The organism is Nocardiopsis sediminis, assembly GCF_042650565.1.
Lineage (GTDB): Bacteria > Actinomycetota > Actinomycetes > Streptosporangiales > Streptosporangiaceae > Nocardiopsis_B > Nocardiopsis_B sediminis.
On the sequence record NZ_JBHSBH010000012.1, the window covers coordinates 172,889 to 262,014 of the forward strand.

Below are 89,126 nucleotides of genomic sequence, written 5' to 3' on the forward strand. Positions count from 1 at the left end.
CCCGGCGGCCGGCGGGCTCGCCCACCGGCAGGGGAGTGCCGACGCCGGGCCGTGGGGGGCCGGCCCGGAGCGGTGGAGCGGTGACGCTGAGGGGTGGAGCTCCGGCTCCGGGCGCGTGACCACGTCCCACCCAGCGGAGCAGTCGGAGGCCGACCTGCTGACCCGTCGGCCGGCGGGCGTCGGGACCGGGCCGTGGGGTGTCGGCACTGAGCGGCGGAGCGCCGATGCCGGCCGCGCCGCGGACGGCCCTCGCGTCGCGCCGGCGGTCGGTGCCCCGGAGTGGCGGTGCGTCCGCTGCCTGGGCGACGTCCACGTGTGGGCCACCGCGCCCGTTCCCGCTGAGACCACCGGCCCGGCCGAGCCGGCCGGCTGCTCCGGCCCCGGGGACCTGTTCATCTCGCTGCCCCTGGGCGCGGCCACGGACGCCGTGCCGCCCGGCCCCGGGACCGGACCGGCTCCGGCCCCGGGCGACATCCTGCTGCACGACGCGCCGTACCCGTTCCTGGGCGCCTTCGGCGCTCCGGCACCCGGCGGCCGCACAGGCACCCAGCGGCCCCGCGACATCACCGGCACCGGTGACCACGAGGCCAAAGGCGCTTCCGGCGGGTGCGCAGACGGCACGGCGGTGCGCTCCGGCCGAGACCTCCGTCCCGCCCACTCCGTCCGCGCCACCGCGGACGCCACCGTGTCCCCGGCCGTCGCCGTCGCGGTGCCGCGGGCGGCCCTGCTGCTGCCCGCCAAGTGGATCGACGGCCTGCTCGGCCGGCGGATCCCGGTGCCGGACCCGGTCGGCGGCCTCCTGGCGGGGCTCGTCCACGGGATCGCGTCGGACGCGGCGGGCTTCGGGCCCGCCGCCGCGGAGCGCCTGGGCACCGCCGTGCTCGACCTGTCCGCCGCGCTGCTCGCCCGCGAACTCGACCTCGACGCGCCCGAGGAGAGCCACCGGCGGAGCCTGCTCCTGCGCATCCAGGTGTTCGCCAACCGGCGCCTCGGCGACCCGCGGCTGGGCCCCGGGATGATCGCGGACGCCCACGGGGTCTCCGTCGGCTACCTGCACCGGCTCCTCCACGAGCACGACACCACGCTCGCGGCGTGGATCCGGCGCCGCCGCCTCGACGGTGCCCGGCGCGACCTCTCCGACCCGCGGCTGGCGGGCATCCGCCTACAGGAGATCGGCACCCGCTGGGGGTTCCCGCATCCCTCGGCCTTCAGCCGCGCCTTCCGCGCCGCCTATGGCACGACCCCCAAGGACTACAGGGAAACGGCGGCGCGCCCAGCGGAGCCCGCATCCCCGTCCGGCTGAGGGTCATGCTCCGGGGTCGTCGGGGGCGTCCCCGTCGCGTGCCCGCAGGAGCACGGCCGCACGCACGGCGCCCAGCACCACGAAGACCGCGGCGGCCGCGAACGCCGTCCAGGTGATCCACCCGGTCCCGGGGAGCAGGACCACCCCGATCCCCAGCCAGACCAGACCCACGACCGCCAGTGTGACCGCATCGCGTCGAACGGTGTCCTCCACGCGCCCCCTCCCGTCGCCGCCGTGGGCACCCGAGCGGCGGGGGCCGCGCAATTCGGCGGACGGGAAAATCATATTCCGGTTGGCCTGGGGGACGAATTCCGCATGAATCAGAAAAGCGGATCACCCGGTGGAAAGCGTCGGCACTTTCAACCCGCCGGAAAAGGACCGAATCCGGGGAACCGGCTCCCGTTCCGGTGCCGTGACGTCCAGGCCCTGCGTACGTACCCCGCCCGAGCGGGCGGGGCCGTCGATTCCCTCCCGGTATGGGCCGATGCAAAAGCGACCTTGGACGGGCAGGAGCGACGAGGGCTACGTTCAAGGTGAACCCGGTGATCACCGCCGGTCCCCCGCTGCCGGCCCGAGGAAAGGCGTCCATGAGCGCTCCGCCCAAGACCCCCGTCATCACCGCGATGCGGGTGATCCCCGTGGCCGGCCACGACAGCATGCTGCTCAACCTCAGTGGCGCCCACGCTCCGTTCTTCACCCGCAACCTCGTCGTCCTCACCGACTCCGACGGCCGCAGCGGTGTCGGCGAGGTCCCGGGCGGCGAATCGATCCGCGCCACCCTGGAGGACGCGATCACACTCGTCGTGGGGCGGCCGGTCGGCGACCGCAACGCCGTCCTCAACGACATGCGGGGCCGGTTCGGCGACCGCGACGCGGCGGGGCGGGGGGCGCAGACCTTCGACCTGCGGGTGACGGTGCACGCGGTGACCGCTGTGGAGTCCGCGCTGCTGGACCTGCTCGGGCAGTACCTCGACGTCCCCGTCGCCGCCCTGCTCGGCGACGGCGTGCAGCGCGACCGCGTCCCCGTGCTCGGCTACCTGTTCTTCGTGGGCGACCGCGGGCGCACCGATCTGCCGTACCGGTCCGGCGACGACTCCGACGACGAGTGGTTCCGGCTGCGCGACGAAGAGGCGCTGACCCCCGAGACAGTGGTGCGGCTCGCCGAGGCCGCCGAACGCCGCTATGGCTTCCGGGACTTCAAGCTCAAGGGCGGCGTGCTGCCGGGCGAGCAAGAGGCCGAGACCATCCGCGCACTCGCCGCCCGGTTCCCCGATGCGCGCGTCACGCTCGACCCCAACGGGGCGTGGCCACTGGCACGCGCGGTCGAGCTGGGGCGCTCACTGCGCGACGTCCTCGCCTACGCCGAGGACCCGTGCGGCGCCGAAGCCGGGTACTCGGGGCGGGAGGTGCTCGCGGAGTTCCGGCGCGCAACGGGGCTGCCCACCGCCACCAACATGGTCGCCACCGACTGGCGCCAGCTCGGGCACGCGGTGCGCGGTGCGTCCGTCGACATCCCGCTGGCCGACCCGCACTTCTGGACGATGCAGGGGTCGGTCCGCGTCGCCCAGCTCTGCGAGGCGTGGGGGCTGACCTGGGGATCGCACTCCAACAACCACTTCGACGTGTCCCTGGCGATGTTCACCCACGTCGCCGCTGCGGCCCCCGGTGACATCACGGCGATCGACACCCACTGGATCTGGCAGGACGGCGAGCGGCTCACCACCGACCCCCTGGTGATCTCCGGCGGGGAGCTGGCGCTGCCCGGCCGCCCCGGCCTCGGCGTGGAACTCGACATGGACCGGGTCGACGCGGCCAACCGGCTCTACCGCGAGCACGCCCTCGGCGCGCGCGACGACGCGGCCGCGATGCGCTACCTCGTCCCCGGGTGGGGGTTCGACCCCAAGCGCCCGGCGCTGGACCGGTAGCGGCGGCGCCGCGTGCGACCGGGGATGAGGGGGAGGCGGCTTGAACGGCGCCCCGGGGACCGGATGCGCCGCGGCGTGAGGACCGGCAGGCCGGGGGGCTCAGCGCCCGCGCGGGCGGGGCCGGGCAGGTGAGGGGGACGTGACGGGGCGGCGCGCCGAAGGGGCGTGCCCCCGCGCGGACGTCAGGTGATCGGGGGACATCGCGGGCGCGTCGCCGAGCGAACGGGCCAGGGTCTGCGCGTCCGCTGCGCGCCTGCGGCCGTCCTCCACCTCGAAGGAGACCACGAAGTGGTCGGCCCCGGGGACCGGGATGACCTGGTGGGCGAGGGGGCGCAGCTCCTCGCTGACGAAGGCGCGGTCGATCGATCGGCCATCGGGCGTGGTCGCGGGCGGCGCGCCGGGGCCGAACACGTCCACCAGAGCGATGTCGCCGAGACGGGAGAAGAGCGCCCGCGGGTCGGGCATGTTCAGGTCGCCGGCGAGGATCATCCGCCGGACCCCCAGCGCGGCGAGCCGCTCGGCGATGAACTCGGAGATCCGCAGCCCGAACTCCCGGCCCGCGCCGTGGTCGTAGGAGTGAAGGGCACCATCGGGCGTGCGCCCTATGTGAAGAGGGTGCAGCTGCGCCGCGACGATGTGCACGTCGCCGCCCGGCGCTTCGCACCGCGCAACGAGCAGGCCCTTATCGTGCCAGGGCAGCCTCGCCCCGCTGTTCCAGAACAGCAGCTCGAACGGCGGCTTGGGGAGGTCGATGCGCTGGACGTCGTGCAGCGGGAAGCACGAGGCGATCCCCAGCCCGAGGCGTTCCACGCCCGGCACGTGGGAGTCGCTCCACGACTCCTTGGCCGTGTGGACGCCCGTGGTCCCGAGTGCGCGGGCGGACAGCCGCTCGATCTGGCGCGATTCCGGTCCGCAGTCGAGCTCGCTCAGCACGATCACATGCGGCCGGCCCACCGAGACCGCGTCGGCGAACACGTCGGTGCGGTCGCCGGGGGCATACCCGTTGGGCCCGCTCGGGTCGGTGAGGCGGCCGCCCGCGACATTGGCCATGTTGACGCGTATCCGGGGGAGATCGTCCATCCGGACACGATAGAGCCCGCCGCCCCCGCATCCGGCCACCGGCCGGACACGGGGGCGGGACGGCGTCGCCGTCGGCTCCGGCGACCATCCGCCGGAGCCGCAACGGACCGCGGAACCCTAGAGATCGATCCCGAAGGTGATCTCCAGCGCCTCCTCGACCATCTCTCCGGCATCGCCATCGACGACCGCCTCGGCGAACTCGCCCACATCTTCGAAGTCGGGGTCCATCTCGTCCTCCTCTGGGGGGTTGGCGCGACCGATCCTACGGGCCCGCGACACGGTCGGCACCCCAGTGCCGATGGCCGTCAGCGGCGGCGTGGTTTGGTGCGGCGGACGGCTTCGAGGCGGTCGGCCGTGGCCCGGACCTGGTCGGCGGTGTGGCGGATCTCCTCGGTCTCCAGGCGGACCTGCTCGGCCAGACTGGTCAGCTCGACGAGCACGCCGAAGAGCGGGCGGCGTCGCGCGCGTGGCCGGGTGAGACCGGGCAGCACCTCACCGAACCGCGCCGGAGACGGGCGTGAAGCCGCGGAAGCGCCCGCTCCGCGCTGTCGGTGGCCGGTGTTCTGACTTCGGCCGGTGGGGGTGGTCTCTGCTGTCATGTGGCGGCGTCCTTCCGTCGGGCGGGGAGAGCGCCGCGGGTGGCGTTCCCGCGGAGCACCAGGTCATCTCCCGACCACAGTCACGCCGTCGCATCAGGCGTCACGCCGGAAACACGAAACCCCGCGACGGGACGGGGGCGAGCGGGTTTGAGGACGTCCCACTCGTCAATTGCGGAAGACTCCGGTGGACCGAAACGGACTCATTCGACGACCACACAGGTTCAGGTTCCGCCACCACCACCTGCAACCAGGACAAGGCCGCCGACGCAGGAACCTACGCCCGAGCCGGCCCCACAGGCACACCCGAAACGGCTCAGGACCCCTTCCCTTACGGAAAGAGGCCCTGAGCCGGAAGCGCGCACTCGGGAGGATTCGAACCCCCAACCTTCTGATCCGTAGTCAGATGCTCTATCCATTGAGCTACGAGTGCAGGTTTTCGGTTGTGGTCGCCAGTGGTGTGTTCCCCCTGGAGACGTGTACGACTCTACCACGGGGATCGGAGGGGTTTCACCGGATTATGGGGCCCGTGGGGCGGGCGGGGTGGGGGCGTGGAGGGCCGGGCTCCCGGTGTTGTGGCGGGTGGGAGCCCGGCCGGTGGGGCTGGGGGTTACGAGGCGGATTCCTTGACGGCCTCGGTCCAGATGGCGGTGGCCGCGTCGATCTGGTCGGCGGTGACGATGAGCGGCGGGATCATCCGGACGACGTTGCCGTGCGGGCCGCAGGTGAGCAGGAGGAGGCCCTTCTCGGAGGCGGCCTTGTGGGCGCGGGCGGCGGTGTCGGGGTCGGGGGAGCCGTCGGCCGCGGTGAACTCGCTGGCCACCATCAGGCCGAGCCCGCGCACGTCGCCGATCACCGGGTGGGCGTCGGCGACCTCGCGCAGCCCGGCGATGAGGCGCTCGCCCATGCGGGCGGCGTTGTCGACGAGCCCCTCCTCCTGAATGACGTCGAGGGTGGCCAGCGCCGCCGCGCACGACACCGCGTTGCCGCCGTAGGTGCCGCCCTGGGAGCCCGGCCACGCCTTCTCCATGAGCGCGTGCGGGGCGGCGATCGCCGACAGCGGGAACCCGCTGGCCAGCCCCTTGGCGGTGATCACGATGTCGGGCCGGACGCCGGAGTGGTCGTGGCCCCAGAACCGCCCGGTGCGGCCGAAGCCGGTCTGCACCTCGTCGGCGACGAGCAGGATCCCGTGCTGGTCGGCGCGCTCGCGCAGCCCGGTGAGGAAGGCCGCTGGCACGGGCACGTAGCCGCCCTCGCCCAGCACCGGCTCGATGAAGATCGCCGCGGTGTCCTTGGGCGAGCTGACGGTGGCGAGGAGGTAGTCGAGTTCGCGCAGCGCATACGCGGTGGCCTCGTCCTCGCTGAGCCCGAGCCGGTAGGCGTAGGGGAACGGGGAGACGGCGACGCCGGGCATCAGCGGCCCGATGCCGGCCCGGATCTTCACCCCCGACGTGGTCAGGGAGGCGGCGGCCATGGTCCGCCCGTGGAAGGAGCCCTGGAAGACGATGGCGTTCTGCCGGCCGGTGGCCTGGCGTGCGAGGCGCAGCGCCGCCTCGACCGCCTCGCTGCCGGAGTTGACGTAGAAGAGCCGGTCGATCCCCTCGGGCAGCACGGTGCCGAGGCGCTCCGTCAGCTCCAGCAGCGGCCGGTGCATGACGGTCGTGTACTGCCCGTGGATGAGCGTGCCGACCTGGCGCTGGGCCGCCTCGACCACGCGCGGGTGGCAGTGGCCGGTGCTGGTGACGCCGATCCCGGCGGTGAAGTCGAGGTACCGGCGGTCGTCCTCGTCGTAGATGTAGACGCCTTCGCCCCGCGCCGCCAGGACCGGGGTGGCCTGCTTCAGGACGGGGGACAGCTCGGCCGACTGCTCAGCCATGCTCAGACCTCATTCCGTATTCCGTGATGCCGTGGATTTCCGTAGGATTGTTGACAATCGACAGCGCTATGGAATCATCCGCCATGGAGCGGTGTCCAGGTCCAGCACTACCCCGCATGGCGCCGGGCACCCGCCCGCACGGGTAGAGGATCATGGGCACCGGTTACGCGGAACCGCAGGCGGGGAAGGCGTAACCCCGCGTGGGGTGCGCTGTTCGGGCTCCACGAAGGTGCAGGCGGAGTCCGGAACACCAACCGGAAGGGGATGGCAGGGCTATGACCGTGGCAGACCGGGAGGCGCTGGTCGTCGAGCGTGTATCCAAGGGGCTCATGATCGGGGGCGTGTGGCGCGACGCCAAGGCCGGCGGGACGTTCAAGGTCGAGGACCCCTCGACCGGGTCGGTCCTGTGCGAGGTGGCCGACGCGGGCGTCGATGACGCCTTCGACGCCCTCGACGCCGCTGCCGCCGCGCAGCCCTCGTGGCAGCGCACCGCGCCGCGCGAGCGCGGTGAGGTGCTGCGCCGCGCCTATGAGCTGCTCATGGAGCGCCAGGACGACCTCGCGCTGCTGATGACGCTGGAGATGGGCAAGCCGCTGCCCGAGGCCAAGGGCGAGATCGCCTACGCGGCGGAGTTCTTCCGCTGGTTCTCCGAGGAGGCCGTCCGCATCGAGGGCGGGTTCTCGGTCGCTCCCAACGGCCAGGCGCGCTTCCTGATCATGCGCCAGGCGGTCGGCCCGTGCATGCTCATCACCCCGTGGAACTTCCCCATGGCCATGGGCACCCGCAAGATCGGACCCGCCATCGCGGCCGGGTGCACCATGGTGCTCAAGCCCGCCCAGCAGACCCCGCTGTCCGCCCTGGCGCTGGCCGACATCCTCCGCGAGGCCGGCCTGCCCGAAGGCGTGCTCAGCGTGCTCCCCACCACCGACCCGGGCGGGGTCACCGAGCCCCTGCTGCGCGACGGCCGCATTCGCAAGGTCTCGTTCACCGGCTCCACCCCCGTCGGCCGCAAGCTGCTGGAGCAGAGCGCCGGGCAGGTGCTGCGCACCTCCATGGAGCTGGGCGGCAACGCCCCGTTCCTGGTGTTCGACGACGCCGACCTCGACGCCGCCGTCGAGGGCGCCATGCAGGCCAAGATGCGCAACATCGGCGAGGCGTGCACCGCCGCCAACCGGCTCTACGTCCAGTCGGGCATCGCCCCGGAGTTCGCCCGCCGGCTCAGCGAGCGCATGGGCGCCCTGAAGCTGGGCCGCGGCACCGACGACGGCGTCCAGGTGGGCCCGCTGATCGACGCCAAGGCGCTGGCGAAGGTGCAGGGCCTGGTCGACGACGCCGTGGGCCGCGGCGCCAAGGTCGTGGTCGGCGGCGGGCCCGGCGACGGCGACGGCTACTTCTACCGCCCCACGGTGCTCACCGATGTCCCGCAGGAGGCGGAGCTGACCTCCACCGAGATCTTCGGCCCCGTCGCGCCGATCGTCACCTTCGACGACGAGAAGGAGGCGATCGCCGACGCCAACGACACCGAATTCGGCCTGGTGAGCTACGTCTTCACCCAGGACCTGGGGCGGGCGTTCCGGGTCTCGGAGGCGCTGGAGACCGGCATGGTCGGGCTGAACCAGGGCATCGTGTCCAACCCCGCTGCGCCGTTCGGCGGTGTGAAGCACTCCGGCCTGGGCCGCGAGGGCGGGCGCGTGGGCATCGACGAGTTCCTGGAGACGAAGTACGTGGGTATCGGCGGCGTCTGACCGCTGACCCGCCTGTCGTCCGTGCCGTCGCCCTTCCCGCGTGGGGGCGGCGGCACGGCGGCGCCCGGGCGTGCCGACCGTGCACGCCGGCGGCCGCGCCACGGCCGCTCCTTGTCAGCGCTCCTCGGCCGCGAGGCGGTCGAGTTCCTCCTGGGCCCGGCGTAGCAGCTCCCGTGCGCGGCGCAGGTCGGCCGGCCGGTCGTGGCCCTCTGTACCCGCGGCCGGCGCCCCCGCCTCCGGCCGCTCTGCTTCCGGCCGCTCCGCTTCCCCCGCCTCTTCCGCCGGTTCCCCCAGGAGCGACCGGTGCGGCTGGATGCGGACCTGCTCGGTGGTCTCGTCGGCCTCGATGTCGAAGACCACCCGGTCGGAGCGGTGCCAGCTCTCGAACCACTCCAGCGGGGCGCCGTGCTGGTCGAAGGTGCTCCCCTCCAGCAGCAGCAGCGGCGACCCCGGCGCGACCTCGAGCTCGGCGGCGATGGCCGCGTCGGCCGGGACGGCCCGGATCTGGCGCCGCCCGCTGATCGGGTGCGCGCCGAAGCGCGACTCCAGCAGGCGGTGCAGCGAGGCGTCGGTGAGCATCGCGGCCGTCAGCCCCGGAACGCGGTCGGCGGGCAGCCACGTGCGCACGTAGGACAGCGGGGCCTCGTCGACCGACCGGACCCGCTCCAGCCGCAGGACGGAGCGCGTGCCCAGGTGCCGGGCGACGCGTGAGGGCGCGGTGGCCGGTTCGAGGCGCGCGACGCTCGTGCCCAGGCTCAGCCCGCTGTGCGAGAACTGGTCGAAGAGCCCCGTGACGCGCTGCACGAGCCGCCGGTGCTCGACCCCGCTGGCGGCAACGGGCGCGCGCCCGGGGTCGCGCCGCACGACCCCCTCGTCCTCCAGGGTCGACAGCGCCTGGCGGATGACGCTGCGCGAGACCCCGAACCGCTCGCGCAGCGCGGCCTCGCTCGGCAGGGTGTCGCCCGGTGCGATCGCGCGGTCCCGGATCTCGGCGCGCAGGGTGGCGGCGATCTGCGCGTAGAGCGGGCGTGGGTCGGACCGGTCGATGGGCATGGTGGGGATTCTAGGACCTGTTCCCTTCGTGGCCGAGGGGCCGCTGCGGCGCACCCCAGCGGCCCCGGACCCGCGCCGCGCGCTCACGACGCGCGCGCGGTCTCCCAGACGTGGTTCCAGCCCGGCGCGAGGTCCGCGGCCCGCTGGATGGCGAGCACGAGGCTGGCCTCGCGCGCGATGCCCTTGCCGGCGATGTCGAAGGCGGTCCCGTGGTCGACCGAGACGCGCACGACCGGCAGCCCCACGGTGATGTTGACGCCGTCGTCGCCGTACACGGCCTTGAACGGGGCGTGCCCCTGGTCGTGGTAGCAGACGATGACCAGCTTCCACTTGCCGCGCACCGCCGCGGGGATCAGGGCGTCGGCGGGCAGCGGGCCCGAGGCGTTGATCCCGGCCGCGCGGGCGCGCTCGACCGCGGGCTCCAGCACGTCGGCGTCCTCGTCGCCGAAGATCCGGTTCTCGCCCGCGTGCGGGTTCAGCCCGGCGACCCCGATCGGCTCGTCGGGGCGGCCCAGGGCGGTGGCGAAGGCGCCGACCAGGCGCAGGACGTTGTCGGTGCGCTCGGGGGTGACCCCTCGGATCGCGTCGGCCAGCGACACGTGCGTGGTCAGGTGGAAGAAGTACAGGTCGCCGGCCGACAGCACGAGGCTGAAGTTGGTCACCCCGAACTCGTGGGCGAGCAGTTCGGTGTGGCCGGGCCAGGGGTGGCCGCCCAGGTGCATCGCGGCCTTGTTGAGGGGCGGGGTGACGATGCCGTCGATGAGCCCGCGGCGCGCGAAGTCGCAGGCGGCCATCACGAACCGGGCGGCGCCGTCGCCGGCCTCGGCGCTGAGCTCCCCGGGCGGCACGTGCCCCAAGGAGGGGCCGACCTGCACGACCGGGATGCGCTCGGGGTCGTCGCCGGCCTTCTCGGGGGAGTCCACGACCTCGACCCGGGCGGGGTCGCCGCCGGCCAGCCGGACCCCCGCGCGCAGCGCGTCGGCGTCGCCGATCACGACCGGCCGGCAGATCTCGCGCAGTCCGGGGTGGTTCAGCAGCGATTTGGCGGTGATCTCGGGGCCGATGCCCGCGACGTCGCCGAGGGTGATGGCGAGGGTGGGACGGCTCATGGGTGCTGCCTCCTGTGTCGGACGGCCGAGGCGGCCGTGAGTAGTGCATCGGGGTCGCCGAAACCGCCGGCCTTGGTGATGATGAGGGTGTCGCGCAGGGGCCCGCCGGAGAGGGCGCCGATGGGGATGCCGGCGGCGATCTCGCCGATGAGGGTGATGCCGTTGGCGCCCAGGGCGTCGACGACCGCGCGGGCGCCGTCGCCCCCGGTCACCACGAGGCCCGCTATGGGGTGGCGTCCGGCCAGGTCGGCGGCGAGTTCCCCGAAGCGGCGGGCGACCAGGGCGGGGTCGAGCCCGCGGCCGCGGTCCTCGGGGGCGAGGAGCACGATCGTGCCGCGGTCGTTGCCGAAGCGGGCGTCCAGCCCGGCGCACCACGCCGTCCAGGCGGTGTCGTCGGCGACCTGCTCGGGGGTGGGCCGTTCGATGGCGCCGGGGTCTTCGGCGGCGATCCGGTCGGCCTGGCCGCGCGTCGCGGAGTGCAGCGAGGTGACGACGACCAGGGCGGGTGCCGGGCTCTCCTGGGCGGCCCAGGCCCCGGCCATGGGCCCGGCCAGGCCGGCGGAGCCGACGGGGACGGTGTCGGCGCCGAGGAGGGCCACGGCGGCGGCGATCCGTTCGAGGTCGGCGGCGGTCTCGGCGTCGGGGACGGCGATCGGTCCCGCTTCGGCCAGCTGCCGGGCGTGCGCGGCGGTGTCGTCACCGGTCAGCCGGACGTGGGCGCCGCCCAGCAGGGTGGGGATGTGGCTCTCGCGGACCGGCGTGACCGGGTCGGAGCCGACGGAGGTCAGGTGCGCCTCGACCCCGTCGACCAGCAGGACGCCGTCGCGGACGGTGCGCCCGGCCTCGGGGAAGGCCGGGCAGACGACGACGGTGGCGCCGGGCGCCCAGGCGGCGCGGGCGGCCTCGATCTCGGCGAGGATCGGCCCGCGCAGGGTGGAGTCGACCTTCTTGTAGAGGTGGCGGGCCCCGGCCTCGCGCAGCCGCCGCACCTCTCCGGTGACGGCGGCCGCTGCCTCGGCCGGGGCGAGGGCGCGCGAGTCGGTGGTCACGGCCACGACGTCGGCCGCCGCGGGGGCCGTGCCGAGCTGGAGCTCGGTGGTCCAGCCGGCGCGCAGGAACCGCACGGCGGTGTCGTTGGCGCCGGTCAGGTCGTCGGCCACGAGGGCGATCGCGGGGGTCATGCCTGTGCCTCCTCGGCTTGCGCCGTTTCTGCTGCTTCGCTGCGGGCGGGGTTCGCGCCGCTGCGCTTGAGGGCCCAGGACGCCATGAGTGGCGCGAGCAGGGCGGTGACCAGGACGCACGCGGCGATCTGCGGGGTGGCGGCGGCGACGTAGGCCTGGAACGACGGGTCGGCCGCCGCGACGACGGCCGGGGTGGCGATGGCGTTGCCCGAGGTGGTGCCGGCGGCGAAGCCGAGGCCGCTCTCCCCGCCGCGGCGCAGGATCAGCCGGTAGCCCAGGTAGACCAGGCCGCCCGTGAGCGGTGTGATGAGCACGCCCAGCACGATGCCGGTGAGGCCGCCCGAGGCGACCGCGCCCAGGTCGATCCCGGCGCCCAGCGCGAACGAGAAGAACGGGATGACGATGTTGGGGACCGGGGCGAGGGTCTCGCGCCACTGCGCGTCGAGGTTGCCGACGATCACGCCGAGGACGAACGGGACGAGCGCGGCGACGAACGCGACGACCGGGATCTGCCCCAGCCCGGAGGCGCCGATGAAGAGCAGGGCGAAGAACGGGCCGTCGTTGACCGCGCCGGCGATGTAGGCGCCGCGGTCGCGGGCGCGGCCGTACTGCCCGGTGATGGCCAGCCACAGGCCGCCGTTGGAGTTGGTGACCGCGGAGAGCAGCGCCAGGATCGAGACGCCCAGGATGCCTTCGAGGCCGGTGACCGCGCCGAGGCCGATGATCAGCAGGCCCGGGATCAGGCTCTTGCCGAGCAGGACCACGCCGGTGGTGGCCAGGACGGGGCCGCCGGTGCGCATGGTGACCTGGGTGCCGGTCGCGAAGATCAGCAGGGCGATCAGCGGCAGTGCGCCGTCTTTGAACAGGGCCGTGGTGAAGCCGCCGATGTCGAGGGCGCCGGGGGCGAAGGTGCCGATGACCGAGCCCAGCACCAGCGGGATCAGCATCAGCCCGCCGGGCAGCCGGGTCATGGTCCGGAACATCGGGACCAGGGCGCCGCTGCGGTCCTGCACTGCTCCTCCTCTTCACTCTCCCGCCCCCGCTCCAGGGGGCGGTCGATCGACGGCGATTCTGTACGTACAGAGTGTACGTACAATTCGCGGCGAGGAGAAGCCTCGGTCCGTGGCGGCCGTCGGGCCCGTGGTCCTCGGTTCGCCGCCCTCGGGGTGCCGTCGCGCGACCCGGTGGCCGGATCGACGCGCGGTCGGTGCGACCCGGGCGGTATGTGCGCCCCGGCCGCCACGGGCCCCTGGCGCGACGGCGCCGCGGTTGCCCAGCGGGCGGGACGGCGGTCCGGCCGGGCACAGGGGGGTCGCCGCGGACGTGCGGGCGGGCGGCGATCGGGGGGTCAGTGGCGGGCAACCGATGGGAATCCGGGCGAATCCGCCGCCCGGGTGCGGCCCCGGTGCCACCCGGCCCCCGGCGGCGGGCGCGGCGCCGCCGCGGTCCCGCGTCGTTTCGCGGGCGCTATGAGGAGGCGGCCCCGGCGGCCGGCCGCGTTCCGGGGCGAGATGACGGACTGGCGGCCTTGTGCCCGCAGATGGTACGTATTTAGCTGCAAGAATCGCAGTGCGTAATCAAACTTTCACTGAAAGGAATGATTCGTGCGTATTCTGACGGCCGTTGCCGCCGTGACCGCCGCATGCGCCGCCGCCCTTGCCGGAGCGGCCCCCGCCGCCGGCGCGGCCGACGATGATCTGAGGTTCGTGGTGGTCCGCGAGGCCGCCTACCGCTACCAGTCCGAGGACACCGCCCGCCTCATCGAGGATCCGGAGGCCAACGGCTGCCGGTCCGCCACCGAGGAGGTGACGGCCGAGGAGGCGCGGGCGATCGGGGTCGTCCTGCCGGACACCGAAGCCCCGGTGACGGTCCGCGAAATCGACTGCACCTCGGGGAAGCCGGGGGAGGGTGCCGAGCGGCTGAAGGTCGTGTTCCCCGGCGATGAGCCCGTCGACTGGCCCGGCTGGGCGCGGCGCGTCATCGCCGCCGATTGACCGGGCCTCCGTTGTCCCCCACCCGGCCGTGCCGCGCCCGCCTGCCGCCCCCCGCCCCGCACACGCCGGCCCTGAACACGAAGAAGCCCGCCGCACCCCTGATGGGATGCGGCGGGCGTCGTGCCTGCGCGGACGGCCGGCCCCCGGTCCGGCGGCCCGCCGTTCACCCGCTGACCGCGCGGGAGCGCCCTGTTCCGGGCTCCCCCTGGTGGTAGATGCGGTCGACCGTGTCGAGCATGTGCGACTCGATCAGGTGCAGCAGGAGTTCCTCCCGGCCGTCGGTGATGGCGTCGAGCAGCTTCTGGTGCTCGTCGACCAGCTCACCGGGCTCCGGGTAGGCATCCTGCATGACCGTCAGGCACATCCGGGTCTCGACCAGGAGCGTCTGGGCCATGCGCTCCAGCCGGTGGTTGCCCGAGCAGCTCACCAGGGTCTGGTGGAACGCCTGGTCGGCGTCGCTCATCGCCACCCGGTCGCGGGTGGCCGCGGCGTCGACGAGCCCGCGCAGCGCGGCGGTCAGCCGGGCGACCGCCTCACCGCGGTTGCCGCGCATGATCAGCTCGCAGGCGGTGCGCTCGACCGCCAGGCGCGCCACGTAGATGTCGCGCACGTCCTCGGGCGCGAGCTCGCGGACGAAGAGCCCGCGGTGCCGCTCGCTGCGCAGCAGCCCTTCCTGGACGAGCCGCTGCATGGCCTCGCGCAGCGGGCCGCGGCTCACGCCGAGCTGGCCGGCGAGGTCGGTCTCGCCGAGCTGGTCGCCGGGGGCCAGCGTGCCGTACATGATCGCCGATCGCAGCTGGTCGGCGATGAGGGCGGCCGTTGACCGCCGCGGGACCGGTTGGAGTCGACCTGAGGCATTCATTGCATCCGCGTTCCTCTCCGTTCGTGTCCGTATGTGTCCGGCAATGCAGGAGGGAGCGGCCACGGCCATGGGGCCGGGACCGCTCCCGGCGGCACCGGGCGGGGGTCGTGCCCCCCGCCCGCCGCCGCGGTGCGGCTCCGCCTACCCCTCCGCGGCGACCGCCATGGCGGCCCCCGATCGGAACAGGGTGCCCAGGCCCTCGCGGGGCCCGGTGGCGCCCGCCAGCCGCAGGCCCTCCCAGACGCTCACCTGGTTGGCGGTGAGCACCGTGGTGCCGAGCCGGTCCTCCAGGGTGTCCAGGATGCCCGAGCTGTGGAGCGCCGTGTCCGGGACGAGAACGGCTTCGGCGTCGGGGTGGTTCCCGGCGGCGACGAACTCCAGCACGTCGTCGGATCCGAGCGTGCCGACCTCGGCCGCGGTGACGATTCCCCGCCCCGCCCAGCGCACGACCTCGATCCCGGCGAAGCCGAGGAAGCCGACGAAGCGGGCGGCGACGTCCTCGGGGTAGGTCGCGGCGATCGCGACCTTGGTCAGGCCCAGGTGGCGCAGCGCGTTGACGAACGCGAAGGAGGTGCTGGAGGCCGGGATACCGCCGGCCGCCTCGCGCACCCCCGCGACCTGCTCCCGGGCGCCCTCCCAGCCGAAGACGAAGCTCCCGCTGGTGCAGGCCCAGACCACGGAGTCGACGCCGAGGGCGGTCAGCTCCCGTACGCCGTCGGCGAGCACATCGGGCCCGCCGACGTCCAGCAGGGCGTCGACCCGGTGGGCGTCCTCGCGCATGAGGGTGTGCACCAGCCGAAGGGTCACATCGGGGCCCAGCAGCTTCTGGAACTCGGGGTAGTCGTCCTCGGCGCTGTACCCGGGGTACAGGAAACCGGCGGTGGGCATGGAACGGATCACCTCTCTCTGGTCTGTCCGGCCGGATCCGGTCTGCGCCGGTCCGGCCGCGCCGCCCGGCCGGGCCCCCGTGGGACGGCCGGGCGGGCGCTCCGGTGGTCAGGCGGCGGTGCGGCGCGCCGTGGCGTCGACCAGGTACTGGCCGTGCGCCACGGGTTCGCGCCCCATGGCCTGGAGCGCGGCCCACATCGTGACCTGGTTGGCGGCGATCACGGGCTTGCCGAGCGTCCGCTCCAGCGGCGCGATGATGTCGTAGGTCAGGACGTTGGTACAGCTGATGAACACGGCCTGGGCGTCGGGGCGGTCGGCGTCGCGGACCGCCTGCACGACCTCGGAGTAGGCGACCTTCCAGATGTGGCCGAGCAGCCCCAGCCCGACGCTGGAGGTGGTCTCGATGCCGTTCTCGCCGAGGAACCCCAGCAGCCGCTCGGTCACGCTGTCGACGTAGGGGGTCACCACGGCGATCCGGCGCGCCTCGAGCGCTTCGAGCGCCTGGATCAGCGCGCCTGAGGTGGTGACCGCCTCGGGCGCTCCCGCGTCGAGGATGCTCTGCCGCAGCCGCCGTTCGCCGGCCATGCCGTGCACGAAGCTGCCCGACGCGCACTGGTAGCCCACGACCAGCGGCTCCGGCGCGAGCAGGTCGCGCGTGGCGCGGGCGACGTTGTCGCCGTCGCTCAGGGCCGACGCCTGGTCCACGGTCACCGGGACCGGGACGAACGGCAGCCGGGTGACGTACAGCGAGACGTCGTCGGGCGCCCACCGCCACAGTTCGCGGTCGAGCGCGAAGTCGTAGGGTGCGACGATCCCCACACCGGACTGCCACGGGGTCTCGGAGAGGGCCGGGATCTCGACGATGCTCGATGCCTGGTCCCGCTCGATGACCTGTTCGTCCTGCTGGTCACGGTGGCCTTTGGCGCCACCGCTCGCCGGGTTCCCGGCGGATCGGTCGGTTCGCATTGGTCACTCACCTCCTTCTCTTCGTGTTCACGTTGCGGATGACCTCGAAGGTCCGAGAGCGGTGACCGCTACCCCTCCAGCCGCCGGTACACCAGGCGTTCGCCGACACCGCCGGACCGCCAGACGTCGTTGCAGGCCTCGGCCATGCGGTCCAGTCCGTCGACGATGGTGGCGTAGACGTTGCCGGGCACCCAGCCGACGTCGCCGTTGAGGAGCAGGTTGTTGCGGCCGTAGAAGATGGCCAGGTCGATGACGCCGGGCAGGTGGTCGATGCCCTTCTCCTCCTTGAACCGGCGGTCGAGCATGCCGCCGTTGAAGGAGAAGTAGACGACGTCGCCGGGGATGGGGGTGACCGTGGGGTTCTCCTGCCCCGGCTCCTCGGCCGCGAAGCGCGGCACCATCGCATAGACCTCGTTGCGGGCGTACTTGGCGTGGTAGATCTCGCCGCCCTGCGGCAGCGCGTCCCACACCACGTCACAGGTGCGCGGAGCGTCCTTGTCGAGGAGCTCGGCCGTGCACGAGACGCCGCGCTTCTCCAGGCTGATGGTCATATACCTGGGCATCGTCGGATCGGCCCTTTCGTTGTCGGGCTGTCACATGATTCTTCGCCGCACCGGATCGGTGGAGAGGTCCTCTCCTCGAACCGGGCGCCAACGCGGGAGAGGACGACGGATCGACCCCGGCCGCGGCATCGCCGCGGATTGTCGACAATCATACGATCGCGACGTCGAATGGATCAATGGTTGCGCCCCGCGCCGGTCGGCGGAACGGTGTGACGTCCAGCGAGCCGGGTGGCGCGCCGCCCGCCCCGGCCCCCGTGGCGGTGGCCCGTCCGGAAACCGCCCGGTCGGAGCCCGTATGTCACGAAAGTCGATTGTTGACAATCATACGAAGGCTCCCTAGCGTTTCAAGGGCTTCGGGCCGTCCGATGCCACCGTCGCCATCAACGACGCGAACCGGGAGCCGCCTCAGTGAGCCACGGAAACCCGCCCCGCCTGGTCGTCCTGCACGGCGACGACCTCCCGCCGGGACACGAGGCCTACGACTCCGACCCCCGCCTGGGCGGCGTCGACTACGTGACCGCCGACCGGCTCGCCGAGGCCCTGCCCGGCGCCGACGCGCTCTTCGTCTGGGACCTCTTCTCCGAGGCCGTGACCGCCGCCTGGCCCAAGGCCGACTCGCTGCGCTGGATCCACGCCGCCACAGCGGGGGTCGACAACCTCATGTTCCCCGGCCTCGTCGAGAGCGACGTCGTGGTCACCAACTCCCGCGGCGTCTTCGACCAGCCCATGGCCGAATATGTACTCGGCCTCGTCCTGTCCTTTGCCAAGGGCTTCCCCCTCACCCGCGACCTCCAGCACGACCGCGTCTGGCGCCACCGCGAGACCGAGCGCGTGGGCGGCCGGCACGCCCTGGTCATCGGCACCGGGCCCATCGGCCGCGCCATCGCCCGCCAGCTCCGCGCGGTCGGCATGACCGTCGAGGGCGCCGGGCGCACCGTCAGCGACTCCGACCCCGACTTCGGCACCGTCGTCGCCTCCTCCTTCGACACCGGCGGCCCCGACCTCGACACCGCGCTGCCGCGCGCCGACTACGTCGTCGTCGCCGCCCCCTTCACCTCGGCCACCCGCGACCTCATCGGCGCCCGCGCCCTGGGGCGCATGCGGGGCACCGCCCGCCTCATCAACGTCGCCCGCGGCCGCATCGTCGTCGAGGACGAGCTCATCGAGGCGCTGCGCGGCGGCGTGATCGCCGGGGCCGCCCTGGACGTCTTCGCCGCCGAACCGCTGCCCGGCTCCTCGCCCCTGTGGGACCTGCCCGGCGTGATCGTCTCCCCGCACATGTCGGGCGACGTCGTGGGCTGGCGCCGGGAGCTGGTCGAGCTGTTCGCCGACAACCTGGACCGCTTCCTCGACGGGCGCGAACCGCGCAACATCGTCGACAAGCGGCGGGGCTACGTGTCCGGGCCCTGACCCGCCGCGACCACCCCGCCGCCGAGTCCCGAGGCACGAGAAGAACGGAAGGACCGAGCACGCAATGTCGACGCACGAAGGCCTGGACCGGCTGGACGGGCACGCCGCGCACAACGGCCCGGGCGGCGTACCGGACTCACCCGCGGCCCTTTCGGCGACCGAGCTGCTGGCGGCCTACGCCGACGGCTCCCTCTCCCCGGTCGAGGCCACCGACGCCGTCCTCGGCCGCATCGAGGAGCAGAACGGCGAGCTGAACGCCTTCTGCCAGGTCCACCCGGACGACGCGCGGGCGGCGGCGCGCGCCTCGGAGGAGCGGTGGCGGCGCGGCGAGCCCCAGGGGCGGCTCGACGGCGTGCCCGCCTCCATCAAGGACCTGATGTTCGTCCGCGGCTGGCCCACCCTGCGCGGATCGGCCACCACCGACCCCGACCAGCCGTGGGAGGAGGACTCGCCCGTCGTCGCCCGGCTGCGCGAGAACGGGGCGGTGTTCGTCGGCAAGACGACCACCCCCGAGATCGCCTGGAAGGGCGTCACCGACAGCCCGCTGACCGGCGTCACGCGCAACCCCTGGGACCCCTCCACCACCCCGGGCGGCTCCAGCGGCGGCGCGGCCGCAGCCGTTGCCACCGGGATGGCCCCCCTGGCCACCGGCACCGACGGCGGCGGGTCGGTGCGCATCCCGGCGAGCTTCACCGGGATCTTCGCGCTCAAGCCCACGTGGGGGCTGGTCCCGCACTGGCCGGCCAGCGCCTTCGGCAGCCTCGCCCACAGCGGGCCCATGACCCGGACCGTCGCCGACGCCGCCCTGATGCTCGACGTCATGGCCCGCCCCGACTTCCGCGACTGGGCGGCGCTGCCGTCGCCGCCCGAGGGCTCGTTCACCGCGGGGCTGGAGCGCCCGGTGAAGGGGCTGCGCATCGCCTACAGCCCCGCGCTGGGCGGCATCGAGGTGCACCCGGAGGTCGCCCGGCTCGTCGCCGAGGCGGTCACGGCGTTCGAGCAGCTGGGCGCGCACGTCGACCAGGTCGACCCGCCCTTGGGGGACTGCCTCGACGACTTCCACGTGCTGTGGTTCAGCGGCGCCGCCAAGGCCATGGAGCACCTCGACGGCCACCAGCGTCAGCTGCTCGACCCCGGCCTGCGCGAGATCATCGAAGAGGGGCTCACCTACTCCGCCAACGACTACCTCACCGCCATGGCCACCCGCATGGCCATGGGGGAGCGCATGGGCCGCTTCCACACCGACTACGACCTGCTGCTCACCCCCACCATGCCGCTGCCGGCGTTCGAGGCCGGGCGCGAGGTCCCGCCGGGGTCGAAGGCCCGCCGGTGGACCGACTGGGCCGGGTTCAGCTACCCGTTCAACATGACCCAGCAGCCGGCGGCCAGCGTGCCGTGCGGCTTCACCACCAGCGGGCTTCCGGTGGGGTTGCAGATCGTGGGGCCGCGCCACGCCGACGCCCTCGTCCTCGCCGCGAGCCGCGCCTTCGAGCAGGCCCGCCCGTGGGGCCACATCTGGCCCTGAGCCGTCGTGCGGCGCGGCGGCGCCGTACCCGGCCCCGCCGCCGTGACCTGCGGGGCGCACCGATTCCGGGCGCCCCGCGGCGCCCGCTGCGGGACCTTCGCCCCCGCGATGCGAGCCCTTCGGCGTACCTGCGGTCGCGCCAGGGGGCTAACGTCGTTCCCAGCAGACGGATGCGAGGGAGGGGCGCCCATGACGCCGGGCGAGGCACCGGACCCGATCAAGGTCTTCCTGGTGGACGACCACGAGGTGGTGCGGCGCGGTGTCGCCGCCCTCCTGGAGTGCGAAGACGACATGCGGATCGTCGGAGAGGCCGGGACCGCCGAGCAGGCCCTCGCCCGCATCCCGGTCGCCCGCCCCCACGTGGCCATCCTCGACGTCCGGCTCCCCGGGGGGTCGGGCGTCGGCGTGTGCCGCGAAGTCCGCTCGGCCAGCCCCGAGATCGCCTGCCTCATGCTCACTTCCTTCGCCGACGACGAGGCGCTCTACGACGCCGTCATGGCGGGCGCCGCCGGTTACGTCCTCAAGCAGATCCACGGCGCCGACCTGGTGGGCGCCGTGCGCACGGTGGCGGCCGGCGGGTCGCTGCTCGACCCCAGCAGCACCGGGCGGATGCTGGAGCGGCTGCGCGGCAACCCGCCCGCGCCCGACCCGCTCGCCGAGCTCAGCCCGCAGGAGCGCCAGATCCTCGACCTGATCGGCGAGGGGATGACCAACCGGCAGATCGGCGAGCGCCTCTACCTCGCCGAGAAGACCGTGAAGAACTACGTGTCGAGCCTGCTGTCCAAGCTCGACCTCAAGCGCCGGACCCAGGCGGCCATCCTCGTCGCCGAGCTGCGCACCAAGAACCGATGACGGTGTGACCACCGGACGCACGGATCCCGGCCGCCCGGGACCGCCCGGTCCCCTCAGATGTCCCTCCGCCGGTCGCCGGCCTCGCTGTGCCGTCCTCCGCGCGCCGGGGTGCTCCACAGGGGCTCGTTGACCTCCTGCGCGGCCGCAGGGGCGGCCTCGCGGCGCTCATGGGGATCGTCCGGCGGGCGGGGCCGGAGGTGGAGGCGGGGCAGCTGCTCGGTCGGGGGTTCGCTCGGCGGGATGGGCTGAATGGGCAGGGCGATGGTGTGAGGCTCCCCATTGGCCCCCGAAGCGCTGGAGGGGGCGATCGAGCCCATCGGCTCGGTGAGGGCCCCCGGGCCTCCGGGCGCTCCCAGGGCCCCGGGCGCCTCCAAGCGCTGGGGACCGGTGACCGCGTCGGCGTCCGTGCCCGGATCAGCGCCGGCGGCCGCGCTCGCGGCGGTGTTCGTGTCACCGTTCGTTCTGGCCGCGGGCACGGGCGGTCCGTTGTCCTTCGGCTGGGCGGCGGCCTCCGGAAGGGGGACGCTCCAGGTCACCGCGGTGCCGCCGGAGGGGCGCGGTGCGGCGCTGAACACGCCGCCCAGGGCCGCCGCCCGCTCGGCGAGGTTGCGCAGGCCGCTGCGCCGGCCGTGCTCGGGGATGCCGCGGCCGTTGTCCTCCACGAGCAGGGTCAGCCGCTCGCCTGCGTGCACCGAGATGTGCACCTCGGAGGCGCGGGCATGGCGGGCGACGTTGGACAGCGCCTCGCCCAGCACCGCGAGCAGCTGCTCGCCGATCTCGTCGGGCACCGACGCGTCGATCGGCCCCTCCAGCCCCACGCCCGGCTGGCAGCCCAGGGCGCGGGCCGCGCTCTCGGAGGCGCTGAGGATGCGCCCCCGCAGCGACGTGTCGGCGGGCGCCGGCGGCTGCTGGAGGGCGAACACGGTGGAGCGGATCTCCCGGATGGTCTCGTCGAGGTCGTCGATGGTGTGCTGGACGCGCTCGGCGGCCTGGGGGTCGGCGACCAGCCGCAGCGTGCTCATCAGGGTCATGGCCGAGGCGAACAGCCGCTGGATCACGACGTCGTGCAGGTCCTTGGCGATGCGGTCGCGGTCCTCCAGGACGACCAGGCGCTCGGCGTCGCGGCGGGCGTCGGCGAGCTCCAGCGCGACCGCGGCCTGGCCGGAGAACCCGTCGATCATCCGCTGGGTGGCGTCGGTGAACGGCGAACGGGCGCCCATCTTGCCGAGCAGCAGCACCCCGCGGGTGCGCCCGGGGGTGCCCAGGGGCACCAGCAGGCCCGGCCCGAACCCGCGGTGGGTCAGCATCGGGCAGTTGGCCTGGCGCAGGTCGGGGATGGTGGCGGCCTTGCCGTTGCGGTAGACCCAGCCGCACTTGGTGTCGCCCATGGTCACGGGGGTCTTCAGGATCTCGGCGGCCACCGGGCCGTCGGCGATCTCGGCGATGAGGTGGGTATCGGTCGGCTCGGGCAGCAGGACCACGGCGATGTCGGCGCCCGACATCTCGCGGGCCTGGCGCGCCAGGTAGCCCAGGACGTCGTCGGAGTCGTCGCCGGAGAGCAGCCGGGTGGTGATGTGGGTCGAGGCGGACAGCCACCGCTCGCGCAGCCGGGTCTCCTCGTACAGCCGGGCGTTCTCGATCGCCACGCCGGCGGCGGTGGCGAGCGCGGTGACGATGGCTTCGTCGTCCTCGTCGAACTCGCCGCCGTCGGTCTTCTCGGTCAGGTAGAGGTTGCCGAACACCTCGCCGCGCACCTGGATCGGGACGCCGAGGAAGCTGGTCATGGCGGGGTGGCCGTCGGGGAACCCGTGGAAGCCGGGGTGCCCGCGCAGGTCGCGGAGGCGCAGGGCGTGGCGTTCCTGGGTGGGCACGGCGAGGATGCCCTTGCCGTGCGGGAACATGGTGAGCTGCTCGGTCTCCTCGGGGGTCAGCCCCACGGGGATGAATTCGGCGAACCGGCCGTCCTCGGCCAGCACGCCGAGGCCCGCGTAGCGCGCGTCGACGAGGTGCGCGGCGGCCTGGGTGAGCCGGCGCAGGACGGTCGCCAGATCGAGGTCGCTGCCGATGGACAGGACCGCTTCGAGCAGGGAGTGGACACGGTCGCGGGTGGAGAGCGCGGTCTCCAGGCGGTTGTGCAGCTCGGAGATCAGCTCATCGAGGCGCATCTGAGGGAGCAGGAAGCGCTCCGGGGCTTCGGGCACGGATCGATACCTCCGGGTGCACACGTTATCCCGCTCGGCTACCGCTGTGGGGTCGTGTGTCCCGGAGAAGGGGGACGGGTGAGGAAAGTCCCTCGCGTGGGTCATGTGTTCTCCACAGCGCGCTGCGCAGGGGCTCCGTCCCGTGCCGGACCGAAATCCTCGTCAATTGTCTGAAATGTACGAAAAGGTCGAATTATCGACGGCCCCACTCTGAGCTGGGGTGTTGTGAACGGGATGATCCGCTCCACAAAGAAATCCGCCGGATCTCCATTGCCACAGCGGATGATCGTGCTACGGTCACGTCCTGTCGGGAGACCTTCCGCCCCCGGTTCTCCGGCTTGACCGCCGGCCGGGCAGGCGCCACCACCCTGCGTCTCCGACCCCAATCCACCGCCGCCGAAAGGGACGCACATGCCGCGCATGGGCCGCTCGCGACGCGCTTGGCGCGTCCCGGCGGTTGTGCGCATTCCGGGCGTCCCCAATGCGGCCGGGCGCCGCCTGCTGGCCGTTGCGGGGTTCGTCGCCGCGGCCTGGTTCCTGGGCGCGGCCCCGGCCGGTGCCGAGGAGCGCCCCGGCCCGGAGATCCCCGCCGCCGCGGCCGAGGCCGTGGCCGACGCGCCTGCGGCGTCCGATGCACCGGGCCCCGCGGCAGCGGAGCCCGCCGCCCGCCCCGCCGCATCAGCCGCCTCCGCGGCCGATGAGGCGGCCGAGGCCGCCGCCGAATCGGCGGGCACCGGCAGTGAGGGCCCCGCGGCCGCTCCGCCGCCCGCCACCGACCCCGCGCCGGAACCCGCGCGCCCCGAGCCCCGGCCCTCGGTCGCCCAGGTCGCCTCGTCCGTCGGCGCCGTCGGCGGCGAAGCCGTCCGGTCGGTCCCCGCGGTCACCGGCCAGGCGCGCGGTGCCGCCGCGGAGCCGCCCGCGCAGTCGGCGGCTCGGGCCCAGCAGGCCACCGAATCCTCCAGTGGTGTCGGCCGCGGGGCCGCGCACCATCTGAACGGCCCCGGCAACGGCGACGGCCCCGGCAACGGCAATGGTCGGTTCGGCCTCGGCGGCCTGCTGCCGGTGCCCGAGAACGCCCTTCAGCACGCCGCCCCGCTCGTGGAGCGCGCCGACACCGCACCCGTCGCTGGCCGCGCAGACGACGCATCCGCCTCCGCCGAACCGGAGCAGCGCGGCGCCTCCCCCCGCACCAGCACCCGGCCGCAGTCCTCTGCGCGCCCCGCGATCGACTCCGCGGCCTCCTTCGGCCGCGCCGGCCAGGCCGCACCAGAGCGTTCCGCCTCCACGGCGCAGGACGCCGCCGAGGCCCCCGCCGCCTCGCAGCTGGCGGTCGGCTCCGCTCCGCAGGCCCAGAGCGGCGGCGTCCCCGTGATGTTCGCCGGGTATCTGCCCGCGGCGTTCACCGCGGCGCCCGCCCCGGCTCTGCCCGCCTCCGTGCGCAACGCGCTCGCCGTCGTGCCGCAGAGCCCGGTCGACGAGCCGCACTTCTCGCCGGACTAGCACCGGCCCTCCGGGGGTCCCGCGTGTGCCATTGCGGCCGCGCCGAATCGAGCACCCCCGTCTCCCGGCGGTAGCAGCCCGGCCCCACCCAGCACATCGCTCCTGGGGGCTGACGTGAGTCCCGCGCCCTCGCATCGCGGGGTTCACGTCAGCCGGCGGTCTGCCAGACCCCCCGGTTGATCCCGGCCTCCGACACCCGCGCCCGCCACGCGCGGCTGCGGACGGCCGGGGAGCACGACCCATCACCACCGAACCCCCGCGTAGGTCGCTCTCGGCCAGGGCGCCCCGCGGACAGGCGGAGTGATCCGCCACCCCGAAGACACAGCCGAAATCGACACGAAGGATGTACTTCATGTTCCAGTTCGTTCGGACCACCACCAAGGCCGTTCTGGTGGCTGCGGGCACCGCGGGATTCGTCGCCCTCGGCGCCGGGATCGCCGGCGCCGACGCGCTCGGCGTCTCCGACACCCTCGCCCCGCAGGCGTCCGTTCCGACCGCGCAGGGCCTGCCGAACGTCGTCGGTGGCGTCCAGTCGCTGGTGCAGGGGGTCGACACCCCGGACCTGGGGACCACGCTGCCCGCTCCCGCGACGCGCAATGTGACCGCCCCCGGCGGCGACATCTCGGGTGTCTCGCCGTTCCTCCAGGAGCGGATCGACGGCACCCAGGGCGTCGTCGACGGCGCCCGGAGCGAGCTCGGCCTGAGCGACGTCGAGCACCAGACCGCGCAGGGTGAGCTCACCGGGCTGCTGCCCGAGGCGCCCGGTACCGGCGTCGTCCCGGTCACCGAGGGGCTGCCCGCGGTCCCCGACACCGCCACGCTGCCGCTCGCCAATGAGCTGCCCACCTCGTCGCTGGCCAACGCCCCCGAGGCCACCCGCATCGCGCTGCCGCGCCTGGCCGGTGAGGCCGAGGGCGCCGTCGACAAGGTGACCGGCGAGCTCACCACGGGCCTCGCCGACGGTGTCAGCGAGGGCGTCTCCTCCCACCTGGAGGAGCACCAGCCCGAGAACCGGATCACGGTCCACGGCCTCGACACCACCGAGCTGCCGGTCGTCGGCGACGCCCCGCAGGTGGACGAGGGCGTCGGCACCGTCGCCCAGGCGCTGCCCGCCGCTGAGACCGGCCTCACCGACGGTCTGAGCTCCATCGACGCCGAGGCCGCCGCCTCGGACGTCGTGCAGGGCGCTGTGGACAGCACGGGCGTCACCGGCGTCCGTGACCTGGCGAACGGGATCGGTACCCCCGCTCTCTGACGCCACTGAGCCGTGCGTCCCACCGGCATCCGCACGCGGTGGGACGCACGCCGGCCCCGAGCGGGCAGGCGACCCGTCCGATGAGCGCGGCGTCCCGGGAACTGTGGGGGTTCCCCGGACGCGGCCCGGATGCGTGTCCCCTGCTCGGGGCCACCTCCCACCCAGGGTGGGAGCAGAGAAAGGCCCCGGACCACGGGGAGAACGGTCCTCGACGCCGGGCGTCCTGGGAACTGTGGGGGTTTCCAGGACGCACACCCCGAGGATCCGCCCGCGGTCCGGGGCCGCTTTATGAGATGAAGAATGGCCGCCACCCCTGAGGGGTGGCGGCCATTCGCTTCGCCTTCATCGCCGGGGTTCACCCCGGCGCGGGATCACTCCGCGACGTGCGGGGAGCCCGGGGCACCGGCCTCGCCCGTGTCGTCGGCCTCGCCGGTCGCGCTCTCGGCCACCCAGTCCTCCCAGCCCCGCTGCCAGAAGCCCCAGCCGTTGTCGACCTCCAGCTCGCGGTCGGTGCCGGTGATGACGACCGGGTCGCCGGGCAGGCTGTTCTCGTAGAACCACGCCGAGTCCTCGACGCTCATGTTCACGCAGCCGTGGCTGGTGTTGGCCTCGCCCAGCTGATAGTTCCAGTCGGCGGTGTGCAGGAACTCGCCGGAGTTGGAGATCTGCACGGCGTGGGCGACGTACTCCTCGTACCACTCGGGGGAGTCCTTGGGGACGCCCATGGTGTCGTTGCTCATGCGGAAGTTCGTGAACTTGCCCATGGTCAGGTGCACGCCGCTGGTGGTGGTGTAGGCGCGGGTGGTGGCCATGCCCAGGCTGACCGGGAACTCCTTGACGGTCTCGCCGTCGGACTCGACCACCATCTGGTGCTCGTCCTCGTCGATGTCGGTGATCTGGGAGCGCCCGACCTCGAACTCGATCGAGGTGTCCTCGATGCCGTAGACGCCGTCGGAGGCCTCGACCCCCGCCAAGTGCAGGTCGACGGTGACCTTCTGGTCCGGCTCCCAGTACTCCTCGGTACGGAAGACCGCCTGCTTGTCGCCGAACCAGTTCCAGGCGCCCTGGGCCGGCTTCTCCGAGGTGACCTCCATGGCCGCCTCGACCTGCTCGCGGTTCTCCACCGGCATGTCGAAGTCGATGATGATCGGCATCCCGACGCCGACGGGGCCTTCGGTGAGCATCTGCTGCGCGGGGGTGTCGGCCTTGAACTCCAGCCGCTGGCCCTCGGTGGCCTCGAGGGTGGTGAACTCGCTGACCACCTCGGTGGCCTCGCCCGCGCCGTTCTCGGCGGTGGCGGTGACGACGACGTCGGCGCCCGGGACCAGGGTCCAGTCGCTGACCCACTCGTTCTCGTCGCCGTTGAGGGTCCCCGTCATCGGCAGGCTCTCACCGGACCCGCCGGCCTGTTCCACCGTGACGTCGGTGATCTTGCCGGATTCGGCGGTGACGGTGATCGGCTCGTTCGGGCGGATCTCGTCGGCGCCGTCCTCGGGGGTGATGGACAGCCTCGCCTCTTCGGTCGATCCGGCGTCCTCACCGGCGAGATCGCCCTCGCCGGTGGAGCAGGCCGACGCCGCGAGCACCGTGGCCACGGCCGCGGCGCACAGCACGGCCGGCCGGCGGGACCGGCGCAGAGGGGAGCGGGGTGTCACGTGGGACCTCCAGGTCGTCGGTTGAGGGGGCGCGGTCCCGGCTGTTCCGTCGATCGCGCCTCGCTCCGTGCGCGAGGGGCCGGTGCGGCGCGTGGGGTGGGCCCGGGGACAGGGGCGCTCGAACCATTCTGACGTGCGAAAGGGGGCAAAAGGTTCGGCGCATCTGAGGATTTTCTGAAAAAAGATGATCCTGAGACCTGAGCCGCCGATATCGCCTGCTCAGCCTGCGGGAACGCCCTCAAGGCGCGGCCGATCCGGCCGGAAGCGGCCGCGCCTTTCGCGGTCCGGGCCCGAGGTCAGTGGGCCCGGCCGGCGAAAGGCGCGGTCCGGGGGCGTGTTCCGCCGGCCTTACATGTCCTCGGTGCCTTCGCCGAGTCCGTTGACGCACGGGTTGGACGTGGCGTCGCGGCCCTCGATCCCCGTGCCGTCGGCCTCGGCGCCGTCGGTGCCGGATCCGGCCTCGGGAGAGGGTTGGGGGGAGGCCTCCGGCGACGGGCCGGCCGCGCCGGGCGACGCCGAGGGGTCGGCGCCCTCGGAGCCGGAGCCTTCCTCCGCTTCGCCGGTCTCCAGGATCCGGTCGTCGACGGGGCGGTCGGCGGCGATGGCGGCGAACAGCTCCGCGGCGTTCTCCTCGTCCCAGATGACGCGGTTGGGGTCCATCGGCGCCTGGAACCACGGCACGGTGTAGAAGGCGATGTCGGAGAGCTGGGCGTCGGCGAGCGTGGTGCCGATCGAGACCATCCGGCTGAGCTGGAGGTCCTCGTCGGTCGCGGTGTGCTCGGAGACGGCCTCCAGCAGGCCGGTCATCTTGGCCGGGCTGGTGAGGACGTCGCTGCTGGTGACCTGGTCGGCCAGCGCGCCGAGGAACATCTGCTGGCGGTCGATGCGGCCGATGTCGCCGCCGTCGCCGATCTCGTAGCGGGCGCGGACGAAGCCCAGGGCCTCCTCGCCGGTCAGGGTCTGGTCGCCGGCTTCGAGGTCGAGCCGGGCGCGTTCGTCCTGCATCGGCTCCGGGATGCACATGTCCACCCCGCCGATGGCGTCGACCATGTCGCGGAAGCCCACGAAGCTGAGGTGGGCGAAGTGGTCGATGCGGATGTCGGTGAGCGATTCGATGGTCTTGACGACGCAGGGCGGGCCGCCGTGGAACAGCGCGGAGTTGATCATCCCGTAGTAGCCGCCGGTGCCCTCGGTCTCGCCGTAGGGGTCGCAGTCGGGGAGCTGGACCAGGGAGTCGCGGGGGAAGTTGACCACGGTGACGCGGCTGTCGGGGGAGATGTGCGCGAGCATCAGCGAGTCGGAGCGCTCGCCGACGAAGTCGCGGCCCCCGTAGTCGGAGTTGCCGCCTTCGCGGCCGTCGGACCCGATGAAGAGGATGTTGACGTCGTCGCCGATCTTGGGCGGCCGCTCCGCCTCGTCGAGGGTGGCGCCGAGGTCGTGCCGGGTCATGTTGCCCCGCAGGGAGCGGTAGTAGGCGTAGGCGGTCCCGGTACCGGCGACGAGGGCGAGGGCGATGGCCGCGGCGGTCCACGCGGCGGTGCGCCGCCAGCGCCTGCGGCGGGGGGCCGGGGGTTGGGTATCCGGGGCCGCGGCGTTGGTGGCGGCGTCGGTGCCGGTGTTCTCGGTGCCGGACGGCTGGGCGCCGGGTTCGACGTGCTCGGACGTGGGCTCGGCGGCGTCTTCGGGCATAGGCGCATCTTCTCGGCGAGTAGGCGGGGAGCGGAGGGGACCCCGGATACCGGGCACCGGCGCTCTCACGCACGCGGGCGCCACAAGGCACGGGGGGAGTCGACGAGCAACGGGGTGGGGGAGGGCCGCCGTGGTGTAGAGAGATCCTACGAGATCCGGACAAGAAACGCGCGTGAGGGATGCCCGAATTCATGTTCGGTGACCGGAAGATCTCCCGGCCAATTGCGCACGGATTCCGCCTGAGGGGAATAAGGGGCAGGACGTATCGAGGCGCCCGGCCCGGTGCCGCCGGCGCGGGCGCGGCCGGGCGGCGGGCCCGGCGGCGGATGTGCGGGCCGGCGGCGCTGCGGACGCGGATCGTGGTCGGCGCGAGCTGGGTGACCGGCCCGCATCGGTCGGTGAAGGGGGCCGGTGCCGGCGTCCCGTGAACACCGGGGCGCTACGCCGGGGGAGCGCGCCGTTCACGGTGAGTGCACGCGGTGGCCACGGTGTTGAACGGGATCAGGCAAACGTCCGCGTGTGTCTCGCGCCGTGCGCCGAGCGGGCCGAACGGTCTCACGGCCTGTGGAAAAAATGGCCGCATCCGGCCACGCCGCCGGGTGAACGCGAAGATCGTGAAAGTTCCGGCGACGATTTCGCCTTGATGAAACGCGATGTAGGAGGCGCTGGGATCCGGCCCCGGAGGTCGCCGTCCGCGCCAGGCCGGCGGGTGGATATCGCGGCATGTCGCGCTTTTTCGTCCCGTACCGGGTCTGTTGCGACGGGTGCTCTTCACTTATGGTTTCGAATCGTTCACTGATGGTTCGGTGGGCAACGGCGGAGAAGGGGCCCACCAGGCCCGCGCTCCGCCGGAGGTCACACTTCGAGACTCGTCTCGACACTGCTGTCCCCCTTGTTCCAATCCCCCGCTCAAGGAGTCAGGCACGTGCGAAAATCCCCCTACATCAGAACCATGGGCGCGCTCCTTCTCGGTTCCGGCCTGGTCGTGACCGCGGCGACCACCGCGTCGGCCGAAGCCCCCGATGTCAGCTCCCCCGCGCAGCTCGCTGCCATGGAGCGCGACCTCGGCCTCACCACCGCCGAGGCCACCGAACTGCTCACGGCCCAGGACGAAGCCCTGGCCACCGAGGCCGAGCTCGCCGAAACCCTCGGCAGCGCCTTCGGCGGTGCGGTCTTCGACACCGAGACCAGTGAGCTCACCGTCTCGGTCACCGACGCCGCCGCGGCAGGCACCGTGGAGGCGGCCGGGGCCCAGGCCCGGGTCGTCGACCACGGCGAGGCCACGCTCGACTCCATCGTCGCCACCCTCGACGACAACGCCCCCGACTACGGCGAGGGCGTCCACGGCTGGTACGTCGACCTCGCCGACGACAGCGTCGTGGTCACCGTCGCCGAGGGCGCAACGGACGCCGCCGAGGAGCTCGTCGCCGAAGCCGGCGTCGACGCCTCCGCGGTGACGGTCGAGGAGAGCGCTCACGCGCCCGAGACCTTCGCCCAGATCATCGGCGGCAACGCCTACACCATCAACGGCACCAGCCGCTGCTCGATCGGCTTCGCCGTCAGCGGCGGGTTCGTGACCGCCGGCCACTGCGGATCGGTCGGGGCCTCGGTCTCGTCCTCCGACGGCCGCGGCTCGGTGCGCGGCTCGGTCTTCCCGGGCCGTGACATGGGCTGGGTGGGCAACGTCACCAACTGGACCTCCACCCCCTACGTGAACAACTACTCCGGCGGCAGGGTCACGGTCACCGGCTCCACCGAGGCCGCTACCGGCGCCTCCATCTGCCGCTCCGGCTCCACCACCGGCTGGCACTGCGGCAGCATCCAGTCCAAGAACGCCACCGTGACCTACCCGCAGGGCACCGTCAGCGGCCTCACCCGCACCAACGTGTGCGCCGAGCCCGGCGACTCCGGCGGCTCCTGGGTCAGCGGCAGCCAGGCGCAGGGCGTGACGTCCGGCGGCTCCGGCAACTGCTCCTCCGGCGGCACCACCTACTACCAGCCCGTCAACCCGATCCTCAGCCAGTGGGGCCTCACCCTCACCCGAGGCTGACCTCCCCGCCCTGAGCGGTCCCCCGGGGCTGTCCCCCGGCCTCGGGTCCGCACGACAAGGGCCCCTGCGGCCGCGCTCGCACGGCGCGGCCGCAGGGGCCTCCTGCTGTCGGTGCCGCGGCGGCGAGCGGCGAAAGGGAAGGGTGCCGGAACGGTGTCCCGGCCCCGCCCCCGGGCCGGCCTGGCGGTCCGCCGCGAAGGAGAGGCGCGGCAGTCCACCACCACGGGGCCTCCGGCGCCCCGGGCACGGGCCCGCTGCTCAGTCGTTCCAGAAGGCGCTGTCGACCTCGTCGCCGTCCTCGTCGGTGCCGGTCGCCCCCTCCTTGGCCTTCGCGGACTTCCCGCCGCTCTTGCCCGAGGCGCCGCTCTCCTGGGCGGCGCGCGTCTTGCGCCGCGCCCCGGCCCGCGCCCGGGAGGGCGCCGGCGACTCGGCCTCGGCCGCCGGAGCGGAGACCGCGGGTGCCTTCGGCTTCGGCGCCCCGCCCGCGTGGATGTTCAGCGCCTCGTCCTCGACGTCCAGCATCTTCTGCACCTGGGGCGGCAGCGCGGGCAGCCGCTCCCCGCGGAAGTGCGCCCCCAGGACCTCCAGGGCGTGGTCGCACAGCACGCGCCGCGCCGGCTCCGCCTTCGTCCCGCTCAGCTCTTGCAACTCCGGCAGCCCCGCCTCGCGGAGCAGCCGGATGAGGGCGCGCATGCGGTCGCGGGTGCGGCGGTCGGCGATCGCCACCGCCATCATCTCCGCCTCGGCCAGGGCCGGGCTCGGCCCGGCGCCCTGGAGGTCGCGTTCGGCGATGAAGAGGCCGGTGAGCTGCCGGGTGGAGTCGCGCGCGGCGACGCGCAGCTCACCCCGGCGCAGCTGCCGCGCCTGGAGCCAGGTGACCGTCACGCTGCTCACCAGGCTGATCGCCGCGCCGGTCAGGACGAGCAGGAAATCGTTCACGAGGGGACCTTTCGGAGGAAGCGGGGACCGCACGGGCCGTCCGCACGTGACCCGCGAGCATTGGCGAACCCGGGGCGGGTTGTCAAGCGCGGATCTCACACCCGGCGGTGTCGGCGCAGGTCACAGTGGGGGTAAAAGGCGGGCCCGGCGTAGGCGCCGGACCGGGACCCGCCGTCGCGCGCCGTCCACCCGGCGTTACGGTGGGCACGATGAATACCACACGGCCCGCGGCGATCGTCGCCGCTCGAGGCGAGGGGTTCGCCGCCTTCTGGCGCGAGCGCCGCGTCGCCACCCTCTCCACCGTCCGGCCCGACGGGACGCCGCACGTCGTCCCGGTGGGGGTCACCCTCGACGCCGACGCCGGAATCGCGCGGGTGATCACATCGGGGGGTTCGCGCAAGGCGCGGCTGGCGCGCGAGGGCGCCGAGGTCGCGGTGTGCCAGGTCGACGGCCGCCGCTGGTCCACCCTCCAGGGGCGCGCGGTGGTCCGCGACGACCCCGCGTCCGTCGCCGACGCCGAGCGCCGCTACACGGAGCGCTACAAGCCGCCCCGGGCCAACCCCGAGCGCGTCGTCATCGAGATCACCATCACCCGGGTCATGGGCACCGTCTGATCCGCGCCGGCCGGAGGCGGGCGGAAGGCCGCGGAGACCGGCCGAACGGTGGGCAGCGGAAGCCGGAGGGAAGAGGGAAGAAGGGGCGACGAGGCGACGAACGGCTCGTCCCGCGCGTCCCGCGTCGCTATCCTGCCCCCATGTCCGAAACCTCCCCCAGTGGCTGGCCCCGGCCGGGCGACCCCGGCGTCACCGTCTTCACCCCGTCCGCGGGGGCCGCCGCCTACCTGCGCTACCTGCTGCCCTGGGCCGCGGTGGTGGGGATGCTCTTCGTGGTGATCCTGCTGCTGGGCTCGATCCTGTTCGAGACCCTCGCCGAGGGGACCGGGACCGTCGCGGGCGTGGCATGCGGCCTGGTCGCCGCCGCGATCGCCACCCTCTCCCTGGGCGTCAAGGTGCGCCGGATGCTCACCGGGACGGTGGTGACGTCCTCCCCTGTGGGGGTGGAGCTGCGGGACTCCCAGGGCTTCGAGGTCCGGATGCGCTGGCCGGACGTCACCGCCGTGGGCACCGTACTGGACCGGCAGGGCCCGCGCACCGTCATGGGCCGCCCCGTGTTCGCAGGCCCCATCCGCGTCGAGCCCGCGGTGATCCGCTCCCACGGCCTCATCGGCTGGGGCGAGCGCGTGGTCCCGCCATCCGCCCCGGCCGCCCTGCGCCACACCCTCGCCTCCCAGCCCCGCGACCCCGCCACCGGCCTCGTCCCGGTGGCCGTCTCCTTCTCCGCCGCCGGCGAGCCCGACCTCACCAACCCCCTCCTCACCCAGGCCCAGCACTTCCGCCCGGACCTGTTCGCCTGACGGCCCACCCCACCGGTGGGGCGGGTCGAGGGCGCCCCTCAGCGGCTCATTGGGCTTCCCCCTTGGCCGCCGGACCGTCCAGCGGCAGCCGCAGGGTGAACACCGACCCCTCTCCCAAGGTGCTCTGCGCCTCTGCCGTGCCGCCGTGGAGTTCGGCCAGGTTGCGGACGATGGCCAGGCCGAGGCCGCTGCCCCCCGTTCGGCGGCTGCGGGACTTCTCCGCTCGCCAGAAGCGGCTGAACACGTTGGGCAGGTCCTCGGGGGCGATCCCCACGCCGGTGTCGGCGACTTCGATGACCGCGTGACCGGCCTCGGTACGCGCCCGGACGGTGACGGTGCCCGGTGCCGGGGTGTGGCGCAGGGCGTTGCCGACCAGGTTGCCGATCGCCTGGAGCAGCCGGGCGCGGTCGGCCACCAAGGGCACGTCCGCGGTGTCGGTCTCCAGCCGCAGCCCCGCCGACTCCGCCCGCAGCCGGTGGCTGGCGACGACCTGGTCGACCAGGTCGCGTACGTCCAGCGGCTCCGGTGTCAGCCGCAGCTTCCCGGCGTCGGCGAGCGCCAGTTCCTGGAGGTCGTCGATGATGCGCTGGAGCAGCAGCGTCTCCTCGATGAGCATCGCCATCCGATCCGGCTCCAGTTCGGCGACGCCGTCCTGGGCCGCCTCCAGCCAGCCGCGGACGTTGCTCAGCGGTGTGCGCAGCTCGTGCGAGACGTCGCTGACCATCGCCTTGCGCTGTTCCTCCAGCTGTTCCAGGTGCTCGGACATCTCGTTGAACGCCTTGGCCAGCCGGCCGACCTCGCCGGAGTCGCGCACGGCCACCCGTGCCGCCCTGTCGCCGTCGCGCATGCGCTGGACGGCCGCGGTGAGGGCGTGGACCGGCCGAACCAGCCGGGTCGAGAGCACGACGCTCACCCCTACGGTCAGCACCAGCACCAGCAGCACGACGGCGGAGACCTGGAACAGGCCCTCGCGCGACAGTGCGAGGCCGGGCTCCGCGGCGGCCTCGGGATCGTCGATGAACAGCAGGGCGGCCGGCGCCACGTAGGGGCCGAGCTGGTCGCGCCGGGCCGAGTCGACGCAGGAGGCGATGCGCGGATCGGTCTCGGGCGGGACCGGCGCCGGAGCGGCCGTGGTGGGTTCGGGGGCCGGCTCCTGCTCGGCGGGCTCCTGGAGCCCGGGGTCGGCGGGGGCCGGCAGCTGGGGCGCGGGAGCCGGCTGCGGCACCTCCGAGGGGGGCGGGCTGGGCTCCGGCTCCTGCGGGTCGGGGGACGGTTCGGGCACGGGGCCCGAGGTCGGGTAGCCCTCGTCCGGCGCGCCGTCGCCCGGGGCCGACGCCTCGTCCGCCGCAGGTCCGGCGGCCGAGTCATAGCCCGAATCCACCACGCCGCCTCCCGTGAAGGCGTCGATCCGGTAGACGGCCGACAACCCATGGGGTTCCAGGCAGTCGGCGATCAGCTCGTTGACCTCCGCCAGCGCCTCCCGTTCGCTCCCGGTGGGCGTGCCGAGCGCGTCCAGTCCGCACGCGGACCACGACACGCGGTCGGAGCCGCCGTCCGGCACGTCGACGATCGGGCGCCCGCTCGTCGCGGTGTCCACCTCCGCCGCGATCGCGTACTCCGCCGCCAGGCAGTCCGCCCCCGACTCCGCGATGTCCGCGAGCCGGGACCGGTCGGCTTCGTCCAAGGCGAAGGGCCCGACCGCCCGCGGGTCGATCCGGTCGGCGGCGTCGGCGGCGAAGGTGACGTCCACCGCCAAGGGGTCCACGACGGAGGACGTCCGCGGCGGCAGGGGCGGCGCGGCCTCGGACCCGCCCGCGGCGGAGTCGGCGATGGGCCGCCGGTTCTCGGTGGCCAGCGCGATGCGGCGGTCGGTCTCCTCGGCCAGCTCGTCGACGGTGGCCTGCACGCCGTCCCAGCCGGTATGGGTGGCCGCGTAGCCCATGAGGGCGTCGTGGATACGGGTGTCGACGGCCAGGGTCTCGCCCTGCTCCACGTTGAGCGATTCCGACGTGCCCTGCACGGCCACCCACGCCGTCGCCGTGATCGAGCAGACGGCGACCAGGATCGACCCGGCGAGCATGCGCGCGAGCAGGCTGTGCCGCAGCGCCCCCCGGCCGCCCGGCGTCCCGGAGCGGTCCGTAGCGCTCGCCCCTCGCCTACTCCGGGCGCGTGCCATCGGCGGATCCGTTCAGCTTGTAGCCCACCCCGTAGACGGTGATCAGCCGGACCGGGGAGCGGGGATCGGGCTCGACCTTCTTGCGCAGGTTCTTCACATGCACGTCGATCGTGCGCTCGGTGATGAAGCGGTCGATCCCGTGGATCCGTTCCAGGAGCTGCGCCCGGGTGAAGACCTGCCCCGGCCGTTGCGCGAACGCCGTGAGCAGGTCGAACTCGGCGGGCGTGCACTCGACCGGTGCGCCGTCGAGGTGGACGGTGTGCCGGGCCGGGTCGACCGTCAACGGTCCCGCGCGCAGCACCGGATCGGGGTCCCGGGCGGTCCGCCGGGAACGGCGCAGCAGCGTGCGCACGCGCGCCATCAGCTCCCGCGGGCTGTAGGGCTTGGTCATGTAGTCGTCGGCGCCCAGGTCGAGGCCGGCGAGCAGGTCGTCCTCGGTGGAGCGGGCGGTGAGCATCAGGACCGCCACATCGGACTCCGCGCGCAGGGCCCGGCAGGCGTCCAGCCCGTCCATGCCCGGCATCATCACGTCGAGCACCACGAGATCGGGGAAGGTGCGCCGGTGTTCGGTGATCGCGGCGCGGCCGTCGTGCACGACCACCACGCTGTGCCCCTCGTGCTCCAGGTAGCGGCGGATCAGCTCGGCCTGGTTCACGTCGTCCTCCGCGACCAGCACATGGGCGCACATCCGGGTCTGCCTCTCTTCCGATCGCGGTCCGGCCGGCCACGCCGCCGGAGTCCCCCGGGGCGGGCTCGATCGTACGCGGCGCGCGGCACGCACCGCCGCCCGGGAAAGGGCGGGGGCCGGGACCCACACAAAACCCACACAACGGGCACACAGGTCCTTCATATCCATCGGCCACTCTTCGTGATCATCCGGTGGGGGCGCCCCGCCGGGACGCCCTGCCCCTCCAGGGGCGGCCGTCGCCGCGGTCAGCGGAGCCGGCCGCCGAACCGACGCCGGATGGAAGACCCATGCACCGATCGACGCCCGCCGGCCCCCGCCGGGCCCCGCAGAGAGCGCTGCTGCCGCTGTCCGCCTTCGCCTTCCTCGCCGTCCTCACCGCCTGCTCGCCGGAAGCCGCCGGCGGCCAGGCGCAGGAACCGGAGGAGGCGGTCTCGGGGGCGGCGGGGCCGGAAGCGGGCGCGGAGGCGGCCGGTGCCGAGATCGCCACGGTCACCGGCGGGGACATCGACGTCTTCGCCGAGCCCGGCGGCGAGGTGATCGAGACGCTGGAGAGCCCGAACAGCTTCGGCGTCGACCGCACCTTCCTGGTCGAGCGCACCAAGGGCGAGTGGCTGGAGGTGCTCCTGCCCGTCAGGCCCAACGGCAGCACCGGCTGGGTGCGCAGCGACGAGGTGGAGCTGTCGACCACTCTCTGGGGTCTCCGGATCGACTTGGGGGAGTTCACCTTCGCCGTCAACAACGGAGAGGAGGAGGTACGCAGTGGCGTGATCGGCACCGGGGAGAGCGAGACGCCCACCCCGCCCGGCCGCTACTACTTCACCGAACTGCTCCGGCCCCCGGACCCCGACGGCGTCTACGGCGCCTACGCCTTCGGACTGAGCGGGTTCTCCGAGACGCTGGAGACCTTCGCCGGCGGCCCGGGCCAGCTCGCGGTGCACGGCACCGACGATGAAGGCGCGCTGGGCCGCGAAGTCAGCCACGGCTGCATCCGCGTCGCCAACGACGACATCACGTGGATGGCGGAGAACCTGCCGATCGGCACGCCGGTCGAGATCGACGCCTGACCGCCGGGCCCCGGCCACGGCCCTCTACCACCGGCACCTTCCACGTCCTGCGGGACACCGATCCATCGAAAGGACCACCATGCGTTTGAAGTCCGCCCTGCTCGCCACCGGAATCGCCGCCGCCGCGCTGTTCGGCGCGGCCCCCGTGCTCGCCGACGCCGCCGCGCCCGAGCCGCCGGCCGCGCCGGAGGAGCAGGCCCCGGCCCCCGCGCCGGAGCCGAGCCGCGGCCCCTCTCCGGAGCCGACCACGGCGCCCTCGCAGGAACCTCCCGCCGAGGATGCCCCGCAGCCTCCCGCCGAGGACACCCCGCCGGCTGAGGCCGCGCCCGCCGAGCCGGTCGAGCGGGACCCCGACTACACGGGCTGAGCGCCCGCACAGGTGCGCCGCCGCGGGCCGCGGTGTTCTCACGGGGCCGCGGGCTCCGCGAACACCGCGGCCGGTGCGCACCGTCGCGCCCGCCGGACGGTGACGAACGGGGCGGTGCGCCTGTTCCGCGGCGTACGCGCGGGCGCGGCCGGGATACCCGGCGGCGCCCGTTCAGCTGTCGGGGAACACCGCCGCGCGGAACAGCCGCCGCGCGGCCCGCAGGACCGGCTGACCGCGGACCGGCGTGGCGTTGGCGAGCACCGCGACGCCCGCCCCCGCGGTCGGGCTGAACCCCGCGAACGCGGTGAACCCGCCGGTGGCGCCGGTGTGCCAGTAAAGGGTGTGGCCGCGGGTGGCCCGCTGGTTCCAGGCCAGGCCGATGGTGGTGCCCTTCGCGCCGGCCTTCCCGCCGAGCGGGTGGTAGGAGCGGCGGACGGCGGCCACCGCCTCCGGCAAGGCCCCGCCGATGGCGGCCGGGTCGAGGTGGGCGCGCAGGTACAGCAGCATGTCGGCGGGGGTGCAGCGCACGGCGCCGGCCCCCGCGAGGGCGTCGAAGTGCCACGGCCCCACCGGGCGCCCGCGCCGGTGGCCGACCGCCTCGCTCCGCCCCGGGCCGCCCTGCGGCCCGGGATCGGGCGCGCCCCCGGCGGCCCCGGCGCCGGGCGGTGCCCCACCGTCGCTGTCGCGCATGCCCAGCGGCGCAAGGACGCGGTCGGCGAGCAGCGCCGGGTAGCCGGTGCCGGCGGAGTCGGCGAGGACCTGGCCGAGCAGGCCCGTGCCGAAGGTCGAGTAGCGCGGCACAGGCGGATCGGACCTCTTCAGCCGCGCCCGCCCGGTGGCGCGGTAAAGGTCGTCGCGGGAGTAGCGCGCATAGGGATCGGAGAGCCAGCGGGCGGCGGCGCGCGGGAACAGGTTCCGCGGCAGCCTCGGCAGCCCGCTGGTGTGCGTGGCGAGGTCGGTCAGCGTGGCCGGCGGGCCGCTGCGGCGCGGTGCCGCGCCGGGCGGCAGGTACGCATCGAGCGGGTCCGCCGGCGCGACGTCGCCCTGCGCGGCCATCACGGCCAGCAGCAGGGCGGTGAACGTCTTGGACAGCGAGCCGACCTCGAACACGGTCCGCCCGTCGGCCGGCGGGCCGTCGTCTCCTCCGCAGCGGCCGATCGCCAGCACCGCTTCGTCGTCGCCGCGGATCAGGGCGGCGCCGACGGCGGGCGCGACCCCCTCGGTGACGAGGGGGCGCGCGTGCACGTCGATCAGGTCCGACAGGCGATCGGCCGCGGGCGGAGTGGTCACACGGCCTCCGCGGGCACGAGCACCGGCCGGAGCGCGCGCGACACGGTCATCGTGGCGGCGATGACCGCCACCAGGGTCGGGTGGTGGTGGTTGATGAACGCGCGCTCGACGTCCTCGGACGGCCGGGTCACGCCATTGGGCACCATGCCGTTGTCCAGCTGGGCCTCGGCGAGGTGCTCCCAGACCTCCGGGAAGAAGATCGGGGTGCGCAGGCAGACGCCCACCAGCAGGAACTCGGCCAGGAGGTCCCAGAACCGGGTCTCGTCGAAGACGTCCACCCATACCGGCAGCCACCGGTGCAGGTAGTCCTCGAGCTCCTGCGGCAGGCTCTCCGGGTCGGCGCCCCAGTCGGTCAGGTGGAAGACCGTGTGGGTGACCCCGTAGGCGTTGTTGGCGTCGAGCATCCACGGCTCGGGCATGCCGCCCAGCCAGGTCTGGCGGGTGATGTCCGCGACGTCCTCGTGCACCGGCAGCCCCGCCCGCTGCGCCGCGGCGACGACCGCCAGGCGCCGGTTGGGCACGTGCTCGGGCACCTGCCAGGACCGGAGCCCGCTCAGGTGGTGCAGGAGCCGCTCCAGCGGCAGGTGGCGGTAGTCGGCGTCGACGAACGGCGAGTAGATCTCCAGCGGGTGGGTAGCCGCGGGGGTGTGCTGCTGTAGCCGGTACAGCAGGTCGCCCTCGCGGAATTCCCGCCAGGTGAAATCGAACATGGTGTCGGCGATCTCGGAGGTGCGCGGCCCCGAGACCCGCTCGCGCCGGATGAGGCCCAGCGCGAGGGACAGCTCGCTCAGCGACTTGAGCGCGTTGCCGTCGATCTCGTGGTCGGGCGTGTCGCGGTCGAGCGCGAACAGGGAGCGCACACTGCCCAGCCAGTCGAGCGCGGCGTCGCTGACCTTGTGGGCCAGCCGGATCGTGCGCGTGTCCATCAGGACTCCCTCTGCATCATGTGGCGGGCGATGGCGAGTTCCAGGCGGGTCCTGGGTTCGTCCAGGGCGAGCAGGTCGAGCTGCTCGATCGCCGGTGCGAGCAGCGGCTCGGGCAGCTGCGCGCAGTCCATCGCGAGCCACCGGGCGAGCCGGGCGGCGGTGAGGTGGTCGCGGCGCAGCATCGACCGGGTGAGCCCCCGGACGAGGTCGGTGCGCCGGCTCAGGGCCGCGTCGCGTGCGGCGCCGTCGAGCCCGGGCAGGGCCAGCGACGACAGCCGGGCGAGAGTGAGGGCCCACGGCGCCCACGGCTCGGCCGTGCCGAGCGAGGGCAGGACCGAGGCGGGGTCGCCGTCGATGGCGGCGAGGCCGTCCCAGGAAGACGCGTCGATGCCGAAGCGGGCCAGCACGCGGCTGAGGGCCCAGTCGCGCGCCGCCCACACGGGGTCGGCGACCGCGGCGGGCGCCGGCGCGGGGAAGACCCGCACCGACGCCTGCACTACGGCGACATCATCGTCGTCGGGAACCCGGCCGGACAGCAGAAAAGGAGCCAGGACGTCCGCGCCGGTGACACGGACCGCCCCTTGGCCGCTGCCGTTGTCGTCGATTTCGGCGACACGTCGCGCCAGCGGAAGGGCGCAGCCGGTTTCTCCCACGGCTCGGGCCAAGTCGGCCGCCAGAATTTCGGTGGCCGTTTCGACCCTGGTCGGTGGCGATGAGGTCAGCATTGATGAACTTTCTAGAAGGAACGTGCAATTGCGAGGCTCTGGACCACGCCGCCGTGGGCGTCCTCGATGGGCTCGCCGCCATCGGGGTCGGTGGACAGCAGCGCGAGAAGGGCGAGGAGGAGCTTGGCCTCACCCCGGGGCGCCGCGTGCGACGGCATTTGCAGCAATTCGTCGCCGGCCACCAGCCGGTCGATGGTCATGCGGTCGGTTTCGGTCGCGAGAGCGGTCGCTGACATGGCCATACGGATCACCCCTTGTGATCGGGAATGTGTACTTCCAGGGATAACCATGCGTCAGGCCGACGAGGTCAGACAAGCCTCCACGGACCCGTATATCAAGTTTTGGGTTCCGCTTAACACGAATGCGTGTCGACCGCGATTCGAGCGATGTTCGCGCGTCGCCGTACCGGCCGGGTTTCCGTGGTCTCCGGGGGTGACCGGCGGTACCAAAATCAACGCAAAAATCCGCTTAATTCGCTTTGGATGTCGGGTCCGAATCCCCGTCTGCGTCCCGCGGTTTTTCGGTCTGAATACAAGCGGGCGTGTCGCTCGGCGCGATTGCGGACGGGGAATGCCTCTCCCGGCCGTTCTTTCGGGGGGTCGGCGCCACGTCGTTGCGGAGAGGCGGATGCGGCGGCGCCTGCGGGGCGGTCCGGGCCGGTGCCGCCCGCCCGTCCGGGCGGGGAGCGGTGCTAACGGGTTGACGTGATCGCCGTCACGTTCTTTAATGTCTTTCGTTCATCGGACCGTATATTCCGATTTGCGGAAAGCGGGCTGAGCTCCGGGTGCGCAGCCCCGCTGACGACGCGCGCCGTCCGGTGCCGCGCCGCGGTCCGGTGGCCGCGACGAAGGGAACCGCGTCGTGCCCCCAGCGCCGCTCGCCGCCTACCGCCCCCAACTCGATCCCGTCGCCGACTCCCTCGCCTGGTCGGCCCTGGTGGCCACCCTCCCGCTGCTCGTCCTGTTCCTCCTGCTCGGTGTCCTGCGGCTGCGCGCCCAATGGGCCGGGCTCGGGGCGCTGGCGTGCGCGATCGTGGTCGCGGTCGCCGCCTACGGGATGCCCGTCTCGCAGGCCGCGCTCGCCGCCACCGAAGGGGCCGCCTTCGGGCTCTTCCCCATCATGTGGATCGTGGTCAACGCGATCTGGATCTACACGATGACCGTCGCCACCGGCCACTTCACCACTCTGCGCCGGTCGGTCAGCTCCATCTCGCCCGATCTGCGCATCCAGGCCATGATCATCGCGTTCTGCTTCGGCGGCCTGCTCGAAGCGCTCGCCGGGTTCGGCACGCCCGTCGCCATCACCGCGGTCATGCTCATCGGTCTCGGCTTCCGGCCGATGAAGGCGGCGGTGGTGACCCTCGTCGCCAACACCGCCCCGGTCGCCTTCGGCGCGCTGGCCACCCCGATCATCACGCTGTCCAACATCACCGCGCTGCCCCTCCAGGAGCTGAGCGCGGTGGTGGGCCGGCAGACCCCGGTCCTGGCGTGCTTCGTGCCGCTGGTGCTCGTCTACATCGTCGACGGCCGCCGCGGGCTGCGCCAGACGTGGCTGCCCGCCGTCGTGGTGGGGGTCGCCTTCGCCGTGGGGCAGTTCGCCGCGGCCAACTACATGTCGGTCCAGCTCACCGACATCGTCGCCGCGTTCGCCGGAACCGGCGCCGCGGTCCTGCTGCTGCGCTACTGGAGCCCGGCCATGGTGCTCACCGGGGAGCGCGCCGCGCAGGAGGCGCCCGAGGAGCCCGCGCCAGCCGCGCCGTCGGGCCGCGGGAGCGCCGCCGCGCCGTCGACGGGTACCGGTCCCGCCGGCGGGACCGATGCGGGCACCCCTGCGGGCCCCGCTGTCCCCGCCGACGACGGCCCGCTGCGCCGCGGCGACGTCCTGCTCGCCTACGCGCCCTACGCGGTGATCATCGCCGTGTTCTCCATCGCCCAGTTCGGCCCGCTGCGGGACCTGCTGGCCGCCACCACGGTGGTCGTCCCCTGGCCCGGGCTGGACGTGCTGTCGCTGAGCGGCGAGCCCGCCACAGCGGCGACCTTCCGGTTCGACTGGCTGGCCTCCGGAGGGACGCTGCTGCTCCTGGCGGGCCTGGTCAGCGCCGCGATCCTGCGCCTGCGGCCGGCGGCGGTGCTGCGCGCCTACGCCGACACCCTCCGCCAGCTGGCGGCCCCGATCGTGACGGTGGCGGCGGTCCTGGCGCTCGCCTACGTCATGAACCTGTCCGGGCAGACGATCACGATCGGCCACTGGATCGCGGGGGCGGGAACGCTGTTCGCCTTCTTCTCGCCGATCCTGGGCTGGATCGGGGTCGCGGTGACGGGCTCCGACACCTCCGCCAACGCCCTGTTCGGGACGCTCCAGGTGGCGGCGGCCGACAACATCGGACTGGACCCCGTGCTCATGGCCGCCGCCAACTCCTCCGGCGGCGTCCTCGGCAAGATGATCTCGCCGCAGAACCTGGCGATCGCCGCGGCCGCCACCGGGCTGGCCGGCCGCGAGGGCGACCTCTTCCGCAGGGTCTTCGGGTGGGGCCTGGTCATGCTCCTGGGCATGTGCGTGCTCGTGTACCTGCAATCGACCGGCGTCCTGGGCTGGATGCTGCCCTGACGTCGGCACCGTCGGCGGGGGCGTCGGGTGCCGGGAGGGCACGCCCTCCCGGCACCGGGGCGCCGCGCGTCCTCGGGCTAGGTCGGCTTGATCGGCTTGACCGGGGTGACCGCCCTCGCGGGGTTCTCCTTGAGCAGCGGCCGGCCCGCGGTCTCCGGCGACAGCAGGACCGGGCCCAGGGAGATCACGGCGGCGGCCATCAGGTAGTAGGCCGGCCACATCTGGTTGCCGGTGCCGGTGACCAGCGCCTGGATGATGAAGGGCGCGGTGCCGCCGAACAACGCAGTGGAGATGTTGTAGCCGATCGAGAACGCCCCATAGCGGACCGGTGTCGGGAAGAGCGCCGGGAGGGCCGAAGGGATGGTGCCCAGGAGCTGCACCTGGCAGAGGGCGAGCAGGGCCAGGCCCGTGATGGTGAGCGCCAGCGTGCCCTGGTGGATCAGCAGGAACGCAGGTACCGCGAGCACGATGTAGGAGACGCACGCCGACGCCAGGAGCGGTTTGCGCCCGACCCGGTCCGTCAGTGCGCCCACCGGCAGGATGATGCCCATCATGGCGACCATCACCACCACCATCGACATCAGCGCCACGGTCCGGGGCAGCGATAGCACCTCGGCGAGGTAGGTCTCCATGTAGGTGAGCAGCACGTAGTTGCCGACGTTGAGCACGATGACGATGCCGACGAGCATGAGCAGCATCCGCCAGTTGTGCCGGATCAGCGTGCGCAGGGGTGACCGTGCGATCTTCCGCTCGTCGCTGATCTCGCGGAACGCCGGGGTGTCCTCCAGCTTCTTCCGCAGGTACAGACCGATCGCACCCAGCGGGCCGGCGATCAGGAAGGGGATCCGCCAGCCCCACGCGAACATGGCGTCCTCGCCGAGGGTGAGGGTGAGGACGGTGGGGATGCTGGCGCCCAGCGCGAACCCGGCGAGGGTGCCGAACTCCAGCCAGCTGCCGAGGAAACCCCGTCGCTTGTCAGGGGAGTACTCCGCGATGAACGTGGCGGCGCCGCCGTACTCACCGCCGGTGGCGAAGCCCTGGACCATGCGGGCCATCAGGAAGAGGATCGGCGCCGCGACGCCGATCTGTGCGTGGGTCGGCAGGCAGCCGATGACGAACGTGGCGCCGGCCATCAGGAAGATCGTGACCGCGAGGACCCGCTGCCGGCCGATCCGGTCGCCGAGGGGGCCGAAGAAGATGCTGCCCAGGGGGCGCAGCAGGAAGGAGACGGCGAAGACGCCGAACGCCGAGAGGGTCTGGATCGCGGGGTCCCCCGAGGGGAAGAACGCCGCCCCCACCATGGTGGCGACGTAGGCGTAGACCCCGAAGTCGAACCACTCGGTGCAGTTACCGATGGCGGCGGCGGCGATCGCCCGTCTGACCGCCGATTGGTTCGGTTCGGGATCTTGCCGGTCATCAGCGGCCATGGGCACCCCTTCCGCTATCGGGTCCGATCACATCCACGTCCCATAAGCGGGATGGAACTACCCGAAAGCAGACATGTGTAATCGGATCCACGACCAGGGATTATGACTCTGGGTAGCTAGATCCCTGTATCGAGTGATAACCGAACTACCTGGGGTTATGCGTAAATCTTCGGTGCGTGGTGCGGGCGGGGAAACTGCCGCCCCACCCGCACCACGGAGTCCCGCGCGGGGTCACCGGCGCGTGTAGAAGCCGACCGAGGATCCGTTGCCGAAGGTACGGTGCTCGGTCGCCTCGAAGGCGAGTGGTTCGAACGCTCCCGCGACCATCGGGATGCCCGTCCCGATCGCCACCGGGTGGCGCTTCACGACGATCTCGTCGATCTCGGGAAGCAGTTGGCCCGCGAGTACGCCGCCGCCGGCCAGCCAGATGTCGCCGCCCTCCTCGGCCTTGAGTCGCCGGACCAGGCCGAGCGGGTCGCCGGTGACCTGCTCCACCGCCGGGTCGGTGATCGCGGGCAGGGACGCCGACACCACGTACTGGCGCAGGTGGGCGTAGGGGCTGGTGACGCCGATGTCCAGCCCGGGCTGGTAGGTGCCGCGCCCCATGACCACGGTGTCGAAGCGCTGCCGGGGCGGGTCGATGCCCAGGTGGGCGCGGGCATGCGTGGGGATGGTGTCGGCGAAGCGGGCGTTGAAGAACTCCATGAGGTCGTCGGGTACGTCGTCGTTCGGGAAGAAGTCGAAGGAGCCATCGGGGCCGGCGATGAAGCCGTCGATGGTGGTCGCGATGTAGTAGACGAGCTTTCGCATGGGCCCTCCGGGGGTCTCCGCGTGAGTGCATAGTACTCTGAATGAAGTGCTTTGAATGTAGTACTCCATTTGTAGTGGTGTCAATCGCGAAGTCAGGAGACCGGCATGCGGCAGAACCCGGAACGGCGCGCGGCGCTCGTCGACGCGGCCATCGAAGTCCTCGCACGCGAGGGCATGCGCGGCCTGACCTTCCGCGCCGTCGACGCCGAGGCGGACGTCCCCAAGGGCACGGCCTCGAACTACTTCGCCAACCGCGACGACCTGCTCACCCAGATCGGCGGGCGCTTCTACGAGCGCATGGCCGCATCCGCCTCCGTCGCCGAGGCGCTCGAAGGACCGCGGGACCGCGCCCGCCTCGCCGCACTCATGCGCGATCTGGTCGACCGGATCACCGAGTTCCGGTCGGGCTACCTCGCCCTGCTCGAACTTCGCCTGGAGGCCACCCGCCGTCCCGCGCTGCGCGACGTCCTCACCCGCACGATCCGCGCCGACGTCGAGGCCAACATCGGCTTCCACCTGGAATCCGGCCTCCCCGGCGACACCACCTCCGTCGTCGCGCTCATCCTGGCGCTGAACCAGCTGATCACGGAGCGGCTGACCCTGCCCGGCGTCTATCCCGAGGACCGGATCCACGAGCTGGTCGACGAGCTGGTAGACCGGGTCCTGCCCGCCGGCTGAGCGGGGCACTCCGACCGCTGGGGGACGCGATGGGCTCCGGTGAACTGCTGGCCGTCGGGCCCGCGCTGGGCGCGGCGATCGCGGCGGCGGTCGTGGCCGCCGCCGGTGTGTGCGCCGCCGCGGGCCTGGGGCACGGGGCCGCGGTGCTGCGCGCCGGCGGCCGGGCGGTCCTCCAGCTGGGCGCGGTGTCGCTGATCATCGCCGCGGTCCTCTCCTCCGGCCCGCTGACCCTGGGGTTCATCGCCGTCATGCTCGCGGTGGCGTCGCTGACCGCCGGGCGGCGCATCACGCCGGGGTGGAGCGGTGCGTGGGCGCTGCTCCCGATCTGCGTGCCCGTCCTGCCCGTTGTGGGCGTCCTGGTGGCGGCGGGGCTGGCGCCGCGCACCGGCGCCGCCCTCATCCCGCTGTCGGGGATCCTCATCGGCGGCGCGCTCACCGCGACCGTCCTCGCCGGCCGCCGGGTGACCGAAGAGCTGGGCGCGCGCAGGGGGGAGGTCGAAGCCGCGCTGTCCCTGGGCCTGCTCCCGAGGGAGGCGGCCATCGAGATCGGCCGCCCGGCCGCCGCCGCGGCGCTGCTCCCCGCGCTCGACCAGACCCGCACGGTCGGCCTGGTCACCCTGCCGGGAGCGTTCGTCGGCATGCTGCTGGGCGGGGCCACCCCGTTCGAGGCCGGCGCGGTCCAGCTCTTCGTCCTGGCGGCGCTGCTCCTGGTGGAGAGCGCGGCCATCGTGATCGTCCTCGAACTGGTCGTCCGCGGCGCCTTCCCGTCCGCCTCCGGCCCGCGCTGACGGCGGACGACACGGCGGAGTGCGGCGAATTCCCCTCGGGATCCGCCGCCGAATGAACGGAAGCCCCTCGACCCGTTACCGGACAGCGGCGCGCAGTGGGATTCTCCGTGGTGTTCGACGGTGCAATGCGGAGAACACGGGTAGGGCCTTACCCGAACGGCGCCGCCGACACGCAACGCCGCGCGTCAGTGAGATGAAACACCGCCGGTGGGCCGTGTGTGCACCGTGCCATCACCAAAGTGTGATGGATTAATGTTCAACTGCATGGCATTCTCATGAGGAGAAGGAGGTCCGCATTATGGCGCAAAAAGTTCAGGTGCTCCTCGTCGACGATGTCGACGGCGGCGAGGCCGAGGAAACCGTGTCGTTCTCGGTCGATGGAACCAACTATGAGATCGACTTGAGCGGTGTGCACGCCAAGCAGTTGCGCGAGGCGGTCGCGCCTTTCCTTAAGGCCGCGCGCAAGGCCCCGCCCAAGCAGGGGCGCGGGGCACGTGCCGCGAAGCAGCGCACGGCGCCCAACCGCGAGCGCAGTGCCGAGATCCGCGCGTGGGCGAAGGAACACGGTAAGGACGTCAGCGAGCGCGGGCGTATCCCGCAGGCGATCGTCGACGAGTTCTACGCACGCAAGCGCTGATCGCCCGCCGGAGTGAGCCGAGAGAGGCAGCGGCCTTCGGGCCACTGCCTCCTCGTTTTCTTTTCCGATCGGAGTCCGATACATCGGCGAAAGCCGCCGATACCCGCCCGCGGCGCACGCCTGACGCGCACGCCACCCCCTATCCCGCCCCTATCGCGAACGGTGATCCGGGTACCCCTCACGTTTTCCCGGAAATCGGGGACATTGCCGCAAGGCGTGCCGTCGCGTCCGGGTTTACCGCCGGACTCGGCCCACAGCGCGCGCCGCGCCGGTGACCGTGCGGAACCCCTGTGGAAGCCCTGCGGAACCCCTGTGGAAAACGGGCCTTGCCGTGGAGCGCCGCGTGCCGGAGATGTACGTTTGGGGAAACGCACGCGCGTGCGGGCGATACGCCCGCCCGGCGCGGGTTCCGCTCGCCGGGCGGCCGCGGATCCGGACCCCGGCCGGGCGGTGCCCCGTTACCCTCTGAGTGAAAGTGGACGTCAATGGCAGAAGGCGCAACGCGGGAGAGGGACGACGACCGGCCGGAGCCCTCTGCGGCCGGCATCGACACCCCGGGCGCGGACGATCTGACCGCGACCTTCGACCGGGCCATGAACGCCGAGCCCGTTCCCGGGCCGCAGGACGACCCCGGCGAACCCGAACCGCTGCCCGACCTGCTCCCGTCCACGGTGACCGCGGCGGTCCCGCAGCCCGCCGCCGGCACCGATCCCGCGCCGGCCGTCCCCGCACCCGGAGCCGGCCACCCCCAGTCCCCGCCGCATGCGCTGCCCCTGGGGGCCGACGCCCTCGTGCGGTCCAAGCGCAGACCGCCCGCGGGCGGATGGCGGCGTGCGGTGCACGCGGCCACGTTCGGGCTGGTCCACCCCGGGGAGTCCCCCGCGGAGCTGCGCCGCCGCGACCTCGTGGCCACGGTGAAGATGCCGCTGGCCGGCGGGCATCACCGGGTGGCCGTGCTCAGCCTCAAGGGCGGGGTCGGCAAGACCACCACCACCGTGGCGCTCGGCTCCACCCTGGCCTCACTGCGGGGCGACCGCGTGCTGGCGGTCGACGCCAACCCCGACCGCGGCACGCTCTCCGACAAGGTCCGCCAGGAGACCGCGGCCACCATCCGCGACCTCCTCAACGAGAAGGACCTCATCCGGCGCTACGCCGACATCCGCGGCTTCACCTCACAGGCCGCCTCGCGGCTGGAGGTACTGGCCTCCGACCGCGACCCCGCGGTGTCCGAGGCGTTCAGCGAGACCGACTACCGCGAGGTCGCCCGCCTCCTGGAGCACTTCTACTCGATCACCCTCACCGACTGCGGCACCGGCATGCTGCACTCGGCCATGAACGGCGTGCTCGGCCTGGCCGACCAGATCGTGCTGGTCTCCACCCCCTCGGTCGACGGCGCCCGCAGCGCCTCGGCCACCCTGGACTGGCTGGAGGCACACGACTACGCGCACCTCGCGCGGCGCGCGGTGGTGGTGCTGTCGATGGTCCAGACCAAGGGCAAGAGCGCGGTGAACGTCGAGCGCCTGGAGCAGCACTTCGCGGGCCGCTGCCGCGCGGTGGTGCGGGTCCCGTGGGACCCCCACCTGGAAGAGGGCGCCGAGGTCGAACTCGACGAACTCGCCCCCGCGACCCGGCAGGCCTACCTGGAGCTCGCCGCCACGGTCGCCGGCGCCTTCGCCGATCCGCCCCGGAGCCGGACCGTGCCCGATCCGGGGGCCGCGCACGCCTGACCGGCCGACCCGCGCGGGTCAGGCCAGGGCCTCCAGGTCGGGCTGGATGCGGTCGGGCGCCTGACATTCCTTTCCTGGGTTGCCCCGTCGGTGCCGGTCAGAGGCGGTCGAGCTCGTCGCGGATCGCCGCCGCGCCGATGCGGACCTCGTCGAACGAGGTGCTCAGCGGGCTCAGGCCCAAGCGCAGGCCCTCGGGCGGACGGAAGTCGGGGATGACCCCCCGCGCCCACAGCCTCTGCGTCATTTCCTGGAACGCCGGGTGGTCGATCGTGACGTGGCCGCCGCGGCGCTCGGCCTGCGCCGGGGAGCCGAGCACCACCCCGTGCTTCAGCAGCCAGGCGTCGACCAGTTCGACGGCGAACCCGGTGAGCGCCACCGACTTCGCGCGGATCGCCGCCATGCCCACCTGCTCGATGAGGGCGACGGTGTCCTGCACCGCGGCCATCCCCAGCACCGGGGGCGTACCGCTGATCAGCCGGCGGATCCCCTGCGCCGGTGTGTACCCCTGGGCCATGGCGAACGCGTTGTCGCCGCCCATCCATCCCCAGATGGGCTGGCGGAAGGCCGCCAGGTGCAGGGCGCGCACGTAGCCGAACGCGGGGGAGCCCGGCCCGCCGTTGAGGTACTTGTAGGTGCAGCCGGCCGCGAGGTCGACGCCCCACCCGTCGAGGTCGACCGGCACGGCCCCCGCCGAGTGGCACAGGTCGAGCAGGAGCAGTGCGCCCGCGCCGTGCACGGCTTCGGCGATCGGGGGAACCTCGAGCAGGTGGCCGGAGCGGTAGGCCACATGGCTGAGCACCACGACCGCCGTGCGCTCCGACACCGCGGCGCGCACGTCGCCGGGGGTGACCCCGCTGCGGGGGTCGGGCTCGATCCAGCGGAGGGTGAGCCCCAGCTCGGCGGCGATGCCCTCGACCACGTAGCGGTCGGTCGGGAAGTTGTCGCGGTCGATGACGATCTCGGTCCGGCCGGGGCGCAGGGCCACCGCGCCCCGCACGAGCTTGTACAGCAGCACGGTCGTGGAGTCGCCGATGACCGTCTGGCCGGGCGCCGCGCCCAGCGCGGCGGCGCCCAGCCGGTCGCCGATGGTGAGCGGCAGGTCGAACCACCCCTCGTCCCAGGAGCGGATGAGGCGCGACCCCCAGGCGCCGCGGATCAGGTCGTCGACCCGCTCGGCGCTCGCCGTGAGCGGGCGCCCCAGCGAGTTGCCGTCGAGATAGGCGACCACATCAGGGGCCCGGAGGAACAGGTCGCGGTGGGCCCCCAGAGGGTCGGCGCGGTCCAGCTCGGCTGCGCGGGCCGCGAACTCTGCGTCGGACGTCATGGCGTCGTCTCCCTGCCTTCTCGGATCGCGTGCGCGCTCACGTGCCGATCACCGTGCGGACCTCCAGCAGCTCGGGGAAGAACGTCAGGTCGAGGGCCCGGCGCAGGAACCCGACCCCGCTGGAGCCGCCGGTGCCCGTCTTCATGCCGATCGTGCGGGCGACCGTGCGCATGTGCCGGAACCGCCAGAGCTGGAAGTTCTCCTCGAGGTCGACCAGCTCCTCGAACGCCTCGTAGGCGTCCCAGTTCTCGGCCGAGTTCCGGTAGACGTGGGCGATGAGGTCGATGAGCTCGGGGTTGGCGACGTAGGCCCGCGTGACGTCGCGCTCCAGCGCCGACGCCGGCACATCGTAGCCGCGGCGCGCCAGGCAGCGCCAGAACGCGTCGTAGAGGCTCGGCTCGTCCAGCAGCGCGCCCAGCAGGCGCCGCGCCGCCGGGTCGGCGTCGAACACCGGCAGGATGCCGGCGTTCTTGTTGCCGAGCAGGAACTCCACGGCCCGGTACTGATACGACTGGAACCCCGAGGAGCTGCCGAGGAACCCGCGGAACTCCGCGTACTCGGTGGGGGTCAGCGTCGCCAGAACGGACCACTGCTCGGTCAGGGTCTTCTGGATGTGCTTGACGCGCGCCAGGCACTTGAGCGCCTTGCCCATGTCATCGTCGTCGAAGGCGGCGCGCGCGGCGAGGGTCTCGTGCAGGACCAGCTTGAGCCAGAGCTCGGTGGTCTGGTGCTGGACGATGAACAGCATCTCGTCGTGGTGCTCGGGGCTGCTGACGGGTTTCTGGCAGTCGAGCAGGGTGTCGAGCGCCAGGTAGGAGCCGTAGCTCTGCCGGGCGCGGAAGTCGGTGACGATCTCCTTCTCCAGGGGGCGGGTGTTCGCCTCGACGTCCATGGCCGTGCCTTCCTCTCCGGTCGTGTCCATCGGCCGCGGGGTCACCTGAGCCCGTGCCACCGCACGGCGCCCAGCAGCGCGGCGATGCTCACGAACGAGACGGCGAACAGGTAGTAGCCCGGCGATACCTGCTGGCCGGTCGTTGCGATGAGGGCGGAGGCGATCGTCGGGGTGAACCCGCCGAAGGCCGCCACCGTCGTGTTGTAGCTGAACGACAGGCCCGTGGCCCGCGACTCCACCGGGAACATGTCGGCCATCACCGACGGCAGGGCGCCGAAGTAGAGCGCCTTCAGCAGGCCGAGGATGGTCATGACGATCGCCAGCGTGGCGAAGGACGGGGCCGCGATCAGCCACATGAACAGCGGGACCACGGAGAGCCCGATCAGGACGGCTGAGGGCAGCATGATCCGGACCCGGCCGAAGCGGTCGGAGGCCTGCCCGACGAACGGGGTGACGAACGTGAGGATGGCGCCGGTGATCGCCAGCGCCCAGTACGACAGCGACGGCGCCAGGCCCAGCTCGCTGATGCCGAACGTCGGCAGGTACTGGAGGATGAAGTTGAGCGCGGTCGAGACCACGAGCACGCCGCCGGCCAGCAGCAGCCCGGCCCACTGGCGGCGGAACAGCCCGCCGATCGGGGAGCCCTTCTCCTCCGGGCGCGCGGCCATCGCGGGGGACTCGTCGGTGTAGCGGCGGATGACGTAGCCCACCGGCCCCACGAGCAGGCCGAACACGAACGGGACCCGCCACCCCCACGCCATCATGGCCGGCTCCGCCAGCACCCCGGTGAGAACGGCCGCGAACCCGGCCGCCAACAGGGTCGCCAGCCCCTGGCTGGCGAACTGGAAGCTGCCGAGGAAGCCGCGGCGCGCGCCGTTCTGCTCCACGAGCAGCGACGTGGCGGCGCCGAACTCGCCCCCGGCGGCGAAGCCCTGGATGAGGCGGGCCGCGATGATGCCCAGCGGGGCGGCCAGGCCGATGGTGTCGTAGCCCGGCATGAAGGCGATAATGGCCGTGCCCAGGACCATCAGCCGGATGGTCAGGACCAGCCCCTTCTTGCGCCCCCGGCGGTCGGCGTAGGAGCCCAGCACCAGACCGCCGAGCGGGCGGATCAGGTAGGAGACGCCGAACACGCCGAACGCCTGCACCAGCTCAACGCCCGGGTCGTCGGCGGGGAAGAAGTTGTGCCCGATGTAGATGGCGAACAGCGCGTAGATCGCGATGTCGAACCATTCCAGGGTGTTGCCGATGGTGGCCGCCACGACGACGCGCGCGGGCATCGTCCTCGGGGCACCGGGGGCCGGGCCGCCCGGCGGCGGCGCGGAGTCGGTGTGCGGGGTTGTCGGCATGGGACTCTCCAGGTCGGCGGTCCGAGCGCGTCGGGGATGGGTGGCGGGGCTCCGGCGGTGCGGCCGGGGGCGGGGGACGGTCTCCGGGGCGGGGCGCCTTCTGCGTCAGCGCAGCGGGTGCGGGTGGGCGGCGTCCGTGGCGCCGAGGTCGTGGAAGAGACCGGTGGCGATCTCCAGGCCCTGCCGGGCGACACCGGCGTGCAGGTGCTCGTCGGGGGCGTGCTGGAGGCAGCCGGGGTAGGAGTGCGGCAGCCAGACCGTTGGCAGGCCGAGGATGCCGGTGAAGACGTGGTTGGGCAGCGAGCCCCCGATGTTGGGCAGGACCACCGCCGTCCCCTCGCCCGTGGTGCGCTCCACCGACGCGGCCGCCCAGCGCACCCACGGGTCGGCGGGGTCGGTCCGGCTCGCGGGGAAGGACTGGGTGATGCGCGCGTCGACCATGGGGTAGCCGGCGGCGTCCAGGTGGGCGCGCAGGGCGCCGGCGAGCCCGTCGAGGTCGGTGCCGACGACGAACCGCAGCTGCACCACCGCGCGGGCGCGGCCCGGGATCGCGTTGACCGGGTTGCCGGCGTCGCCCGCGTCCAGCGCGAGGACCTCCAGGGTGTTCCACCCGAACACGCGCTCGGCCGCGGTCAGGGAGGTGTCGCCCCAGCCCGCGTCGGGCACCGGGTCGCCGGCCGAACGGGCGACGCGCACGTCGGCGAGGGCCGCGCGGACGGAGGTGGGCAGCTCCGCGGGCAGCAGAGCGGGGCAGGTGATGACGCCGTGCCCGTCGACCAGGGTGCCGATGGCGCCGGCCAGGGTGGTGGCGGGGTTGCGCAGCAGCCCGCCCCAGTTGCCCGAGTGGTAGGCGGAGGGCCGCAGGTCGGCCTCGAGCTCGATGGTGGCGCCGCCGCGGGCGCCGAGGAACAGCGTCGGCGTCGACGCGTCGAGACGGGGGCCGTCGGAGGCGATGAGCACGTCGGCGCGCAGCTCCTCGCGGTGCGCGCGGGCGAACTCCGCGAGCCCGGGGGAGCCGGTCTCCTCGCCCGTCTCGATCAGGATCTTCAGGTTGAAGCCCAGCCGCCCGCGTTCGGCGAGGACGATGCGCAGCGCGGCGAGGTTCACGAGGTGCTGGCCCTTGTTATCGGCCGCGCCGCGGCCGTACCAGCGGTCGCCGTCGGCCGTCAGCGTCCAGGGGTCGCGCCCCTCGCTCCACCGCCCCTCCTGGCCGTCGACGACGTCGGCGTGGCCGTAGAGGAGGACGGTCGGCAGGGCGGCGTCCTCGATCCGGGCGGCGACGAGGAACGGGCCGCCGCCGTCGACCGGGTTGGGGGCGACGGTGACCGTGCAGCCGAGTTCGCCGAGGATCGGGTCCAGCGCGTCGGTCAGGTATGCCTCAAGCGCAACGCTCCGCTCGGGCCGCTGACTCTCGGTCGGGCGCGCGACGAGCTCCGACAGCTCGGTGAAGAACCGGCCCGAATCGAAGAAGTCCCTGGCCTTCGTGATGGCGCTGCTGCGATCCATGTGCGTCGCTTCCGGGTGCGGCTACATTTGTCGCATGAGACTAACCCCACCGGTCGGGGCGGGACCAATGCCGATTTTCGCCGCCTGCGTTGCCGTAAAGGCAAAGCGAAGTCACGCGGTGCCGGGGAGTACCGGGGGCGTCCCCCGCCCGTCGCCGCGCGGGGGGCGGCCGTGCCGCTGACGACCCCCGCCCTGGCCTACTTCCGCGAGGTCGCCCACACGGGGTCGATCACCGAGGCGGCCGCCGCCCACCACATCGCCCCCTCGGCCATCAGCCGGCAGATCGCGAAGCTGGAGGCGGAGATCGGCGTCGCCCTCTTCGAGCGCCATACCCGCGGCATGACGCTCACCGAGGCCGGGCACCGGCTGCTCGTGCACGTCCGGCGCAATGAGATGGAGACCGCGGTGCTGCTCGCCGAGATGCGCGGCATCGACACAACGGAGCCGCGCACCATCACCGTGGCGTGCACCGAGGGGTTCGCCTACCGCGTGGTCCCCCACGCCATGGCCAAGCTGCGCCGGACCCACGGCACGATCGGCTTCCGGCTGGACGTGGTGGGCCGCGAGGAGGCGACCCGCCGCGTGGCCGAGGGATCGGCCGACATCGCCGCCACCTATGCGATCGGCGACCAGAGCCGGGTCCGTGTCGAGTACTCGGCCGTCATGCCGGTCTACGCGCTGGTGCCGCCCGGCCACCCGCTGGCGGGACGGCCGCAGGTCGGCCTCGCCGAACTCTGCGCGTACCCGCTCGCGCTCTCGGCCGAGGGGGCGAGCCAGCGGGAGCTGTTCGACGCCGCCGCGCGGATCGAGCGGCTGGACTTCCACACCGTTCTCGAATGCGACCGGGCCGCGGCGGTCTACGAGTTCGCCAGGTCCGGCGGCGGGGTGGCGATCAGCAGCGAGCTCGGCGCCCGCAACCGGCCGGTCGAGGGCGTCGTGCACGTCCGGCTGGACCACCCCATCTTCGAGCAGCGCCACGCCCAGATCCAGACCATGACCGGCCGCCGCCACGACCCGCTGATCCCCGACTTCGTCAACGTCCTGATCGCGGAGCTGCCGTCGGCGGACGGCCCCGCCGCGACCCCCTCCCGGCGACAGGAGCACCGGCCGTGAACCCCGACCCCACTCCCGCCCCCGCCCCTCGGCGCGGCGACGGGCCGCTCGTCGTCATAGCGCCGGACGCGCTCGCCCACCCGCAGGCCGCGCGGGAGATCACCGAGCGCGCCCTGCGCGCCCGCGGCCTCGCGGGGGAGCAGGCCTTCCCCGCTTCGGCGGAGGAGATGCACCGCCTCGTCCGGTCGGCCGGTGCCGGCGGCGAAACCGAGGTGATCGCGGTCCCCGGCCCCGAGGGCGCGCCGCCGCAGTGGGGCGCCGATGTGATCCGGGTCGACTTCGGGCCGTGCCCGCCCGACCCGTCCCCCGAGGTCGCGGTGCACATCCGCGGCCGCGGGCCCGACGGCCTGCGCTTCGCCGTCGACAGCTGGTACCACCGCCGCTTCCACCCCGCTGCGGTCCACGCCTACGGCGGCCACCCCGACCAGCGCGCGGAGCTGCGCGTCCCGGCCGGCGACGGGCCGTTCCCCGTCGCAGTGCTGATCCACGGCGGGTACTGGCGGTCGCGGTGGGGCGCCGACCTGATGGACGCCGCGGCGACCGACCTCACGGCCCGGGGCCACGCCACCTGGAACATCGAGTACCGCCGCCCCGATGAGCACGGGTGGACCGCCACGACGTCCGATGTGGCCGCCGCGCTGTCCGCGGTCGCCTCGGTCCCGGGGGCGCACCGGCTCGACCTCGATCGGGTCGTCGTCCTCGGCCACTCGGCCGGCGGCCAGCTCGCCCTGCGGGCGGCGGCGGATGCGGCGGGCGACACCGTCGCGGGGTCGGAGGCCGCCGGGGCGTCCCGCGCCGCCGGGGACGCGGCGCCCGCCGTCGGTACCACCGGGGCCACCGCGGCCGGTGCCCCCGTCGGTTCGCCGCACCGGGGAGCACGGGCGCGGGCCCGGGTCCGCCCGGCGCTGGCCGTCTCGCTCGCCGGCGTCCTCGACCTGCCGCTGGGCGACCGGCGGTGGCTCAGCGAGGGCGCGGTGTCGAGCGCCATCGGCGGCCGCCACGACGAACTCCCCGAGGTCTACGCCGCCTCGTCGCCCACCCACCGCCTACCGCTCGGCGTCCCGCAGCTCGTGGTCTGCTGCACCGGCGACGACCCCACCCTCCTGGAGATCAGCCGCGCCCACGCGGCACGCGCGTCCGCCACGACCGACCGGGTGGACGTCGTCGAGGCGCCCGGAGACCACTTCGACGTGATCGACCCGGCAAGCCCCGTCTGGCACCGGATCTGCGCGGCCATCGCGCCGCCTTCCGCCTCCGGCGGCTGACGCGTGCCAAGGCCCGGCGCGGCGGGGTGCCGGACACGGCAGTGGGGCACGAGGGTGGCAAGGACGTCCGTCGCGCCGGGCCCTCCGCAGACCGACGGACCCGCGGACCCGAGGGGCCGCGGGTGCCGGACACGGCAACGGGGGGCGCGGGCAGGCAAGGGGCCCGGCGTGCGGCCGGGCCGGTCGGTCAGGCGGTGGGCCGTCGCCCCGGCTGCCCGCGCCGCATGAGCTGCCGGCGCCGGTCCTGCCGGTCCTGCCGGGCCGCCGCCGTGCGGTCGGCCGCCGGCCGGGAGCCCGCCGCGGAGACGGGCCGCGGAAAATCGGTGCGGGCGAAGGACCGGACGGTCTGGGCGGCCGTGCGCAGGTGGGCGGTGGCCTCCCGGCGAACGGACTCTTCGACCCGGGCCTGCTCGGGGGTGATCTGGGTGCGGCGTAGCCGCTCGCGGACGATGTAGGGCATCGCGGCGGCGCGCAGCGCGGGGTCGAGGGACGGGTCGTCCGCCAAGCCGGCCAGGGCCTCATCGCCGCGGAGGAAAAGCGCCGGGGCGGCCGGCAGCAGCCGGGCCGGGACCCCGGCCTCGCTCGCCTCAAGGACGTAGCCGGCGACCCGCTGTGCAGCGCGGTGGTGCCGCAGGGCGCGCGCCTCGTGCTCCCCGCCGTAGGCGCGGCGCGCGAGGGCGTCGGCGTCCCGGTGCAGGAGGGCGAACCGCGGCCGGGTCGTGGCGGTGAGTCGGCCGCGGTCGACGGCCAGGGCGGTGTTCGTCCAGTACCGGTTCAGCCAGTCGCGCGCCTCCTGCGGGGTGGGCTCCCGGCCGGCGGCCGCCTGATAGGCGGCGACGGCCCCAGGGCCGCCGGGCCAGGCGCCGTCGGGGCCGCGTGCCGCGCTGTAGGGGAAGCGCGTGCGGTCGGAGATGTCGATGCGGCCGACGTTCGGGCGCTTCTCGAGTTCCGCGAGCGTCTTGGGGACCTCGGGGATGCACTTCTCGTGCGAGTCGTGCTGGGTCCACCGGGCGTCGGCCTGACCGGGCAGCAGGAAGCGGGTCGTGGCGTCGAGGCGGCTCTGCCAGTGGGGGACCGCCATGATGCCGAGGTGCACCGCGCGGCCGTGCGCCGCGGCCTTGTCGACGACCGCGAGCGGGTAGCCGGTGCGCAGGGAGTTCTCCACGACCAGGCCGTAGCCGTGCTCCAGCGCGTGGTCGACGGCCATCCTGAGCAGGGCGCCCGCCACCTCCTCGGTGACGTAGGGCATGGCCAGCGGGTCCTTCGCGATCCACTCCTTGGCCTGCGGGTGCTCCTGGAACTGGCGGAACCAGTCGCGGTCCAGGACCACGAAGTCGCAGGGGTAGCGCTCCCGGAGCTTGCCGAACAGCGTGCTCTTGCCCGATCCGGGTACGCCGCCCAGCAACAGCACCGGGGCGTCGGCGTCGGGCCGCTTGCCCCCGAACAGCAGGGGGACCACCTTCTCGGCGAAGATGCGCCGCAGCTCGTCGTCGGGGAGGGCGAAGTCGAGGGGGTCCAGGTCGTCGAGGGAACCGGCGGTCGTGCCTGCGGGGGCCATGGTCACGGTCACCGCTCCCGAAGTTCGGCGAGCTCGGCACGCCAGCGCTCGATGTGGCCGAGCAGCGCGGCCCGGTCGTCGGCCGGCACGGTGGTGCGCCGGTCATGGACCCGGGCGGACAGCGCGCGCCACCGCTCCTGATCGGGGCCGCCGGCCGCGCCCAGCGCCAGGCGGGCGTACTCGCCGATCAGCAGGCCGGCGGTGTCGCGGAAGACGTCGTGGACGACGCTGTCCGCCACCCCGGCGTAGGGGTCGCCGGGGTCCGGCAACCCGAACGCCGACAGCGGCGGCTCGTCGTACGCGGTCGGTTCGCCGGGCATGGGGCGGACCCCTCTCGACATAGGGGCGGCGGCGTAACGGGATCGTCCGAACGGGCACCGCCGAAACGGCTCGGACGAACCGTACCGGCCCCCGCCCCCATCCGCACCCGCGCGTATCGCGGAGGCCGCGGAAGCGGCCGGGCGGCCCTGGGCCGCGGTCGGCGGTGCGGCGTCACCACCGCGCCCGTGCCGCGGTGACGGTCGCGTTGCGCTTGCCGATCAGGAACCAGCACAGGGCGCCGAGGAACGGGGCGCAGATGATGAAGATGGCCCACACCAGCTTCATCCCGAACTCCAGCTCGGAGAACAGGGCGCTCAGGAAGGCGGCGACGATGAACACGACGTAGGCGACGAAGCAGAGGCCGATCAGAGCGATCAGGGCCAGGCCTGCAACGTGGGGGTCGAAGAGTTCGGCGGGGATAAGGCCGTCGAGGGCGAGCATCGTGTGAGGTCCCATCTGTTCGGGTTCGGCGTTGCTCCAACGCTAGGGAACCGACCCCGCACCGCGCGTCGCCCGGCGGAACCAGTTCCCATTACGACGGAAGTCGGTGGTGCGCCTCCGGCCGCCGCCCATCGTCGGTCCGGGCGGCGTCCGCGTTGTCGGCGATCGGAGGCCGGAGGCTGGTTCGCGTCCAGGTCGGCAGGTGGCGCCGACGGCGCCCGGTGGCCCGTGAACCACCGGTGGGGATGTGGCCGGCATAGGGGAGATCAATAGGCGCCGGTGGTAACCGCGGGCTAACCGTGGGTCTGGCTGTATTGGTCCCGGTCGCAGCGACGTGCTGTGGCCGCCCCGGCGGAGCGGCCGCCGGGGCGAGCCCTTGAGGAAGGGAACCCTCCATGTCACGGTTCATGCGCAGAGTCGCCACGGTCGTCATCGGCGCGGGCATCATGTTCGGTGCGGGCAGCGCCGCGGCGTTCGCCGACACCGTGGAGGTGCCGGAGACCCCGCCGGGTGTTCCGGGCGGCGTGCCCGACGTTCCGGCCGAGCCCGGCGTGCCCTCGAAGCCTCGGCCCGTGGAGCCGATCGAGCCCGGCGAGCCCTGGGAGCCGGTCGAGCCCGGTGAGCCCTGGGAGCCGGTCGAGCCCGGTGAGCCCTGGGAGCCGGTCGAGCCGGGTGAGCCCTGGGAGCCGGTCGAGCCGGATGAGCCCGGCGAGCCCGTTGAGCCCGGCCAGCCCGTCGAACCCATCGAGTAGCGCGGTTCGGCAACCTCCGCGGTTGCCTTGAGGACCTGCCGCCCGCCTATGGCCCGCGGAGCCGGGACCGCCCCGGCCCGCGGGCCCACGGTCCATCGGACGTCGGTCCGATGAGTGAGAGAGTGCCGTTTCGACCTTGGGGATGTGGTCGGCATATGGAGATCGCGAGACGCCGGCGATAACCGCGATCTGGCTGTATTGGTCCCGGCCGCAGCCCGCTGCTGTGGCCCCCGGCGGAGCGACCGCCGGGCGAGCCACCCCAGAGAAGGAGCCCCCCATGTCACGGTCTATGCGCAGGGTCGCCACGGTCGTTCTCGGCCTGGGCATCATGTTCGGCGCGGGCAGCGCCGCCGCGTTCGCCACCACCGAGGACGTGCCGGACTGCCCGCCCGGCATCCCGTCCGGCGAGCCCGGCGTCCCGGCGATTCCGGACGGCGAGCCCGGCGTCCCGGTCGACGGGCCGACCGAGCCCATCGGCCCCGGCGAGCCCGCGCCCGGCGACCCCATCGAGCCCGCTCCCGGTGGGCCCGGCGTGCCCGTCGAGCCGGGAGAGCCCGGCGACGAGCCCGCGCCCGGCGTGCCCACCCTGCCGGAGCTTCCGGAGAACTCGGACGACTGCGAGGCACCGGCACCCACCGAGCCGGCCGACGAGTAGAACGGGACGGACCGGCACGGCAACACGGCATGATCCTTGGTGCGATTGCCGGCGCTACTGCCATCGGACCAAGGAAAAGGGGTCTCGCGCGCTGCGCGAGACCCCTTCTGAGCTGCGGAGGATCGGGGATTTGAACCCCGGATCGAGTTGCCCCGAAACCGCATTAGCAGTGCGGCGCCATAGACCGGACTAGGCGAATCCTCCTGGCTGGATAAGAGTACCCAGCCCAGGGGGGCGCGTGCAAAACGAAGGAGGGTCAGGAGGTGGTGCGCTCGATGGTGAGGTCGGCGTCGAGGCGGAGCTTGGCGACTGCGCGGGAGAGGGTGCTCTTGACCGTGCCGATCGTGACGCCCATGCGGTCGGCGATCTGGGCCTCGGTCAGGTCCTCGTAGTAGCGCAGCAGGACGGTGGTGCGCTGGCGCTCGGGGAGGCGGTCGACGGCGCGGTGGACGACGTCGGCGAGGTCGCTCTTCCAGGTGGGGTCGTCCACCCGCTGCTCGGGGATGTCGTCGGTGGGGTGGACGGTGAGACGCTGCCGGCGCCACTCGGAGATCTGGGTGTTGACCATCGCGCGCCGCACGTAGCCGTCGCGGGCCTTGGGGTTGGCGATGCGGTCCCAGGCGAAGAACGTCTTGATCAGGGCGGCCTGGAGCAGGTCTTCGGCGTCGGAGCGGTTGCCGGTGATGCCCTGTGCCATCCGCAGGAGCGCAGGTCCGCGCGCGGCGACGTAGGTCGAGAACTCCTCGTGCCGGGGCCCTCCGATTGTGTCCGCCACATGATCACCGACCCGGATGCGTCCGCGCGGCGGCGCGGACTGCGGAACGTGCCCTCGATCACAGCCGTATCTGGCTTCACTGTTGCACGCGGGGCGTAATCGTGAGGCCTGCCGCTGGCCACGGTCCGACAAACCAGGCGATCGTCCGGAATCAGAACATCAGTGGCAACAGGTGATGTGGGGGGACGCTCGGGGTGGTCGGGGCATTTCGCACGTGTGCATCGCCGGGCGTTTCGTCCGTTGTTTTCGGTCGGCATGTTTCCCGGTGCGCCTCCGGCCGCATCCCGCGGGCGGCCGTCGGCAGCGGGTCCGCCGCCGCGTCCGCGGACCGGATTCCCCGTCGCGCGGCGTGTGACGAGCGAGCAGGCCCCGGCGGCGTGAGAATGGATGATGGGGACACAGGGGCGGAGGTTGTGTGATGTCGGCAGATGTGGGGGACCGCTGGAGGTTCACCGCGGCCCTGCTCGGCGACGCCGCCGCGCCCGAACCCGACGACGCCTGGGCGCGCACTGCACGTGGCGCGGTGGTCGACGCCGGCTCCGGCGTCCTCTGCGTGGCCACGCCGCACGGCGAGGAGCGGTTCCTCATCGACGGCTCCACCACGTTCTGGTGCGGGCGCGAGGCGGGCGCCGGCGACCTGCGCCCGGGCGACGACGTCGTGGTCCGGCTCCGCCCCGGCGGGCGCTGGGTCGCCGACCGCGTCTGGGCCCGGATCGCCCGGGTCACCGGGGTGATCGCCGCCCGTTCCGGCGACACGCTGGAGATCGACGTCGGGCACGGCCGTCCGCACCGCGCCGTCGAGATCCCCTACCGGGCCTCCGGACGCATCGGCGTGCGCCACCCCGTGCTGGAACCCGGGTACCTGTTCGACGCCGTGGGCGTGTGGGACGACGGTGCGATGCATGCGCTCGTCCCTGCGACCACCCAGCCGCCCTTCCCCATGTGGGACGCGCCCCCGCGCGGGCGGCGCCGCAGCGCGCACGCCCCCGCCGGCGCGCCCCCCGCCGGTCCCGCCCCCGAGACCGCATCCGACCACCGCGCACCCGCCGAGCCGCCCGCCGACCCCGGGCGGCCGCCGCTCCTTGCGGGGATGCGCGCCGTCCGGCTGGAGCGGGCCGGGTACCCCCGCACGTTCGAGCGCCGCCCCTGGTGGCGGTGGCCCTCGCCGGTCCCGCCCGGCGCGGCCGACCTCATGCGCCGGATCGCCGGTCCGGTCGGCTGGTACGACCCCGTTGACGGGGCGGCCACGCACGAGGACACCCGCGCGCAGCTCTCGGGCGCCGCCTACCCCGCTCTGGAGCCGGGCGCCTGCACCGGGCCCGGCGGCTGCGACGACACCGACCCCTGCGTCGCCCTCCCCCTGATGTCGTACGGCACCTCCTTCTCCCTGCGCAACGACTGCACGGGGGAATCGGGTGCGCTGGCCGTGGTGGACTGCGGCGCGGCCAGCGGTCACTTCTGCGACCGCTGCGCCGCCTGCGAAACCGGCGGGAACGGCGAGAGCGGACGGATCGCGATGCTGACCCTGTCCAGCTTCATCGCTCTGGGAGGGCATCCCGAGACGGGATGCTTCAACGCGACCATGACCGTGGGGTGACCGGTGACCGACCTGCTCCGAGAGATCCAACTGCCCGTCCTTGTGGCGGCGCTCCTGCTGGGGGCGGTGGCCAAGCTCGCCGACCGGTCATCGCGCGGCCAGGGCCCCGCGGCGCTGCTCCCCTTGGGCCTGCGCCGCCCGTTCACCGTGGCCAACGGTGTGCTGGAGGTGCTGTTGGGGGCGGCGCTGCTGGTGGCCGCCGGCCTGCTGGGCGACGTCGCCCGGGGGGCCACCGCCACGCTGTTCTCCGCCGGGCTGGTGGCCGTCGTGGCGGTCTCCCGGCGCCACCCGGAGCTGGGCTGCGGCTGCTTCGGCGGTTTGAGCACGACGCCCGTGGGGTGGCGCACCATCACCCGGACCGTGCTGTTCGGCGCAGCCGCGGCGGTCACCCTGGGCCTCGGGGGATCGGCCATCGACGTGCTGGCCGCGTTCACCCCTGCGCACGGTGCGCTGCTGGCCGTTGAGGTGCTGGCGTTCGCGCTGCTCTCACCGGAGCTGACCGGCCCGGTGTGGGGGGCGGTGCGCGGGCGGCCGTGCGAGCAGCGCGAGGTCCCGCTCGCCCGCTCCCTTTCCCGCCTGCGCGCGAGCGACGTGTGGCAGGCCAACGCGTGGATGATCAAGAGTGACGAGCCCGAGGACGCGTGGCGGCAGGGGTGCTGGCGGATGCTCCGATTCATCGGGCGCCGCGACGGGCGCCCGGTGGACGTGGTGTTCGGGGTGCCGCTCCAGGGGCGCCGGCCGGCGATCCGCGCCGTGTTCAGCGACGCCGTGACCGGGTCGACCCTGGCCGTCCTGGGAGAGGTCGCGGTCGGGCCTGCCCTGCCCTCGCGCCGTGATCCGGTGCCGCCCCGCCCCACCCGCACGGTGACCCCGCTGGCCCCCGCGGCCCCGGCGCCGGACCCCGAGCCCGCGCCGGAGCCGGCCCTGGAGCCCGCCCTGGAGCCGTCGGCGGAGCAGTCGCCGGAGCCTCCCGCGGAGCCGGTCCGGATCGATGTGCCGCAGCAGGAGCGCGCGGCGGTCCCGGAGGAGGAGAGCGTCCAGAGCTGACGCGCGCGCCGGGACGGTCCGGCCCCACGGCCGGGCCGCGCCGCGCAGGGCCGCCTATGCATGGCGCCTACGGCGCAGGTAGCGGGCGAAGTGGGGGACCGTGAACGCGACGGTGTCGTGCGCCGCGCTGTGGACGAGCCCCTTGTGGATCAGGGTGTCGAGGGCGGGGCAGGGCCCCGCGGACGGCCGGCCCAGCGCCGTGGCGACCTCGGCGGCGCGCACGGGGCGGTCGCCCATGGCCGCCATGGCCCGCATGTAGGAGCGCTCGGCGGCCGTGGCGCGCTCATAGCGGCCGCTGAAGAAGCCGGCCGCGAGTTCGTCGTCGGCATCGGGCACCGCCGCCGCGACGTCGCCGGCCGAGATAGGGCTGCGCAGCGCGATGTCCCAGGTGGCCTTGGCGTAGGTCTGGACGAAGAACGGGTATCCGCCCGAGACCTCGTAGAGGGCGTCGAGCGCGCCGGGCTCGAAGGCGACGCCCTCGAGCCGCGCCGGCACGACGAGGGCGTGGTGGGACGCGGCCCGGCCGAGGGGCTCGACGCGTGTGTACCGGAACAGGCGCTCGGCGTAGCCCCTGCTCTCGGCGAGGAGTGCGGGCAGCTGCGGCAGCCCCGCCCCCACGATCAGAAGCGGGCCGCCGGTCTGCGCGAGTTCGTGGCAGGCCGTGCACAGCGCCGCGAGGTCGTCGGCGGGGAGGTCCTGCATCTCATCGATGAACAGCGCGATGCCCGTGCCGAGGTCGGCGGCGATGGCGGCGGTTTCGGCGAACAGCTCGGTGAGGCCGGCCTCCGGATCGCCGGAACCGGCCCGGCCGTGGACGGGTACGGGGGGCTCCGGGCCGGTTCCGGGCAGGAGGCCCCGGCCGGCTGCGCCGGGGCGGTCGGTGGCGGCGCCCGCGAACGCGGCGAGCGCGTTCATGGCGCGGTCGACGCGTTCGGGCGCCCGGTGGCGCGGGGCGAGGTCGCGCAGCGCGGTGTGCAGGGCGGCCGCGAGGTGCGGGCGGATGGACCGGCCGGGCCGGGCCTCGACCCTGCCGGTGCCCCACCCCCGCCGGGCGGCCATGGCCCGGAAGGCGGTGAGCAGGACGGTCTTGCCCACGCCGCGCATGCCGGTGAGGATCACGCCGCGTTCGGGCCGCCCGCGCGCCGCGCGTTCGAGCACCACGCCGAACCGCTGGAGCTCGCGCTCGCGCCCGGCGAGCTCGGGCGGGCGCTGACCGGCGCCCGGGGCGAAGGGGTTGCGCACGGGGTCGAGGGCCGCGGGCTCGCCGGCGGGCTCCAGCGCGGCTTCGAGCGAGCGGTAGAAGGCGGCGGTGGTCGGTGCGGCCCAGTCGACGCGCCGCAGGGCGTTGCGGTCGTCGGAGGGGGAGTGGGGGGCGCGCCCGGCCCCGCCGGGCCGGGTCGTGGTCCGACCAGGGACGTGCGCTGCCGTGGTCATGCCCCCCACTCCCTTCATCGAACGCATGTTCGATCAGAGAAGACTTTAGTGGATCCGGCGACCCGGCGCCACCCGTCCCCCGGCACCGGACCCCGTTCGAGCGCGGACCCGTGGGCGGCCGCTCAGCGGTCGAGGATCTGCTGTTCCCGCTCGAGGGCGGCGGTGGTGAAGCCGGTGAGCAGGGTCTCGAAGTCGTGGTCCGCGCGGCTCGGGCCGAGCACGGACGTGGTGCCCAGGACGTCGCCGTTGCGGTACACCATGGTGTACATCGACACCGATTCGCCGCCGACCTCCGTATCGACGGCGAAGGCGCGCGAGGCGTCGCCGATCTGCTCCAGGTCGATCCCGCTCACCCGGTACGACGAGGTCGACCCGTCCTGCATCGTGGCGGTGTAGGAGTCGCACTCGGCCGGCGGCGCGGTGTCGACCGCCTCCTGGGCGGTCCCGGCGGGCGCGTCGATCAGCAGGTGCGAGACGGTGTCGTCGCCGCGGGCGAAGGTCGCCAGCGACGCCGCCGCATCGCGCACCTCGGGCAGCCGCCCCCACTGGTTGACGGCGTCGAGGCAGCCGGGCTTGTCCAGCTCGGTGACCTCGCGCAGCCGGTCGGTCTGGCGCACGGTGGCCAGCTCGCCGTAGACGCCCTGTTCGCTGCGCTCGGGGACCACCTTCGCCTCGCCGAACTGGACGAGCTGGGCGGTCGACAGCGCCGAGGCCGCAACGGTGCCGGCGTCCTGCCCGGTGTCCGTATCGCCACCCCCGCCCGCCGGGCCGCAGGCGGTGGCGCCGATCAACAGCCAGGCGCCGGCGAGGGCCGAGGCCGCGGCCGTGCGTGGTCGCAGGGCGTACTCCATGGTGGTATTTCCTGTTCTGTGCGATATTTCCGCTGAGGTGACAGGCACGTTTCCGGAGCATCGTCGCCGAACGTAGCCTGGGATTTGCACAGAGTATCGAGGAAGGACAATGGTGTCGGAGCGGAATTCGGCGTATCTCCGGGCGGTGCTCGGTTCCATCCCGCCCTACAAGCCGGGGCGCAGCGTCGCCGGGCCCGGCGGGCGGGCGGTCAAGCTCTCCTCCAATGAGAGCCCCTACGGCCCGCTGCCGTCGGTGCTCGACGCGGTCGCCGCGGCCGCCACCGAGCTGAACCGGTACCCCGACTCCGGCGCCGCCGAGCTCACCGACGCGATCGCCGGGCGGTTCGGCGTCCCCGCCGACCACGTCGCCGTGGGCGCGGGATCGGTGGGCATCCTCCAGCAGCTCCTGGAGGCCACAGCGGAGCCCGGTGCCGAGGTCGTCTACGCCTGGCGCTCCTTCGAGGCCTACCCGCTGCTGGCGGAGCTCTCCGGGGCCACCTCGGTCACGGTCCCGCTCACCGACGAGACCCACGACCTCGACGCGCTCGCCGCCGCCATCACCGAACGCACGCGCATGGTCTTCGTGTGCAACCCCAACAACCCAACGGGCACGGCCGTCCGCGAGGCGGAGCTGACCGCGTTCCTCGACCGGGTCCCCGGCCACGTCCTGGTCGTCCTGGACGAGGCCTACCGCGAGTACGTCCGCGACCCCGATGTCCCCGACGGCATCGGCCTCTACCGCGACCGCCCCAACGTCGCCGTGCTGCGGACGTTCTCCAAGGCCTACGGACTGGCCGCGCTGCGGGTCGGGTTCCTCATCGGCCATCCGCCGGTGGCGACCGCGGTGCGCAAGACCATGGTCCCGTTCGCGGTCAACCACATCGCCCAGGCGGCCGCCATCGCGTCGCTGAACGCCGAGGCCGAGCTGCTGGAGCGCGTGGCCGCCACGGTCGCCGAGCGCGGCCGGGTCCGCGACGCCCTGCTGGCCGACGGCTGGGCCGTGCCGCCCACCGAGGCCAACTTCGTCTGGCTGCGGCTGGGGCCCGGCACCCTCGACTTCGCCGCCGCCTGCGAGGCCGCCGGCGTGGCCGTGCGCCCGTTCGCCGGCGAGGGGCTGCGCGTGAGCATCGGCACCCCCGAGGAGAACGACGCCTTCCTGGCCGTCGCGCACGCCTACCCCGAGCGCAACACCGGCTGAAGCCGCCCCGGAACGCCGAAGGCGGGTCAGGGGGGACCCCGACCCGCCGTGCGTTCAGTCCGTGGGGGGACGCTCCGTTGGCCGCCCGTTCACCGGGGGGCCGGCGGGCTACTTCCCCGCCTTGTCCTTGTCGAGCTTCTCGATGATCAGCCGGTAGAGCTGCCGCGGGCGGCCCGGCTGGAGGGTGCGGTTGGGCGGCAGCGGCCAGGCCAGCCCCTCCTCGACGAGGGTGCGCAGCAGCCGGCGCGCGGTACGCGGGGTCACCCCGAGCATGCGCCCGGCGTTCTCCGCGTCGACCACCAGCGGGCCGTCCTCCTCGGCGATCTTCTCCGACAGCCGCATCAGGGTCTCGCGGCCCTTGGTGCGCAGCGGCTCGGGGGACTGGCGCTGCGGCGCCCGCTGCGCCGGCACCAGCGAGCGGCCCTCGCGGTCGACCGCGAAGCTCTGCCGCGTGGCCTGGGCGCGGCTCAGCGCGGCGCGGGCGTGGGTCTCGGCGTCCTGGGTGGTGCGGCCCATGCCGATCCCCACCTCGATCGCGATCCCCAGCTCGGCCTTGATCCGCTCGACGAACGGGGGCTGGCGGAACCCCTCGGTCGCCGTCACGAGCGACCCGCGCGTGGCCGTGATCATGAAGGTGTGGTCGTCGACCGGGTGCGCGGTGGCGTTGATGCGGTGGGCTTCCTGCAACAGCAGCCGGTGCAGGGCGAGCCGCAGCTCGTCGCGCCAGTAGCGCGGTGTGGAGCGCCGGGTGGAGTCGCGCAGGGTGGGGACGTCGACCACCACCACCCCGAGCTGGGCCTCCTCCAGCCGGTGGTGCGCCCCGAGCAGCCCCGCGGTCTGGAGCGCGCTGCGCACCCCCGCGTTGGTCGGGCGCAGCCGCATCACCGGCACCCCGATGGCCTCCAGCCGCTCGGCGACCCCGCGCACACAGGTGATGGCCATGCGGGTCACCTTGCGCCGCCACAGGCCCTCGTGGAAGGAGGTGAGCTGCGCCGTACTGGTCAGCTCCTCGTGCACGTGGATTCCGTCGACGGGAAGGTCGACCTCGGAATAGGCCTCGACGACGTCGGTCCTGCTCAGGACGTCGAGGCTGGCCCGTGTCGGGTCGAATCTCTCATCGAGTGTGGCCCGCAGGAGGGCCTCGTGCAGGCTGGCCCCGCCGAGCGGGACGTAGGTCGCGGGCATCGTCAGGACCCCGGCCTTACGCGCGAACTCGTAGGGGACGGGGCTCGCGAACAGATACGCGTCGATCGCGGACCCCAGGCGCAGCACCTTGTCGGTCGCCTCTTGCTCGTCTCGATAAGCGGCGGCGATGAGTCTGGCGTTGAGCGGCCCTGTGGAGCCGGGGCCCATGAGCATGACCCGTTCGACCACCTCGTGGGGCCCGATGACACCAATAGTCAAATCGCCAGTACGCTGCGCACTCACCTCGGGCTGCTCCCCGCTACCATTCCACGCTCTTCACTATGTGCGCCCACTGGTTCCCGAACCTGTTTTCTGTCACGGCATGATTGCCGAGATCGTACCCATTGTGCGGGGCCAATGAAGATCGTTTCACACAGAACGCCGAAAGCCCGGGTGAGAGGTCTCCCTCCCACCCCGGCCACGACCGGGAAACCGGTGGTTAAGCGCCCACCTCACGGTGGACATCGGCGCCCAAAGCGGCCAGACGCGAAGCGAACTGGGCGTGACCGCGGTCGACCAGGTACCCGGGTGCGACGACGGTCTCGCCCTCGGCCACCAGGCCCGCGAGCACCAGTGCGGCCCCGGTCCGGAGGTCGTGCGCAACGACGTCGGTGCCGCGCAGCGCGGTCTCGGCGGTGCCGTGCACGATGGCCCGGGTCCCGTCGACCTCGATCTTGGCGCCCATCTTGTTGAGCTCGTCGGCCAGCGCGAAGCGGCCGTCGTAGATGGCCTCGTGGAGGTAGCTCTCACCGGTGGCCAGGGTCGCCAGCGCCATCAGGGGCGACTGGAGGTCGGTGGCGAAGCCCGGGTAGGGAGAGGTGACGGCGTTGATCGGGCGCAGCGGGGAGCCCGGGTCGCGGCGTACGTGCAGCACGGCGCCCTGCTGGGCGAACTCCACGCCCATCTGCTCCAGCTTCCAGCGCGCGACGCCCAGGTGCTCCAGGTGCGCCCCGACGAGGCTGACCTCGCCGCCGGTGGCGGCGGCCATCATCGCGAACACGCCGGCGTCGATCCGGTCGCTCATGATGGTGTGCTCGACCGCCGTGAGCTCCTTGACGCCCTCGACCGTGATGAAGCCGGTGCCGCCGCCGGAGATCTTGGCGCCCATGCGGGTGAGGAACTCGATGACGTCGAGGACCTCGGGCTCCAGGGCGGCGTGCTCGATGACGGTGGTGCCGGGGGCCAGCACCGCGGCCATGATCAGGTTCTCGGTGCCGGTGTGCGACGGGGTGTCGAGGTAGAGGTGGCCGCCCTTGAGGTTGCCGGCCTTGACGCTGATGTGGTTGCGCTCTTCGTCCTCGGTCACCTCGGCGCCGAGGCGGGCGAACCCGCGGTAGTGGAAGTCGAGCTTGCGGCTGCCGAGGTTGCAGCCGCCGACGCCCTCGATCCGCGCCTGGCCCATGCGGTGCATGAGCGCGGGCACGAACAGCACCGAGCCGCGGAAGCGGGCGGCGATGTCGGCCGGCAGGACGGCCCGCGCGGGGTCGTCGAGCTGGGAGGCGTCGATCACGACGGTGCGCTCGGTCTCGTGGAACTCGACTTTCGCGCCGATGTGCTCGGCCAGCTCCAGAGCGCGGTGGACGTCCTCGATGATCGGGACGTTCCGCAGCACCGTGCGTCCCTTGGCCGCGAGCAGGGCGGCGCCGATCATCGGCAGGACGGCGTTCTTCGCACCCTGGATGAATACCGTCCCGTTGAGGGGACGGCCGCCACGGACGCGGTAACGAACCTCCTGGCCCATGCTCATGTGCTCCTTCGTGAGGCGGATATAAGGGTCGTGCTCGACAAAACGGTCAGACCGGTCTGCATGTGTTCGGACGCGCACACCGCTTCCGGCGTTCCGCCGGACCGGGGATCGGCCCGATGCCGCTTGCGCGGGTCGGCGTCACCCTCATGGCACTACACGTCGTGTGCCCGCTGATGCCATTGTCATGCGGCCGACGGGGGAGGCGATCGCGCTCAGATGCCACGCTTGACCGACTGATGGGGGGTTGTGTGAACGTCCTTTGTGATTCAGCGAAGGCGGGACCGACCGGCAAAGGACGAATACCACTGTATGTCCTACAGGTTGCGCTCGGGCCCATCGTGGCGGGGATCACCGGCCGCTGGCGGCCGCGGATCCGGCGGCCGGGAACCGCACGGCGAGGCGGCGGCGTTAGGCGGTGGTGAGCCGTGTGTAGACCTCGTCGTAACGCGACCGGGTGCGCTCAACGACCGCCTCGGGCAGCGGCGGGGGCGGGGTGTCGGCCGCGCGGTCCCAGCCCGACTCCGGCGAGGTGAGCCAGTCGCGGATGATCTGCTTGTCGAACGACGGCTGCGGCCGGCCCGGGTTCCACTCCTCCGCCGGCCAGAACCGCGAGGAGTCGGGGGTGAAGACCTCGTCGGCGAGGACCAGCCCGCCGTCGGGGCCGCGGCCGAACTCGAACTTGGTGTCGGCGAGCAGGATCCCCCCGGCCTCGGCCAGCGCGCGGCCGCGCTCGTAGAGGTCGAGGGTGAGGCGGCGCAGCTCCGCGGCGAGCGACTCGCCGTGCCCGGCGGCCACCGTCTCATAGGAGATGTTCTCGTCGTGCTCGCCGACCTGCGCCTTGGCCGCCGGGGTGAAGATCGGCCGGTCGAGCCGGGAGCCGTCGACCAGCCCGGCGGGCAGCGGGATCCCGCACACGGTGCCGGAGTCGCGGTACTCGGCCAGCCCCGAACCGGTGAGGAAGCCGCGCGCCACGCATTCGACCGGCACCATGTCCAGCCTGCGGCAGATGAGGGTGCGCCCGGCCCAGTCGGCGGGCGCACCGGGGGGCGGGGTGTCGGAGAGGACGTGCGCCGGCACGACGTCGGCCAGGCGCTCGAACCACCACAGGGAGAGCTGCGTGAGCAGCCGGCCCTTCCCGGGGATCTCGGTGGGCAGCACCCAGTCGAAGGCCGATACCCGGTCGCTGGCCACCATCACGAGGTCGCCCGACGCCGTTTCGTAGAGGTCGCGGACCTTCCCGGTGTGCAGGTGGGTCAGGCCCGGGACGTCAGCGGGCACGGGCGTGTCGACGAAGCCGCTCATGGACTCTCTTTCGCGCGATCAGGACGAGGGGCGCCGGCCGGGCCGTGCGGGGCCGGCGGCGCCCTCAGTACGGCCGGTAGGGGCCCGGTGGCGGGCCCTGCGGTGGCGGGCCCCCGTAAGGGGCTCGCTGCGGCTGGGGCGGGCCGTAGGGGTGCTGCGGCCCGGCGGGCGGGTGGCCGTGGCCGGGAGACGGGTACCCGCCCTGCTGCTGCGGCGGCGGGGGCGGTGGGGGAGCGGGGTGGCCGTGAGGGGCGGGCGGCGGCCCGCCGGGCGCGGCGCCGATCTCGGCACGCGCCTCGGCGGGGAGCGGGAAGTGGCTGCGGACGTTGGTGTTGACGCTGTCCATGGCGAGCGCGCCGACGAACTGCTGGCCCAGCCAGCACACCACGTTGCCGGTGCCGAGATCGACCAGGACCGGCCGCAGCGTGGTCCCCCACCCGACCTGGGTCTGCTGCCCGGCGAACGCCTGGGCCTCGGGGTCGGAGCGGTTGGCGATGACGGCGGCGATGGTGCTCGCGGCGCTCACCCAGCCGACCCCGCCGCCGGCCATGCGCTTGGCGTAGGCGTCGGCGTGCCGGCAGAAGTCGCGCACCATCGCCCCGGTGGCGACGTCGGCCTGGATGACCACGATGTAGATGGTCATCGGCGTCAGGACGACGTTCTCCGAGCGGACTCCGACCAGGGCCCTGCCGGGACCGACCGGCTGATCCTCCATCACCCGCGCCCGGGTGGAGTGGAGGCGACGGCGCACCACATCGGTGTACTGGTCGGTTCTCACGGAAGGACTCCCTTCGCCGGGGGTGTCAGCTGAGCTTCTCCAGGCGGGTGAACACCCGGTCGAGCCGCTGCACGAAGCGCTCCGGCCGGCAGATCTCGTCGAGCCGGGCCTCGTTCAGCCCGACACCCCGCTCCGCGGCCTCGTCGCGCAGCGTCTCGCGGAACGGCGTGCCGGTCTCCCAGGTGCGCATGGCCGCGGTCTGCACGAGAGCATAGACGTCCTCACGGGAGGCCCCGGTTTCAATGAGTTCCGACACCACGGTGGAGGAGTAGATGAGGCCGTGGGTGGAGTCGAGGTTGGTGCGCATCCGCTCGGTGTCGACCACCAGGCCGGACACCAGCCGGGTGGTGAGGTTGAGCAGGTAGTCGGTCGCGATGGCGGCGTCGGGCAGCGAGATCCGCTCGGTGGAGGAGTGCGAGATGTCGCGCTCGTGCCACAGCGGGATGCCCTCCATCACCGGCACGATCTGCGCCCGCACGTTGCGCGCCATGCCGCAGATGCGCTCCGACATGATCGGGTTCTTCTTGTGGGGCATGGCGCTGGAGCCCTTCTGCCCCTTGCCGAACGGCTCCCACAGCTCGCGGACCTCGGTGCGCTGGCCGTGCCGCACCTCCAGGGCGATGGCCTCGCAGACGGTCGCGATGATCGCCAGGGACGACACCCACTCCGAGATGCCGTCGCGCAGCACCACCTGGGTGGAGACGTCGGCGGCCTTGAGCCCGAGCGCGTCGGCGACGTGCGCCTCCACAGCGGGGTCGATGTTGGAGTAGGTGCCCACGGGGCCCGAGATCGCCATGACGCCGACGGCCTCGCGCGCGCGGCGCAGCCGGTCGCGGGAGCGGGCCATGCCGAACGCGAAGTCGGCGACGCGGTGGCCCCACACATCGGGCTCGCCGTGGATGCCGTGCGTGCGTCCGACCCGAAGCGTGTCGCGGTGGCGCAGCGCGTGGTCGCGCAGCTCGGCGACGAGGGTGTCGGCCTTGGCCAGCAGGATGTCGGTGGCCTCGACGAGCTGCGCCGCCAGGGCGGTGTCGAGCAGGTCGGAGGAGGTCATGCCGAAGTGCACCCAGGCGGCGGCCTCACGCGGCTCGGTGTTGTCGGCCCAGGCGGTGAGGAACGCGATGACGTCGTGCTGGGTCACCGCCTCGATCTCGGCCACCCGCTCCGGGGTGGGCGGCGGTGCGCTGCGCACCGGTTCCACGGAGTCAGCGGGGACGGTGCCCGCGTCGGCGTGGGCTTCCAGCACCAGGGTCTCGACCTGGCACCAGAGCTCGTATTTGTGGGCATCGCTGAAGACGCGGCCCATGTCCGGGAGGGTGTAGCGCTCGATCACCCCCCCATTTTCGCAGGTGCCGGGGGTCCGTCCGCACCCGGAGGGTGCGGGGGCGGCGCTGGAGGCTGAATCGGTGCGCGGTCGTGCCGGCGATGGCGGGGACCTCGGTGGTACGGCCGCCGCGGTCGCCTCGCTCAATCGACCGCCAACCGTGGCGGGGGCAGCCGGAACACGTAGCGGTCGGTGTAGGACACTACGTCCTCGCCGCCCTTGTACAGCTGTTCGATGAACGCTTCCCAGCGCTGCACGACCTCGGGATCGGTGAACCGGACTGCGCTGTCGAGAAGTCCCTCTTCTGTGTAGACGACCTCATACAGGGTCCGCCCGCCGAGCACGACGACTTCGGGAAGCGGCCGTTCGCCTTCCAAAGGATGAATCACCTCATCGCGAACGACCCGGGTCGGACGGCCGCATTCGGCCTGCAACCGGAGGCCGTGAAGCTCCCATTGCAGATAAGGCGTGAGCGGTTCCGCGACGACGCGTACCCGGTGGAACGGGTTGCCGCGGGACATCTCCCCGCGAATGGCGTCCGCCAGCCCTTCGCGCATGCCTTCCAGAAGACGGAGGGACTCGTCCCAGTCGCCCCGGTCCAAGGCATCCCAGCTCTCGTTGTCGAGCTCCCGAAAGTGTTGAAGACGCTCGAACTTCCACGACGCGCGGCCCGTGACCTCGCTGTCGCGTCGATCGAAGTCGGCGTCGTAGACGTCGAGCGGAAGGCGTTCCCCCACCGAGTGATCGAGGTCGAGAACGTGGGGATCGTTCATGGTCGATACATCCGTTTCCTTGTTCATCAGTTGCGCCGTGAAGCATCGAAGCATTCGACGTGTTCAGCACATAACTGATTCGCCCTTGCTCGAAGGCGATGTGATGAGAACGGATTTCGGCGTCCTGAACCAACTGAAGATGTCGATCGGACGGCATCCTCAAGTGGCGTCAGGCGGGTGCCCCGGGCCCGTGGCCCTCGGCCGGGGTCGACGCCCGTCGGCGGGCTCTGTACGCCGCGGCCTTGACCCGGTTGCCGCACTCGTCCATCCCGCACCAGGTGCGGCGGGCGCCGCGTGAGCGGTCGAGGTAGATGCGTGTGCAGCCGGTGCGGCAGCACTCTTTGAGGCAGGCGTCGGGATCGGCGAGTACGGCGATCCCGCTTCGGGCGATGTGCGAGAGCACGGCGGGGAGGTCGCCCGTCATGTGCTGTCCTGCGTCGCTGAGTACGACCGTGGGCACCGGTTCGGCCGCCATGCCGTTGACGATTTCCAGGCTGGCCGGATCGAAGGGCCGATCGAGCACGCGATCGAGGGCGAGCCGGTAGAGCGCTTCGCGCAGTGACAGCGCGGACTCGAACGTCGCCGCGTCGGCGGTGACACGGTCGGGGAGCCCGTCGCATTCGGCCACCCACCGCTCAAGGTCCGCGGGTGCGGCCAGGAGGTCGATGGACTCGTCCCGACGCGACCCGACGGTGCCGGCCAGATCGAGGGCAGGATCGCCGCTCACGAACGCGAATTTCACGTCACCATCTTGACCGGTGACGAAGGTGATTGGCAAGATCGTCACTGGTTGAACAGGTGATGATGGTGTGAGCAGGAGGACGTGTGACGAAGATCCGCGACATCGAGGCCGTCGTCTTTGACGTCCTCGGAACACTGGTCGACGAGCCCAGCGGGCTTCGAGCGGCGATCCGCGACGCGCTGCCCGGGGCCGATGACGCGTCTGCGGACGAGTTGCTCGCCCTGTGGCAGCGGCACGTCGAGCACGAGCAGCAGCGCATCGCTCAAGGACACCGCGCCTACGCCAACACCGAGATCATCGACGCGGAGGCCGCTCAACGCGTGGCCGACCGTGCTGGCCTCGCCGATCCGGCGGCCATCGCCCGGCTGGCCACAGCGGGCCAGCGCCTGCCCGCCTGGGGCGACTCCGTCGCCGGCCTCGAACGGCTCGCGCAGCACTTCCCCGTGCTCGGGCTTTCCAACGCGAGCCGTACCGCTCTGCTGCGGCTCAACGCCCACGCCGGGCTGCGCTGGCACCAGGCCGTGTCCGCTGAATCCGCAACGGCCTACAAGCCGGCGCCGGAGGTCTACCGGCTGGCCATCGACGCCGCCGGATGCCCGCCGGACCGCGTGCTCATGGTGGCGGCCCACGCCTGGGACCTCCGCGGAGCCCAGGCGGTGGGCATGCGCACCGCTTACGTCGAGCGACCGGTCGGCGACCCGCCGACGACTTCCGATGTCTTCGACGGCCGATTCGACGGGCTGGAGGAACTGGCTGTGGCGCTGACGGTGAGGTAGCTGGAATACGTAACGCGATCGCGTCCCGAAGGTCGCCGCGTCTCTATTCCAGGAGGCGCAGCGATAACGCCGCCCTTGTGGATCGTCAGTGGCCGATGCTGCCGTTCTTGACGGCGTCGATGAACGCCGACCACTCGGGGGAGGGGAAGGTGAGGGTGGCGAGGTGCCGGTGCTTCGTGTCTCGGATGGCGGAGCCGGCCGTCATGCGCGCCACTTCGACGCAGTCGCCCTGCGAGCCGCTGTAGGAACTCTTCCGCCAAGCGATGGGGGGACACCGGAACCAGCCTTTCTGCTACTTGTCGATGTCCCTCATCATGCCGGCGATGAAATGGGCCGACTTGGCGCGTCGTAGACGTGTCACCAGTTCTACGCGGTCGGCGGGAATCACACAGGTCGTGACCTCGACCGGGACCTTGGTGTGTGCAGAGGTGCCTACGCGCGCTACCTCCAAGGCAGGCATCGAGTCCGGCATTTCGAGCAACTTCGCCTCTTCGGACGTGGGCATGCGGACGCGCATGTACTCGACCCAGGAGATGGGGCCGTGGCCCACTTCCTCCAGCCGGTCTATGTAGCCTCCCGGGCCGGTTTGGGCGTCGGCCACCTTCGGCGCGTCGGCAACAGCGTCGGGGTGGATCCAGGTGTCCACGAGCTGGAATGGCGGCTCACCGGTGGGGCTGGTCACCCTGCGGCGACGCAGTACGGGGGATTCGGGGTCTACTCCGAGCAGGACGGCGGGCCGCTCGGGGATGGGTACCGTGTCCCGGCGCGGGCGTCCGTGGACCTGCCAAGGCTCGTCGGGGGCGCTCGCGGCGGGGAAGACGTACCCTTTCGCCGGATCCCTGGTGACCAGAGAGCCGCGCTCGACGCGGCGCCTGCTCCCTCGCTCTCGGACGGTGATCCCGCGCTTCTTCGCCACACTGATCAGGCCATCCGCCTTCAGCACCGCCAGCGCTTCGCGGATCACCCCAGATCCGACGCCGTACTTCCTGGTCAGGTCGTCATACGTCGGCAGGGTGGTGCCAGGGGCGTACGTGCCCTGCTCGATCGCTTGTCGCAACTCGTTTGCGATCTCCCGGTACCTGGCTGTCATGCCAGCACCCTATATCTACCGGAACTGATGGCGGGAGTCCGAATTTTCTTCCGCATGTCTTCCGGTAGTGATTGACTGATGAATACCGGTAGTGTTTAGATGCTCACAGAGTGATGATCTCGCGACAGGCGGAAGTTTCAGGCGGGCCGTCCGACTTGTCTCAGCGTTGCCTTTGGAGGGATTTCATGGCTGTTCAGCGACAGGATCAGGACCGCTCGTCGCCTGGAGGGCAGGGCTGGGAGCGGTTCGGGGCGCGGGTGCGGGTCGCTCGGGAGAACCTGGGGCGGTCGCTCGACGAGGTGGCCGAAGCCGCCGTCGTTTCGTCGCACATGCTTGCGGCGATCGAGGCAGGCGAGGAAGCGCCCGGGCGGCGGGTGGTGGAGTGCCTGGACCGGGACTTCTCCGCCTGTGGGGTTCTGCTGGATGCGTGGGCGCGGGTGTTCATCTCCGCTCGGCTGGCCGACGGTATGCCCGTCGACAGGCTCGAAGGCGATGCCGCGCAGGTCCGGATCTACGATCCGTTCGCCGTTCCCGAACCCTTCCGTACACCGGAGTACGCAGCGGCGCTCGACCGCTCCGCATCACCCATGCGCCGCGCCCCCGCCGATGACCGCGGGGTGCGGCGGCTGCTGCGGGCCGACCATGCGCCGCCCTATTTCCGGGTCGTTCTCGATGAGGCCGCCCTCCACCGCCCCGTTGGCACCCCCGAGATCACGCGCGAGCAGTTGCGCCGCCTGCGTTCTCTCATCGACAAGGACCACATCGCCCTGCACGTCCTCCCCGCCGCCGGCCCCGGCCACCCCTGCCCCCGCGGCGGGTTCCGGCTGCTGACCTTCAGCCCCCACCACGCGCTCGCCTTCAACCCCCACGCCTTCGGCCCCGGCCAGCTCATCACCGACGCCGACCGCGTCCACGGCTACACCGACCTCTTCTCCGCCCTCCTCGCCGAGGCCCTGCCCGAGCACGCCTCCGCCGCGCTCCTCGCAGACGCCATCGGCCGCGAGACGCCCCGCGCGATCACCGCCGGGCCGCCCGGCGACCCGCTCATTGCCACCACCTCCGCCGCCGACCCCGCCGCGCTCGCTCGTCCCTGACTCTCCTCTGACTTTTCTTCCGACCGCCGAAGGAGTGGGATTCATGACCCGCGTGCCCGAAACCCCCGCCCCCGCCCTCGCGCCCGTGCGATGGGAGCCTCGCGCCTACCCCGGCGACCTCGCCCAGTCCGCCCGCGTACGCGCGGACCTCATCGCGGACCTCGACGGCTTCGGCCTCGATCTCATCGATGACGTGACCCTGTGCGCCGCCGAGCTTTTCGCCAACGCCGCCCGGCACACCGCCTCCGGCGAGCCTGGCGGAGATGTCCTGCGGTTCCTCGGCCTGCCCACTCCGGACACGTTGCGGCTCACCGTTGTCGACAGTGGTGGCGGCCGCTCCTCGCCCGCCATCCCCTTCCAGCGCTCCGCCGGCGAATGGGCCACCGCCGAAGGCCAGCGCGGTCTGCTGCTCGTCGATGCACTGTCCACAGCCTGGGGACGATACTCCGTCGTTCCCGGTGCCGATCTCGGCATCGGGGTGTGGGTCCAGTTCCCTGGCCTGAGGGCGTCGGCCGGGTCATCTCGATTTTCGTGCGCGACGGTGCCGTTTCGGCGTAGGGTCACGCCATGATTACCGTCCGTCCGCATCCACGTCGGTATCCGTACCGCGCGCGGCACGCCAAACCCCTCAATGGGTGGGTCGAGCGCGTGACCGCCGCGCTCGCGCGGGTGCTCGCGGCTCTCCTGTGTCCCCCGGAGCGCGCGCGGCGTCCCTTCCGGGCTGCGACCTACGACAGCGGCCGCAGCATCGCCGAGGCCGCGCTTCGCGCCGCCCTCTACCGGCCGAAGGCCACCGGCCCCCTGCGCGGAGTCGTCCGCCGGCTGTGGCAGCGTCCGCGCGTGAGCGCGGTCTTCGACTACCCGGGCGAGCCCATCGGCTGCTGGCATGTCCGCCACGACTCCGCGCAGCCCGCGCTCGTCCGCCCCTATCTGGGCCTGGTGGTCCATCGGTGCTGAGTAGTCGCTGACGCTGTTGCGCGCCGGAAACCGGATCAGCCGGCGGCGCGGGCGAGATCCCACACGCGGATCCCGCCGCCCTGCACCCGGGTGACGGCGACCGTGACGCCGCCCAGCTCGGTGACCGTCTCCAGGTGGCCGGGGAGCGGGTCACCGAGCTGCTCGCCTCGGCCCACGTCCCACACCCGGCTAGTGCCGTCGTTGCTGCCCGTGACGACGATGGCGCGGCCGGCGATCCGCGCCGTCCCGATCGAAGAGATGCGGTCGGTGTGACCGGTCAGCGGCGCCCGGAGCGGCTCCCCGCTGTCGAGGTCCCACAGGTGGAGGACGTTGCCATCGCCCCCGGCCGCCACCACCGTCCGGCCGTCGACCTCCACGGCCGTGAGGGCCCGGGCGACCGGCGTGATGCCGGTCAGGGACGGTCCCACCTGTTCGCCGCTGACCAGGTCCCAGACCTGCACGAAATCGTCGTGCCCGCCGGTGACCGCGACGGGGCGGCCGGCGATGAGGGCGGCCCCCATGTCCCCGTTGTAGCTCGCCTCAAGGGCCGCCACGCGTTCACCTCGGGTCAGGTTCCAGGCCCTCAGCTCGCCTTCCTCGGAGCTGCTGACCGCGAGCAGCCCCAGATCGGTCGGCACCGTGGTGAGCGACGTGACGCCGAGGCCGTGGCCGGTCAGCGTCTTTCCGATCTTCCGGCCGGTGTGCAGGTCCCAGACGCGGACCGCTCCGCCCATGATCTCCGGATCAGGGCCGGAGAGGTCGAAGCGCCCGCCCCCGGTGATGACCACAGGCCGCCTTCCGAGGTGCGCCACCGCTACATGGGAGGCGATCTCGTAGGCGTCCACGCGACACCTGGGCCGCACGATGTCCGGGTCGCCGTCCTCGCTCTCGTCCCATACGCCGAGTTCGTAGTACCACTCGTCCTCGGGGCCGGCGGCGTCGAGCTCCAGCGGACGTTGTTCACACGCTCCGCCCAGCAGGTCGCAGACCCACAGCGTCGCATCCGCGTCGACGCCGATCGTGACTGGAACGCCGTCGACCTCGGCGACGGGCGCGGTGCCCTGCCGGGCGTGTGTGTGGCCGGTGTAGCGCGTCATCAGGCGGTCGTCGATCATGCGCGGATCCTAGCCACCCCTCACGACGGCCGCGTTGGTCGAAGCGATGCGGCTCGGCCGCGCCCGGCATGGCCGGATGCGGCCGGATGCGGCCGGGGCCTGCCCCTCACCTCCCATTGAGCCTACTTTGAGTAGTACTACGTTTCGTAGTACTACTCGGGTAGGGAGATGTGGCCATGCGCGTTCTCATCGTGGGCGCCGGGATCGCAGGGCTCGCGGCGGCCAGAGGGTTGCTCGGCGCCGGGCACACCGTGACCGTGCTCGAACGGGCGACCGCCCTGCGCGACGGCGGCTGCGCGATCATCCTGTGGAGCAACGGCATGACGGTTCTCGGTGATCTCGGCGTGCGGGTCGACGGTCTGGGCCGGCGCATCGACGCCTTGGACGTCCGCAGCGCCCGGGGGCGTCCGGTGATGGTGCTGGACATCGGACGGCTGGAGACCCGGTTCGGCGCTCCGACGGCGGTGATCCCGCGCCGGTCGCTGATCGCCCGGCTCGCCGAAGGGCTGCCCGAGGGGACCGTCCGGTTCGGCGCCCGGTTCGCCCGCCTGCACGACGACGGCCGCTCCGTCCGGGTTGCGACCGACGACGGCACCGAGTACTCAGGCGACCTGCTCATCGGTGCCGACGGTGCGCACTCCGGGGTGCGCGCGGCGCTGTTCGGCCCCGGCTCCGGATCCCGTGGGGGCAGTGGAGCACCGCCGACCGGCACGGCCACGTGGCAGGGCCTCATCCCGGCGCCCTTCGATCTGGGCTCCCGCTGCCTGCTGTTCCTCGGGCGCACCAGCCAGGTCGGGCTGAACCCCGCCGGCGACGGCCTCGTGCAGTGGCTGATCGACGTCCCATGGGGGCCGAACGACGGATTCGACCGCCCGGACCACGCGCTCGCCGCCCTTCGTGCTCGTTATGGAGGCTGGGCCCCACCCGTCCGCGAGCTGCTGTCGGCGCTGTCGGAGACGGACCTCGACGTCTTCCCGCACCACCGGCACCGACCCCCGTTCCAGTGGGGGCGCGGCCGGTGCGTCCTGATCGGCGACGCGGTGCATACGATGCCGCCCATGCTGGCGCAGGGCGCCGGTCAGGCCCTGGAGGACGTATCGGCGCTGTTGCGCGGCCTCGCCGACGCGGATCACGCGTCCATCTCCGGTGCCGCAGCAGGTCAGGGCGCCGGTCCGGACCCGGCCGTGGCGCTGCGCTCCTACGCGAGAAGCCGGCGGCGCCAGGCCGCCCTGGCCTCCTCGGTCGCCACCCGGAGCCTGGCGACCTCCGGGCCCCGGACCGCGTTCCAGAGTGAAGCCGGGCTACGCGCGGGCTCGGTCATGCCCGGCCGCCTGGCGACCGCATCGTTCGGCCTGCTGATGCGGGGGGTCAGCGGCCGGCTCTGAGCCAGCGGGCTGCGGGCGGCGGGCGCGCCGGTCGCGGCTGCGAACGTCGTCCCCGCCCCCGCGCCTCCGCGGGCGGCCGTCAGCCCGCGTCCGACTGGTCCTCAGCGGCCTTCTCGGCGATGTCCGACCGGTGGAAGGAGCCGCGGAGTTCGATCTTGCCCGCCGCCGTATAGGCCCGCTCGCGGGCCTGCGCCAGGGTGTCGCCGGTGCCGACGACGTTCAGCACGCGGCCGCCGCTGGAGACGATGTCGCGCGCCCCGCTCCAGGCCGTGCCGGCCTGGAGGACATAGGCGCCGTCGACCGCGCCCGCCCGGTCCAGCCCGGTGATCAGGTCGCCCTTGAGCGGCGTGCCCGGGTAGTTCGCGGCGGCCACGACCACGGTGACGGCCGCGCCCGGCCGCCAGTCGAGCGCGCCGATGCCGCCGAGCCCCCCGGTGTCGGCGGCCTGGAGCAGCGCCCCGACGGGCGTGGCCAGCCGGTCCAGGACCACCTGCGCCTCGGGGTCGCCGAAGCGCGCGTTGAACTCCACCACGCGCGGCCCGTTGGAGGTGAGGGCCAGCCCGACGTACAGCAGCCCCTGGTAGTGCATGTCGCGGCGGGCCATCTCGGCGATCGTGGGCCGCACGACCGACGCCATGACGTCGTCGACCAGCCCGGGCGGCGCCCACGGCAGCGGGGTGTAGGCGCCCATGCCCCCGGTGTTGGGCCCTTCGTCGCCGTCGAAGGCGCGCTTGAAGTCCTGGGCCGGCAGCAGCGGCACGGCGTGCGAGCCGTCGCTGAGCACGAACAGCGACACTTCGGGCCCGTCGAGGTACTCCTCGATCACCACCCGCCCGCATTCGCGCGCGTGCAGCTCCGCCGCCGCGCGGTCGGACGTGACGACGACGCCCTTGCCCGCCGCCAGGCCGTCGTTCTTGACGACATAGGGCGGCCCGAACAGGTCCAGCGCCTCGGTGACCTGCCCCGGCGACCGGCACACGCGGGCGCGCGCGGTGGGCACCCCCGCGGCCTCCATGACCTCCTTGGCGAACGCCTTGGAGCCCTCCAGGCGCGCGGCGTCGCGGTCGGGGCCGAAGACCGGGATGCCTCGCTCGCGCAGCGCGTCGGCGACCCCGGCGACCAGCGGCGCCTCGGGCCCGATCACCACCAGCTCGGCGCGGATGCGCGCCGCGAGCTCGGTGACGGCGAGGCCGTCGGTCACGTTGATGACGTGGTTGTCGGCGAGTTCCGATGTGCCCGGGTTGCCCGGGGCGCAGTGGAGGTCGGTCACCCCCGGGTCGAGGGACAGGGCGCGGACAAGGGCGTGCTCGCGGCCACCGCCGCCGAGGACAAGGGCTTTCACTTCGCGGACCCTTTGTGTGTTGTGGGGAGGTCAGGGCGGATGGGAGAGGGCGGTCAGACCAGGGAGCGGAGTTCCAGGGTCTGGTCGCGCCCGGGGCCGACGCCGATCGCGGAAATGGGCGCCCCGGCCATCTCCTCCAGGGTACGCACGTAGGTCTGTGCGTTCTTGGGAAGCTCGTCGAAAGATCGCGCGTGCGAGATGTCCTCGTGCCAGCCGTCGAGGTACTCATAGACCGGCACCGCGTGGTGGAAGTCGGTCTGGGTCATGGGGATCTCGTCGTGGCGCGTACCGCCGGCGTCGTAGCCCACGCAGACGGGGATGCGGTCGAGCCCCGAGAGCACGTCGAGCTTGGTCAGGAAGAAGTCGGTGATCCCGTTGACCCGGGTGGCGTAGCGGGCGATGGGGGCGTCGAACCAGCCGCAGCGGCGGTTGCGCCCGGTGGTCACGCCGTACTCGCCGCCCTGGCGGCGCAGCCACTCGCCCTGCTCGTCGTGCAGCTCGGTCGGGAACGGGCCCGACCCCACGCGCGTGGTGTAGGCCTTGAGGATCCCCACGACCTTGGTGATCCGGGTGGGCCCGATGCCCGCTCCGGCGCACGCCCCGCCCGATGTGGGCGAGGAGGAGGTGACGAACGGGTAGGTGCCGTGGTCGATGTCCAGGAGGGTGCCCTGCGAGCCCTCGAGGTAGACGGTCTTGCCGTCGTCGAGCGCCTTGTTCAGGATCAGCGAGGTGTCGGCCACGAAGGGCCGCAGCTGCTCGGCGTAGCCCAGGTACTCCTCGTAGATCTGCTCCAGCTCCAGCGCGCGCCGGTTGTAGACCTTGGTGAGGATCTGGTTCTTGTCGTGCAGCGCCAGCTCGATCTTCTGGCGCAGGATCTTGGGGTCGAACATGTCCTGGACGCGCACGCCCGCGCGGGAGATCTTGTCGGCGTAGGTGGGGCCGATGCCGCGCCCGGTGGTGCCGATGCGGCCCTTGCCGAGGAAGCGCTCGCTGACCTTGTCGAGGGCCCGGTGGTAGGGCATGATCAGGTGCGCGTTGGCCGAGATCAGCAGGTTCCCGGTGTCGACACCGCGCTCGTTGAGGCCGCGCAGCTCCTCGAACAGCACCCCCGGGTCGATGACCACGCCGTTGGCGATGACCGGCACGACGTCGGGCGAGAGGATGCCCGAGGGCAGCAGGTGCAGCGCGTACTTCTGCTCGCCGATGACCACCGTGTGGCCGGCGTTGTTGCCGCCCTGGTAGCGCACCACGTAGTCCACGCGGTTGCCGACGAGGTCCGTGGCCTTGCCCTTGCCCTCGTCGCCCCACTGGGCCCCAACGAGCGTGATCGCCGGCATCCGCGTCTACCTCTTCATTCGTGCTCGTCCACCGTGGCCGTCCCGCGCGGATGAGTCCGCACATGGAACAAGCCCCTGGCGCAAGACAGCGACAGGGGCCCTTGCGTGTTGAGCGTACACGACGTCCACGGGCGGGTTAAGGGAGGAATGCCCGGTGGGCGGCGCGGGTCCGGCGTGCCGGTGCGGGGCCGCGGGATCGTGCGCGCGGCCCCGGCGGCTCAGCCCTCGAGCGCGTCGGCCGCGGCGGCGCTGCTGTCGCGCAGGAACGTGGCGCAACGCTCGGCCTCGTCGGTCTCGCCGATGGCCCCGGCGGCGGTGGCCAGCATGTGCAGCGCGCGCAGGAACCCGCGGTTGGGCTCGTGCTCCCACGGGATGGGCCCGTGGCCCTTCCATCCGGAGCGGCGGAGCTGGTCGAGCCCGCGGTGGTAGCCGGTGCGGGCGTAGGCGTAGGCGGCGACCGGGTCGCCGGCGGCGAAGGCGCGCTCGGCGAGGCCGGCCCACGCGGCGGAGTAGGCGGGGAAGCGCGCCGCGACCTCGGCGGGGTCGGTGCCGGCGGCGAGGGCCTCGTTCGCCTCGGGCAGGTCGGTCAGGCGGGTCGCGGGCGGCTCGCCCAGCAGGTTCTGGTGCAGGTCCATGACCCCATCCTGCCAGCGCCCCCGCACGGGCGGGAATGGCGGCGGAATGCGTGCCCGGCCACCCGCGTCCGCCCAAGGAGGTGGGCGGCCGGGCACGCGGAGGCCCCCGGTCCGGCTGAACCGGGGGCCGGCCGATGAGCGGGCCTACTTCATCTTCTGGCCCGCGGACTTCAGGTGCTGGGCGGCCTCGGACACGCGCGCGGCCATGCCGGCCTCGCCGGCCTTGCCGTAGGAGCGCGGGTCGTAGGCCTTCTTGTCGCCGACGTCGCCGTCGATCTTGAGCACGCCGTCGTAGTTCTTCAGGACGTGGTCGACGATCGGCCGGGTGAAGGCGTACTGGGTGTCGGTGTCGATGTTCATCTTCACGACGCCGTACTCGATCGCCTCGTGGATCTCCTCCGTGGTCGAGCCGGAGCCGCCGTGGAAGACGAAGTCGAACGGGCTGCTCTTACCGTACTGGGCGCTGACGGCGTCCTGTGCGTCCTTGAGGACGGAGGGGCGCAGCTTCACGTGTCCCGGCTTGTAGACGCCGTGCACGTTGCCGAAAGTGAGCGCGGTCATGTAGTAGCCCTTGTCGCCGAGCCCGAGGACCTCGGCGGTGCGCAGCGCGTCGCCCGGGGTGGTGTAGAGCTTCTCGTTGATCTCGCCGACGATGCCGTCCTCCTCGCCGCCGACCACGCCGACCTCGATCTCCAGGATCGTGCGGGCCGCCTTCGACGACGCGAGCAGCTCCTCGGCGATCTGGAGGTTCTCCTCCAGCTCGACGGCGGAGCCGTCCCACATGTGCGACTGGAACAGCGGCTGCTGCCCCTTGGCGACGCGCTCCTTGGAGATCTCCAGGAGGGGGCGCACGAAGCCGTCGAGCTTGTTCTTGGGGCAGTGGTCGGTGTGCAGGGCGATGTTGACCGGGTACTTGTCGGCGACGATGCGCGCGTACTCGGCGAACGCGACGGAGCCGGTGACCATGTCCTTGACCGTCGCGCCCGACAGGAACTCCGCACCGCCGGTCGAGACCTGGACGATGCCGTCGCTCTCGGCCTCCGCGAAGCCGCGCAGGGCGGCGTGGAGGGTCTGGCTGGAGGTCACGTTGATGGCGGGGTAGGCGAAGCCCTGCGACTTCGCGCGGCCCAGCATCTCCGTGTAGACCTCTGGGGTGGCGATGGGCATGGTGATGTTCTCCCTGGATTGGCCGTGGAGTCGGTGAACGGGTCGTCCCGCCGGTCCCCGCGGGACGTCTCCCTCACTGGATACCCTCTCGGGTCGTGGGACCAAGTATCGCGAAGTCCGGAGCGGCGCGAAAGGTCTAGACCAAATCGCGGGGTCCGCCCCATGTGCCCGATCCGCCTGCTCCGCACCGGAACACGGCCGGCCGGGCATCGGCGTGCGACCGAGATGGGGGAATTGCGTCGTATGGTGCTCGTGTCCGGATCGATGGGATCACGGGTGATTCGGAGGGAATCGCCGATCTCGGCCGCGAACGCTGTCGATTGGCCTGAAGGACCGTGAAATTCCGGTTGATTCGTGTCTGTGACCGCTTCAACATCGATTGTCGCGGGTGATACACGCTACATTCAGCTCCGTGGGACGACATCGCAATGATCCGCGGGGCGTTGGTCAGGTTCTGGCCATCGTCGGTGCGGTCGTGCTGCTCATCACCCTCGTGGCTCTGGGCGGGTACTTCCTGTACCGCTCGCTCCCGGGGAACAGCGCCGCCGCGGTGCCTAGTGATGTGGGCACGTCCGCCGATGCCCAGTCCGAATCCACCCAGATGGAGACCCTCTACATCAAGGTCATCGGCGACTCCAGCGACGTGCTCGTGCGCGTCCCCGGCGGGGACGTCGTCACCGACACCACCATGCAGCAAGGCCAGTTCGTGAGCTTCGACCACCCCCGGCTGGACGTCACCATAGGGGACCCCGAGGCCGTCGAGGTCTACGTCAACGGCGAGTACCAGGACGTCACGGGCAAGGCCGCGGGCTACAGCTTCACAGCGAACGCCCCGCAGGCCTGACCCGCGCCGGTGCGCCGGCACCGGCCCCGCGGCGCGGCCCGCCCCCGGGCCGGGCCGTCGCGGGACGTGCCCGCCCCCGCGGCCGCGCGGCACCCCGCCCGTTGCGGCGGGGCGCTCCGGCGACCCCGGATCCGCTGCGACTTAGACCGCGAGGTCCGACAGCTCGAACGCCGCGCGATAGTCGAACCCCTCGGCCTCGACCGCGGCGCGCGCCCCCCGGTCGACGATGACCGCCACCCCCACGACCTCGGCGCCCGCCTCGCGCAGCGCCTCGACCGCGGTCAGCACCGAACCGCCGGTCGTCGAGGTGTCCTCGACCGCCAGCACCCGCCGCCCCGCAACATCGGGGCCCTCGATCCGCCGCTGGAGACCGTGCGCCTTGCCCGCCTTGCGCACCACGAACGCGTCGAGCCGCCGCCCGCGCGCACCGGCCGCGTGCAGCATCGCGGCCGCCACCGGGTCGGCGCCCAGGGTCAGCCCGCCCACGGCGTCGTAGTCCAGCCCGGCGGTGGCGTCGAGCATCACCCGCCCGATCAGCGGGGCGCTCTCGCCGTCCAGGGTGACCCGGCGCAGATCCACGTAGTAGTCGGCCTCCCGGCCCGATGACAGGGTGACCCTGCCGTGCACCACGGCTTTATCGTTGATGTGTCGAAGGAGATCCTCGCGGTCGCTCATGGACCCAGAGCCTAGAACGTGCGGATCACCACCCTGAGCAGCGGAAGGGCGGATATGGCAGACCCCGGCGGCCCCGCGGCGCGCGTCCGCGTCGAGACCACCACCGACGGCCGCGCAGCGGCCGAGGCCATCGCCCGCTCGGTCGTCGATCGCCGCCTCGCCGCGTGCGCCCAGGTCAGCGGCCCCATCACCAGCTTCTACCGGTGGGAGGGCGCCGTCCAGGCCGACGAGGAGTGGACCGTCGTCATGAAGACCGCGGGCGACCGCCTCGCCGACCTCGTCGCGCACGTCCGTGACCTGCACTCCTACGATGTGCCGGAGATCATCGCCGTGCCCGTCGTGGGTGGCGATCCCGACTACCTGGCCTGGCTGGCCGACGAGACTCGGCCCGCGGGGTGAGCACCTCCCTCGTCCTGCTGCACAGCCCGCTGTCCACGGCCGCCCAGTGGGGCGGCCTGCCCGGCGAATTGCGTGCGCTCGGGGCGCACGTCACGGTCCCCGAGATCACCGACGACGACCGGCCGCCCTACGCCGCCCGCTACATCGCCCGCGCCAGCCTGGAGATCGCCGCGAACGCCCCCGGCGGCCCGCTGCTGCTCGCGGCGGCGGGCGCGGCCGGCCCCCTGCTGCCCGGGATCGGCGCCGCGCAGCGGGCCGCCCGCCGCCCGATCGCGGGCTACCTGCTGATCGACGCCCTCCTCCCGCAGCCCGGCACCGTGACCCGCGAGGACCTGCACGCCGCCCAGGCCGCCCCGGCGGGGCCCGCCGGACGGATCCCCGAACACGGGACCGGCGCCCCTCCCCGCCGCCGTCCCCCGGACTTCTCCACCGAGCCCCTCCCGTCGGTGGCCGACTGGCCCGACGCGCCGTGCGGCTACCTGGCGACCTGCGACTCCGGTACCCGCGGCGCCCACCTCGCCTCGCTGCGCGGCTGGCCGGCGGGGCACGCCCCCGGCGCCACCGGCACCGCCCTGGCCCGCGCCCTGCTGGACCTCGCCGCCCGTCTGTAGCCCGCCCGCAGCACCCTCCCGTGAGACCGCCGCCATCGCGCACATCACCTGATCCGGTGATGTGACGAGGCGCGCCCGCCTCCCCTTGCGGACGCGCCTCTCGGGGGGAGCCGCTCAGCGGCACCTCCCGGGTCGCCGTCCGGCGCCGGCGGCCGCCCGTGGATCGGGCCAGAAGACCGCCGGTTCGCCGGTACGCGACCCCCTCGCCGGAGCCCGGCAGGGCTCCGGC

Annotated in this window: 82 protein-coding genes, 2 tRNA genes and 1 pseudogene; 34 read left to right on the plus strand and 51 right to left on the minus strand. The window is 73.0% G+C overall.

What is annotated here, in order from left to right:
- On the plus strand, positions 1-1,303 hold a 1,303-nt coding region (locus ACFOVU_RS18865; RefSeq protein ID WP_378535453.1), incomplete at its 5' end, for a helix-turn-helix domain-containing protein.
- Between the two features lie 3 nt (positions 1,304-1,306).
- On the opposite strand, the gene ACFOVU_RS18870 is transcribed toward ACFOVU_RS18865, so the two are convergent.
- Positions 1,307-1,516 (minus strand): hypothetical protein, encoded by a 210-nt coding sequence (locus ACFOVU_RS18870; RefSeq protein ID WP_378535455.1) that lies wholly within the window; start codon positions 1,514-1,516, stop codon positions 1,307-1,309.
- 374 nt (positions 1,517-1,890) lie between these two features.
- Between ACFOVU_RS18870 and ACFOVU_RS18875 the strand changes: the two genes are divergently transcribed.
- Positions 1,891-3,228 carry an enolase C-terminal domain-like protein gene (locus ACFOVU_RS18875; RefSeq protein WP_378535457.1) on the plus strand — a complete coding sequence of 446 codons (1,338 nt, stop codon included), beginning with the start codon at positions 1,891-1,893 and terminating at the stop codon, positions 3,226-3,228.
- A 99-nt stretch (positions 3,229-3,327) separates the two neighbouring features.
- On the opposite strand, the gene ACFOVU_RS18880 is transcribed toward ACFOVU_RS18875, so the two are convergent.
- The 4 genes from ACFOVU_RS18880 to ACFOVU_RS18895 form a co-directional block, all read right to left on the minus strand.
- Complete coding sequence (locus ACFOVU_RS18880) at positions 3,328-4,308, minus strand: endonuclease/exonuclease/phosphatase family protein (RefSeq protein WP_378535458.1); 981 nt, start codon at positions 4,306-4,308, stop codon at positions 3,328-3,330.
- A 305-nt stretch (positions 4,309-4,613) separates the two neighbouring features.
- Positions 4,614-4,907, minus strand: a complete 294-nt coding sequence (locus ACFOVU_RS18885; RefSeq protein ID WP_378535460.1) for a hypothetical protein — start codon at positions 4,905-4,907, stop codon at positions 4,614-4,616.
- A 357-nt stretch (positions 4,908-5,264) separates the two neighbouring features.
- Positions 5,265-5,337, minus strand: a tRNA-Arg gene (locus ACFOVU_RS18890).
- A 177-nt stretch (positions 5,338-5,514) separates the two neighbouring features.
- Entirely contained in the window at positions 5,515-6,780 is a 1,266-nt protein-coding gene (locus tag ACFOVU_RS18895) for an aspartate aminotransferase family protein (protein ID WP_378535462.1), read from the minus strand.
- A 281-nt stretch (positions 6,781-7,061) separates the two neighbouring features.
- On the opposite strand from ACFOVU_RS18895, the gene ACFOVU_RS18900 reads away from it, so the two are divergent.
- Complete coding sequence (locus ACFOVU_RS18900) at positions 7,062-8,525, plus strand: NAD-dependent succinate-semialdehyde dehydrogenase (RefSeq protein ID WP_378535906.1); 1,464 nt, start codon at positions 7,062-7,064, stop codon at positions 8,523-8,525.
- Between the two features lie 114 nt (positions 8,526-8,639).
- On the opposite strand, the gene ACFOVU_RS18905 is transcribed toward ACFOVU_RS18900, so the two are convergent.
- From ACFOVU_RS18905 to ACFOVU_RS18920, 4 genes are all read right to left on the minus strand, one after another.
- Positions 8,640-9,578, minus strand: coding sequence for a GntR family transcriptional regulator (locus ACFOVU_RS18905; RefSeq protein ID WP_378535464.1), 939 nt, complete (start codon positions 9,576-9,578; stop codon positions 8,640-8,642).
- 83 nt (positions 9,579-9,661) lie between these two features.
- Entirely contained in the window at positions 9,662-10,687 is a 1,026-nt protein-coding gene (gene pdxA / locus ACFOVU_RS18910) for a 4-hydroxythreonine-4-phosphate dehydrogenase PdxA (protein WP_378535466.1), read from the minus strand.
- Entirely contained in the window at positions 10,684-11,868 is a 1,185-nt protein-coding gene (locus ACFOVU_RS18915) for a four-carbon acid sugar kinase family protein (protein ID WP_378535468.1), read from the minus strand. Before ACFOVU_RS18915 ends, pdxA begins: the two co-directional genes overlap by 4 nt.
- Positions 11,865-12,851 (minus strand): 2-keto-3-deoxygluconate permease, encoded by a 987-nt coding sequence (locus ACFOVU_RS18920; RefSeq protein ID WP_378535908.1) that lies wholly within the window; start codon positions 12,849-12,851, stop codon positions 11,865-11,867. Before ACFOVU_RS18920 ends, ACFOVU_RS18915 begins: the two co-directional genes overlap by 4 nt.
- 621 nt (positions 12,852-13,472) lie before the next feature.
- Here ACFOVU_RS18920 and ACFOVU_RS18925 point away from each other — a divergent pair.
- Complete coding sequence (locus ACFOVU_RS18925; RefSeq protein WP_378535470.1) at positions 13,473-13,862, plus strand: hypothetical protein; 390 nt, start codon at positions 13,473-13,475, stop codon at positions 13,860-13,862.
- A gap of 163 nt (positions 13,863-14,025) precedes the next feature.
- Here the strand turns inward: ACFOVU_RS18925 and ACFOVU_RS18930 are convergent, their stop codons facing one another.
- The 4 genes from ACFOVU_RS18930 to ACFOVU_RS18945 all read right to left on the minus strand — a co-directional run bounded on the left by ACFOVU_RS18930 (position 14,026) and on the right by ACFOVU_RS18945 (position 17,129).
- The gene (locus ACFOVU_RS18930) at positions 14,026-14,724 is read right to left on the minus strand and encodes a GntR family transcriptional regulator (protein ID WP_378535472.1); all 699 of its coding nucleotides are present in this window, start codon (positions 14,722-14,724) and stop codon (positions 14,026-14,028) included.
- Positions 14,725-14,865: 141 nt separating this feature from the next.
- A complete protein-coding gene (locus ACFOVU_RS18935; RefSeq protein WP_378535474.1) occupies positions 14,866-15,612 on the minus strand; it encodes a maleate cis-trans isomerase family protein in 747 nt (248 codons plus the stop codon).
- A 108-nt stretch (positions 15,613-15,720) separates the two neighbouring features.
- Positions 15,721-16,578: a maleate cis-trans isomerase family protein gene (locus tag ACFOVU_RS18940; RefSeq protein ID WP_378535476.1), complete on the minus strand. Its 858-nt coding sequence runs from the start codon at positions 16,576-16,578 to the stop codon at positions 15,721-15,723.
- 68 nt (positions 16,579-16,646) lie between these two features.
- Entirely contained in the window at positions 16,647-17,129 is a 483-nt protein-coding gene (locus tag ACFOVU_RS18945; protein ID WP_378535478.1) for a DUF3830 family protein, read from the minus strand.
- A 420-nt stretch (positions 17,130-17,549) separates the two neighbouring features.
- Between ACFOVU_RS18945 and ACFOVU_RS18950 the strand changes: the two genes are divergently transcribed.
- The 3 genes from ACFOVU_RS18950 (at position 17,550) to ACFOVU_RS18960 (ending at position 20,928) form a co-directional block, all read left to right on the plus strand.
- Positions 17,550-18,551 carry a D-2-hydroxyacid dehydrogenase gene (locus ACFOVU_RS18950; protein WP_378535480.1) on the plus strand — a complete coding sequence of 334 codons (1,002 nt, stop codon included), beginning with the start codon at positions 17,550-17,552 and terminating at the stop codon, positions 18,549-18,551.
- Between the two features lie 64 nt (positions 18,552-18,615).
- Entirely contained in the window at positions 18,616-20,076 is a 1,461-nt protein-coding gene (locus ACFOVU_RS18955; protein ID WP_378535482.1) for an amidase, read from the plus strand.
- 189 nt (positions 20,077-20,265) lie between these two features.
- Positions 20,266-20,928 (plus strand): response regulator, encoded by a 663-nt coding sequence (locus ACFOVU_RS18960; RefSeq protein ID WP_378535484.1) that lies wholly within the window; start codon positions 20,266-20,268, stop codon positions 20,926-20,928.
- Positions 20,929-21,422: 494 nt separating this feature from the next.
- On the opposite strand, the pseudogene ACFOVU_RS18965 reads toward ACFOVU_RS18960, so the two are convergent.
- Positions 21,423-23,129 (minus strand): annotated as a pseudogene (locus ACFOVU_RS18965) (sensor histidine kinase); the annotation flags it as partial.
- A 459-nt stretch (positions 23,130-23,588) separates the two neighbouring features.
- Between ACFOVU_RS18965 and ACFOVU_RS18970 the strand changes: the two are divergent.
- Positions 23,589-24,629, plus strand: coding sequence for a hypothetical protein (locus tag ACFOVU_RS18970; RefSeq protein ID WP_378535486.1), 1,041 nt, complete (start codon positions 23,589-23,591; stop codon positions 24,627-24,629).
- Positions 24,630-24,981: 352 nt separating this feature from the next.
- Positions 24,982-25,884, plus strand: a complete 903-nt coding sequence (locus ACFOVU_RS18975; RefSeq protein ID WP_378535488.1) for a hypothetical protein — start codon at positions 24,982-24,984, stop codon at positions 25,882-25,884.
- A gap of 371 nt (positions 25,885-26,255) precedes the next feature.
- Here ACFOVU_RS18975 and ACFOVU_RS18980 read toward each other — a convergent pair whose 3' ends face one another.
- Both ACFOVU_RS18980 and ACFOVU_RS18985 read right to left on the minus strand, forming a co-directional pair.
- Entirely contained in the window at positions 26,256-27,539 is a 1,284-nt protein-coding gene (locus ACFOVU_RS18980; protein WP_378535490.1) for a L,D-transpeptidase, read from the minus strand.
- Positions 27,540-27,887: 348 nt separating this feature from the next.
- A complete protein-coding gene (locus ACFOVU_RS18985; protein ID WP_378535492.1) occupies positions 27,888-29,228 on the minus strand; it encodes an LCP family protein in 1,341 nt (446 codons plus the stop codon).
- Between the two features lie 925 nt (positions 29,229-30,153).
- Here ACFOVU_RS18985 and ACFOVU_RS18990 point away from each other — a divergent pair.
- Complete coding sequence (locus ACFOVU_RS18990; protein ID WP_378535494.1) at positions 30,154-31,278, plus strand: S1 family peptidase; 1,125 nt, start codon at positions 30,154-30,156, stop codon at positions 31,276-31,278.
- A gap of 258 nt (positions 31,279-31,536) precedes the next feature.
- On the opposite strand, the gene ACFOVU_RS18995 is transcribed toward ACFOVU_RS18990, so the two are convergent.
- The gene (locus tag ACFOVU_RS18995) at positions 31,537-32,217 is read right to left on the minus strand and encodes a hypothetical protein (RefSeq protein WP_378535496.1); all 681 of its coding nucleotides are present in this window, start codon (positions 32,215-32,217) and stop codon (positions 31,537-31,539) included.
- A gap of 209 nt (positions 32,218-32,426) precedes the next feature.
- Between ACFOVU_RS18995 and ACFOVU_RS19000 the strand changes: the two genes are divergently transcribed.
- Both ACFOVU_RS19000 and ACFOVU_RS19005 read left to right on the plus strand, forming a co-directional pair.
- Positions 32,427-32,831, plus strand: a complete 405-nt coding sequence (locus ACFOVU_RS19000) for a pyridoxamine 5'-phosphate oxidase family protein (protein WP_378535498.1) — start codon at positions 32,427-32,429, stop codon at positions 32,829-32,831.
- A 140-nt stretch (positions 32,832-32,971) separates the two neighbouring features.
- A complete protein-coding gene (locus tag ACFOVU_RS19005) occupies positions 32,972-33,631 on the plus strand; it encodes a hypothetical protein (protein WP_378535500.1) in 660 nt (219 codons plus the stop codon).
- Positions 33,632-33,677: 46 nt separating this feature from the next.
- On the opposite strand, the gene ACFOVU_RS19010 is transcribed toward ACFOVU_RS19005, so the two are convergent.
- Complete coding sequence (locus tag ACFOVU_RS19010; RefSeq protein WP_378535502.1) at positions 33,678-35,807, minus strand: sensor histidine kinase; 2,130 nt, start codon at positions 35,805-35,807, stop codon at positions 33,678-33,680.
- Positions 35,788-36,495, minus strand: a complete 708-nt coding sequence (locus ACFOVU_RS19015) for a response regulator transcription factor (protein WP_378535504.1) — start codon at positions 36,493-36,495, stop codon at positions 35,788-35,790. Before ACFOVU_RS19015 ends, ACFOVU_RS19010 begins: the two co-directional genes overlap by 20 nt.
- A 287-nt stretch (positions 36,496-36,782) precedes the next feature.
- Here ACFOVU_RS19015 and ACFOVU_RS19020 point away from each other — a divergent pair, with 287 nt between their 5' ends.
- Together ACFOVU_RS19020 and ACFOVU_RS19025 are read left to right on the plus strand one after the other, a co-directional pair.
- The gene (locus ACFOVU_RS19020) at positions 36,783-37,559 is read left to right on the plus strand and encodes a L,D-transpeptidase (protein ID WP_378535505.1); all 777 of its coding nucleotides are present in this window, start codon (positions 36,783-36,785) and stop codon (positions 37,557-37,559) included.
- Between the two features lie 79 nt (positions 37,560-37,638).
- Positions 37,639-37,926, plus strand: a complete 288-nt coding sequence (locus tag ACFOVU_RS19025; RefSeq protein ID WP_378535507.1) for a hypothetical protein — start codon at positions 37,639-37,641, stop codon at positions 37,924-37,926.
- A 171-nt stretch (positions 37,927-38,097) separates the two neighbouring features.
- Here the strand turns inward: ACFOVU_RS19025 and ACFOVU_RS19030 are convergent, their stop codons facing one another.
- Genes ACFOVU_RS19030 through ACFOVU_RS19045 form a run of 4 tightly spaced genes read right to left on the minus strand, consistent with a single transcriptional unit; the run spans position 38,098 to position 41,109 of the window.
- Complete coding sequence (locus tag ACFOVU_RS19030; protein ID WP_378535509.1) at positions 38,098-39,216, minus strand: serine hydrolase domain-containing protein; 1,119 nt, start codon at positions 39,214-39,216, stop codon at positions 38,098-38,100.
- A complete protein-coding gene (locus ACFOVU_RS19035; RefSeq protein ID WP_378535511.1) occupies positions 39,213-40,142 on the minus strand; it encodes a DUF6895 family protein in 930 nt (309 codons plus the stop codon). The genes ACFOVU_RS19030 and ACFOVU_RS19035 overlap by 4 nt, the downstream gene beginning before the upstream one ends.
- Positions 40,142-40,867, minus strand: a complete 726-nt coding sequence (locus tag ACFOVU_RS19040; RefSeq protein ID WP_378535513.1) for a hypothetical protein — start codon at positions 40,865-40,867, stop codon at positions 40,142-40,144. The genes ACFOVU_RS19035 and ACFOVU_RS19040 overlap by 1 nt, the downstream gene beginning before the upstream one ends.
- Positions 40,868-40,878: 11 nt before the next feature.
- Positions 40,879-41,109: a hypothetical protein gene (locus ACFOVU_RS19045; protein WP_378535515.1), complete on the minus strand. Its 231-nt coding sequence runs from the start codon at positions 41,107-41,109 to the stop codon at positions 40,879-40,881.
- A gap of 619 nt (positions 41,110-41,728) precedes the next feature.
- Here ACFOVU_RS19045 and ACFOVU_RS19050 point away from each other — a divergent pair.
- Positions 41,729-43,474 (plus strand): L-lactate permease, encoded by a 1,746-nt coding sequence (locus ACFOVU_RS19050; protein WP_378535517.1) that lies wholly within the window; start codon positions 41,729-41,731, stop codon positions 43,472-43,474.
- Between the two features lie 77 nt (positions 43,475-43,551).
- Here the strand turns inward: ACFOVU_RS19050 and ACFOVU_RS19055 are convergent, their stop codons facing one another.
- Complete coding sequence (locus tag ACFOVU_RS19055; RefSeq protein WP_378535519.1) at positions 43,552-44,901, minus strand: MFS transporter; 1,350 nt, start codon at positions 44,899-44,901, stop codon at positions 43,552-43,554.
- A 231-nt stretch (positions 44,902-45,132) separates the two neighbouring features.
- Positions 45,133-45,711: a dihydrofolate reductase family protein gene (locus tag ACFOVU_RS19060; RefSeq protein ID WP_378535521.1), complete on the minus strand. Its 579-nt coding sequence runs from the start codon at positions 45,709-45,711 to the stop codon at positions 45,133-45,135.
- Between the two features lie 105 nt (positions 45,712-45,816).
- Between ACFOVU_RS19060 and ACFOVU_RS19065 the strand changes: the two genes are divergently transcribed.
- From ACFOVU_RS19065 to ACFOVU_RS19080, 4 genes are all read left to right on the plus strand, one after another.
- Positions 45,817-46,389 carry a TetR/AcrR family transcriptional regulator gene (locus ACFOVU_RS19065; RefSeq protein WP_378535523.1) on the plus strand — a complete coding sequence of 191 codons (573 nt, stop codon included), beginning with the start codon at positions 45,817-45,819 and terminating at the stop codon, positions 46,387-46,389.
- A 29-nt stretch (positions 46,390-46,418) separates the two neighbouring features.
- On the plus strand, positions 46,419-47,177 hold the full coding sequence (locus ACFOVU_RS19070) for an ABC transporter permease (protein ID WP_378535524.1): 759 nt from the start codon (positions 46,419-46,421) through the stop codon (positions 47,175-47,177).
- Positions 47,178-47,475: 298 nt separating this feature from the next.
- Positions 47,476-47,814, plus strand: coding sequence for a histone-like nucleoid-structuring protein Lsr2 (locus tag ACFOVU_RS19075; RefSeq protein ID WP_378535526.1), 339 nt, complete (start codon positions 47,476-47,478; stop codon positions 47,812-47,814).
- A 485-nt stretch (positions 47,815-48,299) separates the two neighbouring features.
- Positions 48,300-49,541 (plus strand): nucleotide-binding protein, encoded by a 1,242-nt coding sequence (locus ACFOVU_RS19080; protein ID WP_449289737.1) that lies wholly within the window; start codon positions 48,300-48,302, stop codon positions 49,539-49,541.
- A 97-nt stretch (positions 49,542-49,638) separates the two neighbouring features.
- Here the strand turns inward: ACFOVU_RS19080 and ACFOVU_RS19085 are convergent, their stop codons facing one another.
- The 4 genes from ACFOVU_RS19085 to ACFOVU_RS19100 form a co-directional block, all read right to left on the minus strand.
- Entirely contained in the window at positions 49,639-50,865 is a 1,227-nt protein-coding gene (locus ACFOVU_RS19085; protein ID WP_378535527.1) for a kynureninase, read from the minus strand.
- A 37-nt stretch (positions 50,866-50,902) separates the two neighbouring features.
- Complete coding sequence (locus ACFOVU_RS19090) at positions 50,903-51,787, minus strand: tryptophan 2,3-dioxygenase (protein ID WP_378535529.1); 885 nt, start codon at positions 51,785-51,787, stop codon at positions 50,903-50,905.
- Positions 51,788-51,798: 11 nt separating this feature from the next.
- On the minus strand, positions 51,799-53,106 hold the full coding sequence (locus ACFOVU_RS19095) for an MFS transporter (protein ID WP_378535531.1): 1,308 nt from the start codon (positions 53,104-53,106) through the stop codon (positions 51,799-51,801).
- A gap of 105 nt (positions 53,107-53,211) precedes the next feature.
- Positions 53,212-54,612 (minus strand): M20 family metallopeptidase, encoded by a 1,401-nt coding sequence (locus ACFOVU_RS19100; protein ID WP_378535533.1) that lies wholly within the window; start codon positions 54,610-54,612, stop codon positions 53,212-53,214.
- A 171-nt stretch (positions 54,613-54,783) separates the two neighbouring features.
- On the opposite strand from ACFOVU_RS19100, the gene ACFOVU_RS19105 reads away from it, so the two are divergent.
- Together ACFOVU_RS19105 and ACFOVU_RS19110 are read left to right on the plus strand one after the other, a co-directional pair.
- Complete coding sequence (locus tag ACFOVU_RS19105) at positions 54,784-55,725, plus strand: LysR family transcriptional regulator (RefSeq protein ID WP_378535535.1); 942 nt, start codon at positions 54,784-54,786, stop codon at positions 55,723-55,725.
- Positions 55,722-56,990, plus strand: a complete 1,269-nt coding sequence (locus ACFOVU_RS19110; RefSeq protein ID WP_378535536.1) for an alpha/beta hydrolase — start codon at positions 55,722-55,724, stop codon at positions 56,988-56,990. Before ACFOVU_RS19105 ends, ACFOVU_RS19110 begins: the two co-directional genes overlap by 4 nt.
- A 187-nt stretch (positions 56,991-57,177) precedes the next feature.
- On the opposite strand, the gene ACFOVU_RS19115 is transcribed toward ACFOVU_RS19110, so the two are convergent.
- From ACFOVU_RS19115 to ACFOVU_RS19125, 3 genes are all read right to left on the minus strand, one after another.
- A complete protein-coding gene (locus ACFOVU_RS19115; RefSeq protein ID WP_378535538.1) occupies positions 57,178-58,560 on the minus strand; it encodes a zeta toxin family protein in 1,383 nt (460 codons plus the stop codon).
- Positions 58,557-58,868, minus strand: a complete 312-nt coding sequence (locus tag ACFOVU_RS19120) for a hypothetical protein (protein ID WP_378535540.1) — start codon at positions 58,866-58,868, stop codon at positions 58,557-58,559. The genes ACFOVU_RS19115 and ACFOVU_RS19120 overlap by 4 nt, the downstream gene beginning before the upstream one ends.
- A gap of 172 nt (positions 58,869-59,040) precedes the next feature.
- On the minus strand, positions 59,041-59,325 hold the full coding sequence (locus ACFOVU_RS19125) for a PLD nuclease N-terminal domain-containing protein (protein WP_378535542.1): 285 nt from the start codon (positions 59,323-59,325) through the stop codon (positions 59,041-59,043).
- 380 nt (positions 59,326-59,705) lie between these two features.
- Here ACFOVU_RS19125 and ACFOVU_RS19130 point away from each other — a divergent pair, with 380 nt between their 5' ends.
- Positions 59,706-60,062 (plus strand): hypothetical protein, encoded by a 357-nt coding sequence (locus ACFOVU_RS19130; protein ID WP_378535544.1) that lies wholly within the window; start codon positions 59,706-59,708, stop codon positions 60,060-60,062.
- Between the two features lie 277 nt (positions 60,063-60,339).
- The gene (locus tag ACFOVU_RS19135) at positions 60,340-60,717 is read left to right on the plus strand and encodes a hypothetical protein (protein ID WP_378535546.1); all 378 of its coding nucleotides are present in this window, start codon (positions 60,340-60,342) and stop codon (positions 60,715-60,717) included.
- Positions 60,718-60,832: 115 nt separating this feature from the next.
- Here ACFOVU_RS19135 and ACFOVU_RS19140 read toward each other — a convergent pair.
- Together ACFOVU_RS19140 and ACFOVU_RS19145 are read right to left on the minus strand one after the other, a co-directional pair.
- A tRNA-Ser gene (locus ACFOVU_RS19140) sits at positions 60,833-60,921 on the minus strand.
- Positions 60,922-60,973: 52 nt separating this feature from the next.
- Complete coding sequence (locus tag ACFOVU_RS19145) at positions 60,974-61,492, minus strand: SigE family RNA polymerase sigma factor (RefSeq protein ID WP_378535548.1); 519 nt, start codon at positions 61,490-61,492, stop codon at positions 60,974-60,976.
- 418 nt (positions 61,493-61,910) lie between these two features.
- Here ACFOVU_RS19145 and ACFOVU_RS19150 point away from each other — a divergent pair, with 418 nt between their 5' ends.
- The gene (locus tag ACFOVU_RS19150) at positions 61,911-63,089 is read left to right on the plus strand and encodes a hypothetical protein (protein WP_378535550.1); all 1,179 of its coding nucleotides are present in this window, start codon (positions 61,911-61,913) and stop codon (positions 63,087-63,089) included.
- 3 nt (positions 63,090-63,092) lie between these two features.
- Entirely contained in the window at positions 63,093-64,136 is a 1,044-nt protein-coding gene (locus ACFOVU_RS19155; RefSeq protein ID WP_378535551.1) for a MauE/DoxX family redox-associated membrane protein, read from the plus strand.
- A 54-nt stretch (positions 64,137-64,190) separates the two neighbouring features.
- Here ACFOVU_RS19155 and ACFOVU_RS19160 read toward each other — a convergent pair whose 3' ends face one another.
- Positions 64,191-65,570 (minus strand): ATP-binding protein, encoded by a 1,380-nt coding sequence (locus tag ACFOVU_RS19160; RefSeq protein WP_378535553.1) that lies wholly within the window; start codon positions 65,568-65,570, stop codon positions 64,191-64,193.
- Between the two features lie 122 nt (positions 65,571-65,692).
- Positions 65,693-66,421 (minus strand): hypothetical protein, encoded by a 729-nt coding sequence (locus ACFOVU_RS19165; RefSeq protein ID WP_378535555.1) that lies wholly within the window; start codon positions 66,419-66,421, stop codon positions 65,693-65,695.
- Between the two features lie 109 nt (positions 66,422-66,530).
- On the opposite strand from ACFOVU_RS19165, the gene hisC reads away from it, so the two are divergent.
- Complete coding sequence (hisC, locus tag ACFOVU_RS19170) at positions 66,531-67,619, plus strand: histidinol-phosphate transaminase (RefSeq protein WP_378535557.1); 1,089 nt, start codon at positions 66,531-66,533, stop codon at positions 67,617-67,619.
- Between the two features lie 108 nt (positions 67,620-67,727).
- Here the strand turns inward: hisC and ACFOVU_RS19175 are convergent, their stop codons facing one another.
- The 7 genes from ACFOVU_RS19175 to ACFOVU_RS19205 form a co-directional block, all read right to left on the minus strand.
- Positions 67,728-68,993 (minus strand): transcriptional regulator, encoded by a 1,266-nt coding sequence (locus tag ACFOVU_RS19175; protein WP_378535910.1) that lies wholly within the window; start codon positions 68,991-68,993, stop codon positions 67,728-67,730.
- A gap of 250 nt (positions 68,994-69,243) precedes the next feature.
- Positions 69,244-70,551 (minus strand): UDP-N-acetylglucosamine 1-carboxyvinyltransferase, encoded by a 1,308-nt coding sequence (murA, locus tag ACFOVU_RS19180; protein WP_378535559.1) that lies wholly within the window; start codon positions 70,549-70,551, stop codon positions 69,244-69,246.
- A 408-nt stretch (positions 70,552-70,959) separates the two neighbouring features.
- On the minus strand, positions 70,960-71,853 hold the full coding sequence (locus tag ACFOVU_RS19185) for a phosphoribosylaminoimidazolesuccinocarboxamide synthase (RefSeq protein ID WP_378535561.1): 894 nt from the start codon (positions 71,851-71,853) through the stop codon (positions 70,960-70,962).
- Positions 71,854-71,917: 64 nt separating this feature from the next.
- Positions 71,918-72,631 (minus strand): hypothetical protein, encoded by a 714-nt coding sequence (locus ACFOVU_RS19190; protein ID WP_378535563.1) that lies wholly within the window; start codon positions 72,629-72,631, stop codon positions 71,918-71,920.
- 25 nt (positions 72,632-72,656) lie between these two features.
- Positions 72,657-73,964: an adenylosuccinate lyase gene (purB, locus tag ACFOVU_RS19195; protein ID WP_378535565.1), complete on the minus strand. Its 1,308-nt coding sequence runs from the start codon at positions 73,962-73,964 to the stop codon at positions 72,657-72,659.
- Between the two features lie 134 nt (positions 73,965-74,098).
- Complete coding sequence (locus tag ACFOVU_RS19200; protein ID WP_378535567.1) at positions 74,099-74,755, minus strand: DUF6879 family protein; 657 nt, start codon at positions 74,753-74,755, stop codon at positions 74,099-74,101.
- A gap of 142 nt (positions 74,756-74,897) precedes the next feature.
- Positions 74,898-75,455: a CGNR zinc finger domain-containing protein gene (locus ACFOVU_RS19205; protein WP_378535569.1), complete on the minus strand. Its 558-nt coding sequence runs from the start codon at positions 75,453-75,455 to the stop codon at positions 74,898-74,900.
- A 98-nt stretch (positions 75,456-75,553) separates the two neighbouring features.
- On the opposite strand from ACFOVU_RS19205, the gene ACFOVU_RS19210 reads away from it, so the two are divergent.
- Positions 75,554-76,246, plus strand: coding sequence for a haloacid dehalogenase type II (locus ACFOVU_RS19210; protein ID WP_378535571.1), 693 nt, complete (start codon positions 75,554-75,556; stop codon positions 76,244-76,246).
- A gap of 85 nt (positions 76,247-76,331) precedes the next feature.
- Here the strand turns inward: ACFOVU_RS19210 and ACFOVU_RS19215 are convergent, their stop codons facing one another.
- Positions 76,332-76,511 carry a DUF397 domain-containing protein gene (locus ACFOVU_RS19215; RefSeq protein ID WP_378535912.1) on the minus strand — a complete coding sequence of 60 codons (180 nt, stop codon included), beginning with the start codon at positions 76,509-76,511 and terminating at the stop codon, positions 76,332-76,334.
- Between the two features lie 27 nt (positions 76,512-76,538).
- Positions 76,539-77,336, minus strand: coding sequence for a GntR family transcriptional regulator (locus ACFOVU_RS19220; RefSeq protein ID WP_378535573.1), 798 nt, complete (start codon positions 77,334-77,336; stop codon positions 76,539-76,541).
- A gap of 185 nt (positions 77,337-77,521) precedes the next feature.
- On the opposite strand from ACFOVU_RS19220, the gene ACFOVU_RS19225 reads away from it, so the two are divergent.
- From ACFOVU_RS19225 to ACFOVU_RS19235, 3 genes are all read left to right on the plus strand, one after another.
- Positions 77,522-78,430, plus strand: coding sequence for a Scr1 family TA system antitoxin-like transcriptional regulator (locus tag ACFOVU_RS19225; protein WP_378535575.1), 909 nt, complete (start codon positions 77,522-77,524; stop codon positions 78,428-78,430).
- 43 nt (positions 78,431-78,473) lie between these two features.
- Entirely contained in the window at positions 78,474-79,001 is a 528-nt protein-coding gene (locus ACFOVU_RS19230) for an ATP-binding protein (RefSeq protein WP_378535577.1), read from the plus strand.
- Positions 79,002-79,078: 77 nt separating this feature from the next.
- Entirely contained in the window at positions 79,079-79,387 is a 309-nt protein-coding gene (locus ACFOVU_RS19235) for a hypothetical protein (RefSeq protein WP_378535579.1), read from the plus strand.
- Between the two features lie 35 nt (positions 79,388-79,422).
- Here the strand turns inward: ACFOVU_RS19235 and ACFOVU_RS19240 are convergent, their stop codons facing one another.
- Positions 79,423-80,502: a WD40 repeat domain-containing protein gene (locus ACFOVU_RS19240; RefSeq protein ID WP_378535581.1), complete on the minus strand. Its 1,080-nt coding sequence runs from the start codon at positions 80,500-80,502 to the stop codon at positions 79,423-79,425.
- A gap of 176 nt (positions 80,503-80,678) precedes the next feature.
- On the opposite strand from ACFOVU_RS19240, the gene ACFOVU_RS19245 reads away from it, so the two are divergent.
- Complete coding sequence (locus tag ACFOVU_RS19245; protein WP_378535583.1) at positions 80,679-81,887, plus strand: FAD-dependent monooxygenase; 1,209 nt, start codon at positions 80,679-80,681, stop codon at positions 81,885-81,887.
- Positions 81,888-81,966: 79 nt separating this feature from the next.
- On the opposite strand, the gene purD is transcribed toward ACFOVU_RS19245, so the two are convergent.
- The 4 genes from purD to fbaA all read right to left on the minus strand — a co-directional run bounded on the left by purD (position 81,967) and on the right by fbaA (position 86,368).
- Positions 81,967-83,229, minus strand: a complete 1,263-nt coding sequence (purD, locus tag ACFOVU_RS19250) for a phosphoribosylamine--glycine ligase (protein ID WP_378535585.1) — start codon at positions 83,227-83,229, stop codon at positions 81,967-81,969.
- Positions 83,230-83,282: 53 nt separating this feature from the next.
- On the minus strand, positions 83,283-84,566 hold the full coding sequence (locus ACFOVU_RS19255) for an adenylosuccinate synthase (protein WP_378535587.1): 1,284 nt from the start codon (positions 84,564-84,566) through the stop codon (positions 83,283-83,285).
- A 218-nt stretch (positions 84,567-84,784) separates the two neighbouring features.
- Entirely contained in the window at positions 84,785-85,201 is a 417-nt protein-coding gene (locus ACFOVU_RS19260) for a DUF3151 domain-containing protein (RefSeq protein WP_378535589.1), read from the minus strand.
- Positions 85,202-85,345: 144 nt separating this feature from the next.
- Positions 85,346-86,368 (minus strand): class II fructose-bisphosphate aldolase, encoded by a 1,023-nt coding sequence (gene fbaA, locus ACFOVU_RS19265; RefSeq protein ID WP_378535591.1) that lies wholly within the window; start codon positions 86,366-86,368, stop codon positions 85,346-85,348.
- A gap of 454 nt (positions 86,369-86,822) precedes the next feature.
- On the opposite strand from fbaA, the gene ACFOVU_RS19270 reads away from it, so the two are divergent.
- Positions 86,823-87,212: a RodZ domain-containing protein gene (locus ACFOVU_RS19270; protein ID WP_378535914.1), complete on the plus strand. Its 390-nt coding sequence runs from the start codon at positions 86,823-86,825 to the stop codon at positions 87,210-87,212.
- Positions 87,213-87,353: 141 nt separating this feature from the next.
- Here the strand turns inward: ACFOVU_RS19270 and pyrE are convergent, their stop codons facing one another.
- A complete protein-coding gene (pyrE, locus tag ACFOVU_RS19275; RefSeq protein ID WP_378535593.1) occupies positions 87,354-87,887 on the minus strand; it encodes an orotate phosphoribosyltransferase in 534 nt (177 codons plus the stop codon).
- Between the two features lie 54 nt (positions 87,888-87,941).
- On the opposite strand from pyrE, the gene cutA reads away from it, so the two are divergent.
- The gene (gene cutA, locus ACFOVU_RS19280) at positions 87,942-88,286 is read left to right on the plus strand and encodes a divalent-cation tolerance protein CutA (RefSeq protein WP_378535595.1); all 345 of its coding nucleotides are present in this window, start codon (positions 87,942-87,944) and stop codon (positions 88,284-88,286) included.
- Positions 88,283-88,897, plus strand: a complete 615-nt coding sequence (locus ACFOVU_RS19285) for a hypothetical protein (RefSeq protein WP_378535597.1) — start codon at positions 88,283-88,285, stop codon at positions 88,895-88,897. Before cutA ends, ACFOVU_RS19285 begins: the two co-directional genes overlap by 4 nt.
- Positions 88,898-89,126: the final 229 nt, after the last annotated feature.

Excerpts from the sequence above, each read along its gene's own strand:
- ACFOVU_RS18940 (WP_378535476.1), bottom strand. The coding sequence starts at position 16,578 with ATGCGAACCGACCGATCCGCCGGGAACCCGGCGAGCGGTGGCGCCAAA.
- ACFOVU_RS19045 (WP_378535515.1), bottom strand. The coding sequence starts at position 41,109 with ATGGCCATGTCAGCGACCGCTCTCGCGACCGAAACCGACCGCATGACC.
- ACFOVU_RS19080 (WP_449289737.1), top strand. The coding sequence starts at position 48,300 with ATGGCAGAAGGCGCAACGCGGGAGAGGGACGACGACCGGCCGGAGCCC.
- ACFOVU_RS19000 (WP_378535498.1), top strand. The coding sequence starts at position 32,427 with ATGAATACCACACGGCCCGCGGCGATCGTCGCCGCTCGAGGCGAGGGG.
- pdxA (WP_378535466.1), bottom strand. The coding sequence starts at position 10,687 with ATGAGCCGTCCCACCCTCGCCATCACCCTCGGCGACGTCGCGGGCATC.
- ACFOVU_RS19255 (WP_378535587.1), bottom strand. The coding sequence starts at position 84,566 with ATGCCGGCGATCACGCTCGTTGGGGCCCAGTGGGGCGACGAGGGCAAG.
- ACFOVU_RS19040 (WP_378535513.1), bottom strand. The coding sequence starts at position 40,867 with ATGCTGACCTCATCGCCACCGACCAGGGTCGAAACGGCCACCGAAATT.
- ACFOVU_RS19160 (WP_378535553.1), bottom strand. The coding sequence starts at position 65,570 with ATGACCACGGCAGCGCACGTCCCTGGTCGGACCACGACCCGGCCCGGC.
- ACFOVU_RS19100 (WP_378535533.1), bottom strand. The coding sequence starts at position 54,612 with ATGGATCGCAGCAGCGCCATCACGAAGGCCAGGGACTTCTTCGATTCG.
- ACFOVU_RS19015 (WP_378535504.1), bottom strand. The coding sequence starts at position 36,495 with ATGTGCGCCCATGTGCTGGTCGCGGAGGACGACGTGAACCAGGCCGAG.
- ACFOVU_RS19085 (WP_378535527.1), bottom strand. The coding sequence starts at position 50,865 with ATGACGTCCGACGCAGAGTTCGCGGCCCGCGCAGCCGAGCTGGACCGC.
- ACFOVU_RS19125 (WP_378535542.1), bottom strand. The coding sequence starts at position 59,325 with ATGGGACCTCACACGATGCTCGCCCTCGACGGCCTTATCCCCGCCGAA.
- ACFOVU_RS19020 (WP_378535505.1), top strand. The coding sequence starts at position 36,783 with ATGCACCGATCGACGCCCGCCGGCCCCCGCCGGGCCCCGCAGAGAGCG.
- ACFOVU_RS19245 (WP_378535583.1), top strand. The coding sequence starts at position 80,679 with ATGCGCGTTCTCATCGTGGGCGCCGGGATCGCAGGGCTCGCGGCGGCC.
- ACFOVU_RS19075 (WP_378535526.1), top strand. The coding sequence starts at position 47,476 with ATGGCGCAAAAAGTTCAGGTGCTCCTCGTCGACGATGTCGACGGCGGC.
- ACFOVU_RS19200 (WP_378535567.1), bottom strand. The coding sequence starts at position 74,755 with ATGAACAAGGAAACGGATGTATCGACCATGAACGATCCCCACGTTCTC.
- ACFOVU_RS18930 (WP_378535472.1), bottom strand. The coding sequence starts at position 14,724 with ATGAATGCCTCAGGTCGACTCCAACCGGTCCCGCGGCGGTCAACGGCC.
- pyrE (WP_378535593.1), bottom strand. The coding sequence starts at position 87,887 with ATGAGCGACCGCGAGGATCTCCTTCGACACATCAACGATAAAGCCGTG.
- ACFOVU_RS18905 (WP_378535464.1), bottom strand. The coding sequence starts at position 9,578 with ATGCCCATCGACCGGTCCGACCCACGCCCGCTCTACGCGCAGATCGCC.
- ACFOVU_RS19035 (WP_378535511.1), bottom strand. The coding sequence starts at position 40,142 with ATGGACACGCGCACGATCCGGCTGGCCCACAAGGTCAGCGACGCCGCG.
- ACFOVU_RS18985 (WP_378535492.1), bottom strand. The coding sequence starts at position 29,228 with ATGCCCGAAGACGCCGCCGAGCCCACGTCCGAGCACGTCGAACCCGGC.
- hisC (WP_378535557.1), top strand. The coding sequence starts at position 66,531 with ATGGTGTCGGAGCGGAATTCGGCGTATCTCCGGGCGGTGCTCGGTTCC.
- ACFOVU_RS18880 (WP_378535458.1), bottom strand. The coding sequence starts at position 4,308 with ATGGACGATCTCCCCCGGATACGCGTCAACATGGCCAATGTCGCGGGC.
- ACFOVU_RS18875 (WP_378535457.1), top strand. The coding sequence starts at position 1,891 with ATGAGCGCTCCGCCCAAGACCCCCGTCATCACCGCGATGCGGGTGATC.
- ACFOVU_RS19095 (WP_378535531.1), bottom strand. The coding sequence starts at position 53,106 with ATGCCGACAACCCCGCACACCGACTCCGCGCCGCCGCCGGGCGGCCCG.
- ACFOVU_RS19260 (WP_378535589.1), bottom strand. The coding sequence starts at position 85,201 with ATGGACCTGCACCAGAACCTGCTGGGCGAGCCGCCCGCGACCCGCCTG.
- ACFOVU_RS18895 (WP_378535462.1), bottom strand. The coding sequence starts at position 6,780 with ATGGCTGAGCAGTCGGCCGAGCTGTCCCCCGTCCTGAAGCAGGCCACC.
- ACFOVU_RS19060 (WP_378535521.1), bottom strand. The coding sequence starts at position 45,711 with ATGCGAAAGCTCGTCTACTACATCGCGACCACCATCGACGGCTTCATC.
- cutA (WP_378535595.1), top strand. The coding sequence starts at position 87,942 with ATGGCAGACCCCGGCGGCCCCGCGGCGCGCGTCCGCGTCGAGACCACC.
- ACFOVU_RS19185 (WP_378535561.1), bottom strand. The coding sequence starts at position 71,853 with ATGAGCGGCTTCGTCGACACGCCCGTGCCCGCTGACGTCCCGGGCCTG.
- ACFOVU_RS19120 (WP_378535540.1), bottom strand. The coding sequence starts at position 58,868 with ATGCCCGGCGAACCGACCGCGTACGACGAGCCGCCGCTGTCGGCGTTC.
- ACFOVU_RS19070 (WP_378535524.1), top strand. The coding sequence starts at position 46,419 with ATGGGCTCCGGTGAACTGCTGGCCGTCGGGCCCGCGCTGGGCGCGGCG.
- ACFOVU_RS19220 (WP_378535573.1), bottom strand. The coding sequence starts at position 77,336 with ATGACAGCCAGGTACCGGGAGATCGCAAACGAGTTGCGACAAGCGATC.
- ACFOVU_RS18885 (WP_378535460.1), bottom strand. The coding sequence starts at position 4,907 with ATGACAGCAGAGACCACCCCCACCGGCCGAAGTCAGAACACCGGCCAC.
- ACFOVU_RS19165 (WP_378535555.1), bottom strand. The coding sequence starts at position 66,421 with ATGGAGTACGCCCTGCGACCACGCACGGCCGCGGCCTCGGCCCTCGCC.
- ACFOVU_RS19225 (WP_378535575.1), top strand. The coding sequence starts at position 77,522 with ATGGCTGTTCAGCGACAGGATCAGGACCGCTCGTCGCCTGGAGGGCAG.
- ACFOVU_RS19130 (WP_378535544.1), top strand. The coding sequence starts at position 59,706 with ATGTCACGGTTCATGCGCAGAGTCGCCACGGTCGTCATCGGCGCGGGC.
- ACFOVU_RS18920 (WP_378535908.1), bottom strand. The coding sequence starts at position 12,851 with ATGTTCCGGACCATGACCCGGCTGCCCGGCGGGCTGATGCTGATCCCG.
- ACFOVU_RS19010 (WP_378535502.1), bottom strand. The coding sequence starts at position 35,807 with ATGGCACGCGCCCGGAGTAGGCGAGGGGCGAGCGCTACGGACCGCTCC.
- ACFOVU_RS18975 (WP_378535488.1), top strand. The coding sequence starts at position 24,982 with ATGTTCCAGTTCGTTCGGACCACCACCAAGGCCGTTCTGGTGGCTGCG.
- ACFOVU_RS19055 (WP_378535519.1), bottom strand. The coding sequence starts at position 44,901 with ATGGCCGCTGATGACCGGCAAGATCCCGAACCGAACCAATCGGCGGTC.
- fbaA (WP_378535591.1), bottom strand. The coding sequence starts at position 86,368 with ATGCCCATCGCCACCCCAGAGGTCTACACGGAGATGCTGGGCCGCGCG.
- ACFOVU_RS18915 (WP_378535468.1), bottom strand. The coding sequence starts at position 11,868 with ATGACCCCCGCGATCGCCCTCGTGGCCGACGACCTGACCGGCGCCAAC.
- ACFOVU_RS18960 (WP_378535484.1), top strand. The coding sequence starts at position 20,266 with ATGACGCCGGGCGAGGCACCGGACCCGATCAAGGTCTTCCTGGTGGAC.
- ACFOVU_RS19135 (WP_378535546.1), top strand. The coding sequence starts at position 60,340 with ATGTCACGGTCTATGCGCAGGGTCGCCACGGTCGTTCTCGGCCTGGGC.
- ACFOVU_RS19090 (WP_378535529.1), bottom strand. The coding sequence starts at position 51,787 with ATGGACACGACCGGAGAGGAAGGCACGGCCATGGACGTCGAGGCGAAC.
- ACFOVU_RS19230 (WP_378535577.1), top strand. The coding sequence starts at position 78,474 with ATGACCCGCGTGCCCGAAACCCCCGCCCCCGCCCTCGCGCCCGTGCGA.
- ACFOVU_RS19025 (WP_378535507.1), top strand. The coding sequence starts at position 37,639 with ATGCGTTTGAAGTCCGCCCTGCTCGCCACCGGAATCGCCGCCGCCGCG.
- ACFOVU_RS18935 (WP_378535474.1), bottom strand. The coding sequence starts at position 15,612 with ATGCCCACCGCCGGTTTCCTGTACCCCGGGTACAGCGCCGAGGACGAC.
- ACFOVU_RS18945 (WP_378535478.1), bottom strand. The coding sequence starts at position 17,129 with ATGACCATCAGCCTGGAGAAGCGCGGCGTCTCGTGCACGGCCGAGCTC.
- ACFOVU_RS18955 (WP_378535482.1), top strand. The coding sequence starts at position 18,616 with ATGTCGACGCACGAAGGCCTGGACCGGCTGGACGGGCACGCCGCGCAC.
- ACFOVU_RS19005 (WP_378535500.1), top strand. The coding sequence starts at position 32,972 with ATGTCCGAAACCTCCCCCAGTGGCTGGCCCCGGCCGGGCGACCCCGGC.
- ACFOVU_RS19065 (WP_378535523.1), top strand. The coding sequence starts at position 45,817 with ATGCGGCAGAACCCGGAACGGCGCGCGGCGCTCGTCGACGCGGCCATC.
- ACFOVU_RS19240 (WP_378535581.1), bottom strand. The coding sequence starts at position 80,502 with ATGATCGACGACCGCCTGATGACGCGCTACACCGGCCACACACACGCC.
- murA (WP_378535559.1), bottom strand. The coding sequence starts at position 70,551 with ATGAGCATGGGCCAGGAGGTTCGTTACCGCGTCCGTGGCGGCCGTCCC.
- ACFOVU_RS19150 (WP_378535550.1), top strand. The coding sequence starts at position 61,911 with ATGTCGGCAGATGTGGGGGACCGCTGGAGGTTCACCGCGGCCCTGCTC.